We start from the raw sequence: 115,129 nt of genomic DNA on the forward strand, positions 1-115,129 counted from the left end.
CTCGGCGGGCGCCCGCGGGCGCCCGGTAACGCTGTATCAGCGCGACGCCTGCGGCATGCCACGCGGGGCCTCCGCTTGCGCATCGGCCAGTTTGCGCTGAATCTGCGGCCACATCTTGGCGACGGCTTCCTCGCCCGCCAGGATCGCGCGGTTGCGGCCCTGGAAGTCGGAGGCGCCCATCTTGGCCAGCGACGGACGAATCACGATGTCGGCATTCTTTTCCAGTTCGTACTGCTTGATCGACTGGCCCATGATCGTGAACGTCTGCATCAGGATGTCGAACTGGCCTTGTGTCGCCTGCGCGGTCGGATTGGCCGAGATATCGACGGCAATCACGAAATCCGCGCCCATCTGTCGGGCATACTCGGCCGGCACCGGGGCGACGAGGCCGCCATCCACGTAATCGCGCGTACCAATGTGCACCGGCTCGAACACGCCGGGAACACTGCTCGAGGCCCGTACGGCCTGCCCCGTGTTCCCGCGACGGAACAGGATCGGTGCGCCGCTCTGCAGATCGGTGGCCACGATGCCCAGTTGCCGTGGCATCTGCTCGATCGGGCGGTCCTTGAGGATCTTGTTGACGTACGACTGCAGGGCTTCGCCGCGCAGCATGCCGCGCGAACGGAACGGCATTGTCCAGTCGCTGATCGATGCTTCGTCCATGGTCGACGCCAGGCGATTGAGCTGGAAGCCGTTCAGACCCGAGGCGTACATGGCGCCGACCACGCTGCCGGCGCTGGTGCCGACGACGATATCCGCATGAATGCCACGCGCCTCAAGCGCCTTGATGACCCCCACGTGGGCGAAGCCGCGTGCCGCACCACCGCCGAGCGCCAGGCCGATCTTCAGAGGGCGCACGACCTTGGGCGGCGCGATGGGCGTCGGCACTTGCGCAACGGGCGGCGTGGCGTTGGTCGTCGGGGTGGCAGGCGCATTGCCCTGCGAGTCGACTGGCGGGGCGCTCGCACAACCGGCAAGCACGGCGGCCACGGCGAGTGCGCCCAGCACGGTGCGAGGGGAGGTAGTCATGCGCCGTTGCCGTCCGTGCGCGGTGGCAGGGGCGGCTAGCAGGGAAAACGACACGGGGAGGGCACCGTCGGCACTCGCGGGGAGCGCTCGGCGCAGCATTCGAATCAACGACAACAAGGGGAAACTCCGGCAAGGCAGGATAGACGCTCGCGGCGCCATACCCCGTTGGGATAGATGGCTGCCTGGGCGTCGACGCGCAATTTTACGGCGGTTGGAGCCTCGGAGGCACAAATCAGTTCACTTTTCGAGGGTGTCATCGATGTGCGGCATCGTGCCGCGGAACCTTCGTCGCCCTGGCTCGTCTTATCTGCCGCAACCTTCACAGGGCTTCGAGCGGCAAACGTCCGGCTCCGCACGCCCGAACGGCGCAAGCCGGCGTCATCATGCTCCCGGCCGCAGGCGTTGCGCCTGCGCATTCCGTCCCCTTCTGTCTTCAATAGTGAACATCTAAATTAATGCGAATGGGAATCATTTGCGTTGATAGAGATTTTTCATTATGCTGTTCCTCTCTACGAAACCACGACTGCGGGGGAATGGCCCATGAAGGCGAAGACGATCGGCAAACTGGCGCGACTGACGGTGCTCGGCACCACGTTGGCTGCGGCGTTCGGTGCGCAAGCGGAATCCGGCGGCGTGCTGAATCTGTATTCGGCGCGTCACTATCAGACCGACGAACAGCTTTTCGGCACGTTCACCAAGCAGACGGGCATCAAGATCAACCGCATCGAGGCCGATGACGCGGCGCTGCTCGAGCGTCTGAAGAGCGAAGGGGCGAAGAGCCCGGCGGACGTCATTCTGATGGTCGACGCCGCGCGTCTGGCCAAGGCCGACGAGGCCGGGCTGTTCCAGCCGACCCGATCCGCAACGCTCGATGCGCGCATTCCGGCCAAGCTGCATGCCGCGAGCAGCAAGGCGGGCACGGACTGGTACGGCTTCTCGACGCGTGCACGCGTCATCGTCTACAACAAGGACAAGGTGGATCCGAAGACGGTGCAGACGTATGCGTCGCTGGCCGATCCGTCGCACAAGGGGCAGGTCTGCACGCGCTCGGGATCGCACCCGTACATGCTGTCGCTGGTCGGTGCGCTGATCGCGCGCGATGGGGCGCAAGCGACGCAAAAGTGGGCGGAGGGCATGGTGACCAACTTCGCCCGCGCCCCGCGCGGTGGCGATACGGATCAGATCAAGGCCGTGGCCACGGGTGAGTGCGGCGTGGCACTCGCGAACTCTTACTACTACGTGCGCATGGCGCGCTCGGACAAGCCGGAAGACAAGGCGCTGATGTCGAAGGTCGGCTTCATCTGGCCGGATCAGGCAGGCAAGGGTACGCATGTGAACGTCGCCGGGGCGGGCATTGCCAAGCACGCGCCGAACCATGCGAATGCGGTCAAGTTCCTGGAGTATCTGGCGAGCGACGAAGCGCAACAGTATTTCGCGAACGGCAACAACGAATGGCCGGCGGTGCCGACGACGAAGGTCGACAATCCGGCGCTCGCCGCGCTGGGCGATTTCAAGGCAGAAGACGTGTCCATCGGCACCGTCGCCAAGAACCTGCCGGAAGCGCAACGCATTCTGGATCGCGCCGGCTACAAATAAGCCGACAAAGGCAGTTGGCAGGGGACGGGCGCCGACGAGGCCACCCGTCAGCGTTGGCCCGGCCACAAAACAAGAGGGCACCGGAATCGATCCGGTGCCCTCTTGTCGTTTACCGATGGGATTGTCGGGCGGGGTGAGCGCGCCGAGTGCGGCCCATCGCAGGCTCAGTCGACTTCCTCGCCCGGCTGGTACATGTGATAGTCGCCCGTCGCGTAGACGCCCTTGTAGGGCGTCGGCGAGTCGTCATCGTTGTCGACGGGATGCGTCTCGGCGATACGCAGCGATTCGCGCACCTGCGGCGGCTCGCATTCGGCGATCAGGCGAAGGGCTTCCGCTTCGTCGTCGGCCACCACGTCGTAGGTGGTCACGAATTCGGGGGCCGGGCCATCCGGATCTTCGTCTTCCAGCGGTTCGAACCACTGGCCTTCCACGATCAGATGCATGGCATGCGCCGTGTCCGATTGCGCTTCGCGTGCGGCGCGCAGGGCCCACAGGGCAGCGTCGCTCCACTTGTACAGTTGGACGGCCTCGAGTGCGTGCGTCAATGCACGGTCGTTGTCGCCCGATTGTTTGTACGCGAGCGACAGTTCGGCGAGGACATCGGCCATGGAGACGTTGCTCCCTTCCTCGTCATGCTCCTGCTTGTGCAGTGCCTCGAACGTGGCGATGGCGGCCTTCGGCTCGCCCTGTGCGTTGAACAGGTGCATGCGCAGTGCGATGGCGTTCTCGATGAAGGCGCGTCCGGCCTGCGCCAGGTGCGGGCTTTCGAGCACGCGATCGAGGCGCGTCTGGGCGGCGACGAAGTCGCCATGACGCGTGAGGGCGTTCGCGTGGTTGAAGTCGACGATCACCAGGTCTTCGTCCGGTGCGCAGTTGCCGGCGGCCTCGTAGGCTTCGATGGCGGCGGGGAAGCGCCCGAGATCGGAGCGATAGTTGCCCAGCAGTTGCCACAGCAACCAGACGCCCGGGGCGTGTGCGACGCCGGCTTCGAGCACGGCCACGGCCTGTTCCATTTCGTCCATGTCGGCGTAGGCCATCGCCTGCACCTCATAGGCCCCCGAGTACTGCATCGACTCGAGTCGTTTGCCGATCTCCAATGCCGATTCCGGATCGCCGGCTTCGAGGTGGGCAAAGGCTTCCGCCATCAAATCGTCTTGCTCGGACATTGCAATTTCTCCTTCGGGAACAGCTTTGGGGGGAAGGCGTGCCGGCGGCCTGCGCGCGGTACGTTCCATCATATAACAGTCATCGTGACAGCCTGCACCGCGGCGAGCGAGGTCACGAAAGGGCGGTGGCGGGGCCACGCGAGCGCGGGCCCAATGAAAAAGCCGCGACGGTGTCGCGGCTTTTTCTCGTGATGCGTGGCGTGGGATCCGGGGGATCAGCCGCCGCGGCGCATCAGGTCGAAGAACTCGGCGTTGTTCTTCGTCTGCTTGATCTTGCCAAGCAGGAATTCCATCGCTTCGGCCTCGTCCATATCGTAGATGAGCTTGCGCAGCACCCAGATCTTTTGCAGGATTTCCGGCTTGATGAGCAACTCTTCGCGACGCGTGCCCGACTTGTTCAGGTTGATCGACGGGTAGACGCGCTTCTCGGCGAGGCGACGCTCCAGGTGCACTTCCATGTTGCCGGTGCCCTTGAATTCTTCGTAGATCACGTCGTCCATGCGGCTGCCGGTTTCGATCAGCGCGGTGGCGATGATCGTGAGCGAGCCGCCTTCCTCGACGTTACGCGCAGCACCGAAGAAGCGCTTCGGACGTTGCAGGGCGTTGGCGTCCACACCGCCGGTGAGCACCTTGCCCGAGGCCGGGATCACCGTGTTGTAGGCGCGGGCCAGACGCGTGATCGAGTCCAGCAGAATCACCACGTCTTCCTTCATTTCGATCAGGCGCTTGGCCTTTTCGATCACCATTTCGGCGACTTGCACGTGACGCGTGGCGGGTTCGTCGAACGTCGACGCAATCACTTCGCCGCGTACCGAGCGCTGCATTTCCGTCACTTCTTCCGGACGCTCGTCGATGAGCAGCACGAACAGCTTGGCTTCCGGGTGGTTGGCGGTGATGGCGTGCGCAATGTGCTGCAGCATCACCGTCTTGCCGGACTTCGGCGAGGCGACCAGCAGACCGCGCTGGCCCTTGCCGATCGGGGCGATCATGTCGATGATGCGGCCCGTCACGTTCTCTTCGCCACGAATGTCGCGCTCGAGCAGCAGCGGCTTGTTCGGGTGCAGCGGCGTGAGGTTCTCGAACATGATCTTATGTTTCGAGGCCTCGGGCGGGTGGCCGTTGACTTTGTCGACCTTCACCAGCGCGAAGTAGCGCTCGCCGTCCTTGGGCGTACGCACTTCGCCTTCGATCGTGTCACCCGTATGCAGGTTGAAACGGCGGATCTGGGACGGGCTGATATAGATATCGTCCGTGCTGGCCAGATACGAGGTTTCGGGCGAGCGCAGGAAACCGAAGCCGTCCGGCAGCACTTCGAGCGTACCGTCGCCAAAGATGGTTTCGCCGGACTTTGCGCGCTTCTTCAGAATGGCGAACATCAGCTCCTGCTTGCGAAGACGGTTTGCGTTCTCGATCTCGAGACCGTTCGCCATTTCTAGCAGTTCGGAGACGTGCTGGGACTTTAGTTCGGATAAATGCATACGGAGGTGCCGTCCACTGGACGACAAGTGAAGGATCAGGGAAAGTGAGCGAACGCTCGAAGAACTTTGGGATGCTTTTCGCCGGATTATATAGCAAGCAGCGCGGGGCGCAAGCACTGCGCCAGACACTCGGCGCCGGGGTGTCGCACTGTGGCGACAAAGGCCCCGGCGCTTGCCGGCCTCAGACGGGGATTACAGATTGCCGTCGAGGAATGCGGTCAGCTGCGACTTCGACAGGGCGCCGACCTTCTGAGCGGCGACCGCGCCGTTCTTGAACAGGATCAGCGTCGGAATGCCGCGAATACCGAACTTGGCCGGCGTCGCCTGGTTGTCGTCGACGTTCATCTTGGCGATCTGGACCTTGTCGCCGTACTCCTTGGTGACTTCTTCCAGGATGGGGGCGATCATCTTGCACGGACCGCACCATTCTGCCCAGAAGTCGAGAAGCACCGGCTTGTCGGACTTCAAAACGTCCGCTTCGAAGCTGGCGTCGGAAATGTGTTTGATTGCTTCGCTCATGAGTATTGTTGCCTCGTCTGACTATTCGGAAACGTTCGGCGAGAGCCCCTCGCTTTCGCCAACGCTGGAGATGTCACCCGAATCTTCCGGGCGTGCATTCCCCATATGGAGGCTGCAATCGCGTGCTTCAATAGCGTTCGCCAATGCAGTTTGTGCTCATCTTAGCGGAAATCGCAAACGCTTGCGCGAGGCCCGCGACGCGTCTCCGGTAGGGCTTCACGGCGATTTACCGCGTATTCGCGCGGAATTGGGCTTCTGTTGACGCGTCGACTCTGGTAGAATTCATCTCTGACGGGCCTCCTCGCATGGTGGCGCGGCCAATCTGGTCAGGTCGGGAACGAAGCAGCCACAGCCGTTTTCTACCAGTGCCGAGGGTCAGGCTCGTCACCTACCTCCTTGTATTGTCGATGTTCTTCGCGCATTCCGCGCAAATTTCCCAACGCTTGAACCCATCGCGATCGTCCCAATTCCGGATGAGCGAGGCGCTGTCGTCTGCGTGTGAGCCTATGCGGCGATGCGCGACATGAACGGCGTTTGCCCGTGTCTCGCGTGGCCCGGACGGGCTTGGTAGAATCGCGCAACATTTTTTTCTATCGCATCGATAGCCTGCGGCTTTGCAGCCGTCGGGCGGACGCCCGATCGGGCGTCGACATCGGTGCGGATGCCCAACGCCGAACTGTTACAATTTGGCATGACCTATCAAGTACTCGCGCGCAAATGGCGCCCCAAAGGCTTCTCGACCCTGGTGGGCCAGGAGCATGTCGTGCGTGCGTTGACGCACGCGCTCGAGCAACAGCGTCTGCATCACGCCTATTTGTTTACCGGCACGCGCGGCGTCGGCAAGACGACACTCTCGCGCATTCTGGCCAAGGCGCTCAATTGCGAGACGGGGATCACGGCCGAGCCGTGCGGGGTATGCAAGGCCTGCCGCGCCATCGATGAAGGTCGATTCGTCGACTATGTCGAAATGGACGCGGCCTCCAATCGTGGCGTCGACGAAATGACGTCGCTGCTCGAAAAGGCGGTCTATGCGCCGGCGGACGCACGCTTCAAGGTCTACATGATCGACGAAGTGCACATGCTCACGGGCCATGCGTTCAACGCGATGCTCAAGACGCTCGAAGAGCCGCCTGCCCACGTCAAATTCATTCTGGCGACGACCGATCCGCAAAAGATTCCGGTCACCGTGCTCTCGCGCTGCCTGCAATTCAATCTGAAGCAGATGCCGGCCGGGCACATCGTGTCGCACCTCACGAACATTTTGGGCGAAGAGGGTATCGAGAACGAGCCGCAGGCGTTGCGTCTGCTCGCCAAGGCGGCGGGCGGCAGCATGCGCGATGCGCTGTCGCTGACCGATCAGGCGATCGCGTACGCAGCCGGTCCGCTCACCGAGACGGCCGTGCGCGGCATGCTCGGCGCCATCGACCAGAGCGTGCTGGTGCGTCTGCTCGACGCGCTCAAGGACGAGTCGCGTACCGACTTGCTGGCGGTGGCCGACGAAATGGCCGAGCGCAGCTTTTCGTTCGCCGCGGGTCTCCAGGACCTGGGCAGCCTGTTGCACAAGATCGCACTCGCGCAATACGCGCCGCAGGCCGTCTCGGACGACTGGCCGGAAGCGGCGGACGTGCGACGGCTGGCCGAGGCGATCTCGCCCGAGGCCGTCCAGCTCTATTACCAGATTGCGACCCGTGCGCGTGGCGAACTCGGCCTCGCGCCGGATGAATACACCGGTTTCTCGATGGCGTTGCTGCGCATGGCGGCATTTACGCCGTTGCTCGCCGGCGGCACGCTCGCCGAACCGCCGACGCCGCAATCGGCCAGCGCGGGTACGCCTGCACGTGCTGCCGCATCGGCACCGGCGCGCGCCCCCATGGCCGAGGGACGTGCTTCGGCACCGGCGATGGGCGCATCAGCCGCACCAGCCGCGGCCGCGCAACCCGAGGCGCGGCGCGCACCGGCGGCGCGCGCTACGGCACCGACCGACGGCGCACCGATGTCGCCCGCGCGTGCTGCGCTCGCAGCACTCAACGCCGGACGCAAGGGGACGGCAGGTCGCACGGGCAGCGCAGGCGGTGCCGGCGCTGCCAATCGGGGCGGCCCGGCGCGCGCGTCGGACGACGCCCCGGTCGGCGCGGATCCCGAACCCGAGCCTGCCGCCTCTGCTGCCCCTGCGCCCGCGACGCGCGCTTGCGTCTACCGCGAAGCCGACGGCGTCGCCCCGATTTTCACTGGCGAGTGGCCGGCACTGGCGGCCGAGCTTCCCGCACGAGGCCTCGCGCAACAGCTTGCGTTCCAGAGCGAACTGACGGAAGTCGCTGGCCGCGCGCTGCATCTGCGCGTACCGCTGCGTCAGTTGGCCGACGCGGGCACTGCCGACAAACTGCGTCAGACCCTCAACGAGCACTTCGGCGCCGAGGTGCAGTTGCATGTTGAGCTGGGGCAGGTGGGTACGACGGCGGCCTCGCTCGCGGCGGAAGCGGCGGCGGCACGTCAGCGCGCGGCTGAACAAGCCATTGCCGACGATCCTCTCGTGCGCGAATTGATCGACGATTTCGACGCACAGATCCTGCCGGGCAGCATTCGCCCGGTACAATAACCAGGTTCGCTTGCGAGAATGGGTGTCGAACATCGAGTCCGATGCCCAAACGCGCGTATGGACCCTTTTGCCAATGCAGCGGGGTTACCGGGAGGATGTCGTCAACCGGCATCCGACACGTGCGGTAAGCACCAGCTACGATTTACACAGGAGTCACCATGTTGAAGGGAAACATCGCGGGTCTGATGAAACAGGCTCAGCAAATGCAGGAAAACATGAAGAAGGCGCAGGAGCAACTTGCGCTGATCGAAGTCGAGGGCCAGTCGGGTGCCGGTCTGGTCAAGGTAGTGATGACCTGCAAGTACGACGTGCGTCGCCTGACGATCGATCCGAGCCTGCTTGCTGACGACAAGGACATGCTGGAAGACCTGGTGGCTGCCGCCTTCAACGACGCCGTGCGCAAGGCCGAAGCGACCGCCGCCGAGAAGATGGGCGGGCTGACCGCCGGCCTGCCGCTGCCCCCGGGCTTCAAGATGCCGTTCTGAGCATCGCCTGACAGCATCCAGAGAAAGACGACGCATGCCCCAGCTCTCGAGCCTGCAGGAACTCGTCGACGCCCTGCGCGCGTTGCCGGGTGTCGGTCCGAAGTCCGCGCACCGCATTGCTTACCACCTGCTGCAGCGCGACCGTAAAGGCGCGGTGCGGCTGGGCGAGGCGCTGGTGCATGCCTCCGAGCAGATTCGCCACTGTGCGCGCTGCAATACGTTTACCGAAGTCGAGATCTGCGAGACGTGCCTCGATCCCGAGCGCGACACGAGCCTGTTGTGCGTGGTGGAAACGCCCGCCGACCAGAACATGCTCGAGCAGACGATGACCTTCAAGGGTTTGTACTTCGTGCTGATGGGCCATCTCTCGCCGCTCGACGGCGTGGGCCCCGGCGAGATTCATTTCGAACAGTTGATCCGCCGCGCCACCGACGGCGTGGTCAAGGAAGTGGTGCTCGCCACCAATTTCACCAACGAAGGCGAAGCCACCGCGCATTACATCGGCCAGACGCTCAAAGCTCGCGGATTGCGGGTGAGCCGGCTGGCTCGGGGCGTGCCGGTCGGGGGCGAGCTGGAGTATGTGGACGCCGGCACCATCGCCCGCGCCGTACTCGATCGGCATACGCTCTGAGCATGACGCACGCGTGACGCCATGCGGCTTTGCGCGTAGGTACTGCTCCTCTCATCCAATCGGATTAGCTGTTATTCGCTATATCTGCGCCTATCCCCGTCTTCTAGACTGAACCTGCCGACTTGGGGACCCAACAACACGGGGAACACCATAACTCCTGAGCGGCATGGGGCCGTATACCTGTCGCGCTCACGGGCTAAATGCCTGATAAAGGCGCGCGGGCACTGCTTAGGCAGGGAGTTAAGGTATGGCTAACGATACCGGGCGCACCCTGATTTACGCTTCCCGAAAGCATAACGACGGACTGTTGTCGTTCCTCGGGGAGCAAGGCTGGCAGGTGATGCCGGCCAAGAGCGCCAGCGACGTCGGTCGCGTTCTGAATCCGGGGGTTACCAGCGCAGCACTCATTGACCTCGCAAGCGGTTATAGCGACCGTGAGCTTGGCGCATTCGAGTCCTGCATGCAGCCGGCGACCGTCGGCTGGGTTGCCGCAACGAATCCCGACCAACTGACGACCACCTCGGTTCGCCGGTTGATTCGCGATTACTGCTTCGATTACGTCAACGTGCCCTGCACGAACGATCAGCTCGCGCATACGATCGGTCACGCCTGGGGCATGGCGTCGCTTTCCGAGGTGCCGATCATCACGCCGCAAGTTGGCGGCGATCAGGAAATGGTCGGCACATGCGAGGCGATGCAGTTGCTCTTCCGCACGATCCGCAAGGTCGCCAATACCGACGCCCCGGTGTTCATCTCGGGCGAATCCGGCACCGGGAAGGAACTCAGTGCCGTGGCGATTCACGAGCGTTCGTTGCGGGCGAAGGGGCCTTTCGTGGCGATCAACTGCGGGGCAATTCCCCCGCATCTGATGCAGTCCGAACTATTCGGCTACGAGCGCGGCGCCTTTACGGGCGCCAACGCGCGCAAGGTGGGCCGTGTCGAGTCGGCCAATGGCGGCACGTTGTTCCTCGACGAAATCGGCGATCTTCCCATCGAAAGCCAGGCGAGCCTGCTGCGCTTTCTGCAGCAGGGCGCGATCGAGCGACTGGGCGGCCACGAAGTGATTCCGGTCAACGTGCGCATCATTTCCGCCACGCACGTCGATCTGGAGACTGCCGTCAAGGAAGGTCGCTTCCGCATGGACCTGTTCCATCGCCTGTGCGTGCTGCGAGTCGATGAGCCGCCGCTGCGTGCACGCGGCCAGGACATCGAGATTCTTGCGCATCACGTGCTGCAACGCTTCAAGGGCGATAACCATCGCAAGATCCGCGGCTTTACGCAGTGCGCGGTACAGGCGATGTATGAGTATCACTGGCCGGGCAACGTTCGCGAGTTGATCAACCGCGTGCGCCGCGCCATCGTCATGGCCGACAGCCGCATGATTTCGGCCAAGGATCTCGACCTGCTGCCGTGGGTGCCGACGCTGGTGCGCACGCTGGAGGAAATTCGCGCGGAGGCCGAACGAACGGCCATCGAGCAAGCATTGCTGCGCCACTGTCATCGCCTGACGGATGTGGCTGCAGAGCTGGGCATTTCGCGCATTACCCTGTATCGGCTCATGTGCCGGTATGGATTGCGTGGTGACGAATCGGGCGTGCCGGCCTGATATCTTCTGGCGAAGAGAGAGCGGCCGCCCTGCGACAAGCAGGGTGGTCGTTTCTTTTTGGGGTCCTGAACTTTGTGCTCGATGACCTCGCACCCGGTCGAATCTCTCGCCGCATCCCTGCACGGATTTCCTTCGTGCTCGTCGTTTGCGATTTCTGTCATCGCCAATAACGACGGGCGATTCCGGGCATTTTCCTCGTTCGACTGCAGCGTGCGCGTCATACGCATTGCGTTCCCTCGTCATTCGAGAAAGCGCGGCGCACGATGCCACGCGTGCCTGCCCGCGATGCCTCGTGTCGTGCGTTTCAAACGCATCGGGAGCGCGTTCGGTGCGATCACGACGCCGCATCCGGCCGACACATCAAAGATGAAACATCCCGGGCGCCGGACGCCATCGTGCATCGCGCGTGCCTGCGTGACATCGCCGTGTCGTTCCGCGCCGACCTACCGAATCTGCCGCAAATCTGTCACGCGAAACCCTTGTAAACCGGGCGTGTGCGCGAGGCATCGCTGGTCGCGTCGATATCGTTCGCCGTTCGGAATGCTTGCGGTCGGCGTCGATGAAATGACACCCGGGGTGGTTTTCGCCCCACGTATCAATGCTGAAACGTTTTCGCACACATGCCCGACCGTGCCTGCGGGCGGAAAAATTTAATGCCAATGTTTTCAATGGTTTAGCGAGGGTGGCACGGAAGTCGCTTTATTGGTCCGGGCAAGGAGGACAAAGCGATGCGAATTCTCACCACCGAAATGCAGTACCGCGTACGGCAAAGTGCAGGCGCCCTGAGCGCCGCGGTTGCCGTGATGCTCGGTCTGTGTGCCGCACAGGTACAGGCGCAGGAAGTCACGCGCTCGCCGCTCGTTCAGGTTGCGATGCTCACCGGCTCGATGGTGCCGGCCACGTTCGCACCCTCGGCACTGCCGGGCGCAACGATCTCCGATGCCGATGTGGCCATTCCGGCACCGGTCGCCGTTCAGGTGCCGGAAGACGTTGCGCCGGCCGCCGCCGCGAGCAACGACGACACCAACACTGACAGTAAGGATCGTGGCGTTTCGGGCATGCCGATGGCAGCCGCGCGCGTCGACGACGAACAACTCGGGAGCCAGCGTGGCCGCAACATGGGCGGCGCGATGGTCAAGTCACCTGGCATGGCGCTCGCCAATGGCGTGACGTTGTGGGACGAGCTGCCCGGTGGTGTTGCGCCGACGCCGCGTCCGCAGCAGCTGTCGAATGGCGTGAATAACGTCCAGGTGACGCGTGTGACTTACACCACGCGGTGAACGACATGACCCAGACTCATTTCCTCCCCGTAGCGCTCGCCGGCCGCGCCGTCGCCATGATGGCCGTGGCCCTGGCTCCGGTGCTGCTCGCGGGACAGGCGATCGCCGAACCGGCCAACCCGGGCGACATCGTGGTGGAACGCAACATCGGCCCTGAAATCGCGTACCGCGGACTGCCGCGTGTCGAGAACCCGATCGGGATCGCAGTACCGGCTTTCCCGACCGGACCGTTCAATACCGCGATGGGTGCCGTGAAGCAGGTCACGGACAGCGACCTGATGGGACGTGGCAACGCCGGTCTCGTTACGGGCGCCGTGCAGTCCGGCATCAACCCGGTGATGGGCGTGCTCGTGGGCAGTGCCCGCGGCGGCAACGGCCTGAATACCTCCAACGGCGTCGGTGGTGGGTTCGGCGCCGGTTCGAGCGGTGGCATCGGTGGTGTTGGCAGCATCGGCACGCTCGTGCCGTCGGTGATCAGCTCGGCGCTCTCGCCGCTGTCGAACCTTGGTGCTGCGGGAGCCGCGAGATGAACGGACTTCATGAAATGCGCGGCACGCGGCGCGTCGTTTGTCTGACGGTAGCTGGTGCGTTGGCAACGTTCGCAGGCTTCGCTTCGGCACAGGACGTCTGGATCGTGAACGGCGAACTCGCCGGCACGCACGCCACCATCGAGAACGGTGTGGCCGTGGGCGTGACGGGGGCGCTGGGTGTGAACCAGGCGGCGGGCACGAACAACGCCCAGGCCAACAGCGCAGTGATCGCCAACGGCGGCAGCGTGACGGCGGGCGCCACGAGTACGAATCAGCAGGCACTCGTGACATCCACGACCGGCGCGGCTAGCGCCGCGATTCAAGGCAACGCATTTTCGGGCACCTCGGGGCTGACGCAAGTCAACCAGACGAGTGGTGCCGGCAATCTTCAACGCAACGCGACCGTCATTGTGACCGGCGATGCGTCTGGAGTGGCGAGCGTATCGGATACGGCACTATCCGCTGCGATCTCCAAGGGTGGCCCGGCTGGGCGCGACAACCTCAACGATCAATTCCGCACGGCGTCGATTTCCGGTGACGCCTTCCGCGGAGCGAGCGGTGTGGTGCAAGTGAACCAGTCGGCTGGGATAGGCAATGTAACCGCAAATGTTTTTGTGCTCCGTCCCCCGGCGGGCACATCTTTTTAACTGGGTAACTCTCTCGTCAAGGAGATGGTCATGAAAACGAAAGCAATTGCAGCGGCTGCACTGCTGGTAGCAACGGGTTCCGCCATGGCGTCGCCCAATCACCAGCAATATAGCTTCTCGTTCGTCGGCAACGAGACCAACGTTCTGAACCTGGTCGGCATTTTCGGTCTGGTCGGCATTCGCGGCTGCGTCACGGTGGATAACACCGGCAACGCGGTCGTGCAAAGCAATCAGAGCGTCGACGTACATCACGCAAATCTGAAGGGCCCGCTGCTTGGCAACTATGTCACGGGCCATGTGACCTACGGTGTGGATTCGCGCACCACGACGGTCCAGGATCAGGGCGGCGCTTACCTGATCGGCAGCTCGACGACCACGCACTACGACAATTCGACGTCGTGGGTCAATGCGTCGGCCAATGGTCACCTCAACACGAACCAGTCCTTCCAGGCGGGCGCGGGTTATGTGGCCGGACAGTCGAGCTCGGGTTCGGGCGGCTTCGTCGCCGGCGGCGGGTATCAATACGCCAACATCGCTGGCGGGGGAGGCATCATCGGTGGCGGCATCATCCCGCTGCCCCCGCTCGGTGGTGCGATCTTCGGCGGCTATCTGGTGGGTAACTTCGGTGCCGGTGAAGGGTCTGCATGGGGCGGCTACGCCTATGGCCAGCAGTCGCAACAGGCTGCAGGCTTCCTGGCAGGCGGCTTCCTGAACACGCAGAAGAGCTTCGATGCAGCGTTCCACGCAGTGCTGAACCAGGGCAATGCCTCGATCGAAAGCGACTCGATTGCCGCGGGTGCTCTGTGGGGCTTCTCGAACACCTACATGATGGCGACGACGTGGACGAAGGGTGCGATCACGTATCACTTCAACACCGCGCAGTACCAGACGATGGGTGCAACGCTCGGTGGCGGCGCTCTGGCTAACGCCAACGGCAACATCGGCGTGAACGTGGCCGCAGGTGCCGACAACGCGCAGGCCAACAACGTCGCGATCGCTTCGCTCAACGCCCAGCCGGTGTATGCCTCGGCCCAGGTGTTCGCGAACCAGTCGTCGAAGGGCTCGGCCAGCATCTCGCAGTTCTATGTCAACTCCAGCGTGGGTGATGGTGCCCTTGCCGGTGCGACCGGGAACGTGGGTGTGAACGTGGCATCGGGTGTCGGCAACGTGCAGCAAAACGGTCTGGCAGCGGCTGTCTCGCAAGGCGGAGTCGGCAACTACAAGGGCGGTGCTGCGAACGCAACGGCACAAACCGACCAGACGGCTGGTATGAAGGCCTCGGGCGACTTCATCGCCAACGCTTCGCTGGGCAACGGCGCACTCGCCTGGGCCAGCGGCAACGTCGGTGTGAACGTGGCTTCGGGTATCGGCAACGTGCAGGCCAACAGCCTCGCGATCTCTGCCATCAAGTGATGTACCTGACCGGTCCGGGTTTCCCGGACCGGTTTTTTCATGAGGTGTGTCATGAAATATGGGCGTCGTGCCGCAGTGAGGATCGCTACTGTTTGCGCTCTGGCGTGCGCAAGCGTGGCCGGGCACGCGCAGTATGCATCGGTGAACCTGGAATCTGCGACCGGAGTACCGGCGGTCAAGAAGATGCGCTCGTTCAAGTCGATGCACTACGTGAATCTGGTCCAGCAGGAATACGACTTCAGCTGTGGATCTGCAGCACTGGCAACGTTGCTGCGTTATGGCTACGGGATCGACATTCCCGAGCCGGAATTGATCCAGAAAATGATGGCGTTCTCCAACCCGGAAACCGTCATCAAAAATGGCTTCTCGATGCTCGACATGAAGAAATTCGTGGAGACACTGGGACTCGAGGGCCGCGGATTCAAAGTTGACGTGAACGCGCTTTACGACCTGAAGATCCCGGTCATCGCGCTCATCGACGTCAACGGCTATCAGCACTTTGTGGTCATCAAGGCAGCGAAGGACGGACGCGTGTTCGTGTCGGATCCGGCGCTGGGCAATCGCATCATCGAGCAGGCCGATTTTGCCAAGCAGTGGAACGGCTTGGTGTTGGCGGTCATCGGCAAGCCGTTTCTGGAGGATTCACCGCTGCTCAAAGGAAACGAATCCCTGGCGGTCAAGCTGCGCGACAGCGCCTTGGCGACCGGGACGTCACCGACCCCGATGGTGGACTTCGGCCTCATCCGGGCGGACCTGTTTTGAGACCAGATCATCATGAACCGATACGTCCCGATGCTGGCTATCCCGTTGCTTGCGAGTGCCGTGCCGGCGTTCGCATCCAGCGTGGTGCCGGAGAGCTGGCAGCCTGTGAGCGATGAAGTGCTCTCACACGCGACCGGCAAGTACGCACAGCAGAACATGATCACGGGCTTCCAGCTCGTCATGCAGTCGCAATGGCAGATGCCCACCGGTGCGAGCCTGATGGCCACCGGCGTGCTCGGCGTGAATCAGAATTCGAGCGGAACCGGCTACCAGATACAGACCGGTGCCGCGACCGGCATCATCCCCGGCATTGTCAACGCCACCACGCCTGTGACGCAGGTGGTGACCGGCGGCGCGAGTGTGCTCGTCAACGGCGTCGCGCAAGTTACGCAAGTTGCGGGAGATGCAAACAATGCCTTGAATAAGGCCATCATTCAGTACGCTCCCGGCGTGTCGATTGCTTCGCTGATACCGGTCAGCGGGCAGGGCGCGAATAGTTCGCAAACCACGTTGGGCAATCTGAACGCGAGCGTGGCGATTTCGACGGCGGGCATGCAGATCACGCTCAACACGCCGAACGGGAATCTGGCGCAGAGCATCGCAGGCGGTGCCGGAACGGCCATGAATCAGATCATGCAGGTCGTGCAGGTCGCGGGTAACGCGCAGCAGGTCATGAATACGCTGCAACTCAACCTGCAGTCGAATCCGATCACGGCGGCCGCGTTGCGTCAGGCGGGCGTGCAGGGCGCGCTGGCGAACATGGTGGCGATTCGCCGCTGATCCGATGGGCGTGAGCCTCTCGAGTTTCGTGTTTCGCGTTTCATTGGTTAGTGAACGTCAGGTGAAGAGCAAGTGAAGTGACGGCGCCGTGCCGCAATGCAACTTCGGGGCGGCGCCGGCAGCAGTGTCCGGTGGGGGCGTCGAACGTATTGAATCAAGCCGCCGCCGGGCGCCATGAAAACTAGAAGTGGGGCGCCGCCGCAGAGCCTCTGCGGCGTACAAGAAGGTGATGTCGGCAGAGCCCGGGCAGCAGGCGCCGATGGTCATGGCAACGGGTTTCGCACGCATCACTCCGCAGTCGAGTACCAAGGACAACCGTCGTCGGAAGTACGTGTTGGTTGGATTGCGCGCGGACACCTGTCCGCCTTTTTACCCGGGGGGGAACCATGAACACTCACCGCTTTTTTCCCGTTGCCGCTATTCCGTTGGGGGTACTGCTTTTCACGCTATCGGCCCAGGCTCAGGAGCATACGAACCCATCGCCGGATGACCGTCTCCAGATGTTGATGGATATGGTCGACCGGCAGCAGCGGGAAATTTCTTCTCTCAAGCAGCGCCTTACCGACATCGAAATGGCGCAACGCGGACGCGGTCTCACCGCGTGGGACACCGCGCAGATTGCGCAGGTGTCGCCCGGCGACGGTTCGGCGGCAGGGTCCGCCGGCACGCCGGGAGGCGGCTCTGCCGGCGCCGCCGGTCCGACCTCCGCCACGCCGATCGGCGAGACGCAGCAGATGCAAAAGAGCGAGAGCGACTCGCAGCGCACGCCGGCCGAAGAGGCCGTCGTGCAGGCGCAGCACGCGCCGCTGTTCGATCGCAAGCTCACCATCGATGCCGGTATCAGCTACAGCTATTACGACCGGCGTCAGCTTGTGTTGAGCGGCTTTCTCGCACTCGACGCCATCTTCCTCGGTCAATTGAACCTCGGTCAGACCAAGGCCAACGTGTGGACGTTCGACGTCAACACGCGCTACGGCATCAACGATCGATTGAGCGTGGCGTTCGACGTGCCGTATCTCTACCGCAACTCGGACTTCATCTCCGGTGGGGTGGGCGGCGCCGCATCGTCGATCAGCGACATCAGCAAGAATTCGGCGAACATCGGCGACGTGAATGCGTCGTTGTATTACCAGATCGTCAAGGAGAACGCGAACTGGCCGGACATCGTAGCGTCATTGCGCGTGACGGCGCCGACCGGTACCTCGCCGTTCGGTATCAAGCTTGGCACGCCCGACCCGACCAACAACAACCTGACGACGCCGTCGCGACTGCCCACGGGTAACGGAATCTGGGCGATCACGGCGGGCATGTCGTTCCTGCGCACCTACGACCCGATCGTGCTGTTCGCCAACGTCGCTTATACGTATAACGTGGCGCGCACGTTCGACGACATCTCGACGATCGAGGGCACCACGCAGCCGGCGAAGGTCAAGCTGGGCGATATCGTGCAGGTTGGCGCGGGGATGGCGCTGGCGCTCAACGACAAGACGGCACTGTCGATCTCATACTCGACGGCAATTTCGCGTGCGACCAAGACCGCCACGCCGGGCGGTCCGTGGACCACGGTGGCAGGCAGTACGACGAACGCGGCATCGCTCAACTTCGGTATCAACTACGCCATCAACAGACACTGGACGGTCAACGGTTACGTGAATGCCGGCATGTCGCCGGATGCGCCGAACTATGTGATCGGCGTGCGCTTCCCGTACACGTTCTGATCGTGTGATGGCGTGTGAGCTGGAAAGCGATGTTTGAAGTGCTTGCGTGATCCTGCGCGCCCGCCCGTGAGCGGGGGCGCGCAGCGCTTGATCGGTACGAGCAGGGCGTGGGTGCGATGCGGTGGTGTTGCGAGGCTTAGTGGCCTAGTGGCCTGGTGGCCTAGCGGCCGATACGCACAGTGCTGGCGTTGACCTTCAGGCTGATCGTTTGCATGCCGGACGACAGGGATGGCGCAGGATATTGCGCGACGGCGAATGTCGTGCGCGGCTGGCCGGGCGAGGTCGTCGATGCCTGTGTCGGCTTGGGCGCCGGAGCGGGAGGAATGACTTCGTCCCACAGGCGCACGTTGTTGGCGGTGGTCACCGTCGAGTTGACGGGTGCGATCGCGGCGGGTGCGGTACCGGAGAGGTTGGTGACGAGGCTGCGCTGCAGGTTCGCGGCCTGAGTGGTGGCGAGCAAGGCGTCGCTCACTGCGGCATTCGGCACGCCAATGCCGATGATGTCGGCTTGCGCGCTGCCTGCGAAGCACGCGGCGGCCACGCAGAACATGGCGCTGCGCGTCGTTTTGACGTTGATTCTCAACATGGCATGCCCCCCGGCCTCCACAGACTGTCCCCTCAGACTCTCTGTATTTTATTGCGCAATTTGAGAAAGAAAAGGGGAAAAAGTAATAGCGGAATCATTCGGCTTTGAGTAAATAATTTACGCAGATTGCGGTTTGTCGCGCAGAGGCAACATTGGTAAGCCTCCCGGGGCAGCAGACTCGCACCGGCGCGGGCTTCGCGCATAAACTGCTTTGAAAGCGAGGTGACGTCTGATGCGTTATCCATGACGATCGCTGGAGGATTTCTTCGGTTTTCGTCCCGGCAGAGACATGTTTGCAACATGCGTGGGTCCGGCGGAAAAATGTATCGGGCGTGAAAAAAATCGGGGCGGCGGCGCGGGGGTGCTGACCGGAAAGACAGGGGAAACCATGCGTGTGCTGGTCGTGAGTGAGGCTGCCCCCTGGCTGGGCGGCCTGCAAGTCGCGCTGCAAACCGAAGCAGACGCGACACCGCCGGTCTTGCGGCACGTGCAGAGCGTGTCGACGCAGGACTGGATCTGGCTGCGCGAATTGCCTTCGCGTCGCGCGCTCGTCCTCGACGAATCCGTAGCGCGTACCCCCGCCGTCGACATCCTGTGTTCGATGGCGAGCGAATGTGCGCCGCCGGTGCCGGTCATCGTGATCGGCGATGCGGGTTTTCCCGACGAGATCATTCGCTGGCTGCAAGCCGGTGTCGCCGCTTGCCTGCCGTGGCCGAACTCGGTCGCGCGCATCCGGTCGGTCTTCGACCTGGCGTTCTCCGGCGGACGGTTCGTACCGGAGGAAGCCCTTTCGGCCTTGCTGGTGCTGTGGCGACAGGAGGCGTTGGGCGAAGCGTTGCCGCTGTCGCGCCTGCCCGTGTTTCCGTTGGGCGGCGATAAGGCAACGCAACTGGCCGAGTCGGCACTCCTGGGTATCTCCCAGCGGCAGTACGAAATCCTGGCGCTGCTCTCGCGTGGTTTATCTATCAAAACCATCTGTCAGCAATTGGTGATCTCCGAAGGCACGGCGAAGACCCATGTGTCGGCGTTGTACCGCCGACTTGGCGCGCGCAACCGCGGTGAGGCCATCTATATTGCGGCGCAGCGTGGCGCTCGGCATCTGTTCGAAACCTGATCGCGTGGCGCGCAAGGCCGTCGGTATTGATCTCGACCAGGAATCCGAGTCGATTGGCTTCGGAACATTCCGGGTTCGCGTGTGGGGTGTTGGCCGATCGCCGGGTGTCGAATTACTATACGAACTTCATTTGCCAATTTTTTACAGGCGTCGCTCTCGCAGCGCGCTTCGAAGTCGACGGCGATGGCCGTCGACGGGGCACAGGAGTCCACGCGTTGTCCAAGTCGTCCACGTCGTCTTCGTCGTCAATGCCGCGCAATTCGCAAGCATCCGCCTCGCCGCAAGATTCCGCCGCGAATGCCATGTCGTCTTCTGGTGGCGCCTCATCTTCCTCCTCCGCATCCTCCGCATCCTCCGCATCCGACACCGGTTCTGCATCGCATGCGAGCGGCGCCGCAGGCTTGCCGGCGCGCGGTGCGCTTGCCGGGGTGAAGGTGCTCGAACTGGGCACGCTCATCGCCGGGCCGTTTGCTGCGCGCATGCTCGGCGAGTTCGGTGCGGAAGTCATCAAGATCGAGGATCCGCAGCACGGCGATCCGCTGCGCAAGTGGCGCAAGCTGCATCCGGACGCCGGCGGCACGTCGCTCTGGTGGGCGGTGCAGGCACGTAACAAGAAGTCCGTCACGATCAACCTCAAGTCGCCCGAAGGGCAGGAGATCGTGCGCAAGCTCGTGGCGCAGGCGGACATCGTGGTCGAGAATTTCCGCCCCGGTTTGCTCGAGCGTTTCGGACTCGGCTACGAGCAGTTGTCGGCATTGAATCCCGGGCTTGTGATGGTGCGTCTCTCGGGCTATGGGCAGACCGGGCCGTACCGCGACCGGCCGGGCTTCGGCGCCATTGCCGAATCGATGGGCGGGCTGCGGCATATCACCGGATACCCCGATCTGCCGCCGCCGCGAATCGGCATCTCCATTGGTGATTCCATCGCGGCGCTGCATGGCGTCATCGGCGCCATGATGGCGCTGCATCACCGGAATGTGAACGGTGGGCGGGGGCAGGTCGTGGACGTCGCGCTATACGAAGCGGTGTTCAACCTCATGGAGAGTGTGGTGCCCGAGTACAGCGTGGCGGGCATGGTCCGCGAGCGCACGGGCGCGTCGTTGCCGGGCATCGTGCCGTCGAACACCTACGCTTGCGCGGACGGGATGATCGTCGTCGGCGGCAACAGCGACCCGATCTTCAAGCGGTTGATGCACGCCATCGGCCGAGCCGATCTGGCAGAGGACCCGGGGTTGGCGCACAACGACGGCCGCGTGCCACGCACCGCCGAGATCGACGAGGCCATCGGCAACTGGGCACGCACACGTCCGATCGACGAAGCCCTTGTCGTACTGCAGGGTGCTGACGTCCCGGCGAGTCGCATCTACACGGTGGCCGACATGTTCAAGGATCCGCAGTTCATTGCGCGCCAGATGATCCAGCGCCACACCTTCCCCGACGGCACGCCCATCGACCTGCCCAACATCACGCCCAAGCTGTCGGACACGCCGGGGCAGACGCAGTGGCTCGGCCCGGAACTGGGGGCGCACACCGACGAAGTGCTCGGGCAACTGGGTTATGATGCCGGGCAAATCAAGGTGCTGCGCGAGAACGGCGTCATCTGAGCCGATACGTCGCAAGCCAGATAGGTAGTACCCGGGGCACGGCGCCGACCGCGCCCCATGAAAAAAGCACGTCATACCAAGAAAGAACGCTGCAACCACGGAGACAACAACACTATGCAACGACGTCAATTCGTCACGGCCCTGGCCGCCACGGGCCTGATCGGCGCAGGCATGCGCCCCGGCTTCGCGCAAAGCAAGCTGGAAAAGACCAAGATCGCCATCGCTGTCGGCGGCAAGAATCTGTTCTACTACCTGCCGCTCACGATCGCCGAGCGGCTGAACTACTTCAAGGACGAGGGCCTCGACGTCGAGATCTCGGACTTCGCCGGCGGTTCGAAGGCGCTACAAGCCCTGGTCGGTGGTAGCGCCGATGTCGTTTCCGGCGCCTACGAGCATACGATTTTGCTGCAGGCGAAGAACCAGTTCATTCGCGCGTTCGTGCTGCAGGGGCGTGCGCCGCAGATCGTGTTCGGCGTATCGAACAAGACCATGCCGAACTTCAAGTCGGTGGCCGATCTGCGTGGCAAGAAGATCGGTGTCACGGCACCCGGATCGTCCACGAACATCATGGCGAACTTCGTGCTCGCCAAGGGCGGCGTCAAACCCAATGAAGTCGCCTTCGTCGGTGTCGGCGCATCGTCGGGCGCACTCGCGGCCATTCGCTCGGGCAACATCGACGCGATCGTCAACCTGGACCCGGTCATCACCATGCTGGAGCGCGACAAGGAAATTCGTGTGATTTCCGACACGCGCACGCTCAAGGAAACGGTGGCGGTGTTCGGCGGCAACATGCCGGCAGGGTGCCTCTACACGAACGAATCGTTCATCCAGAAGAATCCGAACACCACGCAGGCGCTGACCAATGCGATGGTGCGCGCGTTGCGCTGGCTGCAAACGGCCGGACCGTCGGACCTCATCAAGACGGTGCCGGATGCTTACCTGCTCGGCGATCGTGCGCTGTATCTCGACGCGTGGAGTCGCGTGAAGGAAGCCATTTCGCCGGACGGCCTGATTCCGGCCGACGGCCCGGCGACCGCACTGCGCACGTTGCAGGCGTTCGACGAAACGGTGAAGGGCAAGTCGATCGACCTGTCGAAGACGTACACGAACGAGTTCGCGAAGAAGGCCGGCGCCAAGTACAAATGATGACAGCGCCGGCTCTGAGTTTCGACAGCATTACCTGTACGTTCGTCTCGCGCGACGACCGCAGCAAGCGATACACGGCCGTCGCCGACACCACGCTCGACATTGCGCCGGGCGAGTTCGTCTCGGTCGTGGGGCCGACCGGGTGCGGCAAGTCGACGTTGCTGAATGTCGCCGCTGGACTGCTGACACCCTCGTCGGGCACCGTCAAGGTGTTCGGCGAGCCGCTCAAGGGCATCAATTCGCGTGCCGGCTACATGTTTCAGGCCGAAGCGCTGATGCCCTGGCGCAACGCCCTCGACAACGTGATCGCCGGGCTCGAGTTTCGCGGCGTACCGGCCGAGGAGGCGCAGGCACGCGGAAATGAGTGGCTCAAGCGTGTGGGCCTGGGCGGATTCGGCGATCGCTATCCGCATCAACTGTCGGGCGGCATGCGAAAGCGTGTGGCTATGGCGCAGACGCTGATCCTCGATCCCGACATCATCCTGATGGACGAGCCGTTTTCGGCGCTCGATATCCAGACACGTCAGTTGATGGAGAACGAGTTGCTCGAGCTGTGGGCCGCCAAGCGTCGCGCGGTGCTGTTCATCACGCACGATCTGGACGAAGCGATTGCGTTGTCCGACCGGGTCGTGGTGCTCGCGGCCGGGCCGGGGACTCACCCGATCGGGGAGTTCCGGATCGATCTGCCGCGTCCGCGCGATGTGGCAGAGATTCGGAACCATCCACGCTTTACCGAGCTGCACGCCCAGATCTGGGATGTGCTTCGCGAGGAAGTGCTCAAGGGTTACACCCAACAATTGAAGGCGGTCTGAATCGGCATGGGCCAAGTCGCTGGTTTTCTGATGAGTGCGTGCGGTTGGACGCGCTGGTTCGATTGGATGGACTGGTTCGATTTGCCGGATGGCTTTGGCTTTTTCGATTGGCTTGTCTGACCCCTCGTCTGATATTCCCGGAATCCGTTCGTCATGCGTAATCTTTCGGTCATGCGGCACTTGCGTTTGTGGCAATGGCTGCTGCTGGTGGCAGGTTTTCTCGTCTGGTACGTGCTCACGAGCCCGACGGTGCTGCCTGCGTTCTATTTCGACAGTCCCGACAAGGCTGCCTTCTTCTTCGGCGAGCCCCAGAAGGTGCTGCTCCAGATCTGGCAATGGTTCGCCAGTGGAGAGATCTATCTTCATCTGGGCGTCACATTGCTCGAGACAGTCCTCGCCTTCGTCATCGGCACCGTATTCGGACTCGCCGTGGGACTCTGGCTGGCGCTCGCGCCGAGCGCCGGTGCGCTGTTCGATCCGTACATCAAGGCGGCCAACTCGATGCCTCGCGTGATTCTCGCGCCGATCTTCGGGGTGTGGTTCGGCCTCGGTATCTGGTCGAAGGTCGCGCTGGGCGTGACGCTGGTGTTCTTCATCGTGTTCTTCAACGTCTACCAGGGCGTGAAGGAAGTCAGCCCGGTCGTGCTTGCCAATGCGCGCATGTTGGGCGCGAACCAGCGCCAGTTGCTGCGCCGGGTGTATCTGCCGAGTGCCACGAGCTGGGTGTTTTCCAGTCTGCACAATTCGGTGGGGCTCGCGTTCGTCGGCGCCGTGGTGGGCGAGTACCTCGGCTCGTCGCGAGGTGTCGGTTACCTGATTTTGCAGGCCGAAGGTACGTTCGATATCAACGCGGTGATTGCCGGGGTGCTGATCCTCACGGCGTTCGCCCTGATCCTCGACGGACTGGTCGGCGTGGTCGAGCGACGTCTGCTCGTCTGGCAGCCGCAGGCCGGCGAAACCGAAAAGATGTAGTCGTCAGGAATCGATATGCGGCCGGTCGCGGTGATGCGACCGATGCCGCGATGGCGTCATATCCGGGTACCTTTCCTCGGTTACAATTGCCGCATGCGAATCCTGCTCAGCAACGACGATGGGTATCAGGCGCCAGGTCTGGCCGCGCTCTACGAAGCGCTTCTACCGCTTGGCGACATTACCGTGGTGGCGCCCGAACAGAACTGTAGCGGTGCGTCCAATTCTCTGACCCTGCAACGGCCGCTTTCGGTTTTCAAGGCGCCGAACGACTTTACATTCATCAACGGTACGCCGACCGACTGTGTTCACGTAGCGCTCACCGGGCTGCTCGACACGCGTCCGGATATTGTTGTCTCCGGCATCAACAACGGCCAGAACATGGGCGAGGACACGCTGTACTCCGGTACCGTGGCCGCGGCTACCGAGGGCTTTCTCTTCGGCATTCCGTCGTTCGCGTTTTCGCAGGTCAACAAAGGGTGGGACCACCTCGACAGCGCAGCCCGTGTGGCGCGTGAAATCGTCGAACGCTATATGGAGCGTCCGCTGGGAGCCCCCTTCCTGTTGAACGTCAATATTCCCAATCTTCCGTACGACCGTCTCAAGGGTGCCCTTGCGACGCGTCTCGGAAAACGACATCAATCGCAGCCGGTGGTTCGTCAGATGAACCCGCGCGGCGATACGATTTACTGGATCGGTCCGGCCGGCGACGCGCGCGACAGCAGCGAAGGCACCGATTTCCATGCCGTGGCGCACGATTACGTCTCGGTCACCCCCTTGCAACTGGATCTCACGCATACCGCACGACTTGGTGTCGTGCATGACTGGCTGGCCAGCGCAGGGGTGGCCCAACGATGACGACACCGCCGAAGCGTTTTCCTCTCCCTCTGGCCGAAGTGATGACGCGCCGGCAGCGTAAAGCGCCCGTGCTCGACAAGGCCTCGCGGGCCAGTCCCGCCGGCGCGCCGCCCGCCGCCATGACGCGCAATACCGCGTCCGGCACGCAAGGCAATGCGAAACCGTCGGTGCAGGGCGCGACAGGGAGTGCCGCTTCGGCGCAACAGCAGAACGCACGCACCGGGCCCCGCGCGGCATCGACGCCGATGGCAGGCGCGTCCGCCCGACCTGGCGGTGTGCAGACACCGCACCCCGTTGTCCCGAAGGGGCTGGCACGTCCCGCATCGGCGCCTCATGCGCAGCCGGCGCCGCATGCCGTGAAAGCGACGCTCCGGCCTGCCGTCAAAGTGACGGGGGCGGCCGCAGGGGCACACAAGGGTGGCGTGATTGGCGGCGCGGGGGCAGCGAGCGCGGTACGAAGTGCTGTGGGGACAAAGGTTTCGTCAGGCGCTACCGGGCGTGGGCGTCCGGTCGTGGCGTCGAGCGTGTCGGACGACATGGGGCTGACCTCCGAGCGCGTGCGCGCACGTATGGCTGAACGGGTTGCTGCGTCGGGCGTCAAACACGCGGGTGTGCTGGCGGCGCTGGCCACGGTGCCGCGTCACGGTTTTGTCGACGCTGCGCTGGCCAATCAGGCCTATGAAGACGCTGCACTGCCGATCGGTCATGGACAGACGATCTCGAAGCCATCGGTGGTCGGGCGCATGATCGAGCTACTGCTCGCGGGCGGTCGTCCGCTGGACAAGGTGCTCGAAATCGGCACCGGTTGCGGCTATCAGGCGGCCGTGTTGTCGTGTGTGGCGCGTGACGTGTATTCCATTGAGCGGGTTCGTCCGTTACATGAACGGGCCAAGGCCAATTTGCGGCCTTTGCGCGTGCCCAACATTCGGTTGCATTACGGCGACGGGCGGCTCGGGTTGCCCGCCGTCGCGCCTTTCGACGGCATTGTGATCGCTGCGGCCGGGCTGGAAATTCCGGACGCGCTGGTCGATCAGCTTGCCGTAGGGGCGCGTCTCGTCGCCCCGGTGGGCGGTGAGCAACAGATTTTGACCCTCATCGAGCGCATCGGTGCGCGCCAATGGCGCGAGACGCAGCTTGATAGGGTGTTATTCGTCCCCTTAAAATCGGGCATCATTTAAGCCCGTCGGGCCTATTCTGCGGAGGATTTGAGTGAATTTGCGAGCGGGTTTTCAACAGCGCGTCGCCAGTGTCCTGATGCTGAGCATGCTGGCAGCATGCGCATCGCGACAAGTGGGGGCGCCGGTCGTCGACCGTACCGTAGGCGGTACGACGACCGACAGCACCGTGCCGGGCGCGGCGCCTGTCATCGACAACACGCCGGTGCCGGCGGGCTATTACCGCGTCAAACCGGGCGATCGCCTGTATCGCATCGCGCTGGAGAACGGTCAGAACTACCGGGATATCGCGCGGTGGAACAACATCCAGAATCCGGACCAGATCGAAGTCGGTCAGGTGCTGCGCGTGAAGCCGCCTGCGGGCGACACCGGCACGCCGCTGCCGCCGCCGGCCGCAAGCGTGCCGCCGTCCACGAACAATGCCGCCTCGGTGCCGCCGGCCGTTGTGCCGCCGCCGGCCAGTTCGTCGGCCCCCACGGCAGTCTCGAGTGGTGACCTGCAGCTCTCCTGGCCTGCCAAGGGTGCTGTCGTCGGCCGTTTCGATGATTCGAAAAACAAGGGACTCAATATTTCCGCCGATGCCGGCGCACCGGTCTATGCGGCAGGCGCGGGTAAGGTGGTGTACTCGGGTGCCGGCCTGCGCGGTTATGGCAACCTCGTCATCATCAAACACGACGCCACCTTCTTGACGGCGTATGCGCACAACCGCAAACTGTTGGTCAAGGAAGGCGACTCCGTTACGCGGGGTCAGCAAATCGCCGAAATGGGCAACTCCGATGCAGACCGTGTCATGCTGCATTTCGAGGTGCGCAAGGACGGCAAACCTGTGGATCCGATGAAGTATTTGCCGCCTCAATAAACTAGGCAGGGCCGAATGCTCAAAAGAAAGCGTCGTACTTCGCAAGAGGAAGACCTCGCTGCCCCGGAGCTCGATCAGGAGGTCGACGATCGGCAATCCCGGCAGGAAGAGGACGTGGACGACGCTTTCGACGAGCGCGAGGCGGAGGATGACGACGCCTCGCCGTCCGATGCCGCAGAAGCGGGCAGCACCGGACGCAAGCGCAAGTCCGCCGACGCCGACGACTTCGGCACCGTGCTGCAGGCCGAACTCACGGCCGACACCGTACAGCACTACCTCAATCGCATCAGTGCCAAACCGCTGTTGACTCCGGCGGAAGAACTCGATTACTCGACGCGCGCGCAAGCCGGTGAGTTTGCCGCGCGTCAGGTGATGATCGAGCGCAACCTGCGTTTGGTCGTGAGCATTGCCAAGGGCTACCTCAATCGAGGTGTGCCGCTGCTCGATCTGATCGAGGAGGGTAATCTCGGCCTGATGCACGCCATCGAAAAGTTCGATCCGGGGCGCGGCTTCCGCTTCTCGACGTATGCAACGTGGTGGATTCGTCAGAGTATCGAGCGGGCCATCATGAATCAGGCGCGCACCGTGCGTTTGCCGGTGCACGTGATTCGCGAACTCAATCAGGTGCTGCGCGCCAAGCGCCATCTGGAAAAGAGTGCTGCGTATGTCGACGGCGGTGAGCGGCGTGATGCGAGCATCGACGATATCGCCGATCTCACCGGCAAGACACCGGAAGAGATCACGGATATCCTCGCGCTCAATGAGCATGTCGCGTCGCTGGACGCGCCGCTGGAAATCGATCCGGGCAGCAGCCTGCTCGATCTGTTGTCCGACGATCATAGCGAGGCGCCGGAGCAGGAAGTCCAGCACCGCGAGCTGGAAGACCTGATGCGCCTGTGGCTCTCGCGACTGTCGACCAAGCATCGTTACGTGATCGAGCGCCGCTTCGGGCTCAATCGCGTGGAGCCGGCGACGCTCGAGGAACTGGCGGACGAAATGGGTCTGACCCGCGAGCGTGTGCGTCAGATTCAGCAAGAGGCACTCGTCAAGCTCAAGCGCTATTTCGCGTCGAACGGCGTGCGCAAGGACGCCGTGCTCTGAGCGCGCGCTCGGCGGCCGTCTTCGCTTGCTATCCTGTTCGTTCGACGTCGGGTGCGCGCTGTTCCGTGATCTGCTGACGATCCGGCTTGCCTGCCATCCACTCCGCGTGCGCCGCCGTGCGGCGGCGCGCGATCCTTCTTCCCTTTGAATTTCACTATGGCATCTCCCGTACTCGTCTTCGATATTGAAACGATTCCCGACGTCGATGGCCTGCGCAAGCTGGAACCTGCCTATGCCGGTCTGTCTGACGACGCGGTTGCCGAAGCTGCCTTCGCTGCGCGTCGTGAAAAGGTCGGGCACGATTTTCTGCCGTTGCACCTGCAGCGCGTCGCCGCCATCTCCTGCGTGTTTCGTGACCGCGATGGTTTCCGCGTGAAGTCGCTCGGTACGCTGGAAGATGGTGAGTCCGCGCTCGTGTCGGGCTTCTATCGCACGATCGAGAAATACGCGCCGCAACTCGTGTCGTGGAACGGCGGCGGTTTCGATCTGCCGGTGCTGCACTATCGCGCGATGATTCACGGCATTTCTGCGCCGCGCTATTGGGACATGGGCGAAGACGACCGCGAGTTCAAGTGGAATAACTACATCAGCCGCTATCACCAGCGCCACCTCGATCTGATGGATCTGCTGGCGATGTACCAGGCGCGCGCCAACGCACCGCTCGATGACCTCGCCAAGCTGTGCGGCTTCCCCGGCAAGCTCGGCATGGACGGCAGCAAGGTCTGGGAGGCGTACCGGGCCGGCAAGTTGGAGGAGATTCGCAATTATTGCGAGACGGACGTGGTGAACACCTATCTCGTCTATTGCCGCTATCAGTTGATGCGCGGCGGGCTGCGTCAGGCGGAGTACGAGCAGGAAATCGAGTTTGTGAAGCGCTCGCTCGAACAGGAAGCGGCGCCGCACTGGAAGGAATATCTCGGCGCCTGGGTCTGAATTCGCGTTGGCGGATGCGGGCATTCGCCTGGCCGGATGGGGCGGTAAGGTGTGGCTGTCGGCTTCGGTCGGCTTCGGTCGGCGTCGGTCGGTGTCGGCAGACGTTGGGCAGGGCGCAAGCGTGTGTGCGTCAGTGGCGGACGAATCGATTAAAATGCCGGGTTTGCTGTCGCATATGAGAACAAAGACGTGACCCGTTCCTCCCGAAACTCCTCGCGTGGCCGGCCGAGTGCCGAGCCCGGCATCATCGATATCGAATCGCTCGACATGGAAGCGCGCGGCGTCGGCCGCACGGCGCCAGAAGGCGAGCCGGGTACGCCCGAATACAAGCCCGGCAAGGTCATCTTCGTCGAAGGCGCCTTGCCCGGCGAGCGGGTCACCTATCTCAGCTATCGTCGCAAGCCCAAGTTCGAGCAGGCGGAGGCTGTCAGCGTGCTTCGCTCGAGCCCCATGCGTGCGAAGCCGCAGTGTCCGCATTTCGGGAAATGCGGTGGATGCTCCATGCAGCATCTCGAGCCGCGTGCGCAGATTGCCATCAAGCAGCGCGTGCTGGAAGACAACCTGGCGCGTCTGGGTAAAGTGAAGGCCGAAGCGATGCTTCGCCCGATCCAGGGGCCGGATTGGGGCTATCGCTTCCGCGCCCGCCTGACGGTGCGCTACGTCCCCAAGAAAGGCGGTGTGCTCATCGGCTTCCATGAGCGCAAGAGCAGCTACGTCGCCGATATGGATTCATGCGAAGTGCTGCCGCGCCATGTTTCGGACATGCTCGTGCCGCTGCGTCGTCTGGTCGAATCGCTGTCGATTCGCGAGCGTCTGCCGCAGATCGAACTTGCCATCGGCGCGGACGTGACGGCGCTCGTGCTCCGCATCCTTGAGCCGTTGACCCCGGAAGACGAGGCGATTCTGCGCACCTTCGCCGACGCCAATCACGTGCAGTTCTGGGTCCAGCCGAAGGGGCCGGACACGGCGGTGCCATTCTATCCGCTGACGCCGGAGCTGCATTACACGCTGCCGGAATACCAGATCCGCATGCCGTTCAAGCCGACGGATTTCACGCAGGTCAATCATCAGATCAACCGTGTGCTCGTGCATCGTGCGCTGCGTCTGCTTGCGCCGGAATCGCATGAGCGCGTGCTCGACCTGTTCTGCGGCCTGGGCAACTTCACGTTGCCATTGGCCCGTCGCGCGGGCGCTGTCATGGGGATCGAGGGCAGCACGGCGTTGACCGAGCGGGCGCTGGCCAACGCTCAGCGCAACGGCGTCGCAGACCGTACGGAATTCGCGTGTCGCAATCTGTTCGACATCACGCCCGACGACATTCGTGCGCTGGGAGCCTTCGATCGTTACCTGATCGACCCGCCGCGCGAAGGGGCACTGGCCGTGTCGAAGGCTTTGGCTGAATTGGCCCAGCAGGGCTATGACGGCCTGCCCAAGCGCATCGTCTACGTGTCGTGCAGTCCGGCGACGCTCGCGCGCGATGCCGGACTGCTTGTCCACGAAGCCGGTTATCGGCTGACGCTGGCGGGGGTGGTGAACATGTTCCCGCACACGTCGCATGTCGAGTCGATGGCGGTGTTCGAGCACGAAAGCATTGGTCAGCCATGGGTGCCGCGTGTGCGTGTGTCGGAATCGGATGCTGATGCGGACCCGGCGGATGAGGGCGTGGAAGCCATTGCGGGCGCTGTCGGTGGCGAGGGCGTCATTCACGAAACTGAGTAACGTTTCGCGGCTGGGCGAGCCCGCCAGCGTGCGGGCGGCGCACATGGGGCGACGTCTCCCGGGATGTTGCGGCCCGCTCGCCATCGAAGCAGGCAAAGAAAAAGCCAGTCCCGAGGGACTGGCTTTTTTGTCTGCGAGTCGCGAGGAATGACCTCGCAACCTCGTCAGGCGTACATCAGTTGCGGTTGCCGCCCAGCACGCCGAGCAGGGCGAGCAGGTTGGTAAAGATGTTGTACAGGTCGAGATAGATCGCCAGCGTTGCCGTCACGTAGTTCGTTTCGCCGCCGTTCACCACGCGCTGCACGTCGAACAGGATGTAGGCCGAGAAGATCGCGATCGCGAGCACCGAGACCGTCAGCATCAGCGCCGGCAATTGCAGCCAGATGTTGGCGACCGACGCCAGAATGATCACGAGCACGCCCATGAAGAGCCACTTGCCCAGGCCGCTGAAGTCGCGCTTGCTGACCGTGGCGATCGATGCCATCACGCCGAAGATCACGGCCGTGCCGCCAAACGCCAGCATGATGAGCGATGCGCCGTTGGAAAAGCCCAGCACGAAGCTCAACAGGCGCGTGAGCATCAGGCCCATGAAGAACGTGAACCCGAGCAGCAGGGCCACGCCGACGCCGCTGTTCTTGAAGCGCTCGATCGCGAACATGAAGCCGAAGGCAATCGCCAGGAAGGCGATCATGCTGACCATCGGACTGCCTGCGAACAGGGCGAAGCCGTAGGTCAGGCCCAGCCAGGCACCCGCAATCGTCGGCAGCATCGACAGGGCGAGCAGCCAGTACGTATTGCGCAGTACCTTGTTGCGCACCTGTACGGTGGTGGCGCCGGCGTTGCCGCCGTAGCCGAAACGTTGGAAGTCCTGGTTCATATTCTGTGTTCTCCGTGGTCTGTGTGCCCGCCGGCGGGGCCGGCAAGCGCCTCTTGACGCTTACGATGTCCGGCATCATGCCGGCGAATCCCCCGCAGCCGTTGATTCCCGGCTTGTCGTCGAAGTTTAAGCATACCGAAAGATGCGAGGGAGCGGACTCGGACGACGCCTGAAATCTCTGGGCAAATGCCTGAAATTCAATCGGCCGGTACGCCATCCGACTCTCCCACCGTGGGAAGGGTGCCGGAATGACATCCCTGTGACAACTTCGCGAAAAGCCGGATCGTCCCGGCCGTCCTGCGTTTGAGCGGTACGCGTACTGTAGGTTCCATCCCCATAATAGCAGCCTTCATGCTACAATTACGGGTTCATGTTGGTTATATAACTGCTTAATTTTTTGGAGTTTTTCATGGCAGTCGAACGCACTTTGTCGATTATCAAGCCCGATGCCGTTGCCAAGAACGTGATCGGCCAGATCTATAGCCGCTTCGAAGGCGCAGGCCTGAAGATCGCCGCTGCCAAGCTCGTGCACCTGTCGCGCGCCGAAGCCGAGCAGTTCTACGCCGTGCACAAGGAGCGCCCGTTCTTCAAGGATCTGGTCGACTTCATGATCTCGGGTCCGGTGATGATCCAGGCACTCGAAGGTGAAAACGCCATCGCGAAGAACCGCGAACTGATGGGCGCCACCGATCCGAAGAAGGCAGAGAAGGGCACGATCCGCGCCGATTTCGCCGACAGCATCGACGCCAACGCCGTGCACGGCTCGGACGCCGCTGAAACGGCTGCCGTGGAAGTGGCTTTCTTCTTCCCGGGCATGAACGTCTACTCGCGCTAAGCCGCGTTTAGCCGCTTGACTGCAGGAAGATACCGAAGGGATGTTGACGGACTACGGCCATGACCAACCTCACGAATCTGCTTGACTACGATCCGGACGGTTTGGCCGCCTATTGCGGCACGCTCGGCGAAAAGCCGTTCCGTGCCCGCCAGCTCCAGCGCTGGATCCACCAGATGGGTGCCGCCGATTTCGACGGCATGACCGATCTTGCCAAGTCGCTGCGCGAGAAGTTGAAAACGCGCGCGATGATCGCTTCGCCTGTCGCCATCACCGACCATCTGTCGGCCGACGGCACGCGCAAATGGCTGCTGGACGTGGGTAACGGCAATGCCGTGGAGACCGTCTACATTCCCGAGGAGACGCGTGGCACGCTGTGCGTTTCGTCGCAGGCGGGCTGCGCCGTCAACTGCCGGTTCTGTTCGACCGGCAAGCAGGGTTTCTCGCGCAACCTGACGCTTGGTGAAATCATCGGCCAGCTGTGGATGGCCGAATTCGCGTTGCGTCGTGACCTCGGGCGCGAGGGCAAGAACGAGCGCGTCATCACCAACGTGGTGATGATGGGCATGGGCGAGCCGCTGCTCAACTTCGACAATGTGGTGGGCGCCATGCGCCTGATGCTCGACGACAACGCCTATGGGCTGTCGCGTCGCCGCGTCACGCTGTCGACGTCGGGCGTGGTCCCGATGATGGATCGCCTGGGGCAGGAACTGCCCGTGGCGCTGGCCGTTTCGCTGCACGCACCGAACGATGCGCTGCGCGATGTGCTCGTGCCGCTCAACAAGAAATATCCGTTACGCGAGCTGATGGGCGCGTGCGAGCGTTACCTCGAGGTGGCGCCGCGCGATTTCATCACGTTCGAGTACTGCATGCTCGACGGTGTGAACGACACCGAAGCGCATGCGCGCGAGCTTGTCGCATTGACGCGCGACGTGCCGTGCAAATTCAATCTGATCCCGTTCAATCCGTTTCCCGAGTCCGGCCTGCTTCGCTCGAAGGATCCGCAGATCAAGCGATTTGCGCAAATCCTGCTCGACGCGGGCCTCGTGACGACCGTGCGCAAGACGCGCGGTGACGACATTGACGCGGCTTGCGGCCAACTCGCCGGTGAGGTGCAGGATCGCACCCGGCTTGCGCAACGCGGCAAATTCGGGAAAATCGCGGTCGAGGTGCGTACCGTATGAGGTTGCGCATGGGCGGGCGTGGACCGTGGCGAGGGCCGTCGGCCCCGCACGCGCCATGCCGCTCGTCGGATCAGTCTCGCACCACAGCAATCCTTGCGCAGGGCGCGCTTCGTGCCCCGCGCGATTCCGTCAGTTTCGAGCCGAATCGTCCGATGCGCCGCGCAGATCTTCACGCCGCGCGCACGGCCGGTGACGTAGCGGGACTGTGGCCAGCATATCCTCAGCCGCTGTGGGCGGCTGCTTACGAACGGGGGCGTATCGATGGATAACCAGAATCAGGCGGATGCAGGTGGGCAAGCCGAGGCGCAAGGCCAGGGACTGCCGCAAGGATCTTCCGCCAGATTGACTGAGCTGGGAGCGCAGGTGGGTGCGCAACTGGCCGCATTGCGCGAAAAGCGTGGCATGTCTATCGAAGACGTGTCGGCGCGCCTGAAAGTGTCGGTACAAAAGCTCAAGCGTCTCGAAGCTGGCGAATGGGATGCCTTGCCGGAAATGCCGTTCCTCCAGGGGGTCGTGCGAAGCTACGCCCGTATGCTCGGGGCGGATCCGGAGCCGATGATCGAACCGCTGCGCCAATTCGGCCGCGCGGCCCCGATCGATATTCCGCAACCGCCAACGGGGCAGCCGAGCATTCCGAAGAGCCCGGTGCGTTTCCGCTCGCCGGTGGCGGCGTCGCAGGCCAAATGGCCGTGGGCGCTGGTCGCGCTCGTCGTGATCGCCGGTGCGGCCTGGTACTTCGGGAACAATCACAAGGCCGGCCGTGGGTCGGTCGAGCCGGCGGAACTGGCCAGCGGCGCGTCGGCGCAGGGTGCGACGGACGCGGCGGAACCGGCCAGCCAGCCGGTCGTCACGGACGCCAACGGAACGCCGCCGGGTGCCGATGCCACCAACACGGGCAATACCGAGAGCACTGTCAACAGTGCGGCGGCCAGCGCGGCCGTCGCGGGCCCCGGCCTGATCGCTGCGGTCGATCCGACGCACGTCGTCGCCGGTCTGGCCAGCGCGGCAGCCGCAGCACCGGCCGCGCCGGCAGCCGTCGCGCCGGCTGACGCCAAGGCGTCCAGCGCGGGGGTGTCGGGGAATGGCAAGATTGCGTTGCGCCTGAAGGCGGACAGCTGGGTCGAAGTGCGTTCGAAGGACGGCAAAGTGCTGTTCTCCCAGTTGATGCGTGCAGGTGCCGAACAGGAAATTACGGGCGATGCGCCGCTCAAGGTCGTTGTGGGTAACGTCGCGGGCGTCGAGTCGCTGGAATTCAACGGTCAACCGGTCGAGATCAAGTCCCGCAATGCGGGTAATGTGGCGCGTCTGACGCTGCAGTAAGCGACCGAAAGAGGGTAATCATGGCTTCTGTAGAATGCATGCCGATCATTGGCGGTCCGGCGCCGCGCCGTCAGTCGCGCAAGGTCGCGATTCGCTGGGGCGGCCAGCTCGTGACCGTCGGCGGCGATTCGCCGATTCGGGTGCAATCGATGACCAACACCGACACGGCGGACGTGATCGGTACGGCCATTCAGGTCAAGGAGTTGGCGCAGGCGGGCTCCGAACTGGTACGTATTACGGTGAACACGCCGGAAGCGGCAGCGGCCGTGCCGGCGATTCGCGAGCAGCTTGATCGCATGGGCGTGATGGTGCCGCTCGTGGGCGACTTCCACTACAACGGCCACAAGCTGCTCGCCGACTATCCGGCCTGCGCGGAAACGTTGTCGAAGTACCGCATCAACCCGGGTAACGTCGGGCAGGGCGCCAAGCGCGACACGCAGTTCGCGCAAATGATCGAAATGGCGATCAAGTACGACAAGCCGGTGCGTATCGGCGTGAACTGGGGCAGCCTCGACCAGTCGCTGCTCGCGCGCATCATGGATGAGAACGCCGCTCGTGCCACCCCGTGGGACGCGCAAAGCGTGATGTACGAAGCGCTCATCACGTCGGCGCTCGAATCGGCTGAACTGGCGCAGCGTGTGGGCCTGTCGGCCGACAAGATCCTGCTCTCGTGCAAGGTCAGCGCCGTGCAGGACCTGATCGCGGTGTACCGCGAACTGGCCAAGCGCTGCGACTACGCGCTGCACCTCGGGCTGACCGAGGCCGGCATGGGCTCGAAGGGGATCGTCGCTTCGACGGCCGCGCTGTCGGTGCTGCTGCAGGAAGGTATCGGCGACACGATTCGTATCTCGCTCACGCCGGAACCGGGCGGTGCGCGTACGGGTGAAGTCGTGGTGGCGCAGGAAATCCTGCAGACGATGGGCCTGCGCGCGTTCGCGCCGATGGTCATCGCCTGCCCGGGTTGCGGTCGCACGACGAGCACGGTGTTCCAGGAGCTGGCATCGAGCATTCAGACGTACCTGCGCGAACAAATGCCGGTCTGGAAGGCGCAGTATCCGGGCGTCGAGAACATGCACGTGGCGGTGATGGGCTGCATCGTGAACGGTCCGGGCGAGTCGAAGCACGCCAACATCGGCATCAGCTTGCCGGGTTCGGGCGAATCGCCGGCCGCGCCGGTGTTCGTCGACGGCGAGAAGGTGCGCACGTTGCGCGGCGATCATATCGCCGAAGAGTTCCAGCAGATCGTCGACGATTACGTGAAGACGCGTTACGGTCAGGCCGAAGGGGCGGTCGCCGCTTAAGCCGACTTAAGCCGACTTAAGCGAGCGAAAGCAGGTGCAGGCAGGCGCCGACGGGCGTCGGCACGCAGGACACAAGAGAATATGACTGACGCAAAGAAGAAGCGCCCCGCCAAGCTGGCAGGGGTCAAGGGCATGAACGACATCCTCCCGCAGGACGAAGCGCTGTGGGAGTTTTTCGAGGAATCGGTGCGCGCCATGTTGCGTGCCTATGGCTATCAACAAATCCGCACGCCGATTCTCGAACAGACGCAGCTCTTCACGCGCGGTATCGGTGAAGTGACCGACATCGTCGAGAAGGAGATGTACAGCTTCACCGACTCGCTCAACGGCGAGCAGCTCACGATGCGCCCCGAGGGCACTGCGGCTGCCGTGCGTGCCACGCTCGAGCACAATCTGCTGTACGGCGGCCCGAAGCGCCTGTGGTACTTCGGCCCGATGTTCCGTCACGAGAAGCCGCAGCGCGGCCGTTATCGTCAGTTCCACCAGGTGGGCGTGGAAGCGCTCGGCCTGGCCGGTCCCGACGCGGACGTCGAAATCATTCTGATGTGCCAGCGCCTGTGGGACGATCTCGGTCTGACCGGCATCCACCTGCAACTCAACTCGCTGGGCCAGGGCGAGGAGCGCGCGCGTCACCGTGCCGACCTGATCGCGTATCTGGAGAAGCACGTCGACCTGCTCGACGAAGACGGCAAGCGTCGTCTGTACACGAATCCGCTGCGCGTGCTCGATACGAAGAACCCGGCGATGCAGGAAATGGTCGAAGGCGCACCGAAGCTCATCGACTATCTGGGCGAAGACTCGATCAAGCACTTCGAGGGCGTGCAGTCGCTGCTCAAGGCGAACAACATCCCGTTCACGATCAATCCGCGTCTCGTGCGCGGTCTGGACTACTACAATCTGACCGTGTTCGAGTGGGTCACCGACAAGCTCGGCGCGCAAGGCACGGTGGCGGGCGGCGGTCGTTACGATCCGCTCATCGAGCAACTGGGCGGCGACGCCACGCCGGCATGCGGCTGGGCAATGGGTGTCGAGCGCATTCTGGAATTGCTGCGCGAAGATGATCTCGTGCCGCAGGCCGAAGGTGCCGACGTTTATGTGGTGCACCAGGGCGAAGCTGCCGTGGCCCCGGCGCTGATCGCAGCGGAGCGCATGCGCGACGCGGGTCTGAACGTCGTGTTCCATTGCAGCCCGGACGGCAAGGGCAGCAGCTTCAAGTCGCAGATGAAGCGTGCGGATGCGAGCGGCGCGAACTTCGCCGTGATCGTCGGTGAGAACGAAGTGGCCTCGGGCACGGCGGTGGTCAAGCACCTGCGTGCCGCCGATCAGGCCAACAACCAGACCAGCGTGGCGTTCGACGCCCTCGCCGAGCACTTGATCGACGCCATCGTCGCCAGTGCCGACGAAAGCGTGAGCGAAAGCCTGACCGGCGACGGCGCAGGCAACGAAACGCTTCATTAATTCAAGACGCCAGACACGGAGAACCCCGGCGAATGAGCAGCTATCACGAGGAACAGGAACAGATCGAGAACGTAAAGGCCTGGTGGAAGCAGTACGGCAATTACGTTATCTGGACGCTGGTCGTCATCATGCTGGCCTATGGCGGCTGGAACCTGTGGCGCTATTACGAGCGCAAGCAAACGGTCGAAGCCGGCGTGCTGTACGGCGAGCTCGAGACGGCGATCGACGCCAAGGACAAGGCGAAGGTCACGCGTATCGCGGCCGATATGGAAAGCAAGTTCAGCGGCACGCCGTACGCGCAGATGACGGCGCTGCTGGCCGCGAAGACGCTCGCCGACGCGGGTGACGCTGCCGGTGCGAAGGCACAACTGCAATGGGCCGTGTCGAACGCGAAGGACGACGAGTACAAGCAACTGGCCAAGCTGCGTCTGGCGGGGGTGCTGCTCGACGAGAAGGCATATGACGAGGCACTGAAGTTGCTCGACAATCCGCCGGCACCGTACGCGGGGCTGTTTGCCGATCGTCGCGGCGACGTGCTCGTGGCGCAAAGCAAGGTGGCGGACGCGCGTACCGCGTACAAGCTCGCACTGGAGAAGCTCGACAAGCAGGATTCGGGCATGCGTCAGTTCGTTCAGTTCAAGCTCGACGCGCTGGGGGCCTGACGCGCGTCGGCAATCCGTTGGCAAGTATTACCCTCCCATAACGCATAACCGGGTACATGATGATCCTTAACGACTTCCGTCGATCGATGCCGCAAACGATGGGCATGTCAGAATCCCTGTCGTCTGCTTCGACGCGCCGTGGCATTTTCAAGCGCGCGGGCAGCGCCATGCTGACGCTGGCGGTGTTGGGCACGTTGGGTGGTTGCGGTCTGTTCGGCAGCAAGCCGGCGCATGAGCCGACGCCGCTCACCGAGATCAAGCAGGCACTGACCGTCAAGCAGATCTGGACGGCCAGCGTTGGCAAGGCCGGCGCCTACAGCTTCGCGCCGGTTGCGGTGGGCAATGCCGTGTTCGCTGCTGGCGCCAACGGCAGCATCGTGCGCGTGGATTCGGATACGGGAGCGTCGACGTGGTCGGCGAAGGCCGATACGAACATCACGGCCGGTCCGGGCAGCGACGGTGAGACGACCGTCGTGGCCACGCAAAAGGGCGACGTCATCGCCTTCGATCACGACGGCAAGCAAGCGTGGACGGCCAATGCCGGCAGCGAAGTGCTTACGTCGCCGCTGGTCGGCCGCGGCCTCGTGGTCGTGCGCGCGATCAACAACCGCGTGACCGCCTTCGATTCCAGCTCGGGTTCGGTCCGCTGGTCGTACTCGCAGCCGACGTCGACACTGACGTTGCGTACCGGCACGGGCATGACGTTCGTGGGTGATCGCGCCATCGTGACGGGCTTCCCGGGCGGCAAGCTCGTGGCGCTCGACGCCAACACCGGCAACCCGCTCTGGATCACGCCGCTGTCGTATCCGAAGGGTGTGACCGAGGTCGAGCGCGTGAACGACGTCACTGGCTCGCCGGTCGTGTTCGGCCGTCAGGTGTGCGGTGGCACGTTCCAGGGCCGCGTGGGTTGCGCCGATGTACAGACCGGCAACGGTCTGTGGGCACGCGACTTCTCGTCGTCGAACGGCGTGTCGCTTGACGAGCGCGTGGTGGCAGCGGTCAATACCGACGGCGCCGTGTACGCGTTCAACGCTGCCGATGGCAGTACACTGTGGCAGAACGACAAGCTCAAGTACCGCGACCTGTCGGCGCCGCTGGCGCTCGGCCGTGTGGTGGTGGTGGGCGACAAGCAGGGCTATCTGCATTTCCTGTCGCGCGACAACGGTGACATCCTCGCCCGCGTCAAGTTGAGCGGTGCGATCAGCGCGCAGCCGGTATTGGCCGGCCAGACGCTGGTTGTGCAGACGCGCGACGGCAACATCTACGGCTTCCGTCCGGAGTAACCGGTTACCGGCAGCACCCGGGCATTTTCCGGGAACGGCCGGCAGCGCGCCGGCCGTCTTCGTTTTTAGGGCTTATTCATGAAACCCGTTATCGCGCTCGTAGGGCGCCCCAACGTCGGCAAATCGACGCTATTCAACCGTTTGACCCGCTCGCGCGACGCCCTCGTCGCCGACATGCCCGGGCTCACGCGCGACCGTCACTACGGCGAGGGGCGCGTTGGCGAGCACCCGTATCTGCTGATCGATACCGGCGGCTTCGAACCTGTGGCCAAGGACGGCATTTTCCACGAAATGGCCAAGCAGACACGTCAGGCCGTGGTCGAGGCCGACGTGGTGATCTACATCGTGGACGGACGTCAGGGCCTGACGCCGCAGGATCAGATCATTGCGGAATACCTGCGCAAGACGGGGCGCAAGATCATGCTCGTGGTCAACAAGGCCGAGGGCATGAAGTACACGGCGGTGGCGAACGATTTCTACGAGCTGGGTCTGGGTGACCCGCTTGCGATCTCGGCCGCGCACGGCGACGGCGTGAAGGAAGTGATCGACGAAGCGATTGCCCCGTTCTACGCCAACCAGGACGAGAACGAAGACGACGCCAAGCACGACGGGCGCGTGCGCATTGCCATCGTCGGTCGGCCGAACGTCGGCAAGTCGACGCTCGTCAACACGCTGCTCGGTGAAGAGCGCGTGATCGCGTTCGACATGCCGGGCACCACGCGTGACTCGATTCACATCGACTTCGAGCGGCAGGGCAAGAACTACACGCTGATCGATACGGCGGGTCTGCGTCGTCGCGGCAAGGTGTTCGAAGCCGTCGAGAAGTTCTCGGTGGTGAAGACGCTGCAATCGATTGCCGATGCGAATGTCGTGATCCTCATGCTCGACGCGCGCCAGGACATCTCGGATCAGGACGCCCATATCGCGGGCTTCATTCTTGAGTCGGGCCGCGCACTGGTCGTGGGCGTGAACAAGTGGGACGGTCTGGACGAGTACACCCGAGATCAGGCCAAACAAGAATTGGAGCGAAAGCTCAAATTCCTCAGCTTTGCGAACTTCCACTTCATTTCGGCGGTGAAGGCGACTGGCATCGGCCCGCTCATGCGCTCGGTTGACGAGGCATATGCGGCGGCGATGAGCAAGCTGCCGACGCCGAAGCTCACGAAGGCGCTGATCGAGGCGGTGGAGCACCAGCAGCCGCGCCGTTCGGGCTTTTCGCGTCCGAAGCTGCGCTACGCTCACCAAGGGGGCTCGAATCCCCCGATCATCGTCATCCACGGGAATAATCTGGATGGCGTGACCGACACCTATCGCCGCTATCTCGAGAACCGTTTCCGCGAAACTTTTAAGTTGAAGGGCACTCCATTACGCATAGAGTTCCGCAACAGCGCGAACCCTTACGCCAAGGGCGAGTGAAAGCCACTCCCGGGCGGGGTTTTGCTGGCGACGCTAGCAAAATCAGCTATAGTGTGGAGGTCAGGGCGGGAAGCGCGCACACGCCTTGGCTTACGGTCATTTGCTAAAAATACAATGGAGTAACTTATGAGCAACAAAGGGCAACTTCTACAAGACCCGTTTCTGAACGCCTTGCGTAAGGAGCATGTTCCCGTCTCGATCTATCTGGTCAACGGTATCAAGCTGCAGGGAAACATCGAGTCGTTCGACCAGTATGTCGTCCTGCTGCGCAACACGGTCACGCAAATGGTGTACAAGCACGCCATTTCGACGGTCGTTCCTGCGCGTCCGGTGAATTTCCATCCGGAAGCCGAGCAGTCCTGATTCAGGCTCGCCCGACCGGGAGTCTCTCCGGCCGGGCGAATTTCTCTTCCCCATCGCCCGCTCTTGTCCAACAGTCCCAATACCCATCCCCAGCGTAGCTTGACCATCAACGCCGCGCTCGTCGGCATCGACTTCGGCAAACTCGATTTCGAAGCCAGTCTCCAGGAACTCGACCTTCTGACGCAATCCGCAGGCGCCACGCCTGTCGTGACCATTACCGGCCGTCGTCACAGCCCGGATGCGAAACTCTTCATCGGTAGCGGCAAAGCAGAAGAACTGCGTGACGCGATCGCCGAGTATGACGTCGAACTGGTGATTTTCAATCACGCCCTGACCCCCGGTCAGCAGCGTAACCTCGAACACCTGCTGCAACGCCGCGTGGTGGACCGTACCAGCCTGATCCTCGATATCTTCGCCCAACGCGCGAAGAGTCATGAAGGCAAGCTGCAGGTCGAACTGGCGCAGTTGCAGTATCTGTCCACGCGCCTCGTGCGCGCCTGGACCCACCTGGAACGTCAGAAGGGCGGTATCGGTCTGCGCGGACCGGGTGAAACACAGCTCGAAACCGACCGTCGTCTGCTCGGCGATCGGGTGAAGTCGCTCACGGCCAGACTCGAGAAGCTCAAGCGTCAGCACGACACCCAACGTCGGGCGCGTCAGCGCAGCGGCACCATGTCGATTTCGCTGGTCGGGTACACGAATGCGGGGAAATCCACGCTCTTCAACGCGATGACGAAGGCCAACGCCTACGCGGCCAACCAGCTCTTCGCCACGCTCGATACGACCTCCCGTCGCGTTTATCTTGGCGATGCCGGGAACATCGTGCTGTCCGACACTGTCGGATTCATCCGCGAGTTGCCACACCAATTGGTGGCAGCGTTCCGGGCGACCCTGGAAGAGACCGTCCACGCCGACATGCTGCTGCATGTGGTGGATGCCTCCAGTCAGGTGCGTCAGGAGCAGATGGCCGAGGTCAATGCCGTGCTGGCAGAGATCGATGCGGCGAACATCCCGCAAATTCTCGTCTGGAACAAGATCGACGCGGTGCCGGAACTGGCCGCACAAGGACCGAGAATCGAGCGGGACGAAGCCGGGCGCATCACGCGAGTCTTTCTGAGTGCACGCACCGGGCAGGGCCTCGACCTGCTGCGTGAGGCCATCAGCGAAGCGGTTGTGGCCGGCACGGGTGGGTTACAATCGCAGCACGAAGCGCCCGATGTCCGGCTCATCGACCGTTGGGACGATGCGCTGCGCGCAGAAGACAGATAACACGAGACGTCGCTCCGTGAAGGGCGGGTTGCCACGGGGAATACCGGCAGCACGACCCAACTCGGGTGACGAACTGGCAAGAGACTAGACGGAGGCCGGGCAAGGCCGCCGATCGGCAAACCAGAGATTCGGGAACCACGCGCGAACCGGCAGCAAGCGCGCTCCGAAGTACGGGCGCCGGTCGCAACGCCAAGACCGCTTCAGTCACCACGCTTCTACCTATGCTTCCAAGAGCTTTGATGCGACGAGTTGGCTTGATTTTCTCCCTGAACGACCCGCGCTGGGGGCGGGACGGCGGCGGCGATACGCCGTCCGGCAATCAGGAGCCGAACCGCCCTGATCGTGCGAATACACCGAATTCGCAGGATCCGAAGGAGCCGCAGCGCGGACCGCAAGGCCCGCAGCAGGACGGCCCCCCCGATCTCGACGAACTGTGGCGCGACTTCAATCGTCGCCTGAACCGTATTTTCGGCCGCAAGGGCGGCGGAGGCGGTAACAACGGCGGCTCCAACAACTTCTCCAGCGGCTCGCGCGGTTCCGGCATCGGTGTCGGCATCGTGGTCGCGCTGGCGTTCCTGATCTGGCTGGCCACTGGCGTGTTCATCGTCCAGGAAGGGCAGGTCGGCGTCGTCACGCAATTCGGCAAGTACAAGTACACGACGACTTCGGGGATTCAATGGCGTTTGCCGTACCCGTTCCAGTCGGTTGAAATCGTGAACATGGCGCAGATCCGTTCCGTCGAGATCGGTCGCTCGAACACGATTCGCGATACCGATCTGAAAGACTCGTCGATGCTCACGGGCGACGAGAACATCATCGACGTGCGCTTTGCCGTGCAGTACCGCATCAAGGATGCGGTGGAGTTCCTGTTCAATAACGTGGACGCCGAAGCGTCGGTGAACCTGGCGGCGCAGACGGCCGTTCGCGAAATCGTCGGCAAGAGCAAGATGGACTTCGTGCTCTACGCCGGTCGTGAGGAGATCGCCAACGAACTCGTCTCGTCGATTCAGAAGATTCTCGACAGCTACAAGACCGGCATTCTCGTCACGAGCGTGACGATGCAAAGCGTGCAGCCGCCCGAGCAGGTGCAAGCCGCGTTCGACGACGCCGTGAAGGCCGGTCAGGATCTGGAGCGCGCCAAGAACGAAGCGCAAGCCTATGCCAACGACGTGATTCCGCGTGCCAAGGGTACGGCGTCGCGCCTGACGGAAGAGGCGGCCGGGTACAAGGCGCGTGTCGTGTCGCAGGCGCAGGGTGATGCTGACCGCTTCAAGTCGGTGCAGGAAGCCTATGCCAAGGCGCCGGGTGTGACTCGCGAGCGTATGTATATCGATACGATGCAGCAGATCTACTCGCGCACCACGAAGATCATGGTAGATGCGAAGAACAACAGCCTGTTGTATCTGCCGTTGGACAAGATCATGGAGCGTTCGCGCGGCGACGCGTCGACCCCGGCACCGGCTTCCGGTGCAGGTACGGGGGCGGCGGGTGCGCCTGCTGCGGATGACAGCAACGATGTCGACCATGATCGATCGCGCGCGGCACTGCGCAACCGCGACCGCGATTCACGCTAAGGGGATAAGCGCATGAACCGTATTGGAACCATTATTGTCGCGCTGATCGTCCTGTTGATCGTGCTTGCCTCGACCATGTTCGTGGTGGATCAGCGCCGTTATGCCGTGGTGTTCTCGCTCGGCGAGATCAAGGATGTCTACAGCGAACCGGGCCTGAAGTTCAAGTTGCCGCCGCCGCTCCAGACCGTGCTGTATCTGGACAAGCGCATCATGACCATCGACAACCCGGAGCCGGAGCGCTTCATCACGGCCGAGAAGAAGAACCTGATCGTCGATTCCTATGTGAAGTGGCGTATCGTCGACCCGCGCAAGTTCTATGTGAGCTTCAAGGGTGACAACCGCCTCGCACAGGATCGTCTGACGCAGCAGATTCGCTCGGCACTGCAGGAGGCCTTCACGAAGCGCACGGTGACCGAGGTCGTGTCGACGCAGCGCGAGCAGGTGATGCAGTGGGTCAAGCAGAAGGTGGGCGACGACGCTGCCCAAGTGGGTATCGAGATCGTCGATGTGCGCATGCGCCGTGTGGATCTGGCCGCCGGCATCAGCGATTCGGTGTACAGCCGGATGGCCGCCGAGCGTAAGCGCGTGGCAAACGAACTGCGTTCGACCGGTGCCGCCGAGGCCGAGCAGATCCGTGCCGACGCCGACCGCCAGCGCGACGTGGTGGTGGCAGAAGCCTACGCCAAGGCCCAGCAGGTCAAGGGCGAGGGCGATGCCGCCGCTGCGAACATCTATGCGCAGGCGTTCGGCCGTGATCCGCAGTTCGCTCAGTTCTACCAGAGCCTCGAAGCGTATAAGGCGACCTTCCGTGACAAGAAGGACGTAATCATTGCCGACCCGAGCAGCGATTTCTTCCGATTTATGCGCGGTTCCGGCGGTGCTGGCGCGTCGGCCGGAAAAGCGGGAAAATAACGCCTTTGACATCCGAGTAGCTGCCACCGCCCGCGTCAATCGCGGGCGGTGGCGTTTTGGCCGAGTCCCCCTGTGACCAGCAGCACGATAATTCTCGCTTTCGCCCTCATGCTGATCGTCGAGGGATTGTTTCCGTTCGTCGCCCCGGACCGGTGGCGGCAGAGTTTTCGTAAAATAACGGAAATGCCGTCCGGCCAGATTCGCTTCTTCGGCCTGGCCGCCGTCGCGCTGGGGCTGATTCTGATGCTACTGGCCGATCACTAAAAGGCGCCTCGCCGCGCCGACTGAATACCGAAATACCCATGCCGAACTGGCTACTTCCCGAAAATATCGCCGACGTGCTGCCGTCCGAGGCGCGCAAGATCGAAGATCTGCGCCGTCTCATGCTCGATCGCTTCCGTACCTATGGCTACGAACTCGTGATGCCGCCGATGCTCGAGTATGTCGAGTCGCTGCTCACCGGCACCGGCCACGACCTCGACCTGCGCACGTTCAAGCTCGTCGACCAGCTCTCGGGGCGCACGATTGGCCTGCGCGCGGACATTACGCCGCAGATCGCCCGCATCGACGCGCACTTGCTTAACCGCAAGGGCGTGACGCGCTTGTGCTACGCCGGCAGCGTGCTCTTCACGCGCCCGCGTAACCTGCTCGCCACGCGCGAGCCGTTCCAGATCGGCGCGGAAATCTTCGGGCATAGCGGTCTGGAGGCGGACCTCGAAATTCAGGAACTGCTGCTGTACTGCCTGCAATTGGCCGGACTCAAGCAGATTCGGATCGACCTGTGCCACGCAGGCGTGCTCGAAGCACTGATCGACGGCGTGCCTGCGGCCGAGGCCATGGAAAGCCAGTTGTTCGGCGCCTTGGCGACCAAAGATGTGCCCCAGCTCGAAGAGCTGACCCGCGACCTGCCGTCGCATATCCGCGATGCGCTGCTGACCTTGACCACGTTGTATGGTGAACCGGCCGAGACGCTCGCCCGGGCGCGCAAGGCGCTGCCGGATCTGCCGGGCGTGACGGCAGCCCTGGACGATCTGGCTTATCTGGCCGCCTCGCAGAGCAAGGACGGCCCGGCCGTCCTGTCGATCGATCTGGCCGATCTGCGTGGATACCAGTATCACAGCGGGGTGATGTTCGCGGCGTATGTCGACGGCATCCCGAATGCGATCGCGCGCGGCGGCCGCTACGACAAGGTGGGTCAGGCGTTCGGTCGCGACCGTCCGGCAACCGGTTTTTCGCTCGATTTGCGTGAGTTGGCTGCCATTTCCCCGGTCGAAGCGCGCAGTAACGCGATTTTGGCGCCGGCGGACGACGTGCCGGGCCTGCGCGCCAAGATCGACAGCCTGCGCGATGCCGGCGAGGTGGTCATCCGCATGCTGCCGGGCCACGACCAGGATTTCGAGGAGTTCACGGGCGATCGCGTGCTTGTCGAGAAAGATGGGCAGTGGGTTGTGACACCCCGGTGAACTTCGCTGAAAAAAGCGGCACTAGCGCTCGTCAACACGGGTAGAATACGTTTTTAACCAAACCAACTATTGTTATGTCCGGCAATGCTTTGAATCAGGGACGCAACGTCGTCGTTATTGGGACCCAATGGGGCGACGAAGGTAAGGGTAAGGTCGTCGACTGGCTGACCGATCACGCGCAAGGCGTGGTGCGTTTCCAAGGCGGCCACAATGCCGGACATACGCTCATCATCGGTGGCAAGAAGACCATCCTGCGCCTGATCCCGTCGGGCATCATGCACAAGGACGTCACCTGCTACATCGGCAACGGCGTCGTGCTCTCGCCCGAAGCGTTGTTCAAGGAAATCGAAGAACTCGAAAGCGCCGGCCTGAATGTTTGTGGCCGTCTGCGCATTTCCGAAGCCTGTACGCTCATTCTCCCGTACCACGTAGCCATCGACCAGGCTCGCGAAGCCCGTCGCGGCGCCGGCAAGATCGGCACGACCGGTCGCGGCATCGGCCCGGCGTACGAAGACAAGGTGGGTCGCCGCGCGTTGCGCGTTCAGGATCTGTTCGATCCGAAGAACTTCGCCGAGCGTCTGCGCGAAAACCTCGACTATCACAACTTCGTGCTGACCCAGTATCTGGGCGCGAAGGCCGTCGACTTCCAGGAAACGCTGGATACGATGCTGAGCTACGCATCGCGCCTGCAGCCGATGATCGCCGACGTGTCGCAGATGCTTTACGCAGCCAACCGCGAAGGCCAGAAGCTGCTGTTCGAAGGTGCGCAAGGCACGCTGCTCGACATCGACCACGGTACGTACCCGTTCGTGACCAGCAGCAACTGCGTGGCCGGTGCCGCGTCGGCTGGCGCTGGCGTGGGTCCGCAGCAACTGCATTATGTCCTGGGTATCACCAAGGCCTATTGCACGCGCGTTGGCGCTGGCCCGTTCCCGAGCGAGCTGTACGATGCGGACAACCCCGCTCGTCAGGAAGCGATCGGTCTGCAACTGGCCACGGTCGGCAAGGAGTTCGGTTCGGTGACGGGGCGTCCGCGTCGCACCGGCTGGATGGATGCCGCTGCGCTCAAGCGCTCGATCCAGATCAACGGCGTGACCGGTCTGTGCATGACGAAGCTCGACGTGCTCGACGGCCTCGACACCGTGCGCCTGTGCGTGGGCTACAAGATCGACGGCAAGACGGTCGACATTCTGCCGCGCGGTGCGGTCGATGTGGCGCGTTGCGAACCGGTCTACGAAGACTTCCCGGGCTGGACGCAAAGCACGGTCGGCGTGACGAAGTGGGAGCAACTGCCGGTTCAGGCACAGAATTACCTGAAGCGCATTGAAGAGGTGAGCGGTATTCCGATCGATATGGTCTCGACTGGCCCGGATCGTGACGAGACCATCCTTCTGCGTCATCCCTTCAAGAACTGAAATACCGTAGGACTGGCAAGGCACACCATGAATCTGCCCCAAAACGACGATAAGAACCTCTGGGTCTCGTGGGATGAGTACCATCGACTGATCGAGCGCCTGGCGCTCAAGGTCTATGAGTCCAACTGGAAGTTCGACAAGATCCTGTGTCTGGCCCGTGGTGGCTTGCGCGTGGGCGATCAGCTCGCGCGCATCTACGACGTGCCGCTCGCGATTCTGGCAACCAGTTCGTATCGTGAGGCCGAAGGCACCGTTCGCGGCGATCTCGATATCGCCCAGTACATCACCATCACGCGCGGCGAGCTCGAAGGTCGCGTGCTGCTGGTCGACGACCTGGTCGATTCGGGTGTCACGCTCGAGCGCGTCGGTGTACACCTCAAGGAACGTTTCCCTGCGGTGACGGACGTGCGCTCGGCAGTGCTCTGGCACAAGGCTTGTTCCAAGGTCGCCCCGGACTACGCGGTGGATTTCCTGCCGACGAATCCGTGGATTCACCAACCGTTCGAAGAGTACGACACGCTCCGCCCGCACAACCTGTCGGCGTGGATCAAGCGCGGTACCTGAGCGGACATGGCATGACCGGGCGCGCAGCAACGCGTGGCCCGGCCGGGTAAGTCCGGCATACCAGGCGGTCGCATCGTGAGATGCGCCGCCTGTTTGTTTTTCGGGGCTTGTTGCGCGGAACACTGGCGTGCGCGGATGTCACATGTCGCCATGTCGGGAACCCGTTTGAAGGGCAAATTCCCCTCTGCTTTCGGCTTCGCCGGCGCGGCAGGTGTGGTCTGATGGCACCATCGGCTCCTGCCTGTCTGTCGTCTGCGACAGCGATCCCGTCATGATGAAGTGGTGTCGTTTTCTCCCTGCGATTTGCTCGTTGTGGCTCGCGAGTGTGCTGGCATTGGCGAGCGCGCCGGGCCTCGCCGCGTCCGCTGTGGCCGGCGTGCGCACGGCGAGCGGATTCCGGCTCATCTACGTCACCAACCAGACGTCGATGGCGAAAGCCAAGATCGCCGCGATGAATCGATGCCGCGTCCAATTTGCGTCGGGCAGTCGGGGCGGCCGATGTGAGGTGCTGATGGCCGGCAACGGGCCGGCGTACTGGGCCGTGGTTCGGGCGAGCAATGGTGAGGTCGGTGTCGCCCTCGGCGATACCGAGGCGGCGGCGATTCAGGACGCGTTTGTCGTGTGCGAGCGCGGCGGCCAATGCTCGCTCGATAATGCCCAGGTCTGGATCGATAACGGCCAGCGTCCGGGGCAGCGCCTGCCGCCGCCGCAGGCCGCACAGGCCGCGCAGGCGCAATGCAAAATCCCGACCGGGCAGATCATCAGGATGCAGACCCGTTGCGACAACGGCCAGTGCGTTCGGACGTATGAGAATGGCTGCACGGTTCGTTTTCAGGCGTCTCGCTGTTTCGACAAGGAGACGAACAGCTACATCTGGCAGCCAAAGGCTTGCGACGACGATGGCTGAGGGTGCCGTCTGACGTTCGGTGTGGCGTAGGGCGTTTCGCAAACGTCCATTCGTCGTCGGAAATGAACACGGGCGCCCGAAGGCGCCCGTGTTCATTGCGACAGGACCAGATCGACGATTCAGCTTGCCGACATGCCACTGTGACGCAGCAGCGCATCGACTTGCGGGGCGCGGCCACGGAAGGCGATGAACGACTGCATGGCTTCGCGGCTTCCTCCGACGGCGAGAATCTCGTCGCGGTAGCGAGCGCCGGTAGCGGTGTCGAGCACCGTGCCGCTGACCTTGGCGGCTTCTTCGAACGCGGCATACGCATCCGCCGACAGCACCTCGGCCCATTTGTAGCTGTAGTAGCCTGCGGCGTACCCGCCCGCGAAGATGTGGCTGAACGTATTCGGCCAACGCGAGAACTCGGCCTGCGGCGTGACGTGCAACCGGTCGTTGATGCGCTTAGACACGGCCAGCACCGACTCCTTGCCACGCGGGTCGAAGTCGTAGTGCAGGTGCATGTCGAAGTCCGAGAACACCAGTTGGCGCAGCATCATCAGGCCGCTCTGGAAGTTACGCGCGGCGATCATCTTGTCGAACAGTGCGCGCGGCAGCGGTGCTCCGGTATCGACGTGGGCCGTCATGTGCTCCAGCACGTCCCATTCCCAGCAGAAGTTCTCCATGAACTGCGACGGCAGCTCGACGGCGTCCCATTCAACGCCGTTGATGCCCGCCACGCCGGCATCTTCCACCTGCGTGAGCATGTGGTGCAGACCGTGCCCGAACTCATGGAACAGGGTGATGACGTCGTCATGCGGCAGCAGGGCAGGCTTGTCGCCCACCGGTGCCGGGAAGTTGCACACGAGGTAGGCCACCGGCGTTTGCAGTGCGCCGTCGTGCAGACGCTTGCGCGTGCGCGCACTGTCCATCCACGCGCCACCACGTTTGCCTTCGCGCGCGAACAAGTCCATGTAGAACTGTGCGACGAGTTCGCCATCGCGCTCGATGCGGAAGAATCGAACGTCGGGGTGCCACGTCTCGGCGTCTTGCGGACGAATCGTCACGCCAAAGAGCGTGCCGGCAACGCGGAACAGCCCGTCAAGCACCTTCGGCAGCGGGAAGTATTGGCGAACCTCCGTTTCCGAGAAGGCGTAGCGCTGCTGGCGCAGCTTTTCCGACGCATACGCGGTGTCCCACGGCTCGAGCTTGTCGATGCCCAGCGACTTGGCCGCAAACGCTTGCAGCTCGGCCCAGTCCTGCTCGGCGTAGGGGCGTGCACGGCGCGCGAGATCCTCGAGGAACTCGAGCACTTGTGCAGGCGATTCCGCCATCTTCGGTTCGAGTGACACTTCGGCGTAGTTCTTGAAGCCGAGCATTTGCGCCTCTTCGCGACGCAAGGCAAGCTGATCGACGACGATCTCGGTGTTGTCCCATTCGGCCTCGCCGTTGCCGAACTTCGGGCCGAGTTCCGACGCGCGAGTGACATTCGCGCGATAGAGCTTCTCGCGAAGTGCGCGATTGTCCGCGTATTGCAGAACGGGGAAGTACGACGGGAAGTGCAGCGTGAACTTCCAGCCTTCAACGCCGTCGCGTTTGGCTGCGGCCCGGGCGGCGGCCTTGTCGTCGTCGGGCACGCCGCTGATTTCCTGTTCGTCGGTCACGACCAGCGAGAACTTGTTCGTTGCGTCGAGCACGTGATCCGAGAAGTTCTTGGCCAGACGTGCCTGTTCTTCCTGAATCTCGGCAAATCGCGGCTTCTGGTCTTCCGGCAGCTCTGCGCCACCGAGGCGGAAGCCTCGCATCTCGTTGTCGAGAATCTTTTTGCGCGCCGCAGAAAGTCCTGCAAATTCAGGACCTGCGGCGATGGCCTTGTACTTTTCGAACAGCGCCAGATTCTGGCCGACGCTGGCGGAGAACTCCGTCACGCGGGGCAGGTTCTCGCTATACGCGGCACGCAGTTCCGGCGTATCCGCGACGGCGTTCAGGTGTCCAATGATCTCCCAGGCACGGCCCAGGCCTTCGGTGCCGTCTTCCACGGCGTCGAGAATGTTGGCCCAGGTCGCCGGCGTAGCGGGATCCGCGGCCCGGTCGACTGCCGCGCGCGCCTGCTCCAGCAACACATCGACGGCGGGCGTCACATGTTCGGGGCGGATTTCGGCGAAACGGGGAAGTCCTTCGATATCGAGCAGAGGATTGGTTTGCGGCGTATTCATGCGTTCTTTGTCCACTGGAAAGGGCTTAGGAAGAGTGTGGGGGCATCCTGTCCAATTTTCCAGTCGTTTTTTTCAACCGGGGCGATTGGGGCGGGAGGGCGGCAGGCCTCGCAGACGGGCGCGGCGTCATAAACGGCAAGGGCGCGCATGGCCGGGTGGCCATGCGCGCCCTTCGAAACGCTGAAGCTTGCTGGGGGAAGCGGTGAGGCGTGTGGCGCCTCGACGCGCCGATCAGGCGGCCAGCGTGCGCTCGGCGGCCTCGATCGTGTTCACGAGCAGCATGGTGATGGTCATCGGGCCGACACCGCCCGGCACCGGCGTGATGTAACCAGCCACTTCCTTGACGCCGTTGAAGTCGACATCGCCGCACAGCTTGCCTGCGTCGTCGCGGTTCATGCCCACGTCGATGACGGCTGCGCCCGGCTTGACCATGTCGGCGGTCACGATATTGCGCTTGCCCACGGCGGCGACGATGACGTCGGCGTTGCGCGTGTGCGCGGCGAGATCACGCGTTTTGCTGTTGCAGATCGTGACTGTGGCGCCGGCTTGCAGCAGCATCATGGCCATCGGCTTGCCAACGATGTTCGACGCGCCGATGACAACGGCCACGGCCCCGCGCAGCGGAAATTCCACCGACTCGAGCATCTTCATGCAGCCGTAGGGCGTGCACGGGCGGAACAGCGGTGCACCGGTCATCAGGGCGCCTGCGTTCGACACGTGAAAGCCGTCGACGTCCTTTTCCGGGGCGATGGCTTCGAGCACCTTGTGGCTGTCGATATGCTTCGGCAGGGGCAATTGGACGAGGATGCCGTTGATCTTCGGATCGCGGTTGAGCTCATCGATGCGGGCCAGCAGGGCGCTTTCCGTCAGATCGGCCGGATAGCGATCGAGCGACGAATACAGGCCGTTGTCCTCGCATGCCTTGACCTTGTTGCGCACGTAAACCTGGCTGGCCGGGTCTTCGCCGACGAGAACCACGGCGAGGCCGGGCTGATGGCCGCGAGCGGTGAGAGCGGCGGCGCGCGTGGCAACTTCGGCGCGAATGCGTTTGGCGAGGGCGTTGCCGTCGATGAGGGTGGCGGTCATGATGCGTGGGTATCGAATGAAGGATGGGGGCTGGCCCAGGAGGCCGGATACGGCGGCGCCGGTCAGGCGGGTGACAAGCGCAAAGACCGTATTATAACGGCGCGCCCGAACGGAAGGGAGGGGGTGGAAGGTCGGAGCAGCTCGTGGGCGCCGGAAAGGTGCCGAAAAGCCCGCCGATGGCGCAGTGCCACGGCCGCGATAGTGAAAGGGCGGGCGTAACCCGCCCCTCCATTACCTGAGAGACGCCTCGACAGGGGATCTGCGAGGCGTCATCGGTCATGCCAGGGCGATCAGGGGCGGGGTGCGCTGCCTGAGCGTTTGGAGAGCGCCAGACGAAGCAGATCGGCAACGGTGTTGACGTTGAGCTTCTCCATGATGTTCGCGCGATGCGCTTCCACCGTCTTGATACTGATGCCGAGATCGTCGGCGATCTGTTTGTTCAGGCGGCCGGCAATAATGCGCTCGAGCACCTGATGCTCACGGCTGGTGAGTTTGGAGAGCAGTTCCTCGGCGGCTTGCTGCTCGCGCTGGTTGCTCGCCTCGGCGCGCGCCCGCGAAAGCATCTTTTCGACCTGAGTACGAAGCTCGGCTTCGTCGAACGGCTTTTCGATGAAGTCCATCGCGCCTTTTTTCATCGTCGTCACGGCCAGCGGCACGTCGCCATGCCCCGTCACGAAGATGGTCGGAATGTTGATTTTCTGGGCGATCAACTGATCCTGAAGCTCGGGGCCGGTCATGCCGGGCATGCGCACGTCGAGAATCAGACAGCCAATCTGATGTCCGTTGTAGTGCGAAAGGAATTCCTCTGCGCTGCTGAAGCCGCGCACGTGGTAGCCATTGGCTTCGAGAAGCCAGCGAAGCGAGTCGCGGACGGCCTCGTCGTCGTCAACAACGAAGACGGTTTCTTGATCGATATTAGTGTTGGGTGTCGTCATAGTCCTCCCCCGGATCCGGATGTCGTATCGCCTTCTAACGGTAACAGAATACAAAAAGTACAACCATTCCGCACGCCGTCGATTTCATTGTTTTCCACCCAAAGGCGGCCTTGGTGCGATTCGATGATAGAACGGCAAATGTTCAGGCCCATGCCCATGCCGTCCGACTTGGTGCTGAAAAACGGTTCAAACAATCGTTCGATAGTCGCCTCATCGACCCCGGGACCGTGATCCGATACCTGGAATTCGACCGACTTGTCTCGCCGTTCCACGTGCAGACGTACCGTCGGATCACGTCGCTGGCCAGGCGGCGGCGTATAGCCGTGCATGGCCTCGGCGGCGTTCTTGAGCAGGTTCACCAGCACCTGCTCGATGAGCACCGGGTCGACGTAGATCTGCGGCAGTCCCGCAGGCAACTCGGTGACGATGCGAATGCGACGTTTGCGCGCTTCGATCTCCGCGAGGCCTACGGCATCCGCCACGATCTCATAAATCGATGACGGTTGACGCTTCGGTTCGCTGCGTTTCACGAACGCGCGAATCCGCTTGATGATCATGCCTGCACGCACAGCCTGCTGCGAAGTTTTTTCCAGGGCAGGCAGCAGCGTTTCGGGCGAGGTGCGTCCGGCGCGCACCAGCGCGGCCGTGCCCATGCAGTAATTGTTGATCGCGGCGAGCGGCTGGTTGAGCTCGTGCGCCAGCGACGATGCCATTTCGCCCATCGTCGTGAGGCGCCCGGTGAACTGGAGGCGCTCTTCTTCCTGCCGTGCCAGTTCCTCGGCGTGGCGGCGTGCCGTGATGTCGGTGGCCACCTGCAATTGGGCGAGATGGCCGTCCACCCACTGGATGTACTGACGTCGGACTTCGAACCATTTCTGGTGCGTTGGCAGGTAGATCTCCTGCGTTTCCGCGGCGGTGTCCGTCAGCGAGGCGGCGGGCAGTCCGGCGAAGGCGTCCACCATGTCGATATGGTCGAGGGACGTCGGCGAGAGTTCGCCGCCGCCGGACAGTTCCAGATGGCCTTCGGGGCGCGTGCCGAACAGTTGCCGGTAATAGCGGTTGGCGAACAGCAGTTCCGCCTTGTCGACGGCGAGCACCGACACCGACGCGTCAAGACTTTCGAGCACGGTCGTGAATCGCTCGTGCGCTGCGGCCAGTTCTTCCCGTGCGCGCTTCGGCTCACTGATGTCGGTCAGCGACGACATCCAGCCGGTCTGGCGCCCGTGGGAGTCAACCAGCGGCGAGACGAACATGCGTGCGTAGAAGATCGTCCCGTCCTTGCGCTGCACGCGAATTTCGAACCCGTGCGAAGGCGCCTTGCCACGCAGCGTCATGTCGATACGCCGCTGCATTTCGTGGATGTCGTCCTTGGGCCAGTAGGGGTAGGGCGGCGCACGGTTCATGAGGTCCGCTTCGTCCCAGCCGGTCATGCGGCAGAACGCGGGGTTCACATAAGTGATGTGCCCCTGAAGATCGAGGACTCGCATGCCGATGACGATGGAGTTTTCCATCGCACGCCGGAACGATGTTTCGTTGAACAACGCCTGCTGTGCTTCGAAGCGTTGGCGCGTGTGCCGCCAAAGACTCCACAGGCTCCAGAGTACAAAGCACGACAATCCGGCGATCAGCCAGACGAGCGTGTTGTTGACGAAGTTTCCAACAGCGGGGTACGAGTAGATCCGCACAGCCAGACTGTGTCCGGGGGGATCCAGCAGCAATTCATACGAGACGTCGCGCGGCAGCGGAGGGCGTGTCGACGTTGTGGCCAGTTCGTTGTTGTGCGTGTCGATGAACGACACCTTGAACTTGTCGCCGAGCTCCTGGGGCAACTCGTGAATGAGGAGCCCTTCGACGGAATACACGGCGCTGATCGTGCCGAGGAATTCGCGCTCACGCAGCACGGGCACCTGCACGACGATATAGCTGGCCCCCGAGGCGTCGTAGATCAGTGTGGAATAGGCGGAACGCCGCGAATCCCGGGCGGCGCGAAACGCCACCAGCAACTCGTCTTCCATCGGGTGCTGCGCCGATCCCTGCAAGCGCGAGGCGAATGGCGAGTCGGCGGGCACCGCCCACTTCGGACGTTGCGAAGCATCGAGCCAGTTCATGAAGACGATGTCCGCATGATTCTGCATCAGTTCGCTCGCCGTATTCTGGAAGTGGGCGATGTCCTGCGGTTTGGCCGCCGTATCGCGCGCAAGGGAACTGATCTGGTCCTGAATGGCCAGCATGTTCAGGCGAATCTGCTGCTGCGCCCAGGCTACGTTCCGATACAGTGTGTCCTGTTGCTGCTCGGTTTCGCGCCGATTCAGGCTCCACAGAATCAAACTCATCACTACGAGGAAGATCACAATGGAGACGAGCGGGACCAGCAAGTAGTAATGCGACTCCGCGAACCCCTGCAGCCAGCGATTGGAGCGGGCAGGTGTGGCGGCAGACCGGGACGGCGGAGCGGAGTTGGCAAGGCGTGGCGAAAGCATGGCGAGATTGTAGCGCAGGCCGGCCGGTTTCCCGCTGCCGCAAGCTGTCTCGGATTGCTTTTCGGAGGCGTCCGATCATTTTGGTAAGACGGCGCCCCAAAGTGCGATTGGGACCGATCGGTACGCTTCGAATTCGTGGTGTGATGTCGTCAGCAACCCCTTGATTTTATGTGCACTGCAGCAGAATTCCGGATTATGAAATTTGCTATCGTAATCTGAAATTTCGCTTGCGAAGGCAGGAATATCCTTCGTACAATGCCCCGGTAAAAATGCCGGTGGGCCCGTCCATGAAGCGGGTATCGACCATTACGCCAACCCGCTAACGACAGACAAGGAGACACCATGTCCGCCGTACCTGAAGAAGCCCTGAAGATCGTATCCCCTGCGGACGTCGATCCCCAAGAAACGCAAGAATGGCTGGCCTCCCTCGAAGGCGTGCTGGCTGCAGAGGGCCCTGAGCGTGCCCACTACCTGCTCGAGAAGTTGATCGAGTTCGCCCGCATCAACGGCGAACATCACCCGTTCTCGGCAAACACCCCCTACATCAACACCATCCCCGTCGATCAGCAGGCCCGTATTCCGGGCGATCAGGATGTCGAGCACAAGATCCGCTCGTACACCCGCTGGAACGCGATCGCGATGGTGCTGCGCGCCGGCAAGGACACGAACGTCGGCGGCCACATTGCGTCGTTCGCCTCGGCCGCCACGCTGTATGACGTTGGCTTCAACCACTTCTGGCACGCGCCGTCCGACAAGCACGGTGGCGATCTGGTCTTCGTGCAGGGTCACTCGTCGCCGGGCGTGTACAGCCGCGCGTTCCTGCTGGGCCGTCTGGACATGCCGCAGCTCGACAACTTCCGTCAGGAAGTGGACGGTGGCGGCCTGTCGTCGTATCCGCACCCGTGGCTGATGCCGGACTTCTGGCAATTCCCGACGGTCTCGATGGGCCTTGGCCCGATCATGGCGATCTATCAGGCTCGCTTCATGAAGTACCTCGAGTCGCGCAACATCGTGCAGACCGAAGGGCGTAAGGTCTGGGCGTTCCTCGGCGACGGCGAAACGGATGAACCGGAATCGCTGGGCGCCATCGGCATGGCTGGGCGCGAGCATCTCGACAACCTCGTGTTCGTGATCAACTGCAACCTGCAGCGCCTGGACGGCCCGGTGCGCGGTAACGGCAAGATCATTCAGGAGCTCGAGTCGGAGTTCCGCGGGGCAGGCTGGAACGTCATCAAGGTGATCTGGGGCAGCCGCTGGGACTCGCTGCTCGCCCGCGACAAGAACGGCCTGCTGATGAAGCGCATGATGGAGTGCGTGGACGGCGAATACCAGACGTACAAGTCGAAGGACGGCGCCTACGTGCGCGAGAACTTCTTCAACACGCCGGAACTGAAGGCGATGGTTGCCGACTACTCCGACGAGGACATCTGGGCGCTCAATCGTGGTGGTCACGATCCGCACAAGATTTTCGCGGCCTATCAGGCAGCCACGCAGCACAAGGGCCAGCCGACCGTCATCCTGGCCAAGACCATCAAGGGTTACGGCATGGGCGAGGCCGGTCAGGCCATGAACATCACCCACCAGCAGAAGAAGATGCCGGTGGAGTCGCTCAAGAAATTCCGCGACCAGTTCAAGCTGCCGATCCCGGACGATCAGATTGCCGACGTGCCGTATCTGAAGTTCGAAGAAGGCTCGAAGGAACTCGAGTACATGCGCGCCCGCCGCATGGAGCTGGGCGGTTATCTGCCGCAGCGTCGCACCAAGGCCGCCTCGCTGCCGGTGCCGGCACTGCCCGCGTTCGACGCGCTGCTCAAGGCAACCGCCGAAGGCCGTGAGATTTCCACGACGATGGCGTTCGTGCGTATTCTCAACGTGCTGCTCAAGGACAAGACGCTCGGCCAGCGTATCGTGCCGATCGTGCCGGACGAGTCGCGCACCTTTGGTATGGAAGGCCTGTTCCGCCAGATCGGTATCTGGAGCCAGGCGGGCCAGCGCTACATCCCGCAGGATCACGACCAGCTGATGTTCTACAAGGAATCGGAAAGCGGTCAGATTCTGCAGGAAGGCATTAACGAAGCCGGCGGCATGTGCGACTGGATCGCCGCCGCAACGTCGTACTCGACGCACGGCGAGACGATGATCCCGTTCTACATCTTCTACTCGATGTTCGGCTTCCAGCGTATCGGCGATCTGGCCTGGGCGGCCGGCGACATGCGCGCACGCGGCTTCCTGGTGGGTGGCACGGCCGGTCGTACGACCCTGAACGGTGAAGGCCTGCAGCATGAAGACGGTCACTCGCTGCTGTGGGCGTCGTCGATCCCGAACTGCCTGCCGTACGATCCGACGTTCGCCTACGAACTCGCCGTGATTGTCCAGGACGGCCTGCGTCGCATGGTGACGGATCAGGAAGACGTGTATTACTACCTGACGGTGATGAACGAGAACTACAGCCACCCGGCCATGCCGGAAGGTGCGGAAAACGACATCCTGAAGGGCATGTACGCGTTCCGTCGTGGCGTGGACAACAGCAAGGCACCGCGCGTGCAACTGCTGGGTTCGGGCACGATCTTCAACGAAGTGATCGCCGCTGCCGAGATGCTCAAGAACGACTGGGGCGTCGAGTCGGACCTGTGGAGCTGCCCGAGCTTCACCGAACTGGCCCGTGAAGGTAACGATGTCGCGCGCCACAATTTGCTGCACCCGACCGAGACGGCACGTCTGTCGCATGTCGAGAAGTGCCTGAACGATACGCGTGGCCCGGTCATTGCATCGACCGACTACATTCGTACGTACGCCGATCAGATTCGTCCGTTCGTGCGTGGCCGCTACGTGGTGCTCGGCACCGACGGCTATGGCCGTTCGGATACGCGCGAGAAGCTGCGTCACTTCTTCGAGGTGGATCGTAACTGGGTCACGGTCGCTGCCCTCAAGGCACTGGCCGACGAAGGCACGCTGCCGGCAAGCAAGGTCGCCGAAGCGATTGCCAAGTACAACCTGGATCCGAATAAACCCAACCCGATGACCGTCTAAAGGCCGCTTCGCGCAGCGCGCGCGACCGTCAGCCGCCCCCAGCGGCAGGCGGGCGCGTGTTGCGCGTCAAGCGCAGCCTCGAGGAGACTGTGGAAAATGAGTCAAGTGATCGAAGTGAAAGTCCCGGATATCGGTGACTTCAAGGACTTGCCCGTCATCGACGTGCTGGTCAAGGCGGGCGACAAGATCGATGCCGAGCAGGCCCTGATCACGCTGGAATCGGACAAGGCCACGATGGATGTGCCGAGCCCGGCTGCCGGCGTCATCAAGGCGCTGAGCCTGAAGGTTGGCGATGAAGTGTCCGAGGGTTCGCTTATCCTGACGCTCGAGACCGCGAACGGCTCGGGCGCGCAAGCCAATGGCGCCGCTGCAGCACCGGCTGCTGCAGCACCGCAAGCCGCTGCGCCGGCCGCCGCGCCGTCGGCACCTGCCGCGGCCCCGGCCGCCCCCGCCGCTGCGACCGGCGGCACGACCACCATCGACGTGAAGGTGCCGGATATCGGTGGCTACGACGATGTGCCCGTGATCGAACTGCTGGTTAAGGTGGGCGACACCGTGACGGCCGAGCAGTCGTTGATCACGCTGGAGTCGGACAAGGCCTCGATGGATGTGCCGAGCCCCGCAGCAGGCGTCGTCAAGGAACTGAAGGTCAAGGTCGGCGACAAGGTCTCGGAAGGTACGTCGATCGTCGTGCTCGAAGGCGCCGCGGCTGCCGCACCGGCCAAGGCCGCTGCGCCGGCACCTGCGCCCGCGCCGGCACCTGCGCCCGCGCCGGTCGCTCAGGCGGCAGCGCCTGCGCCTGCCCCGGCGGCCGCACCGGCCCCGGCACCTGCCGCAGCGCCTGCTGTCGCGCAAGGTGGCCAGCCGATCAGCCATGCCAGCCCGTCGGTGCGCAAGTTCGCCCGTGAACTGGGCGTGGATGTCTCGCAAGTGAAGGGCACCGGTCCGAAGGGCCGCATCGTCATCGACGACATTCGCAACTTCGTCAAGAGCGCGCTCGCCGGCAATCGCCCGGCCGCTGCAGGTGGTGCCCCGGCAGGTGGTGGCGAACTCAATCTGCTGCCGTGGCCGAAGGTCGACTTCTCGAAGTTCGGCCCGGTCGAGCCGAAGGCGCTCTCGCGCATCAAGAAGATTTCCGGCGCGAACCTGCATCGCAACTGGGTCATGATCCCGCACGTCACCAATAACGACGAAGCGGATATCGGTGAGCTCGAAGCGTTCCGTGTGCAGTTGAACAAGGAAAACGAAAAGGCCGGCGTCAAGGTGACGATGCTTGCGTTCGTGATCAAGGCCTGCGTGCTGGCCCTGAAGAAATTCCCGACGTTCAATGCCAGCCTCGACGGCGATAACCTCGTCTTCAAGCAATACTTCCACATCGGTTTTGCCGCCGACACGCCGAACGGCCTCGTGGTCCCGGTCGTGCGCGATGCCGACAAGAAGGGTGTGTTCGAGATCGCTCGCGAGACCTCGGAACTGGCCAAGCTCGCCCGCGAAGGCAAGCTCAAGCCGGATCAGATGCAAGGCGGTTGCTTCTCGATCTCGTCGCTCGGCGGTATTGGCGGCACGACGTTCACGCCGATCATCAACGCACCGGAAGTGGCCATTCTCGGCCTGTCGCGTTCGTATCAGAAGCCGGTGTGGGATGAGCGCAAGCAGCAGTTCCTGCCGCAACTGACGCTGCCGCTGTCGCTGTCCTACGATCACCGCGTGATCGATGGCGCCGAGGCGGCCCGCTTCAACGCCTACCTGGGTCAACTGTTGCAGGACTTCCGTCGCGCAATGCTGTAATGGCAGGCGCCGCCGGGCGCGCGTAAGCGCGAAACCGGCGGCGTTCGCGCGCACGCTTCAGGATCTGGACGGGGAGGGGCACCATGACCACCGTGGTAGTCGTCAAGAAGGCAGGTGAGATCGCCATTGCCGCTGATTCGCTGGTGACGTTCGGCGACACGCGGCTTTCGCAATCGTACGAAGAGAACCGCAAGGTTTTCCTCGTGGGCGACTCATACGTCGGCCTGGCCGGCACGACCGCGCATTTTCCGGTCATGCGAGCCATTCTCTCCGGTATGGCGGACGAATGCCGTCTGCACTCGCGCGACGAAGTGTTCCGCACGTTCTGCCGCGTCCATCAGAAGCTCAAGGAAGAGTATTTCCTCAATACCAAGGAAGAGGAAGACGATCCGTACGAATCGTCGCAGATCACCTGCGTGGTCGCGAACCCGACGGGTATCTACGGAATTTATTCCTACCGGGAAGTGTTTGTTTTCGATCGGTTCTGGGGGATCGGCTCGGGGCGCAACTTTGCGCTCGGCGCCATGTATGCCCTCTACGACCAGGATCTGAGCGCTAGCGCCATCGCCGAAGCCGGCGTCAAGGCGGGCGCCGAGTTCGACAAGAGCTCGGCCGGTCCGTTTCAGGTGCACGCGTTTCCGATCGATCCCACTATCAAGTCATAAATGCGACAGGGAGACCCCGCATGAGTCTCATTGAAGTCAAGGTGCCGGATATCGGTGCAGAGGGCGTGGATGTCATCGAAGTGATGATCAAGCCCGGCGACAAGATCGCCAAGGATGCGTCGCTCATTACGCTGGAATCGGACAAGGCGTCCATGGAAGTGCCGTCCGAAGTGTCGGGCACGATCAAGGAAGTGAAAATCAAGGTGGGCGACAAGGCCAGCCAGGGCACGCTGATCGCGCTGGTCGAAGCCGACGACGCCGGCGCTGCCAAGGCGGCTGCTCCGGCAGCGGCGCCGGCTGCGCAAGCGGCTCCTGCCGCGCCTGCGACATCGAGTGCGCCGGCGCCGACGGCGGCCAAGCATGGCGGCGGTGCCGACACCGAGTGCGACGTGGTCGTGCTTGGCGCGGGTCCGGGCGGGTACTCGGCCGCGTTCCGCAGCGCCGACATGGGCCGCAAGACCGTGCTGATCGAGCGTTACGCAACGCTGGGAGGCGTGTGCCTGAACGTGGGTTGCATTCCGTCGAAGGCGCTGCTTCACACGGCGGCCGTGCTCGAAGAAGCGCAATCGCTGGGCCATCACGGTATTTCGTTCGCGAAGCCCGAGGTCGATCTCGACAAGCTGCGCGGCTACAAGGAAAGCGTGGTTGGCAAGCTCACCACGGGTCTTGCCGGCATGGCCAAGATGCGCAAGGTGGAAGTGGTGCGCGGTGTGGGCACCTTCCTCGACCCGAACCACATTCAGGTGGTGGATGCCGAAGGCAACAAGCGCGTGGTGAAGTTTGCGCAGGCCATCATCGCCGCCGGTTCGCAGGCAGTGAAGCTGCCGTTCATGCCGGAAGATCCGCGCGTCGTCGATTCGACCGGTGCGCTCGAGCTGCGCCAGATTCCGAAGAAGATGCTCGTGATCGGCGGTGGCATCATCGGCCTGGAAATGGCGACGGTCTACAGCGCGCTGGGGGCCGAGATCGACGTGGTCGAAATGCTCGACGGCTTGATGCAGGGCGCCGACCGCGACCTCGTCAAGGTCTGGGAAAAGATGAACACGAAGCGCTTCGGGCGCGTCATGCTCAAGACCAAGACCGTGGGTGCCGAAGCCAAGGCCGACGGCATCTACGTGAAATTCGAAGGCGAAGCGGCACCGGCCGAAGCGCAGCGTTACGACCTGGTGCTGGTTGCCGTGGGCCGCAGCCCGAACGGCAAGAAGATCGGTGCCGAGTACGCAGGCGTGGCCGTGGGCGATCGCGGGTTCATTTCGGTCGACAAGCAGATGCGCACGAACGTGCCGAACATCTTCGCGATCGGCGATATCGTCGGTCAGCCGATGCTCGCGCACAAGGCCGTGCACGAAGCGCACGTCGCGGCCGAAGCCGCCGCTGGCGAGAAGGCCTACTTCGATGCCATCCAGATCCCGTCGGTGGCTTACACCGATCCGGAAGTGGCCTGGGCGGGCAAGACCGAAGACCAGTTGAAGGCCGAAGGCGTGAAGTACGGCAAGGCCGTGTTCCCGTGGGCGGCATCCGGTCGAGCCATCGCGAACGGTCGTGACGAAGGCTTCACCAAAGTGTTGTTCGACGAAGAGACGCATCGCATCGTGGGCGGCGCTATCGTCGGCACGCACGCGGGCGACCTGATCGGTGAAATCTGTCTGGCTGTCGAAATGGGTGCCGATGCTGTCGATATCGGCAAGACGATCCACCCGCACCCGACGCTGGCCGAATCGGTCGGTATGGCAGCGGAGATCTACGAAGGTGTCTGCACCGACGTGCCGCCGGCTCGCAAGAAGTAAGGTGTGACGAGGTCGTTGCGTGCCGGACGAAGTTGTCGAGGCATGCGCCGATTCCGTGTGGGGTGCTGGCGGTTCGTCGTCACGAGGTCATTGACGACGAACGCCAACAAAAAAACCGCCATTCCGTTTTGGGATGGCGGTTTTTTTTCGCGCCGACTATTCGCTTTTCTGGCGCGACCGGAACGCCGCGACCTTCATTCGGTTGCCGCAGAGCGCCATGCTGCACCAGCGACGTCGATGCGATTTCGTCTTGTCGTGAAACATGAGCGTGCAGTCGTGCGCTTCGCATTGCCGCACAAGATCCAGGGGCGTGTCGGTCAACAGTCGGGTTAGCGCTTGAGCCACGGGCTCGAGAAAGCTGACGGCGGTCTCTTGCGGACGTTGCTTCACCATCTTGAAAGACTGGCTCTCGCTGTCCCACGCCAGCGCTTCCGATGCGCGCCCCGCCTCAAGCACGTAATTGAGGACCGTAGCGTCTGCCGGGGTCCCTTGTTTGGCTGCATTCACCAGGGATCTTGCGTTCTCGCGCAATTGGAGCGCCAGCGTCAGCAAGCCCTCAGGACATGCGTCGACATCGGCGGGAACCGCACCGGCGAGCTTCAGCCATGCGACCACAGCAGCATCGTCGACGAAGCACTCCTGATGCGCCGCGCCGACACCGAACGCACTGTTCACGAAGTCGAGCGCGAGGTCGTCGCCCACGAACAGCGGCGGCTGATGGATTTTGGCGTTTTCTTTCATGTTTAAAAATGTAACCGATAAAAAACAATTTGACAAGTTACATTGTCGGTGAGTAACCTGTAAAGCATGTTTATTCGGTTACAAGGAGATCGATGATGACTTCGAATGGCGTGCTAGGGGCAGCCGATCAGGTTGCGAAAGGGCAATCTGGCTCGGCACGGGCGGCGGACCTGCAGGTCCACCACAAGTTTGAGCAGGTGGGGGATGTGAAGGTGTTCTATCGTGAGGCCGGCGATCGCAACGCGCCGACGGTGCTTCTGTTGCATGGGTATGCCGCGTCTTCGTTCATGTATCGCAATCTCATCCCGATACTCGCGCACGGCTATCACGTCATTGCGCCGGACCTGCCTGGTTTCGGATTCACCGAAGCGCCACCGCGCGGACAGTACGCCTACACGTTTGAGCAACTTGCCAAGACCATCGGACAGTTCACCGAGCAACTGAAGCTGGGGCGCTATGCCATGCAGGTCTTCGACTATGGCGCGCCCGTCGGCTGGCGTCTCGCGCTGGCGAATCCTTCTCGCGTGAGCGCCATCATTTCCCAGAATGGGAATGCGTACGAAGAGGGATTGGGGCAGGGCTGGTTGCCGATTCAGAAATATTGGAAGGACCCGTCGCAAGCGAACCGTGACGCCCTGCGCGAATTTCCCACGCCGGCCTCGATCAAGTGGCAGTACCTCGAAGGCGTGCCGGATCACACCCTGGTCGCCCCCGAAGCCATTGCGCTCGAGAGCTTTTTCGTGTCCCGCCCGGGCAATGCGGACGTTCAGTTGGATCTGCTTCTGGACTACGCATCAAACGTGGCGAAGTACCCGGAATTCCAAGCCTATTTCCGCAAACACCAACCGCCCTTGCTCGCAGTGTGGGGCCGGCACGATCCGTTCTTCCTGCCAGCGGGGGCGGAGGCATGGAAGCGCGATATCCCGAATGCCGATGTGCGTTTCTATGACACGGGCCACCTTGCACTTGAGACGCATGGCGAGGAGATCGGGGCTGTCATTCGGGGCTTCCTGGACAGCAATGTGAAATGAGCAACCCTGCGTCCGCTGCCTTCGGGAAGCGGTGGCCGGTGCAAGCCATTGGGCATCGGCACCGTATCGCCTCGCTGTGCAACGGTGCACTGACGCAAGTCTTGTGTCTGTGGGCGCAAATTGGCCGCCCCCGGACATCACACAAATCTGAGGCATGAATCATGAACGAACTGACTGGAAAGCGCGCCCTTGTGACGGGCGCTTCACGTGGCATTGGCGCGGCGATCGCGATCGCCCTGGCGGAAAAGGGGGCGGACGTCGCGCTCACCTATGAGAGGTCGGGGGATCGTGCAGCAGAGGTGGTTCGGGCGATCGAGCGAAAGGGCCGCAAAGCAGTCGCCATTCAAGCGAACAGCGCCGATCCGGCCGCGATCAAGCGCTCGGTCGATACCGCTGCTGAAGTGTTGGGCGGCCTCGACATTCTCGTCAATAACGCGGCGATTGCGTTGTACGCGCCGACGGCAGAGATCGGTGTCGACGCGATCGGTGCAATGCTCGACGTCAACGTGCGCGGGCCGGTGTTGGCAGCGCAGGCTGCCATTCCCTATCTTGGCGCGGATGGCCGCATTGTCACGATTGGCTCTGCCGGTGCCGATCGCATCGTCGGGTACCCGGGGACGTTTTACTACATGACAAAGTCTGCGTTGCAATCATTCACGCGTGGGCTCGCGCAAGAACTCGGTCCGCGCGATATCACGGTGAATCTGGTGCAACCGGGCTCTACCAATACCGACATGAACCCTGCCGATGGTGAGTTTTCTGACTTCCAGCGCGGCCTGAGCCCGCTCGGTCGATTTGGTGCGCCGGAAGATGTCGCCGCAGCCGTCGCTTTCCTGGCAAGTCCTGCGGCGCGCCAGATCACCGGTGCGATTCTGACCGTGGACGGCGGGCAGACGACCTGACATTGCGAACCGGGATTGCCGGCAAGCCGGATGTCGTCAGCGCGAGGGAGCGGGAAATTCGGGCACCCCAAAAAGAAAACCCGGCGAATGCCGGGTTCGAAAGGTACCTGCGGTACCGAGGAGACAACTGGTGTCGCGGCATCAGCTTGGGGTGCCGCGACGAATTTTCAAGCGTCCCTCGTATAACTCTGAAGTCGACGCTTTGCGCTTACTTCTTGGCGCTGGCAGCACGCGAAGCCTGAGCGGCAGCCTTCGAGGCGACGTTGGTCGCAGCAGCGAAGTTCGTCTCGGCGATCTCTACGGCTTGCTTGGTGGCCTTCTGAACGCTGTCGAACGCGCTGTTGGCAGCGGACAGGGCCGACTTGGCCAGGGCAACCGCCGATTCCGAACCGGCCGGTGCATTCTTGGCCAGGTTGTCGAACAGCGCTTGCACGTTCTGCGAGCTCTCAGCCAGTTGGGCTTCGGCCACCTTGGTCACTTCGGCTTGCGTCGACGAAGCGATTTCGTACAGGTGACGGCCATACGCGAGCGCCTTTTCGGCAGCCGGTTGGACGAGGTTGGCTTGCAGCGCGAGCAGCTCTTGTGCGTCCTTCACGGCGAAAGCCTTCTGGGCGGTCGAGGCGGACTCGGCCAGCGATGCCTTGACGGCTTGGAGGTTCAGCTCGACCAGCTTCTCAACGCCTTCGAAGGCTTTGTTGGTCAGGCCAAACAGGGTTTCCAGATTGGCTTTGTGGGCAGCAGCGAGTTGCTCGGGGGTCAGAAACGACATGGCGTTCTCCTAGGGTGTTTTACACAACGTATCGACCCACTCCGTGTTCGCTGGGTGGTTCTCACCTTCTCTCGGTGAAAACACGGTTGGGGCCTTCTCAAATGGGTGCGATCGCTTTTGTGCATCGCACAAATGCAAGTTTAGAGATATTTTTGTGACTGTCAAGTTCTTTTTGTGCGCTGCACAAAAACAACAAAACCTTACAAAATCAGTAACTTGGGATCCCGTGACGAATATGTGACATCGCGCTGCGGCGAAATGGCATCACCCCTTGGAAACCGTTGATTGGTGCGGCTTTGCACCGATTTGGCGCGCCAACGCACCAAGCGCGGCGATGGTACTATCGACGAGTTCCGGCACTGGCGGGACGGTCAGACGCGAGGCGAATGCGCCGCTCCCCGAGAGGTGCCGCGTGGTCCGAGCGTGGTCCGTTCGCCAGTGCCGATGTCGTTCAACGGCTTTTTTGCGTGCCGCACTGCCGGCCTTTCGCGTCGATGCAAGCGTTTTACAGCGACCATTTCGTCCTGCCGCTGCCGCCCGGGCACCGGTTTCCCATGGAGAAGTACGCGCGTCTGCGCGAGCGTGTGGCGCAGGAGCTGCCGCAGGTCGTGCTATGCGAAGCGCTTCCCGTCGATGATGTGATGCTCGGCCGCGTACATTCGCCCGACTATGTCGCACGCGTGAGTGCCGGCACGCTGGATCCGAAGCAGCAGCGCGACATCGGCTTCCCCTGGTCGACACAAATGGTGGAACGCTCGCGCCGGTCCGCCGGGGCGACCGTTGCGGCGTGTCGTGCCGCACTGACCGACGGTGTGGCCGCCAATCTCGCGGGAGGCACGCATCACGCGTACGCGGATCGCGGGGAGGGGTTTTGCGTCTTCAACGACGCCGCAGTCGCTGCCCGCGCCATGCAGGCCGAACTGGGCGCCGGGACACGCGTGGCCATCATCGACCTCGACGTGCATCAGGGCAACGGCACCGCGTCCATTTTCGAGCACGACCCGAGCGTCTTCACACTGTCGCTGCACGGCGAGCACAACTACCCGTTCCACAAGGCGCGCGGCGACCTCGATGTCGCGTTGCCCGACGGCTGTGGCGACGACGAGTATCTCGTCGCGCTCGCGCACGCGCTCACCGATCTCTTTGCGCAGTTCAGCCCGTCACTGGTGATTTATCTTGCGGGGGCCGACCCATTGGAAAATGACCGGCTCGGCCGACTGGCGCTTACGCACGACGGCCTGCTTGTCCGTGATCGACTCGTGCTGACGGCTTGCGCAGAACGGGGCTTGCCGGTCGCGATCGCGATGGCCGGTGGCTATGGCCGCGACATCGGGCAGACCGTTGCAGCACATTTCTCGACGATCCGTCTTGCCAGCCAGTTTCAGCGAGCTACCCGTCGATCGTATTCGCCTTACGGTGTCGCACAGTGCGACTTACTCGCATGACGGGGCGTAAGGCGACGCCACCGCATTCCGTGGCTTCTTCAGGTTCACGTGCGGCATCGGGCACGGGCGGCGCGGCGATCTGGAATGCCACCATGCCCTGGTGGTTCGTGCTGATCTGGAGTACCGGCTTCATTGTCGCCAAATACGGCATGCCGAACGCCGAGCCGCTGACGTTTCTCGCGCTTCGCTTCGGCGGCACGCTGCTCGTCATGGTGCCGATCGCGTTGCTGACGCGTACGCCGTGGCCAACGCGCGCGTTCACCGGCGCCGAGGGAACGATGCTGCGCATCGACTGGCCACTCATCGCGCATCTCGCCGTCTCGGGCATTCTGATTCAGGCGGTTTATCTGGGCGGCGTATGGGCCGCGATCAAGCAGGGCGCGCCGGCGGGGTTGGCGGCGCTCGTCGTAGGCATTCAGCCGCTGTTGACGGCGCTGTTTGCACGCGTCGTCGGTGAGCCGGTGTCACGACGCCAGTGGCTCGGACTGTGCTGCGGCTTCGTGGGCGTCGGGCTGGTGGTGGCCAACAAGGTGGGCGTGCGTGGTGTGGGCGCAGGCACGGTCGCGTTGTGCGTGCTCAGCCTGTTTGCCATCACTTCCGGCACGCTCTACCAGAAGCGTTTCTGTTCGCATTTCGATCTGCGCGTCGGTACGATCGTCCAGTTCGGCGCGGCCTTTGTCGTGACGCTGCCGGCCGCGTGGGCGCTCGAGACGATGACAGTGCGCTGGAACGCCGAGATGATCGGCGCATTGGCATGGTCGGTGCTGGCATTGTCGATCGGTGCGATTTCGCTACTGTTCCTGCTGATCCGGCACGGTGCCGCGACCAAGGTTTCCAGTCTGATGTACCTCACCCCTCCGACCACCGCCGTCATGGCCTGGCTCCTGTTCGGCGAGACGCTGTCGCCGTTGAGCGCCGCAGGCATGGTCATTGCGGCCCTTGGCGTCGCCCTCGTGATCGAACGCCGCACGGCACCCGCCGCAACGGTCTCCTGATCCACGCAGTACACGCCGCTTCTCCGAATGCATTTGACGAATGTCCATGAAACAAGAACATCCGCACAGCCAGGCCGCTCAATCGAGCGAAGCGTCCGTCACCCCCGTTGGCCTGCAATCGCAACCCGATGCTGGGGTAAGTCCGCATCACCCCGTTGTCAACGATAACGCCGGCGAGCGCGTGGAATATGTCGACGAGGCGATTCGTAGTCGACGTTCGATTCGCGCCTACCTGCCCACGCCGGTGCCGCAGGCGACCGTGGCCGACATCCTTTCGGTAGCATCGCGCGCGCCGTCGGGCAGCAACATTCAGCCGTGGCAGACCTACGCACTGACCGGCGATTCGCTCAAGCGTCTGACATCGCGTTTGCTGGAGGCTTTCAACGACCCGGCGCAGCGCTTGATGCACCAGGAGGAATACGCGTATTACCCGCGCGAGTGGACCGAGCCGTATCAGGCGCGGCGCCGCAAAGTGGGATGGGACTTGTATGGGCTTCTCGGTATCGGACGCGCAGACAAAGAACGCATGCATGGCCAACACGCCCGCAACTTTACGTTCTTCGACGCGCCGGTCGGGCTGATCTTCACGATCGACCGGCATCTGGAGCAGGGGAGTTGGCTGGACTACGGCATGTTTTTGCAGAGCGTGATGGTCGCGGCGCGTGCGCGAGGGCTCGACACCTGTCCGCAGGCGGCATTTGCCACGTTCCACCAGGTGATTGCCGATGAGTTGCGACTACCCGAAACGCGGATGGTGGTGTGCGGAATGGCATTCGGATATGCCGACCCGGCTGCGATCGAGAACCGGCTCGTCACCGAGCGTGCGCCCCTGGATGAGTGGGCGCATTTTCTGAATTAACGTATATCAAGGAATTGGCAAATTTTGGCAATATTTGGCGAGTGTGCATTTCGACGCGTTGCGCTGCACAAAACTGCCAGATGCCGGTTTAAGTATTTCAGCTAAGTCATTCATATTGCTTATTTTTTCGGAAGTTACTAAACTTCTCCCAAACTCGTTGCCTGCCAACCTTACGCTACCCCCTATCTATGTACGCGATCACCGCCCTTGCGCGTCTGTGCCGCTCCCGCCTCTGGGGTGCTGCCGTCGTGGCGATTTCGCTCGCCGCCGGTGCGCCGGCAGTCGTTCACGCCGCCGGTAAGACGAGCGAATGCTCGCCCAAGACGGCCAAGACGGCTGCTCAGAAGCGCGCCTGCGCGAATGCTGCCTCGACGAAATCCACCGCTTCCAAAACCAACGTCAAACGTGCGGTCGCCACCACGGCCGCTCGCGAAACGAAAAGTACGAAAGCCGGCAGCAAGACACGCAAGCTGGCTGCCGTCGACGACGACGGCCCGGCCGCCAAGCGCGTTGCCGTCAAGCACGTCGTCTACAAGAACGGCAAACGCCGTGTCGTGACGTCGTACCGTACCGTCAACTTTGCACCGCAAGCGCCGGAGCGTCTGTCGACCGGTCGCGCCTTTGGCTTGCATGAAACGCCCGATGTGCTCGCACTGCGCTCGTCCGTTGCCTACGTCATCGACGAGCGGACCGGCGAATCGCTGTTCGACAAGAACTCGCAAGCCGTGCTGCCCATCGCTTCGATTTCGAAGCTGATGACGGCCATGGTCGCGCTCGATGCGAATGTCCCGATGACCGACGTCATGGAAGTAACGGACGAAGATCGTGACTACGAGAAGGGCACGGGCTCGCGTCTGTCGGTTGGCTCGCGCCTGTCGCGCGAAGACATGCTGCACATTGCGTTGATGTCGTCGGAGAACCGCGCGGCCGCTGCGCTCTCGCGTTACTTCCCGGGCGGTCGTCCGGCGTTCCTCGCGGCGATGAACCGCAAGGCGAAGCAACTCGGCATGAACGACACGCACTTCAACGACCCGACCGGGCTTTCGAGCCAGAACGTGTCGAGCGCGCGTGATCTCGTGAAGATGGTCAAGGCCGCGTACCAGTACCCGATGATTCGCCGCTTCTCGACGGACAGCAATTACGACGTCAATACCGGCCGTCGTGATCTGCACTATGTCAGCACGAACCATCTGATCGGTCACGCGGGCTGGGAAATCGGCCTGCAGAAGACGGGTTACATCAACGAAGCCGGCCAGTGTCTTGTGATGCAGGCGAACGTCGATGGCCGTCCGGTGATCATGATTCTGCTGGATTCGACGGGCAAGTATTCGCGCTTTGCCGATGCCACGCGCGTTCGCAAGTGGTTGCTGGAAGGCGGCGGTGCCGCGCCGCAACGCACCGCCGGCACGACGCCGACCGCACAAGTGGCGACGAACAGCGAGCACGCGCTGTAAGGCTTGCGCGAGCGACGTGGCTGGCGCCACGTTCGCGGGTCGCCTGCCCCTGTCGTGACGCAATAAACAAAAGGCACTCCCTCGGGAGTGCCTTTTGTTTTGCCTTTATCTGGATGGCATCCTCTCACGGGAGAGGGCGTACCCCACACGAATGACCGGCGGGGTCGCCGTGAATTACTCGGCTGCGACCCCGTGCGCCGCCGAACCGCCAGCCTCCGGACGGGGCGCGTGAAAGCCCAGTGAAGCGGAGATGAGCAGCGCCGTCTCGTTCAGGTTCGCCAGCCACGCATCTTGCAGCCGGTCGGCCGGTGCAGACAGCGAGAGGCCTGCGACGAGCTTGCCGCTGTCGTCGTAAATCCCTGCAGCGATGCAACGCACGCCGAGTTCCAGTTCTTCGTTATCGCGCGCGTAGCCCGACTTGCGCACGTGGTTCAGCTCGCGTTCGAGCTTCTGCAAATCGGTAATGCTGTTGCGCGTGTGTCCCGACAGGCCGGTGCGTGTGGCGTAGGCGCGCACACGCGCGGCTTCGTCCGCAGCGAGGAAAAGCTTGCCAACCGATGTGAGATGCAACGGCGCGTGCCCGCCGATGGCGCGCACGACCTGCATGCCCGAGCGCTCGCTGTAGGCGCGTTCGATATAGACGATCTCGTCGCCCTGACGTACCGACAGGTTCACCGTCTGGCCCGTAATGCGGTGCAGGCCACGCATCGGGGTAAGCGCGGCGTCGCGTACCGACAGCCGGGCCTTGACCAGGTTGCCGAGCTCGAGCAGGCGCATGCCGAGGCGATAGGTGCCCGGATCGCAACGATCGACAAAGCGGCACGCCACCATGTCGTTCAGGATGCGGTGAGCGGTGGACGGGTGAAGTTCGGTGGCGTGTGCCAGATCCTTGAGACTGACCGGGTCGGCATGTGCCGCCAGCGCGTCGAGCAGACGCATCATGCGCTCGATCACCTGGATGGACGTGCGTGACTCCGTGCCTTGACTGCTTTCGTCTTTCATGGGGTAGGGCCGAGTTTCGTATAGCGTCGATTCTATATCATATGGTGAAAAATTCGCAGGGTTCGCGTAGAGGACTTCTGCGAAAAATCACGCGATGCGCGCGGCGGCATCCGGTGCACGTCATGTGAGCGCGTCGTTGCAGCAGTCACTGTCGCCCGAAACCGAAAGTGGCCAATTTTTTCGCTGGCTACCATTCCCCCTGCCATTAACCGAGTGCTCGTTCGCTTCAGGCGGAGCGACTGCCGAGAGGGAGGAGGTGCATGCGATGTTCGCTCGAATGTGTGGGTCGACAGTGATGCGATTGCCGAAAATCCGGCCAATTTCCAAGCGGGTTGTGCCGTCCGGCAAGTCGATCGACGCCCGGCGCGCCGAGATCGCAGACCGGCTCGAGCGAATTGCGAACGCGCGATCCCGCCTGGGCTTGCCTGACGCGGGAGTGTCGAAATTGCAGTCGACATTCGACGAGGCTTATCGCAAGGCAACGTCCGGCTATTGGAGGGGCGGACTGAGCGACGGCTTCTGGCGTCACAAGGGAGCGTCCGGCCAATGGGGATTGCTGGCGTTTGTTGGAGACCAGACCAACATTGGCGATAGCACGAGACTGACGCCGTCGGCGAAGCGGTTTCAGGTGATTCTGGAGAAGCTATGTGACGCGCTGGCAAACGAGCAGGACGTGCTGGAACAATGCATCGTCGTGGCCAGGAAGAGCGAGGAGGCGCTGAGAAAAAGAGTACCTGGCAGTGAGGGGCGAGAATGGGGTGGGCGAGGTGGCAAGGAGGTGGATTGCCTGACACTCGTGCGCCGTATCGAGTCACATCTGGACATCACGCGCGAGACGATAGCGAGCGCGTCGAAACAGGTGGTGCCGGAGAAGAAGCACTATGGCAAGCGGTTCTGGATTTCGACGGCGCTATTTGTCGTCTCGGTGGGCATTGCAGTTGCCGGATTGATCGCATCGGGCGGTGTCGTTGCTGCGGCGCTCGCACTCGGCGCGCTGATCGTCACGACGGTCATTCGGTTGCAAAGCCTGGCGAGTATACGCGGCTATGACCGCGATCGCGGCTGGAAGTCGATTGAGGGTCTTCTGGCGGAAACCAAGCATTTTCTGGAGACGGAGGGGGAGGCAATGAAGACGCACCTATTAGTGACGGCAGCGCTTGAGCGATTGGAAATTGAAAAGCAGGTGTGGCAAGAAATGCACGCGATGCGCGACGATCTGCGACGGGTCGAAAGTGTGGTGGCGCAAGACCTGGCGGCGGTTCGGGCCGAGCTGGCGCGTGGGCTGGTGGAATTGAAGCAAAACGACGTGCGGCTGGCTGAAGGTCAAGCCGAGTTGCGGCAGATGATAATGGCGGTGACCGCGGAGTCGCGGCACCCTTCCAACCGACCGGTGGCACGTTCGGCATCCGGAAGTGAGCCGATAGGCCGCGTTCGTTCGTTACGCCAACAATTCGAGGTGCCGCGCATGGCGTAATCCGCTGCGCGATATGCGGGAATCCACGCTGGGCCACGGCGGCCCGGCGTCTTATAATGGCGCATTATTCCCGAATAGAGGATTCCCCCAATGCGCGTCGGACTGTTTGTCACGTGTCTGATCGACATGATGCGTCCGGAAATCGGCTTCTCGACGCTCAAGCTGCTCGAGACCGCCGGTTGTGAAGTCGTCATTCCCGACGCCCAAACCTGCTGCGGCCAGCCGGGCTACAACTCCGGCGAACGCGCCATCGCTCGCGACCTCGCCCAGAAATTCCTCGACGAATTCGAATCGTTCGACTATGTCGTGGTGCCGTCGGGCTCCTGCGGCGGCATGGTCAAGGCGCACTACGGCGACCTCTTCGCCGACGATCCCGAACTCATGGGCCGCTACGAGCGCTTGCGCCCGCGCGTGTTCGAACTGACCGACTTTCTCGTCAACGTTTTGCATATCGACACGGTCCCCGGCGACTACAACGGTGAAGTGACGTATCACGACTCGTGCTCGGGCCTGCGCGAACTGGGCGTGAAGACGCAGCCGCGTGCCTTGCTCGCGAAAATGCCCGGCGTGAAGATGACCGAGATGAAGGACTGCCAGGCGTGCTGCGGTTTCGGGGGCACCTTTGCGTTGAAGTACGGCAACATTTCGACGGCGATCGTCGACGAGAAATGCGCCAATATCGCGGCCAGCGGTGCGCCGGCCGTCGTGCTGGGCGACCTCGGCTGCATGCTCAACATCGAGGGGCGCCTGCGTCGCACCGGAGACACGAAGACGCGCGTGCTGCACATCGCGCAGGTACTCGCCGGCGATGCGTAAGCGCGTCGCCGCCATGCTTTCGATCTTCGCAGCTGCGCGCGCCGTCACGGCCGCCCACTGCCATCCCCTTTCGTGAGTCGCGATGCAAGTTCAATCGATGCAATTCAAGGCGCGCGCCGGGCAGAAGCTCGCCGACCAGCGCCTGCAAGCCAACCTCAAGAAGCTCTCCACCAAGTTCGTGACGGCGCGTGCGGCCGCCATCGAGGAAATTGATTTCGACGCGACGCGCGAAGCGCTCAAGGAGCGTCGTAATCGCGGTCTGGAGACGCTCGACGTCTGGCTGGAAATCTTCGAGCGCGAAGCGACGCGACGCGGTGCAACCGTGCTGTTTGCCGAGTCGACGCAGGACGCGGCGAGACTGATCGCGGAGATCGCCCGCAAGCACGACGTGAAGAAGGTGATCAAGTCGAAGTCGATGGTCACCGAGGAGTTGCAGCTCAACAAGGTGCTCGCCGACATGGGCGTGCAGTCGGTAGAGACCGACCTTGGCGAGTACATCCTGCAGATCAACGACAACGAGCCGCCGTCGCACATCATTGCGCCGGTCGTGCACAAGGATAAGGACGAGGTCGCGGATCTGTTTGCGCGTGTGCATCACAAGCCGCGCCTGACCGAAATTCCCGCCATGACGCGCGAAGCGCGCGAGATGTTGCGGCCACAGTTCCTGTCGGCCGACATGGGCGTGACCGGCGGCAACTTCCTCGTTGCCGAGACCGGCTCCGTCGCCGTGGTGACCAATGAGGGCAACGAAGGCATGTGCACGATCATGCCGCGCGTGCACGTGGCCGTAACGGGCATCGAGAAGGTGTTGCCCACGTTGGAGGACCTCGCGACGGCGATGCGTCTGCTGCCGCGCTCGGCGACCGGTCAGGGCACGTCGAATTACTTTTCGCTGCTCACCGGTACGCGCGTCGAGGGTGAGGTCGATGGCCCCGGCCACATGTACTTCGTGCTCGTGGACGGTGGTCGCTCCGGATTGATCGGCGGGGCGTTCCAGGAAATGCTGCGCTGCATTCGCTGCGGCGCCTGCATGAACCATTGTCCGGTGTATCAGAAGATCGGCGGCCACGCCTACGGATGGGTGTACCCGGGACCGATGGGCTCGGTGCTCACGCCGAGCTACGTCGGTCTGGAAAAGACGGTCGATCTGCCGCAGGCAGCCACGCTGTGCGGCGAGTGCAACCGCGTGTGCCCGGTCGGCATTCCGATTTCCGATCTGCTGCGCAAGTTGCGTGAGCGTCAGGTCGATCGCGGTCTGCGGCCGTGGCAGGAGCGGGCGGCACTCGCGGCGTGGGCGTTCGCTGCGCGACGTCCGCGTCTGTACGCCACCCTTACAGGGCTTGGATCGTGGGCGCTGCGCCGCATGGGACGTGATCGCGGCAGCATCTCGAAGCTGCCATTCGGTGGCGGCTGGACGGACACGCGAGAGATGCCGGCGCCGAGCGGCAAGACGTTCCGCGCAATGTATCGCGCGCGTCGCGCACCGCGATGAAATCGAACGATTGGCGTTGCTAGCGGGGCAGTTCGCAAGCGACGCCGGGTCAACAAAAGGCCGGTCTCCGTCAATGGAGTACTGGCCTTTTGCATGCTGGCAAGGCGATCGGGTGTCTAGCTTCGCGCGGGCAACGCGAGACGCTTTTCGATGCGTCGCTGCAATGCAGAGAGTCCTGTCGACAAGACCCAGTAAATCGCAGCACACGCGAGATAGAGGGGTAACGGCTGATAGGTCGACGCGATGACCTCCTGCGCGGAGCGAAGCAACTCGGTCACGGTGATGACGGACACGAGCGACGTGTCCTTGATCAGGCTGATGAGGCTGTTGCCGAGACTGGGTACGGCGATGCGAAGCGCCTGCGGTGCAATGACGTAACGCAGTGTCTGCCAGTACGACAGGCCGAGGCTGTACGCGGCGAGCCATTGTCCGCGCGGCATGCCTTCGAGCGCGCCGCGCATGCTCTCCGACAGGTAAGCCCCCACGTTCAAACTGAGGGTGAGCACACCGGCGGGTGTCGGGTCGAGCGAGATGCCGATGCCGGGCAGGCCGTAATAAATCACGAAGATCTGCACGAGCAGCGGGGTGCCGCGCATCACGCTGACATAGGCGCGGGCGATGGCCCGCAGCACGCGGACCTTGCCGATGCCCATGATCGCCACGATGATGCCGATCGCCAGACCGAACACCATCGACATCAAGGCGAACTTGATCGTCAGCACCGTGCCCTGCAACAGCACCGGCATGGATTGGGCAGCGAGTTCGAATGGATTCATGGGCGTATCGGATCGGGGTGCGTGGGGCGCAGTGCGCGTAATGACGACGGCCGGCACCCGCGTCGTTTGCGTGATGCCGGCCGTTGAACAACCGTAAGACAGCCTTGGATCATGCGGCGGAAATCGGCGAGCCGCTGATCACTTACTTCGCGGGCTGGGACACGTCTTCACCGAACCACTTCTGCGCGATCTTGGTGAGGGTGCCGTCCTTCTTCATATCGGTCAGCGCGTCGTCGATCGCCTTCGCGAATTTCGGATTGTCCTTGCGGAACGGAATGCCGACGGACTGATTGGTGCCCTGAAGTACCGCGCCCGGACGCAGCGGCAGGTTCGACGTCTTGATCAGATACGCAAGCATCAGGCGATCGTTGAGGGCTGCATCGACGCGCCCGGCGGACAGGTCGCGCAGATACTCGGGCGCGCCCGGATACGTGCGCACGTCGATGCCCGGGACGGCCTTCGCCATCTTGTCGTAGTTGCTGCCCAGACTCACGCCGAGCTTGTGGCCCTTGAGGGCTTCGAGCGACTTGAACTCGCGGTTGTCATCCTTGCGCTGGATGAGCTGCGCCGCAGAGTACGTGTACGGCTGGCTGAAATCGAGCGACTTCTTGCGCTCGTCGGTAATGGCAACCTGGTTGACGATGACGTCGAACTTGCCTGCCACGAGCCCGCCGATGATGCCGCTCCATTCCGTCGTCACGAACTGCGGCTTCACGCCGAGACGCTGGGCGATGGCCTTGGCCACGTCGACGTCGTAGCCGTCGAGTTGGCCATCCTGCGCGCGGTAGTTGAACGGCGGATAGGTGCCTTCGATGCCGATCTTCAACACGCCGGCGGACTTCACGGTGTCGAGCAGGTCAGCCGCACGCGCGGGCGAGGTGCCGATCAACGCGGCGGCAGTCAGCGGAACGAGGCACAGCGTCTTGAGCCAGGTTTTCATGATCATGAGTTCTCCCAATGGCGATGAGGGGGTGCGACGCGCCGCCGCTCAGGCGGTACGCAGCGCCTGTACGCATTCTCGCACCAGCTCGGGGCCGCGGTAAATCAGCCCGCTGTAGACCTGAACCAGACTGGCGCCGGCATCGAGTTTGGCTTGCGCGTCGGCGCCGGAGAGAATGCCGCCCACACCGATGATCGGCAGTGCGCCGCCGAGTTCGGTCGCCAGTGCGCGAATCACGCGGTTCGACGCTTCGAACACCGGGCGCCCGGACAGGCCACCCGTTTCATTGGCATAGGGCAGGCCGGCAACGGCTTCGCGCGAGAGCGTGGTGTTGGTGGCGATCACGCCGTCGAAGCCATGACGCGTGAGCGTGCCGGCAATGACCTTGATCTGTTCGTCGTCGAGGTCCGGTGCGATCTTGAGCGCGATCGGCACGTACTTGCCATGTCGGTCGGACAGTGCGCGTTGCTTGTCCTTGAGCTTGCCGAGCAGGGCGTCGAGTTCGTCGCCGCCCTGCAACTGACGCAGGTTCTTGGTGTTCGGCGACGAAATGTTGACCGTTACATACGTAGCGTACGGATACACTTTTTCGAGACAGATGAGATAGTCGTCGACGGCGCGCTCGATCGGGGTGTCGGCATTCTTGCCGATGTTCAGCCCTAGCGGACCCTTGTAGCGTGCTGACTGCACGTTCTGAAGGAACTGCTCGACGCCGCCGTTGTTGAAGCCCATGCGGTTGATGATGGCTTCGGCTTGCGGCAGACGGAAGATGCGCGGCTTCGGATTGCCGGACTGCGGGCGTGGCGTGACCGTGCCCACTTCCACGAAGCCGAAGCCGAGGGCGGCAAGGCCGTCGATGCAACTGCCGTCTTTGTCGAGGCCGGCCGCGAGGCCCACGGGGTTCGGGAATCGGATGCCCATGACCGTGCGCGGGGCTTCGGGGAGTGTCTGTCCGACGAGTCCGCTCAGGCCGAGCGAGGCGGCGCCGCGCAGGGTGGCCAGCGTCAGGTGGTGGGCTTGTTCAGCGTCGAGACAGAACAGGGCGCGACGGGCCAGGGGATAGAGGGGCGCAAGCACGATGTCGGGTTCGGCAGAATCGGAAAGACGCCATTTTACCGGTAACCCGCAGGCGGAGCGCGTCTTTTTCTACGCTCTGCGTACTCATGTCTGGCGGGTTGCGTGGGGCCAGATAAACGCGATGCGCACTGTTGTGCGCATCGTCATTCGCGTTGTCGTTGAATTGCGGCCGAGGCGCGGCTTATTCGCCTGCTGCGTCGAGCATGGCTTGCGGCATGTCCTGCCACTGGCCGTCGAGCAGACCTTGCAGCGGGCGGAAATTCGCCTTGTACACCATCTTGCGACTCGCCTGAATCCAGTAGCCGAGATAGACGTGCGGAAGTCCGAGCGCGCGTGCCTGTTCGATCTGCCAGAGGATGTTGTACGTGCCGTAAGAGGCGCCTTCGACGTCCGGATCGAAGAACGTGTAGACCGACGACAGTCCGTCGCTCAGGATGTCGACCATGCTGATCATGCGCAGTGTGCCTGCGCCTTGACGGCCGGGTGGCTCACGGAACTCGACCAGGCGGGAGTTCACCCGGCTCTGCAGCAGGAACTGCTCGTACTGCTCACGGCTGTCGTGGTCCATGCCGCCGCCGGCGTGGCGTTGCGACTGGTAGCGCATGTAGAGCTGATAGTGTTCTTCGGTGTAGTGCAGGCCGGAGACGTTGACCGCCAGGCCGGCGTGGCGTCGCCAGATACGCCGTTGCGTGCGGTTCGGAACGAAGCGCTCGATCGGCACGCGCACGGGTACGCAGGCGCGGCAGCCGTCGCAGTACGGACGGTAAGTGAAGACACCGCTGCGGCGGAAGCCGGCACGCACCAGCTCGCTATAGACGTCCGAATTGATGAGGTGGCTGGGCGTGGCGACCTGCGACCGGGCTGTGTGGTTGTCGAGATAGCTGCAGGGGTAGGGCGCCGTTGCGTAGAACTGAAGGGCAGACAGCGGGGAGAGCGGCAGTTCGTTCGGGTGGGTCACTGCGAAACCTCGTGAGCCTTATCTGCTGCGTTACCGTAGGCCAGTGCGCTGAGCATCTGCTTGTCGAGACGCCAGACCGGCGCGGGGGCCACGACCGCCTTGTGCACATGGCTGATGAACGCATGACGGGAAATTTCGCCACCGCCGAGCGACGCCAGATGCGCGGTACTTTGCTGGCAGTCTATCACCTCTATTGCGTGTGTGCGTGCAAACGCGACGAGCGCGGCGAGTGCGATTTTCGAGGCGTCCGTGCGTTTGGCGAACATCGATTCGCCGTAGAACATGCGCCCGAGCGCAACGCCATAGAGGCCGCCCACGCGCTCGCCCTCGTAGAACGTCTCTACGCTGTGGGCGAGGCCTGCGTCGTGCAGCGCCCGGTAGGCGGCAACGATGGCGGGGGTGATCCAGGTGCCGTCCTGACCTCGACGTGGCGCCTGCGCACAGGCTTGCATGACGGCGGCGAAATCGTTGTCGAGCCGGATTTCCCAGGCGTCGTCACGCAGTACGCGGCGCAGTAGTTTGCGGAAATTGTGGCTGACGACGAAGTGCTCCGGTCGCAACACCATGCGCGGGTCGGGACTCCACCACAGGACGGGCTGGCCCTGCGAATACCACGGGAAGATACCTTGGCGGTAAGCGGCGAGCAGGCGTTGGGGGGAGAGGTCGAGACCGGCGGCGAGCAACCCCGGGGCGTCGCTCGAGGCATCGAGCGCTTCGTCGACCGAGGGGAAGGGATCGTTTGCTTCGAGCCAGACGACCATGGCGACGTTAGCGTTCCGGAGTTTGCTCGAGCGCAGCACCGGACAGGACTGCGGCGGTGGGCGCGATGGGCGGGGTAAGGACGATGTCGGCGCGTTCAGACACGCAGCATCGGCGTGAGAATGTCCTCGGTGTGCGCCGTATTCACGGGCAGTGAGGGCACCGGAATGCCGGGCTGGGTGGCGTCTTGCAGACCTTCGAGGTGTACGCCGAATGCACCTGCGCGGCGGTCTTCGAAGAAGAAGCGCAATGTCTTGGCGACGGTCGGGAATGCGATATCGTCCCAGGGAATCTCGTCTTCCGAGAAGAGTGCGACTTCCAGACTTTCCTCGCCGGCGGCAAACTGCGGCTCGCGCATCTGCGCCAGATAGAAGATGTGCACCTGATTGACGTGCGGCACGTTGAGCAGCGAGAACAGTGCGCCCACTTCCACTACGGCGCCTGCCTCTTCCAGCGTCTCGCGCGCGGCGGCTTGCGACGTCGTCTCTCCGATTTCCATGAAACCTGCGGGCAGCGTCCAGTAGCCGAGTCGCGGTTCGATGGCGCGTTTGCACAGCAGCACCTGATCGCCCCACACGGGCACCGTGCCGAGCACGTTACGCGGGTTCTGATAATGGATGGTGCCGCAATGGGTGCAGACATGCCGCTCACGGTTGTCGCCGGGCGGAATGCGCAACTCGACCGGATGGCCGCAAGCGGAACAGAATTGGATGGGAGGACGTCGGTTCATGGTTGCTGCGAGTGTATCATCGGCGGCGCGCGCTGTGCGGCGACGCACGCGGCGTGCCGGGATAACCCGGGTGAGCGGGCCGGCGGCGAATTTGGACGATCCGGACACGTGCGAAAACCGGCGCTGGAAAAATAATCGGCCATGCATGTTGCACTGCGATGGCAATTGCCATATAATCTAATTCTTCAGACGCGGGGTGGAGCAGTCTGGCAGCTCGTCGGGCTCATAACCCGAAGGTCACAGGTTCAAATCCTGTCCCCGCAACCAAATTCGAAAGCCTGATTTCCGCAAGGAATCAGGCTTTTTGCGTTCTGTATGCTTCGTAAGGGGCACTCGATGTCTGGCATTTTTCCAGCGCATGAAAGTGACTTCGACGCCATCACCGAACTTTGGGAGGCGTCGGTGCGGGCAACGCACGATTTCCTTGACGACGTCGATATCGAATGGCTGCGTCCGCGAATCCGTAATGAGTATCTTGCTGCCGTGACGTTGCGCGTCTTTCGTGACGATACCGGCGTCATTCGCGGTTTTCTCGGCGCAGCCGAAGGCAATGTCGAAATGTTGTTCGTTGCACCTGAGGCGCGGCGGCAGGGCATTGGTGCTGCGCTGCTCGCGTATGCCGTGCGCGAATTCGAGTGCTCGCGAGTCGACGTCAACGAGCAGAACCCACAGGCGCTGGCGTTCTACCAGCGCGAGGGGTTCGAGGTGATCGGGCGTTCCGGGCTCGACGGGCAGGGGCGGCCGTTTCCGCTGCTGCACATGCGTCTTGCCACTGCGCTTAGCGCGACGCCGGCAACAGGCGCTGTTTGATCCTCGCGCCGAACACGTTCACCACCAGGCCTGACATGACAAGCACCGCGCCGGCGATTTGCGGTGCGGTGAGTTGTTCGTCGAGCAGCACCGCTGCCGATGCCAGGCCGATGATCGGCACGAGCAACGAGAAAGGTGCGACCTGGCTGGCCGGATAGCGCGTCATCAGGCGACCCCAGAGTGAGTAGCCGACGAGTGTGGCGATGAACGAGAGATACGCCACGGCGAAAATCGACGCCGCCGAAATATGTTCGAGCGAGTCGGCGATTTGCTGCGGTCCTTCGAACCAGTAGGAGAGCAGGGCGAACGGAATCGGCGGGATCAGGCTGGCCCATACCACGAGGCCGACGAGGTCGACGTTGCCGATCTTCTTCGTGACGATGTTGCCCGTCGCCCAACTGAGCGACGCGCATAGCGTCAGCACGAAGCCGATAAGCGTCATCGCGCCGCCGCCCTGCATGCCGATCACGGCGAGGCCAGCGGCGGCAATTAGCAGACCGGCGACGTTCTGCGCGCGGAATCGCTCGCCGAGGCACACGACGGCGAGCCCGAGCGTGAAGAAGGCTTGCGCTTGGAGCACGAGTGACGCGAGTCCGGCGGGCATGCCGACGTACATCGCTGTAAACAAGAGTGCGAACTGGCCGAATGAAATCGTGAGGCCGTAGGCCATCAGCCAGCGCCACGGCACCTGTGGGCGCTTGACGAAGAAGATCGCGGGAAATGCGGCGAGCAGGAATCGAAGGGCGCCCAGGAGCATTGGTGGCACGCCATGCAGGCCGACCTTGATGACGACGAAGTTGACGCCCCAGGCGAGCACGACGATCAATGCCTGTAACAGATCCTTCGGTGCCATGACGGCGTCTCCTTGTGCTGCGTCGGTGTTGTCGGGGGAAGGCGAAAGTGTACTCCGCGGGCGTCGACGTGTCGTGCGAAAACCTGTGGGCGCGTACGTTGACGCGAATCGCGAGAACGCGGTAGGCCGTGATGGTGCGTCGGCGGCCGGCGCATGCATCACGTATACTTCATGTTTTGTTGATCAAGAGGCGTCGCCTTGTCGTTACGAGGCGGCGTTTGCCGTATCCGAGGAATTTGCATGAACTTGCCTGCCCGCCGCGTCAGCGTGGCGCCGATGATGGATTGGACGGCTTAAAGGCGCGAGACGCCCGTCGTTTGGGCGTTTTGGGGTGGGGCGATGGTCGGTGTAGCACGGATGTAGCACTTACTTGTGCGGTTTGCCGTGCGTCGATCAATCTCAAAAGCGCCCCAAAGGTTTGATTTGCATCCAACTTTCGGGGCGGAGCTTACGAGTCGAGCTTCAAGCCATTCCGGTTGATCTGCACGATTCAGTGGCAGAGTTGCTTGCACTCCTTCACGGCCGCTGCCCGGCGTTCGTCGATGTACTTCGCAAGATCCTCCACATGCACCCCCTTTGCGCTCTTCTGAGAGCCTTCCATGCGAACTAATGGAAGTGCGATATCGCCTGCGCCAATCTTCCGCGTCAGCTTCTCGGCGCTCAGGTGAGAGAAGTAGTCCCGGCACACGAGGTCGATGGGGACTACCGCGACGGCACCGTACTGGGCCATTAGAAGAAAAGTGGTGTTCATCGGACTCCTCCTCACACTTTGCCGGAATCGGTTGGCCGCTCTTTTGTCGCCATCCAGAAGTAGCCGTTGTCCTGATTCCAGTAATAGGCGTGGTCGTCAAGCGTCGCACCGGCCTCCTCTGCTGCATGGTACGTAGCGACGATGGCTTCGGCGGAACAATCCGCGAGGAAGTGCCTGATCGTTTCGGGCTCGGGAATCTTGATGCCGCGACTTGCCCAATAGCGTTTCTCGTTCAACTGATGCTCGTCAAAGTTCTTGACGATGTACTTGCCGATGTAGGACGCAATCTTGTGACGCAGACCCACTTCGCGATTCGGATTGCGAACGTCGACGTTGCCGTTGTCTTCGCCCACGACGCGTAGCCACAGCGTCCGCAGCACTCGGTAGTTCTGTCGCCCCTTAACGGCGATGTGAAGGTGCCACGCACCGCGCTTTTGACGTTCTGCGACCGCGACGTATTGGAAGTTCTGAATCCGGCCTAAGAGGCGGCGTAGTGCGTCGAAGTCGCGCTTGAGTCGTTCCTTGTCCAGCATGTTCTCGCGATAGGTCAGCGTGATCATCCTGTCGGCACCGATGGCTTTGCAGCGCAGCCGCACTTGCTGTTTCGCGCGCTTGGCGGCCATCAGCTTGTTCTCCTCCGTGGATTGCGACTCACCGCGTTTTGCGCGCGGCATGAGGTGAAGCGCTTGCGCCTTCAGGTAGCGGTCGAATCGAACCGCTGTCGCCTCAACCTGGCCGTCCTCAAACACACGTCGACGGACGATCCATTCGCGACGGAAGGGGGAGTAGTTCAATACGTTCGTGTCATTCATCGCTTGCCTCAATCACGTTGATCAGGGGCCCCCTTGCGCGGATGGCTTGGGGAGTAAGTGTTCCTGTCGTGCCTTGTCTGGCTTGCGATTCCGAGGACTTATCGTTAAGTGCTAGTGATACAAGTCTATGGGCGCACTTCGTGCGCCCGCCGTCCTCGACCCTGCGGGCGGCGGGCGCTCGCAGTGCTTCCTAGCTGTTGTCCGTAACCCTTCACGAACAAGACGAGCGATAGCGCGCCGTGGACGACTGAAAGGTTTGGCATGAAGGCCAGAATGCAAAGGTATGAGGTGACGGCGGACGCGCGAGGTAATACCCGCTGCTCGGTCACGCAAGCCGCGCTGAGCCGCGCGACAACCGCCCGGACTCCGCAAGGCACGCATACGCAACCCTCTCTCCGGGAACGGCGCTGACACTCCCGACGCTAGACGTCCTCAAAGACGACCGGATTACGGAAGTACAAACGTCAACGAACGAACCAACGGATGAGGTTGGGTTGCGACGGTCTTACCTGCTGGGTGAGAAAGGGAATTTTTTGGATGATGGCCGCAGTACGACGATGGACACTGCCCACGATGGGATCTTGGCCGAGCTCTCGTATAAATGCCCCAGCAAACGCCCTTGAGCGCGAATTGACTTCCGGCGTCTGTAGCTGGAAGTGGTGATGCTAAGTACTGAACACAATCGGGAGCCGCGTATGGAAGCGTGGCGCGAGTGTGGGACTATTAAAGCAGCGCGCGAACGCACCGTATATGGGGAAATTCCGATTGGAGCGACGGGGAGGGGGTTGGTGAAGTGCATGGCGAAAGGCTTGGCGTGAAATTGAAACAGATCGCGTGCATGAGGGGGGCGCGATGCTGTAGAGACAGCCGAAACATGCGGGGGGGCCATGCCGTTGGCAGAGTTGGATGAACTGCTGAGGGGCGACTACGCGTCGAGACAATCAGCCTTCAACTTGTGACATTCACAGACGAGTTCGACGGTCATTTCGCCAAGCTCTTCGAAGATCGCGAGCAGGAACCGGTGAGGTATTTCCTTGCCGGCGTCTGTGTTGGTACACATCGTCAGCGCGAGGATGCGTTCTGAAAGGGTGTTGAGCCTGTCGACGGAAGCGTGGACTAAGGAAGCTGCGGGGAGATGAAGCGTCATGCGGGGCACCTCTAACTAGCCAATCTGCGATTCCCGCCACCCGCTACGTTGCGCAGGGGTGGGCGGGCACTGGACTAGGTTGACGAACCGCTGATGATTCGGATTAGGCGGCACACCCGAAGGTGTCCCAATCCAGGCCCGCCCGTTGAAACACAGGCGCAGCATGACGCACACGAAAGCCGCAAACATCGCGGCTGTGTGCCCGAAAACATCGTTCAGGTCGTCAAACCCGGTCGCGTTTGGGGCGCGACGGGAACCAGATTACCGATCCGACTTTGAGGGCACCACGCGTTCGGAGTCGCATTCTAGGTTACTCGTCGCGATTCAGAACATTCCGATGCCCCAATAGGGACTCTTCTTGGCCGGAGGGAAAGAACTTTGGGCTAACGGCTAGAAACAAGAACGGAGCCGAATGGCTCCGTCGACGTTATGCAGACCGCTTGGTCGGCAATCCGCCGACGAGGAGTTCCACTGCTTCCTGCTCAAAAGGAGGATGACAAAATGGGAGAGGCGCACCCCTCCAATACCGATAGCGGCTCACCAATCTAGGGCAGATGCAACCTTAGTCATCTCACAGCGGCTATCACTGGGGGAGGCTTGCGGGATTTGCAGGAAAAATCGTTCCTTCTTTGCCTTCCGGCAAGCTGCCGCCGACAGGAAGGCAAAGAATTTACGACCGAGGATCATGCCAATTCCCCGAGGATGACTTTCATGCATAGAACAGTCATCCAGATGCTGGTGTGTGCGACCGATCACGGTCTTAGTGCTTCTCGGCATGCGCATCGTGGTCAGTATACTTCTTGGCTGACCTTCGCGTCCAGCTCCTTCGAAAAGTCAAAACGGTTCCATTTCGTGAACCAATACTCCCCGCTTCTTTGTATGTGCGGTAAGTCGGAACGCGGTACGCCGTAGCAATCCAAAATTTCTGATTTTACTTCCGTTGAAACATATGGACACGCAATCAGGTCAAGAGCCAAATGAAGCATCTCGGAGTTTCCTTGGAGTGAGTTCTTTTCCAATTTAAATCTATCCAGAACGCATCTCTCAAGCGAGACTTTTAGGCGTGAATATCTGATTTTGTTTTCCATGTAGAAAAACAATGTGACTGTAGAGAAGTAATCTATCTTTTCAGGTGGTTTGTATTTTTCGTCAATAAAATTGAAGCCAAAATATTTTGCCAGTACGGCTTCGTGAAGCCTGTAGTTTCGTCCAAGTTGTCGCATTAAGACCAGAAGATACATCACTTCAATTTGTGCATTCCTGCCATCAGAAATTTTGTCGATGACGCTGCGGGATCTCTCGTTAATGATTTGATAAATCAGTGAAGTGTACTTAAATCCAATGGATCTACTCTTGTAAAAAATAATTATTCTTTGGCAAATTCTGCACAGTTTTATGGTTGTATTTACTTTTGGTGATACGGCGTAAACGAAAAAAACAAAATCGAGCAAAGCCTCAATGCTCTTGGAGAATTGCTTGCTGAACGATTCATTTTCTTCGCAAGTATCATATTTTTCGCACAGTGTGCCCAATTTTCTCTCGACTATTGCCAGTGAGTAATTGAGGATATCGCCGTAACTTACGCCGGAAGTGGAGAGAATTGATTTGAATTCGGTTATTAAAGGAGAGCTGCCAATGTAAATGGTGCCTTTCGGTGTGGCGTCCGGTTCGCTTGCGTCGAAGGAGATGTCGCAAACCACGGTTGACTCAAGTAGGTCTGATATGCGTTTTTTTGCGATAGATATTGGCGTTATTATTGGGCGATGAAGAGTTTCCTCTTTTCCCTTGTTGAGGGAGAGTTTGTAAGCTCGGAGATTCTCTTGAAGCGCCATTTTTATTCGATGCCGAGTGTCTTCGCTGTCGTGGAAGACAAAATAATCATCAACATATCTGTATATTAAGAAATCTCTCCCAAGAGTTAGATTCGCATCTTCTAATTTTTTTCTAACGGAGACATCTACAGACTGCAAAATAATTTCTGCAAAGATTCGTGAAATTTCCGGACCGATCAAGATTCCATTTGTTTCGTTGTAATTTATATTCTGCATAAGAGAATCGAATCTTCCTGGGAATGCTGGGATAATTTTCTTCAGATGTTCCTTTGAATACTTTTTTCCATAAATAGCCCACGAAATGGAGTGGGTGTATATGCTGTCAAAGCAGCCCGATACGTCAAATTTTGTTAAAAATTTGAAGTCGCGTTCACCTTGCAAATGTTCATCAGATTCATAGAATTTGAAAACATTACTAAATTTTTCGTATACAAAAAAGGATTTTAGATTTTCGTAATCCTCACCTTCCACTTCCACCAACGTGTCGGACTTATCCCGTCGCTCAATTTGTGAGCGAAAATCGATGTAGGTACATCCAGCCACACGAGTTGGTGCTCTAAGGCTAAATTCGCTTTTGCTGGAATAGTAAATCATCAGATCTTTGAATTCATCATAAAATCCAGTCACCATTAACTGTCCTTTAGGATGCATCAACGATAGTTGTCGTAATTGATCTTGTTTGTGTGTCGTTGAAAATATGAAGGGTACCGAATGTAAGTCTTTCTTTTCAAGATCTAGGATTGAGAATTTTTGACTATTCCGAATCTCGTGTCGTACGGCCCTTGAGGCGCAGATTCCGAAAAGCATCTTCATCAGGCGATCCAGGCAATCATCGCGTGAAAGCCAAGAAATTTTTCCGTCCGAGAACTTAACGATGTTGGCAATCAGAAATCTATAAAAATATCTATTGGAGCAGAAAATTGGGATTTCATAGGGGAGAACGTCCGAGAGTATGACTCTTTCGATAGGGAAATTTATTGAAAGTGCTTTCTTAACCATGTTTCCACCCGCGTGATATCTCAGATAACTGCTTTGGTTCGAAACTTCTAAAAATTTTCTGGGAAAAACCGATTTCAAATGAGTTCTTGAGCAGCTTATTTCGTAGCTTTATATTGCTTATGGAGTTAGCTTTATTTTTATAGAAAGAATCGAGCCCCTTAAGCTGCTTTGTGTTTGTAATGTGTTTGTTACTGAAATAAATTCCGATGAATGCGTTGCTTTTCTTGTTGAATAATCTTATGTTTCCGGTCAGAAATAGAGATCGAGCGATTAATTCATTGGCTGCCTTTTTTGGAATAATTTTCTTTTTCCTGTTGTAGTCGGAAAAGGATTTTGTTATTCGATCTCTATATTTCGTAATCTTCTTGTGACTTAGTGAGACGCCGGAGCCACCTGGGGCTAGATCAAATTCGTAACCCAAGTATTCAAATTTTCCCTTCTGTTGAGTGAGAGCGTTCACCACTTTGGTTTTATTGTTGAGGGACAGGCCTTTCATTTTCATGATGTCATTGATGCCCTGTTCATAGGTGACAGCCAATTCGGGGCGCGATGGCGCGTACATCAACACCATGTCATCGACATATCGTGCATAAAAAAATAAATCTTGGGTGTTTTTTATGATTTCGTCGATTTCAGACAAATATATTTCTGCTAGATAGGCACTTACGCCGACTCCGCGGGGTAATCCCTTTTCGGATCCGGAAATTCTTTTGTAATCGTTTAGTAGGCGCGTAATTACTCTCTTTATATCAACAGAAAGATCGGACGATTTGTGGATATGGTCAAGTAGCCCTTCATGTCTTACTGATTCATAGAATGATTCGACGTCAGCCCGGATTATGAGCTTCGGAACGCCATCTAGAGACAGTGATTTTATTTGACTGACTAGGGCGTCGCGAGGTGGCATTTTAAGGTCATAGATTGATTTTAGAGTTAACTGAACGAAGCGCATGGCAAGAATCTGCGGTAGATCGGATTCAATCCCGTAGACTCTCTTGTCTGAGATTTTTGTAGGGTGCTCGATTAGTTTAACTTTGAAATCTTTCCGTCCTATTGTCTTGGAAATGGCCTCTAGTTCCTTCGTTACCACGGCCTCATATCTCTGCTTCCATCCATGAAGCAAGAAATTTAATCGATTCTTTCGGCGTTCATGTGTGGTGAAAGATATTTTTTTTGATTTAAATAATTTTTTTGAGGTAAGAAGGGAGTTGAGAAATTCTTTCAGTCGGATTTTAATTTCATGTGCCTTCGGAATGTATTTCTCTTCTAGATTTCCGCCTTTTTCGTTGTCAGCATTTATTATCTTTCGCAAATTTGAAACGGAGAATGCCTGATCCATAATGTTCTATGTTCGAATTGATCGTGCGATTTTAATAAGGACTGGCGGCGCGACATCGTGAAGTGAAAATTTAAAGATGATGTTGCACCATGCGGTTTCTTGAATTAAATCTCCCGCGAGGTTATTCCCTGTCGTCTCGGGGAGTGAGACGTAAGCGATTGCATCGGTTTCCGATTGCTTCGTTCTGGGGCGGGGCTGTCTCTCCTCATTCTCAAGGGAAGATGCCGCGTTCTCGTATTTTTGATGTGAAGCTCGAATAACAACAGCCAAGAACCGTCCCGGAAACGAGTTCTGTTAGATCACATGTCGCTTTGTAATCCTAACCCATTGAGCCACAATTTGGCGCTGTGCTCAGCAGTACCCGGGTCTCTTGCTTACTAAGCTGAAAATAGTTTAGTAAGCCACGGCCAGTCAGCGAATCGATTGCCAGTCTCCCGGATATGCGTGTACCTCTTTAGACTTGTCCAGCTCCGGTGGCCGGTTACGGCGGCCACGCGAGGTATCGACAGGCCTTGTTCGAAGAGCCAGCTAGTGCCTTCGTGGCGCAGGTCGTGAAATCTCAGATCCTGAATTTGCAGAAACTGGCATGCCCGTGTGAATGCTGCGCCGACGGCGTCGGTGGTGTGAGGGAAGATTCGGTCTTCGCCTTCGTGTTGGGGTATCGCGGACAGAATGCGCATTGCTTCCGGGGGAAGGTCGCACCAAACGTCGTTGCCGATCTTTTGTCCTGGGTGCTTCATGTCCCGAACGAGTATCCGCGAGCCTTCTCTATCCAAGTTCGACCACTTTATCGTCACGATCTCCTCCTGGCGTCGCGTCGAAAATATCGCGAACGGCACTATGTATTGCATTGGCGCGCTTTTCGGATGCCTTTTGCGAATCCCTACGAAGTGTTCTAGAAGTAGCTCCAACTCAGCAAAACTCGCGCGTCTTTCTCGCTTGGCTGACTTGGCTGTATGGCCGAGGTGGGAGAGGACTCGTCGGGCGTCCTTCAAGGCTTGTTCAGACAACGGATATCCCCAAGCGGGGCGCGCGACGTTGACGACTGCCCCGATGTGGGACATATAGTTACTCGCGGTTTGAGGTAGGACGTCTAGGCTCTTGGCAAAGTCAACGTAATCCGTGCTTCCCAACTGGCTGCAACGCTTCTCACCGATAGGCGCTCGTGCGACGGCATTCAATACTTGGGCCTTAGTCCGCCCGATTTTCTTGATCGATTCGTCGACGTACTTCCTGATCACCTCACTAAATAGAGGGTCGACCACCGCTGCGGCTTCGATGGCCCCCGGACGCGCCAGCTCCTTCTCTCTCTTGACGATCCACGCCGCCGCAGCCTGCCTGCGGTCAAACGTCTTCGCCTCGGTGTAGGCCACCCGGCCGTCCCGCTTCAGGCGGATCTGTGCCGTATACCCTATACTTTTGTCCTTTCGTTCCCGTACTGAGATTGTTCCCATAGGTTTTCGTCGGTGCTACACGGCTTTTTTTGGTGCTACACCGTAGCACTTGGGTGCTAAAACGAGCCTAAACCGGGGCTAAAATTGGGAAATCGGGCACTGCGCTTTTTGCTGTAATCGACTGTTTTGTAAGAGATTTTCAATGAATTTACCCTCCCGTCGCGTCAGCGTCGCACCGATGATGGATTGGACTGATTCGCACTGTCGCGTTTTCCATCGTCAGCTCTCGCGTCACACGTGGCTTTACACCGAGATGGTCACGACCGGCGCGCTGCTGCATGGCGACGTCGCGCGCCATCTCGATTTCGACGCCGTGGAGCATCCTGTGGCGCTGCAACTGGGTGGCAGTGAACCGAAAGATCTCGCGCAGGCGGCGAAGCTTGGCGAGCGGTGGGGTTATGACGAGATCAATCTGAACTGCGGATGCCCCTCGGAGCGGGTGCAGCGTGGCGCGTTCGGCGCATGCCTGATGGCGGAGCCGGAACTCGTCGCCGATTGCGTGAAGGCGATGCGCGACGTGGTGCAGGTGCCCGTGACCGTCAAGCACCGGATCGGCATCGACGACGTCGAGTCATTCTCGTTCGTGGAAGACTTCGTCGGCAAGATTGCGGACGCCGGCTGCACCACTTTCATCGTGCACGCGCGCAACGCCATTCTCAAGGGATTGAGCCCGAAAGAGAATCGCGAGATTCCGCCGCTCAAGTACGACTATGCATATCGTCTTAAGCAGGTGTTTCCACATCTCGAGATTCTCATCAACGGCGGCGTGAAGACACTCGACGAGGTCGACATGCATCTGAAGCACGTCGATGGCGTGATGCTCGGACGTGAGGCGTATCACAACCCTTACGTGCTGGCAGAAGTCGACGCGCGTTTCTACGGCGACACTTCGCCAGTGAAGTCGCGCGAAGCAGTGGAGGATGCATTGATCGAATACGCCGCGGCGCAAGTGGAGAAAGGGCAGTATCTCGGTGCCATTACGCGCCATGCGTTGGGGCTTTATCGCGGAGTGCCGGGCGCGCGTGGATGGCGTCGCGTGTTGTCGGATCCGAAGCGTCTCAAGGCAGGCGTTGGGGCGTTCGAAGAAGCGCGTGCACAGCTGCGCGCCGGTGCGTTTTCCGAGCGTGACGATGCTGACACGCTCGCGACGGCGTAATGTGTCTTGCCGTTGCGCGACGAGCGGCGTGATCGTATGAAGTGCGTTCGCCGCGTGAGATGACGATGTCGCGCATCGATCGTGCACGTGAGCGAACAAATATTTCGAAGAAGTGAAAAAAGTGCTTGGCAACGCGATAAAAACGTCGCTATAATCTTGTTTCTGTTCAGCAAGCAAGTCATGTTGCTGATCACGGCGGTGGCCGTAGCTCAGTTGGTAGAGTCCTGGATTGTGATTCCAGTCGTCGTGGGTTCGAGTCCCATCGGTCACCCCAAAATCCCCTTGTAGTTCAAAGCGTTACACGCACTCAATTTTCCCGTTCTGGGAAATTTTCCCGATAAAAATCAGATTTTCCCGTTCACTCGGTTGCCGAAGCGCGTTTTACTCGACGACGATCGTAGTGTTTGTGCGTCGTCGCAGGGTTCGCATGCGCGGCGAAATCGTATGAGTCGGCGGCGCTGCTTTGCAGCTTCGCAGATATGGCGGCGGGGCGAATGTCCTGCAACGCGAAGTACCCGCCGTGCTGCGTGAGCGTGATGTTGAAATCACCATCGACCTTTTCCTTCTTGCGTTGCGCCGCTTCGCGCGCTTTCTTCGTCCGGTATTCGGCTGCGATCGCTGGACCGCGCGTGCCGATGTAGGTGTACATCGCGTCTTGTCACGTCGAACCCCAGCCCGTTCGCGAGTAGACACCGCCGCGGCGTGTGGGGGATAAGAAAACACTCGCCACCTTTCGATCGCGTTTCGCACGCTCGACGACGACGCGTAGGCGAGGGGACCACTCGCGCAGCTTGTTCACTACGCGCTCGCCCTTTTTCCTTTTCGCGCTCTGTACCATGACGCCGTCGTCGCCGGTGCCCGACATATGGAACGGTCGCGCTTCTGCTGCACGGAAGCCCGTCAGGCACGTGCACATTGCGGCGAGTCCCATCGTGCGGTACGCCTGGTCATTCGGCAAAGTCCTCCGGATTCTCCCTTGCCGCGCTCTGATAAAGAATCATCACGAGAGGCGTTCCGGGCTCTGCCGTGGCGTCGGTTCGTCGTGCCGTCACCTCGCCCGCGACGTCGGTCGTATACTCCGCGACCACTTCGCCAAAGGTATTGCGCTGGATTGCCACTTTCTGGCCTGCCTTGACCTTGTCATTCACCTTGACCAGCAGTTCGACGAATCCACCGTGCGTCGACATGACTGTGTGGCCACTGTTGCCAACGAAGGTCCCGACGTCTCGCCCAGTGCGCCCCGTCGGACCCGATACGATGTTGTAGCGCTTAAGCACGTTCATCGCGCCTTCGACGAACGACGGAATCATGTCGAAATCGAAAACGCGCGCAGATCCGATCTCGGGCGTGATTGCGGGAATCCCCACATTGATGAATGCATTTGCAAGCAGTGTGGGATAGGCGGGGTTGTCGAAGATCTGCTTGATCGGAAAAAGCTCCGCCATGGCTCGCGCCTCCGGCAATTCCATTCTGGCCAGATTGAAGGACGTCACATCCATGCCGGTCGAGCCCGTATGAAAATCGAGCGCGTAGTCGGTGTTCGGCCTCAACAGCCGATTGAACAGCAGTCCCGCATGCCGGCTCGGCGCGCTGGCGCCATTCTCGTTGCCCGGCCATTCGCGGTTGATGTCGATGAGGCCGATACCAAGTCCGGAGTTGGGCCATCTGCGCTCCATGGCTTCGAGCGCGGGGCGCGATACGTCAAGCACCGCCAGCACGGTGCCCGACATCTGCGCAGGATCGAGCTGGCTTATCACGCCGTGGATGGTATGCACGGGGCTCATTTCGTCGCCATGCACCCCGCTGGTCAGCGCAACGCGCTTGCCCGGCCTCGCACCGTGGACAACGATCACCGACACATACCAGTGCTGACCCGTCGGCATTTGCACGCCTTGAAAGTAGAACTTGTGTGTCTTGCCGCGCTCGAGGTCGCCGACGTCGAGCGCGCTGATGACCTTCTTTCCCTGGATCACATCGCCGGTATAAACCGTCCCGGTCCCTTGCCCGCCCCCGGCGGTAGGCGCATTGGCGACTTGGGCTCTTGCGGCCTCGCTTTGCGTGACCAATGCGGATGTTGCGCCGACCAGCGCAACGGCCTTCTTCATGAAGTCGCGACGAGCGACAACATCTTCCGATTCGTCTCGCATGGCAAGGAGGCCCTTAAGTTGACGTTGGAGTGGAGATCAATCGACGGCGCTTCACATGTTGCTGGTTCAGGGGGGCATTGCGTTTCCCGGACGCGTCGAATCAAAGTCTGCCCGAAAGTTCATAACACCGTCTAGGGGCGAGAAATTCGGAATGCATCTCTGGAAACCCGCATGAAATGGTGTGTCGATGATGTGTATTTATTCCGAAGTTATTTTAGTAACTAGCTGATATGAAATAAAAATAACCGGTTGCGCTTCGCGAAACGCCTGCGGGCTTTTGCGGGCAGGCGAACGGCTCCAAAATGGCGCGAGGCAGTCATTTCGTCCGTCACATGGGGCCCCCCGAATGCGCAAACTTACCTTCCTGATTCTCTCCTGCACGGTTTTGCTCGCGAGCTGCGCCGTGTACGTTCCTGACGATGGTCCACATGGCGGTCGCGGTGGGCCCGGGAATGGTTTTTGCCCCCCAGGGCAAGCGAAGAAGGGGAACTGCTGACCCAAGCACAACCGGCACTGCTAGCGTTTCCCCTGTCGACGGAGGCACCGGCGTGGTGTCCTGGCCTTCGGTGCGATACGAGCGCTGTATAGGACTAAAGTCCAATGCGCCACCTTCATCGCGCGACTATGCTCGGCGAGGCAATGGCCGAATTTCCGTTGCGTCGAAGCCGACTCGGCACCAAGTCGGCAGTGGCCACGTGGGAAAGCGCGGTCGGCCGATAGACTCGTGGGAGCAAGCATGGAAAAGGAACTGCAGTTGGGGACGCCGGGTGAGCGCTTGGAAGCCGATAAAGACGCCCTCGTCGAGCTGAGCGAGACCGAGATTGCCCTGGTTAGCGGCGGGCAAGGGATGAACCGAACTAACGCCGCCACTACCGTGCAATCCAGCGTAGCCGGGATTGCAGGCGGCAGGAGTGTCTGGCTCTCCTAACTTTACGGTCAGGTAGTACCAAACGCAGCGCCCTGTGCTACCCCGGAGGAACCGGCTCACGGCGGCGCTGTGTTCGCAGCGATGACCTCGTCGTCGACACAGCGGAAAATGATACGTGATCGGCGCCCATCTTCCAGCCGTACGACGATAACGGCTAGCCTCGCGACAGATCAATGAGGCACGGTCGTTCGAAGCGTGCCGGATGTGCGCCGCGCTTCGCACCCACCGCCATCATCGACTTGGAGTCCAAACCTGTGGCTCCACGGTTTTTGCCTGCCTTGGGACTAACAATGGCACCACAAGTCGCTTACGCTTGGCGGCCTGCGTAAGCCGACAAAGGGAGGCATCACATGACCGACACGACACTTCGCGTCCGCGCCGTGGCACCGGACGATTTCGATAGATGGTTGCCGCTGTGGGACGGCTACAATCGCTTCTATGGCCGCTTCGGCGCAACGGCGCTCCCGGAGCGCGTCACGCGCACGACCTGGTCGCGCTTCTTCGACGGCTATGAGCCCATGCACGCATTCATCGCGCTTCAGGGCGAACGCGTGCTCGGTCTCGTGCACTTCCTCTATCACCGCAACACGACGCTGGAAGGGCCGATCTGCTATTTGCAGGATCTCTTCACCGTGGAAGACGCGCGCGGCAAGGGGGTAGGCCGCGCACTGATCGAGGCCGTGTACGCCCACGCGAAAGCATCCAATGCCTCACGCGTGTATTGGCACACGCACGAAACGAACCACACCGCCATGCGGCTGTATGACAACGTCGCCGAGAAGCCCGGCTTCGTGATGTACCGCAAGAACCTTTGACGTTGTTCGGGCGAGGTTTATCGCCGGCGATCGTCAAAGGGAATTGGCCTCTAAAAAGTGAAAGTGATCAGTGCTTTTTATAGCAGCGATCATTCGGATCCGGACTGAAGCCACCGGCGATGCATCCGCCTGGCATTGACAGATCAAGCGGAATGATTTCGTCGTGCCACTGGTTGCTCCAGTCCTCCGTCTTGCTGAAGTGCACGGCGATATTTCCATTGCCGTCATGCGCAATATTCTGCGGGCACACGATACGTGAGGGATCGTTGTCAGCGGTGAGCACGGCAGGGAACGCGTTGACCACGTGCGAGTTGGCAAAATTTGCGTAGTCGTTTCGAACGGCGACGATGATGAAGTTGAGATTCGCCGTATTGCCACCCCCAAAGGGCGTGGAATCCGCTGCCGCACCGACGGTCAGGCGGTAAGTAGCAAAGCTCCCGACGCTCGGTTGACCTGTCAGGTTATAGCCGGTGCTAGCGCCCCCGCCCGACCAGTTGACGTCGCGAACGATTGCGTAACACAAGGAATGTCCGGCTGGCGGTGTCGCCAATATTTGCACTCCGCCGGTAGCGGTTTCGCCGCAGCCATTCGGGTCGAGCCGGCAAGTGATGTTGGCAGCGGTTCCGGATTCCACATGAACACTTCCGCGCAGGGTCTTGATGGGATACAGGACCGTCGGTGCTTCAGCGCGAACTTCCTGATACGCCGAAAGGACAAGTGAAAACGAGAGGGTTGCCGAACACGCGATTGTCTTGATGGAAAAGAGCGGCATTTCTGTCCCTCCTCGTCGAGCCAAATTCTTGCGTTGTGACGTTTTGCATTACCTACAATAGTTCATGGCTGTGCTTCTCGTAAGGACTGCGAGCATCGTCTTTTCGGATTACATCGTATTTCTTGCCGATGTCATGGGAGGGTATATGGGGCGAGCAGCGAACCTACGGCTTGTGGTACAGAGCGCCCTAGCAGGGGTGACGCTTCGTTCGGATGGAACGTGGGAGACGTCCGGCGACCCTCACAACTTGCTGGGTGTCGACGGCGGTACGTGGGAGCACAGTTTTCCTCAGGACACAAAGCTCGTGTCGGCCGCAGGTGATCTGCTGGCGCTGGTCAACTTCATGCTGAACACCGCGAATCCAGACGGTACGCAGCACGATGCGTTGCAAATGCTCACGCCTGCATCGTCGGCGGTCGGCGATTATTACGTACTGAGCGTCATTGACACTTGAATGCGCAATGCGAGGGTGATGAATCCTTGCCTCGAAAGCCCGCGACGGTGAACGCCTCGCGGGCTTTGTCGTGTCTGGCTACCGGTGCAGCGATCCAGACGCATGGAACGTCATGCTTTCGAGCGATCGGAGCGCTTGCACCAGGCATTGTCCGTCCACCCGCCGCGCGAAATTCCCCCAATGGGGTGCCAGCAAGCTGGCGGCCGCAATGTCGTCGAAGTCCTGTGGCATTGCCGTCTTCCCCGACATCGTTCGCAACGACGACGGCAACCCAACGGCCGCGAGAAAGCTCGCCATATCGGCAAGCGTCGCATCGTCGCGCCCTTCGAGGACAAGCTGAACCATCACGCCGTAGGCCACATGCTCACCATGCAGTGCGCCGTGACCATGACGCGAGCGCATGAGCCCGCGAGTCATGGCGTGGGCAACGGACAGCCCGCCGTTTTCGAATCCGAGCCCGGACATCAGCAGGCAGGCTTCGACCGTTCGCCCGAACGCCGCGTCGGGTGTGCCGCGACGCATGGCCGCGAGCGCGGCAACCGCGTCCTGCCGGAGCGTATCGTAGGCGGCGCGCGCGATCACGCGGGCAAGTGCCGGTGCAGTCGCGCCCAGCATGTTGCGGCTGTCCGCCTGTGCCGCCGCATCGGCCTCAAACCACTTGGCCAACGCGTCGCCAATCCCGGCCGACATCATCCGCACCGGAGCGCCGATCAGGACGTCGATGTCGACAAGCACTGCGGCAGGGTTCGCCGGCATTCGCTCCACGGCCACCATGCGGTGCTGGTCGTCATAGATCGCGTAAGCGCGGCTGGTCGGCGCGTCGTTCGACGCCACCGTCGGCACGGATATCATCGGCAGACCATGCGCCACCGCTACCCCCTTGGCCATGTCGATCGCCTTGCCGCCGCCAATGCCAACGATGACGCCGACGTCGTTCGGTACGCGCGCAGCCATCGCGTCGATGGCTGCATATGTGATCTCGCCGTCGAACGTGTTTAGCTGCAGCGCCGAATCAACCAGTGCCTGCAAGCGGGGGGTGAGCCACGATGCCACCGCCACATCGGACACATACCAGGCGGGCCCGGCATGACGACGAGTGAGGTCGGGCAGGTGCGCAAGCGCGCCGCAGCCCTGAAGGTAGTCGCCTGGCGCAACGAAGCGGACCAGGGAAGGCGTGTCGCGTGTCGAGGTTGCCGCGAGTGGCATTGCAAACTCCGTTCGTGGTACGTGAGACTCCCGTGAGCGTTCACCTCGCACTGTGCGAGGCAAGCGTCACGATCCATGATCCTGCGCGTTGTACGCGACTGACTACCGAGGGCGCGACGCGATATCGCGCAACGTCGTCTTGAGCACTTTCCCCATCGGATTGCGGGGCAATGCGTCGACGAAGCGGATGTCGCGCGGCACCTTATAGTCCGCAAGCGACGTCGACAAGGTGTTGCGCAGGGCATCCGCGTCGAGCGAGCATCCGGCACGCAGCGCCACGAAGGCCACGAGGTCTTCGCCGAGCCGCGGGTGGGCGACAGCAACGACCGCCGCCTCGAGGACTTCGGGCACGCGATGAATCGCGTCTTCCACTTCCACCGAGCCGATCTTCAACCCGCCGCGGTTCACCACGTCCTTCAGGCGGTCGACATAGTAAAGAAAGCCGTCGGCGTCGAGCTTCCCGAGATCCCCGGTACTTACCCAGCGACCATCCATCGATTTGTCCGTCGCATCGGCATCCGCGAAATAGCCCACCATGTTTGCGGGACTGCGCACGCAAATCTCGCCCACGTCGCCGATGGCCGCGTTGCTGCCGTCAGGCAACGTGATTCGCAATTCGCACAACGGCATCGGTCGTCCAATGGCCCCCGGGTGCGTCGTAAAGTCGTCGGGGGCCATCAGGGCGCCGGTCGGCCCGGTCTCGGTCAAGCCGTAGTTCTGCCGCTGGTCGACGCCGGGAAAGCGCGCTTGCAGTCTCGCGATCGCATCGAGTGGCATGGCGGCGCCGCCATAATCCCAAAGGCGCAGGTGGGGGAGTTCGAGCCCGGGGCGGCGCTCGATCGCATCGATCAGGAAGAGCAGGTGCGCGGGCACGCCGAGATAGACCGTCGTGCGACGCTCTCGCATGCGCTCAAGGATCTGGACGGCATCGAAAGCGGGCTCGGTAATCATGGTCGCGCCTGCCCACAGCGAAGCCATCAGTGTGAATTGCGTCCCGGAGCTGGTGAAGAACGGAATCGCGTTATGGAAGACGTCGGTCGGCGTGAGGCCCAGCGCGCGGCTGAAGATCGCACCGGTCGCCAGCGCAGTGGCGTGCGTGTGCATGACGCCTTTGGGCCGTCCCGTCGTTCCCGACGTGAACAGAATATTGGCGAGCGTGTCCGACGGGACTTCCGGGCGCTCCGGCGCGGCGGTCGAGCCACCCGTCAGCAGGGTTTGCCACCGATGCCAGGGCGACAGCGCAGCCATCGCATCGAGCACGATCTTCACTTTCAGATCGTTGGCTTCGGCGAGCGAGTCCAATCGTGCCGCGAAGTCGGCGTGCGCGACAACGCCATCGATTCGGGCCAGTGAGAGTGCCTGAGCGACCTCGTCCGGCGTAAAGCGCGGATTGATCGGCACCAGGGTCGCACCGAGCCGCAGTAGCGCCAGGTAGATCAGGATGCATTGCGCATGCGCTTCGCCGCGCGCGATGACAGCGATTCGGTCATTCGCGCGCACGCCGATGCCCGCCAACGCATTGGCGAGTGCCACGGTTTGGGTGCGCAGCTCTCCGTAGGTCAGCCGTACGCGCAGCGTGCCGACATCGGCGACGCTCGGCGCATCGATGGCCACATGGTCGGTGCGATGTTCCGCGTGATGATCGATCAATGCATTCACATCAGGAAACGCGGATAACGCTTCCTCCAGCATGGCATCGGGGTGTCTCGCCTGAGCGCCAGGGCAGGGCGGCTGCGGAAAGGGCACCGATGCCCGGGATGACGAGCGCGGTGCTGCAACAGGGCGTGTGGTCATGGCTGCGCCACCTCCAGTGCGGAGAAAACGCCCGTGGCACGCACCAGCAGACGCTGGCCTGCGCCGCGCAGTACACAGGTGGAGAACCGCAACCGTCCATGCGACTTGTCCATCGTCACCGTCGCCTCGATCCATTCACCGATGTGCGGACTCGCGATGAAGTCGAGATTCAGACTGACGGTGCCGAGCCGCCAGCGCTCCGGTGCGTCACCGAGGATGTTGATGCCGATCGCATAGTCGGCGAGCGTGGCGAGCATGCCGCCGTGAACGCCGCCGAAGCGATTGCCGTGTTGCGGCATGGCGAGGCACCCGATGACCCTTGCCGCCACGTCGGGCGGGGCACCGGGTGGCTTCGGCGCTGCGTACACGGGGCCCACGGTTTCCATGAACCGTTCGGGCGCGACGGGGACGAAGCCGGCGGGGATGTCCGTCGGTTCGGCAACGTGCCGGGCCTGCGCCAGCGAGAGATGGCCTGGCACGCTCATGCGACGCTCCGTTGCTCGCCGGGCATGCCGCTCGACGGCAGCGCGTCGCCGGGTCGCGGATGACCGGCTTCGGACAACGCATCGATCACGCGTGCACGCCGTGCGAGCCACCAGCCGTACTGCGCAGGCCATGCGTCGAACGCCCCGCCTTCCAGCGTCCTGCGCGCGTGCAGTGCCCAGTTCGGATCTTCCAGCGCTTCTCGTCCGATGGCCACCAGATCGGCGTGCCCGTCGGCCAGAATGCGCTCGGCCTGGTGGGCGTCGACGATCAGGCCGACGGCCATCGACGCCACGTCCGCTTTCGCCCGCACTTCACTCGCATACGGCACCTGAAAGCCATACCCTCGCGGCAGGCGGTTGGCGGCGGTGGCCAGACCGGAAATTCCCCCGGAAGAGCAATCGACGAGATCGACGCCCACGGCGCTCGCAGCCCGGGCAAACGCCACGGTGTCGTCGAGTGAATAGCCGCCATCGATGCCATCGACGCTGGACACGCGCAGCAGCAACGGCTTGCTTTGCGGCCACGCCGACCTCACGCGTCGGATGACCTCGAGCGGCCACGCCATCCGTCGCGCGGCATCGCCACCCCAGGCGTCGTCCCGGGTGTTCGCAATCGGCGAGAGAAACTCGTGCAGCAGATAGCCATGTGCCGCGTGCAACTCGATCACGTCGAACCCGGCGCGCGCCGCCCGCTGCGTTGCGGCGACGAAGGCGAGTGCCACCGACTCGAGCGTTGCGCTGTCCATCGCTGCAGGCGTTGGCCAATCGGGACCCGCCGACGTGGCCGATGGCGCGATGGTCTCCCAGGGGGTTTCTCCGCGTTCGCGCTCTCGCTGCGTGAGTTGGGCGTACCCCTCCCAAGGGCGCTGCACGCTACCTTTGCGACCCGCGTGGCCGATCTGCAGGGCGGGCACCGCGCCTTGGGCGCGGATAAAGTCGGCAATACGTGCGAGCGGCGCAATCTGCGCGTCATTCCAAAGGCCGAGGCATCCGTACGTGCCGCGCCCGCGCGGCTCGACGGCGGCCGTCTCCACGATCACCATGCCCGCACCGCCTTGCGCAAGCTTGCCGTAATTGACGAGATGCCAGTCGTCGGCAATGCCGTCCCGTGCGCAATACTGGCTCATGGGGCTGATGACGACCCGGTTCGGTAGCGTGACGGCGCGCAACGTCAACGGCGAGAACAGGTGCGAGCAGGCAGGCGATTTAGCGTTGGCAGACATGGAAACTCCCGAAAACGTGACTAGCGTGGCGGCATCGACGCCCGCGACAGGCGCGACGTCGGACTGGCTGCGCCGGTGGATGGCGCAGCCTTCGGCAAAACGGCTTCGACGGTGGGGCTCAGTCGGGGTGCGTCAGGCGGCTGTGGTCGCGATAGACGTGGCAGACGTGGAGGGCGCCTCGGACGCGACAGCCTCTGCACTGCGTGTGCGCAGCACATGCTTGAGGATTTTCCCCGACGGCGTTTTCGGCATGGCCTCGACCACGAAAAGCCGCTCGGGAAGCTTTTGTCTGGCCAATCGGGCCGTCTCGAGCCATTCGATCAGCGTCTCGAATGTGAGCGACGTTCCTTCGCGCAACACCACCCACGCGCAGGGCGTTTCGCCCAGACGCGCGTGAGGCATCGCGACGACAGCCGCTTCGGCGATGGCCGGGTGCGTGTGCAGGATGTCCTCGATCTCCTTGGGGCTCAGGTTCTCGCCGCCGCGAATGATCAGGTCCTTCTTGCGGCCGGTCACCGTGATCACACCGTCATCGGACACCCAGCCCAGATCGCCGCTGCGGAAGAAGCCGTCGGCGTCGAACGCGTCGAGCGTGTCGGTGTCGCGGCAGTAGCCGAGCATGATCTCCGGCCCTCGCGCCAGAATCTCGCCCACTTGCCCGGCGGGCAGCGGTGCGCCGGTGACGGGGTCGGCGATGCGCACCTCATTGTTGAAGATGCGGCCATCCGTTTCTGCGCCGATGGTTTGCTCGCCACGCTGGTTCACGCCAAGCGAGACGGTCGGCGTTTCGCTGCTCCCATATACGCGGCAGAAGACACAATCCGGCATGATGCGCGCAGCGCGATGGACGAGCTCCGGCGGCACCGGGGCGCCGCCGCTGGCGAACATGCGAAACGCCGGCAACGGCTCGCCACTCTGCGCGACGGCGTCGACGAATTCGGCCAGAAAGGGCGTGGCCGCGACCGTGAGCGTCGCGTGCTCGCGGCGGGCGAGCGCCACGGCGGCCGTCGCTTCCCACTGGTCCATCAGCACGGCGCGAACGCCGGCAACGAAAACGTAATCGAGTGCGTAGGTATAGCCGGTAATGTGCGTGACGGGAGACGGCATGAACACGACGTCGTCTTCGTCGACTTGCCAGAAACGCGACACCGCATCGAGTTCAGTGGCGAGCGTGTTGTGACTGTGCAGCACGCCTTTCGGGCGACCCGTCGTGCCGCTGGTGTACAGCGCGAGTTTGACGGCGTTCGGGGAGACATCGAATGCCTCCCACGGTGCGGCGTCGTTCCCGAGTGTGGAGAAGTCCGAGAGTCCGTGTGCGCCTGGTGTTTGCGCACGCACGGTCACGATCGGGGTGCGAATGTTCGAGGTGTGCGCGAGACGTTGCATCATCGCCAGATAGTCGATGCTGCGAAAACGCTCCGGCAGGAAGATGACGCTGGAATGGGAGTCGTCGAGGATGAAGCCGACCTCGGCGTCGCGGTAGATCGGGACGATCGGATTCGCTACCCAGCCGCCCATCGCTGCGGCGAGGTTGACGACCACGGCCTCCCACCAGTTGGGCAACTGAAAACTGACGACATCGCCGGGAACGAGCCCCATGTCGCGCAGTCCGGCGGCGATGCGTCGGGCTTCGGCAAACAAGCGCGCATAGGTCATGCGATGCACGCCATCCACCACGCAGACGCGCTCGGGCGTGGCGCCGGCCCGCTGCTGCGCGAGTTGGGCGATGGTGGTATTGCGCCACGCACCGCTGGCCGTGTATTGATCGATCATCTGCGCCGTGAGGCGCGTCGTCCAACCGCTTGCATCTTTGCTCATACGAATCCCGTTGCTTTTATCGTCTGGCGAGCCGTTACACATGAACCGGTGCACGCAATGTCCACCGCTCACGCATTCGACCCGCATCGCGGGCAGGGCGTCCGTGTCTCCCCGGACATGCCTGTACTTCATGACTGCAAAGACGGCGCAGGCCGTCAATCACTGCTGTTCGAATCCACTCGCTTGATGACTGCGCTCGCCGACGCGATACGTCAGTCTCGGGTTGTCCGGCGTATCACTTGAGGCCGTTCTTGACGAGCTTCATGTACGTCTCGACCACCCAGTCCGGCAGTTTTCGGGTTTTCTCGCTCCCCTTGACATAGCGCAGGTAGAGATAGCTGCGTGCCGACTGGAACACATAGGCGAGTGCTTCGAGTTCCTTGCCTTCGAAGAGACGGATTTCACCGCTCTCCACGCTGCGCTGCAGCGATTTCACATAGTGTTCTGTCAACAGCTTCATGTGCGCCGTGTGCGCGACCGGGGCCGCCACTTCGGCCTCGTTCAGCACGCGGAAAAAGCCGGGATTGCTGCGCAGGTAGTCGAAGAACGCGCGAAACCCCCGTTCTTCCACCTCGTAAAAGGTGGCGGCGCCGCGCACTTTCTTGCTGATGTAGACGAGCAGGTCGGCGCCCACGTGGGGCAGCAGTTCGTCGAACAACGCCTGACGCGATTCGAAGTACAGATAGAACGTGCCTTGCGCAATGCCGGCGGCCTCGGTGATGCGACCAATCGACGCGTCCGCGTAGCCGTACTGGCCGACCACCTGTGCCGCTGCCTCGAAGATCTTGTCACGCAGCGCTGCGGCACGGGCTTCGCGCGTCGGGCTACGGCGTCGGCGGGGGGCGGCGCTGACCGTGCCGCCGTCGGTTTCGTTCTCGAGTGTGTCTGTGCTCATGGCGATTTCACTTTGAATGGGGGGCGCAACGTGCAGCCGGCATCCTACAGTGCCAGATACCGTTCGGCGATTTCCGGATGCTCATCGTACTCGTCCCAGGTGCCGGAAAACACGATGTTACCGGTGTCCATGACGTAGACGTATTCGCTGCACTGGCGGGCAAACCACACGTTCTGTTCGGCGACGAGCAATGCGGTCCCTTCTTGCGCGCAAGCGGCTCGGATCTGCTCGGCCATCTGGGCGACGATCAGCGGTGCGACGCCTTCCGTCGGCTCGTCGAGCAGCAGGCAACGGGGTCGAGTGACCATGCCGCGCGCAACGGCAAGTACCTGCTGCTGCCCACCGGACAACTGGTTGCCGCCGCGCGAGAGCAGGTCGGTGAGCAGCGGAAACAGTCGGCAGCTCTGCGCGACGTCATGGCACACATGGCCGGGGCGCGCCCCGTGCCGGGCGAGCGTAAGGTTCTCCGCGACGCTCAGATGGCCGAAGATTCGACGATCCTCGGGGACGAACCCCAAGCCACGCTGAATGCGCCGGTGGGTGGCGACATTGGCGAGCGATGCGCCGTCGAACACGATCTCACCGGTCACGCGAGGGCCGGCATCGACGATGCTTTTGAGCAGCGTACTCTTGCCCGCACCGTTGCGCCCGAGCAGGGCGACGCCCTGGCCGGCGCCAATGCTCAGGCTGACGTCGTTGAGAATCACACTGTCGCCGTAATAGGCGTGAACGTTCCGGATATCAAGCATGCTCGTGTCCCAGGTAGACCTCACGCACGATCGGCGAGGCACGCACGGCTTCCGGCGTACCCGAGGCGATCACCTGCCCATAGTTGAGCACCGTAATGTGATCGGCAAGCGCGAACACCACACTCATATCGTGTTCGGTCAGCAGGATCGACATGCCGAGTTCGCGTCCGATGCGCTTGAGCAAGGCGACGGCCGAGATCCGGTCGCCCGGGGACATGCCGGCCATCGGTTCGTCGAGCAGCAGCATGCGCGGCTGCAGCGCCAGCGCCATGGCCAGCTCCAGGCGTTTTCTTTCTCCGTAGGCCAGTACGCCCGCCATTTCACCGGCGCGGGCTTCGAGCCCGACCGTGGCGAGCGAGGCCATCGCCTGCGTGCGAAGCGCGGCGGCCGGGGCGGGTTGCACGAAGCGCCATACGCTGCGACGCAGCGCAGGCGATCCGCCCGTCTCCAGCGCCAGCACGACGTTGTCGATGACGCGCATTTCGCTGAACACCTTCGCGACCTGGAACGTGCGGCCAATGCCCTGGCGAACGCGCCGGTAGCCCGACCACCGGCTGACATCCTGCCCCTCGAAGGCGACCTCGCCGCGATCGGCCAGCGCCTCGCCCGAAAGCACGCGAAACAGGGTGGTCTTGCCCGCGCCGTTAGGGCCGATGACCGCGTGCGTCGTCCCGGGTGCGACCGAGATCGAGACATCCTTGAGCACCTTGACCGTCCCGTAGTCCTTGAAGATGCCCCGGGCGCACAGACTGGCTTGCGCAAGCGCTTGGGTAGCGAGTGTCATGCGTCGGCCTCCGCACGATGGGTGAGCGGTGTCGCATTGCCGGCGGCGGCCGATCCCGCGGCCTCCGGTGCGACACGTGTGGGCAAGGGCGTCGGCAAGGCGCGTCGACGCAGCAGATGGACAATGCCGCCGGCAATGCCGCCCGGGAAGGCGAGCACCACGACGAGCAGTGTGGTGCCGATGACGACCTCCGACAGCCCCACGATGTTGCGCGTGGCGTGTTCGAGCCCGAGGAACAGCATCACGCCGAGCACCGGCCCCCAGAAGTACGCCGTGCCACCGAGCAGGCAGAACAGTATCGGCAGCGCCGAATACGTCCAGTGGGCCACCTCCGGCGTGAGCAGTTGCGCGAGCGGGGCGTACATCGCGCCTGCCAGCCCGGCGCCTGCGCCGCTCACGGTGAACGCCGCGAGCCGGGCGAGATGCACGTTCGCGCCGAGGAATGCCATGCGATCGGCGTCCTGACGAATCGCGCCGAGCATCCGGCCGAACGCCCCGTGCCACATCAGCCACGCGCCGAATCCGAATATCACGGCGAGCGCGAGCAGTACGTAATACAGCGAGGCGCCCTGGTTCAGGTCGATGCCCAGCAGGGAAGGGCGCACGATCCCGGTCATGCCGTCTTCGCGGCCGAGCCAGTCGGATTTCGCAATCACGATATGCAGCAGCTCGGCCAGCGCGAGCGTGAGAATCGCGAAGTAGTTTCCGCTGGCGCGTCGCAAGGCGACGAAGCCGATCAGGGCCGCCATGACGGCACCGGCGGCGCCGCCGGCCAGCAAGATGGTCGCGAGCGACACACCGGGTATGTCGCGCAGCAAAATGCCTGCGGCGTACGCGCCTGTGGCGAAATACGCGGCGTGTCCGAAGCTGACCATGCCCGCGAGACCGAAGATCGTGTTGAAGCTCAGGGCGAAGACGATCTGCACGAGCGCTACCCCTGCGAGAAACACGAACCCCTGGTCGGCCCACGCCGGGACCGACGCGAAGAGCACGAGCAGCAGCGCGAAGATGAGCAAGTCGGCGCGGCGCGCATTGCCGCGCCCGTGAAGGAAGGCGTTCATCGCAGACCTCGCATCAGCCCCTGCGGGCGAATGAGCAGGATTGCCGCAAGAGAGACAAAGAAGAAGAGTCCGGGCACATCGGGCACAAAGCGGTCTCCGAACGAGGTGACGAGGCCGAGCAGGACCGAAGCGATAAACGCGCCGCGGATATTGCCCAGCCCGCCGACGATCAGCGCGCCGAAGGCCTGAATGATCAGCGCGCTGCCCATCGCAGGCGAGAGGCTCTGGTTGATCGACAACAGCCCCCCGGCCAGTCCCGCGAGCGCGAAACCGCACACAACGGTCCATGCGAACACGGCCTGGACATTGATCCCCAGCAGGCTGGCCATCCACGGGTCGACCGCCACCGACTGCACCCGTTTGCCGATGCCGGTGCGATGCAAGATGACGTCCATCGCCAGAAACACCACGACGCCGCAGACGATCACGCAAACCACGAAGGTCGGCACGATGACGTCGCCCAGGCTCAGTGCACCGCCCAGCGCCTCGGGCGGTGGAACGCTCAGGAAGTCGATGCCCCAGATCAGCTTCACCACACCCTGACACAGGATCAGCAGCGCATACGTGGCGATTAGCGAGTACGCCTCGCTCACCGCCCGCAGGCGTCGGAAGACAACGCGCTCGACCACGGCACCGAGCACCCCGACCGCCGCCGCACAGACGACGGCGGTGCCGAGGAACGACCACAGGGAGTCGGCCTGGAGCCGCGCCCCGATGGCATAGGACAGATAAGCGCCGATCATCAGGAAGCCGCCGTGTGAGAAGTTCAGCACGTGCAGAATCCCGAAAACCAGCGACAGGCCTGCCGCAGTGAGGAACACGGTCATTCCCCACGACAGGCCGTTTATCAAGGTCAGCGCAAACTGATCCATGTGAGGCTCCACGAAGCGTCAGACAGTCACGTACTTGAACGTGAGCGCTTTGCCGGGCGTCGGCGGATCGACAAAGTCCTTGCCGTCCTTCTTGATGAACTCCAGCACCTCGAAACCCGCGCTCGCCGACTTGCTTCCGCGCAAGCGGTACATCAGCACCGGCTTGATCGCCTGGTGGTCTTCCTTGCGGAAGTAGCGCGGCCCACACGTGGTGTCGAACGTTTCCGATTCGAGCGCCTTGATGACTGCCTGCGTTTCGGTTGTGCCGCTCGCCTGGATGGCTTTGGCATAGGCCATCACGGCGGCATGCCCCTCACCGACCCATCCGGTCGGGAAGGCGTCGCCGTTGGTGCGGCGAATATGCTCCTTGAGCACCGCGTTCGACATCGGCAGATCGGTGAAGGCGCCCGCATACCAGTGGGTGCCGCACCACATCTCGGGCATCTCGCTCTTCATTGCCTTCGCGACGACGAACTCGTTCGCCGGATCGATGATGACTTTCGCCTTCTTGAAGAAGCCGTAAGGCAGTGCCTGTTTGAACAGCGTGACGGCATCGCCGCCATACACCGACACGAGGAAGCCTTCGGCGGGCAAACCCATCGCCGAGCCGATCACATTGCGGTAGTCGGTGGCGCCGTACTGCGTGCGCACGGCCTGGGCGATGGCGGGCTTGGCCTTGGCGACGGTGGGGTAGTACTCGAGCAGCCCTTCTTCGAAACAGTTCCATGTGGTGCGGCCGTATTCGTGATCGGGGATCACGCCGCTCCAGCGCGACACGCTGCCATAGCGTTCGGCGACCGCCGCCGCCATGAAGCGAAGCTTCATGTACGGGTTGTCGGTCACGCGGAAGTAATGGCGGTTGAAGTTCTCTTTGGTGAGCTTGTCGGAGTGGGCCGCGCAGGTGATCAGGATGGCCTTCTGCTGTTCGAGCATCGCCGTGAGGGCCAGTGCCACGGCGCTCGACACCACGCCGAGCTGAAGATTCACGCCATTGCCGGCGAGTTCGCGCGAGGCGATGGTCGCATCGGTCGGCTTTGCCTTGTCGTCACGCACCACCAGTTCCAGCTTGCGGCCGTTCACGCCGCCCGCCTGGTTGATCTGATCCACGGCAATTTGCGCCCCCATCAGCATGGGCTGGCCCAGCGGGGCCTGCGCGCCGGTCAGCGAGGAAATGAATCCGAGCTGGATGGGGCCGCCAGTCTTTGCCTGCGCGCGCGCCAGCGAACTGGCCAACGGACCTGCACCCGCGAGCGTGACGCCCGCGCCAGCGATTTTGAGCACGTCTCTACGATTGATTGCCACGGTTGTCTCCTGATGGTTTTACGTTATGACTGCTTGCTGTGTCCCGCCTGCTGCGTGATGACTGCCGGATCGGGCGACGTCTCCTAGGCTGTCGCCACGTCGCCTGAACCACCAAAGGCACTCCAGCCGCCATCGACGGGCAACTCCACCCCGCTGACGAAGGAGGCCAGGTCCGATACGAGAAATGCGACGACCTTCGCGATCTCGTCGGGCTGACCGAGGCGCGCCATCGGCGTGCGCCGCTGCAGGCGCTCGAGGTCGATCTTGTCGTCGCGGCAAAGGGCGTCGACCAGTGGTGTCGCGATATAACCGGGGGCGATGCAATTCACGCGGATGCCCGATCCGCCCCATTCGCAGGCGAGCGCGCGCGTGAGGTTGGCGACGGCGGCCTTCGCCGGGCCGTAGGCGGTACGCCGTGGAAAGCCGCCCAATGAGGTCAGCGACGAGATGTTCACGATCGTGCCCCGATTGGCCGGCAGCATGTGACGGCCTGCTGCGCGACACGTCAGGTAAGTGCCTCGCAGGCTGACGTCGAGGACCTTCTGCCACACATCGGCATCCTGCTCGATGGTCGGAACCAATTGATCGGCAATCCCCGCACAGGTCACGACCGTATCGAAGACGAGGCCGCCGGTTTGCGCACAGCGGATCGCCGTGTCGACCATGCGGGTGATGTCTGCCTCCTCGCGCACGTCACCGCGGACATACGCCGCGACGCCCGGCGTGCCGGCGGCGTGTGTGCCCGGCCGAGCCGCCGCAGGCAGGTGATCGGCGTCGGCACGGTCGGCAATGACGACGGTGGCACCGTGTGCGACCAGACGCTGCACGACGGCCAGACCGATGCCGCTCGCCCCGCCGGTGACCAGCGCCACGCGTCCGTGCAGTGCAATGCGATCATCGATCGTGTCGACGGGCTTGCCGGTGTGTTCTGCGTTGAGCGCGTTCATTGGCGTGCCATCCATTTGTAGATGTTGTTGCGCTGAATCGCAGAGGAGCCGCCGATGATCGGCAGGCCGAGGGCGTCGCGCACATAGCGCTCGACATCGAAGTCCTTCACGTAGCCGTAGGCGCCGAAGATGGTCTGGCATTCGAGCGCGATGGCTTTGCCCGCTTCGGTGGCGAACAACTTGGCCATCGACGTCTCGCCCGAGCAGGGGCGATGTTCGTTTGCCAGATGCGCTGCGTGGTACAGCATCAGACGCGCGCCATGCAACTGCGTCTTCATGTCGGCCAGCTTGTGCTGGATCGACTGGTAGTTGCCGATGGCCTTGCCGAATTGCTGGCGCTCTCCCGCGTAGGCCCATGCGTCGTCCAGCGCGGCCTGACCGATGCCGATGGCCATCGCGGCAACCTCGAGTTTCTCCACATCGAGTCCCGAGCCCACGACCATCGGCCAGGCATGATTCCATCCCGCCTCGCCGCCGACAATGGCGTCGAGCGGCAGTTCGACATCGCTGAAGGTGACATCCGTGGTCGGAAATCCCTTGAGACCCATGCCGTTGATCAGCTCGATTGTCACCCCCGGGGTGGACGGCGGAATCAGCAGCAGCGTGAGATTGCGATGGCGCTCGCCTTCCGGGCCGGTGCGCACGAGCGTGTAGATATAGTCGCTGTGCGCGGCGCCGGAGCAAAAGCGCTTTGCGCCATTCACGACGATCCGGTCACCCCGCCGCTCGGCACGCGTGCGAATCGAGGCGAGGTCCGACCCGACGTCGGGCTCGGTCCAGCCGTAGGCGAAAATCATCTTCCCCTCGACTACGCGCGGCAGGATCTGCGCCTTCTGTGCCTCAGTGCCGCACTCGTCGATGTTCATGCCCGCGTAGCAGGCGGCGTTGATGTAAGGAATGGCCACGGCCAGGCTGCGACGCGCAAGTTCTTCGATGACGACCATCGCGCTGACGATATCGCGTCCGAGGCCGCCATATGCTTCCGGTACGGTCAGGCCGAGTACGCCCAGGCCGGCGAGCTTGTCGAAGACATCGCGCGGAAACGTGTTCGTCTTGTCCCACTGCGCCACGCGATCGCGAGGCATCTCTTTTTCGACGAAGCGACGCAGGGTGTCGCGCAGTGCGCGGATGTCGTCGGATTCCGTAAAGTCCAAGTTGAACACTCCTTAGTGAATTCGATCACGTGGCGCGGCGCGCCAACGTGTCTTGCGCGGTCTTGCCGTGGGCGTTGCCGGCGCTTTCGTGCCCCCGTGGCGGACTTATTCGCCGGTAAAGATCGCGGCCCGCTTTTCACGGAATGCGTTGACGGCTTCCTGGTGATCGCGCGTGACATTCGAAAGCGATTCGTAGGCGAGGCACGCGTCCATCATCGAATGTGCGAGTTGCTTGAGTCCGATGTTGGTGGCCATCTTCGTCCAGCGGATCGCCTTGATGGCGCCGGCGTTGAGTCGGTCGGCGTAGCTGTCGACGAGTGCGTCGAGTTCCTCGCCGTCCACGGCGCGATTGATCAGTCCGATGCGCGCGGCGTCTTCTGCGGGCATGAGATCACCGGTCAGCAGATATTCCTTGGCGCGTGCGTAGCCGATCAGCTGCGGCCAGATCACGGCACCGCCGTCGCCTGCGACGAAGCCGACGCTCACATGCGGGTCACCGATCTTGGCGCGCTTCGAGGCGAAGATCAGGTCGCAGAAGAGGGCGATGGTGGCGCCCAGCCCCGTGGCGTGCCCGTTGACCTTGGCGATCACGGGCTTCTCACAGTCCAGCAGCGAATAGACGATCTGCTTGGCTTCGCGTGCGGTCTTTTCGAAGCGGGCAGGAACGTCGATGGCTTCCTGCATCCAGTCGATGTCGCCGCCGGCACAGAAGGCGCGGCCGGCACCGGTGACGACGATCAGATCCGATTCGGGGTCACGCGACGCGTCGACGAACACCTGTGCGAGTTCCTCGTGCATCTGCGCATCGACCGCGTTCAGGCTGTCGGGGCGATTCAGGGTGATCGTAAGTACGCGGTTGCGACGAGAGAAAGTGATCGATCGGTAAGCTTCGAAATTCATGATGTCTCCTGGCGTTTGACGTTGACATGCCCGACGGCGATGGCGTTCACTCATGCCGCGCGCACGGCGCGACGACGAATGCGCTCACAGGCCGGCATTGGTCCACTTGTAGATGTTGTTGCGCTGGATCGCGGACGAGCCGCCCATGATCGGGATCAGCAATGCGTCGCGCACGTAGCGCTCCGCGTCGAATTCCTTCACGTAGCCGTAGGCGCCGAAGATCGTCTGGCATTCGAGCGCAATTTCCTTGGCCGCTTCGGCCGCGTAGAGTTTGGTCATCGAGGTTTCGACCGCGCAGCGCTCGTGCCGGTTGGCTTTCGATGCCGCGTGATAGAGCATCAGACGCGAGGCGTGCAGTCGGGTCTGCATGTCGGCGAGTTTGTGCCGGATCGACTGGTACTCGTTGATGGTTTTGCCGAACTGGCGACGTTCGTGGGCGTATTGCCATGCGTCTTCGAGCGCTGCGGTCGCGACGCCGACGGCGACGGCTGCCACCTCGAGCTTCTCGACATCGAGCCCCGAGCCCACCAGCATCGACCAGCCCTGATGCCAGCCGGCGTCGCCCCCGATGATGTTCGACGCAGGGACCTCGACGTTCTCGAACGTGACGTCGGTCGTGGCGGCGCCTTTCATGCCCAGGCTATCGATCGGGGTGATCGTGACGCCGGGGGTGTTGGGCGGCACCAGCACCATCGAGAGGTTGCGATAGCGATCGCCTTCGGCGCCGCTGCGCACGAGCGTGTAGATGTAATCGCTGATGGCCGCGCCGGAACAGAATCGCTTCGCACCGTTGATGACCACCTTCTCGCCCACACGTTCCGCGCGGGTCTTGACGCTCGCCAGGTCGGCGCCGATGTCGGGTTCGGTCCATCCGTAAGCGAACATGAGACGCCCGTCGACCACTTTCGACAGCAGGGCTTCTTTCTGCGCTTCGGAACCACATTCCACGAGGTTCATTCCCGCATAGCACGCCGCCATGATGTAAGGCACCGAAACGGCCAGGCTGCGGCGCGAGAGTTCTTCGATGGTGATCATGGTGGCGACGATGTCGCGACCGGCGCCGCCGTATTGCTCCGGCACGGTCAGCCCCATCACGCCGAGCGTGGCGAGCTTGTCGAAAACGTCGCGTGGAAAGTGATTCTCGCGATCCCAGCGCGCCGCCGCTTCGCGCGGCATTTCCTTCTCGACAAAGCGGCGCAGCGTAGCGCGCAGCTGTTTTGTTTCGGTTGTCTCGGCGAAATCCACTTCGTCTCCCTCCAGCGTGCTGTCGATGTTGTCGATGGATGGAGTTTCCGATAACATGATTTATGAGTCAACAGTCATTAAATGATTATTGAGTCATTTTAGGGTTAACGTTGAGCGCTGGTGAAAACCGTCAGCGGGGACCGGTCGGCGAGGGCGGCATCGGGAGGATCGGGTGCCGGCGAATACGCTGGGGGCGGCAAACTGACGAGCGTTTTCGGAAGGGGCGCCCGGGCAAGGGGATAACCGAAGGGGGGAGTTCGATGAAGGTGCTGGTACCGGTCAAACGGGTAGTGGATTACAACGTAAAGGTTCGGGTGAAGAGCG

The 115,129-nt window shown here is 62.0% G+C and carries 102 protein-coding genes, 2 tRNA genes and 1 other RNA gene; 61 read left to right on the top strand and 44 right to left on the bottom strand.

Translation table 11 applies throughout. From position 1 onward, the window contains the following. Positions 1–36 precede the first annotated feature (36 nt). The gene (locus ABWO90_RS13550) at positions 37–1,029 is read right to left on the bottom strand and encodes a patatin-like phospholipase family protein (RefSeq protein WP_353191757.1); all 993 of its coding nucleotides are present in this window, start codon (positions 1,027–1,029) and stop codon (positions 37–39) included. 540 nt (positions 1,030–1,569) lie between these two features. Between ABWO90_RS13550 and ABWO90_RS13555 the strand changes: the two genes are divergently transcribed. Then, positions 1,570–2,625 (top strand): extracellular solute-binding protein, encoded by a 1,056-nt coding sequence (locus tag ABWO90_RS13555; RefSeq protein ID WP_353191758.1) that lies wholly within the window; start codon positions 1,570–1,572, stop codon positions 2,623–2,625. A 164-nt stretch (positions 2,626–2,789) separates the two neighbouring features. On the opposite strand, the gene ABWO90_RS13560 is transcribed toward ABWO90_RS13555, so the two are convergent. The 3 genes from ABWO90_RS13560 to trxA all read right to left on the bottom strand — a co-directional run bounded on the left by ABWO90_RS13560 (position 2,790) and on the right by trxA (position 5,788). Continuing rightward, positions 2,790–3,791 carry a tetratricopeptide repeat protein gene (locus ABWO90_RS13560; RefSeq protein ID WP_353191759.1) on the bottom strand — a complete coding sequence of 334 codons (1,002 nt, stop codon included), beginning with the start codon at positions 3,789–3,791 and terminating at the stop codon, positions 2,790–2,792. Positions 3,792–4,006: 215 nt separating this feature from the next. Continuing rightward, the gene (gene rho, locus ABWO90_RS13565) at positions 4,007–5,269 is read right to left on the bottom strand and encodes a transcription termination factor Rho (protein WP_039399112.1); all 1,263 of its coding nucleotides are present in this window, start codon (positions 5,267–5,269) and stop codon (positions 4,007–4,009) included. Between the two features lie 192 nt (positions 5,270–5,461). Further along, positions 5,462–5,788 carry a thioredoxin TrxA gene (trxA, locus tag ABWO90_RS13570; protein ID WP_353191760.1) on the bottom strand — a complete coding sequence of 109 codons (327 nt, stop codon included), beginning with the start codon at positions 5,786–5,788 and terminating at the stop codon, positions 5,462–5,464. A 290-nt stretch (positions 5,789–6,078) separates the two neighbouring features. On the opposite strand from trxA, the gene ffs reads away from it, so the two are divergent. The 12 genes from ffs (at position 6,079) to ABWO90_RS13630 (ending at position 18,236) form a co-directional block, all read left to right on the top strand. Then, an RNA gene (gene ffs / locus ABWO90_RS13575) (signal recognition particle sRNA small type) lies at positions 6,079–6,177 on the top strand. Between the two features lie 302 nt (positions 6,178–6,479). After that, positions 6,480–8,384, top strand: coding sequence for a DNA polymerase III subunit gamma/tau (gene dnaX / locus ABWO90_RS13580; protein WP_353191761.1), 1,905 nt, complete (start codon positions 6,480–6,482; stop codon positions 8,382–8,384). Positions 8,385–8,542: 158 nt separating this feature from the next. Then, positions 8,543–8,869 (top strand): YbaB/EbfC family nucleoid-associated protein, encoded by a 327-nt coding sequence (locus tag ABWO90_RS13585; RefSeq protein WP_353191762.1) that lies wholly within the window; start codon positions 8,543–8,545, stop codon positions 8,867–8,869. 34 nt (positions 8,870–8,903) lie between these two features. After that, positions 8,904–9,500, top strand: coding sequence for a recombination mediator RecR (gene recR, locus ABWO90_RS13590; protein ID WP_353191763.1), 597 nt, complete (start codon positions 8,904–8,906; stop codon positions 9,498–9,500). A gap of 247 nt (positions 9,501–9,747) precedes the next feature. Further along, on the top strand, positions 9,748–11,106 hold the full coding sequence (locus ABWO90_RS13595; RefSeq protein ID WP_353191764.1) for a sigma-54 dependent transcriptional regulator: 1,359 nt from the start codon (positions 9,748–9,750) through the stop codon (positions 11,104–11,106). Between the two features lie 728 nt (positions 11,107–11,834). Further along, entirely contained in the window at positions 11,835–12,386 is a 552-nt protein-coding gene (locus ABWO90_RS13600; RefSeq protein ID WP_353191765.1) for a hypothetical protein, read from the top strand. Between the two features lie 5 nt (positions 12,387–12,391). Then, positions 12,392–12,916 (top strand): FapA family amyloid fibril periplasmic chaperone, encoded by a 525-nt coding sequence (locus tag ABWO90_RS13605; RefSeq protein ID WP_353191766.1) that lies wholly within the window; start codon positions 12,392–12,394, stop codon positions 12,914–12,916. Continuing rightward, a complete protein-coding gene (locus ABWO90_RS13610; protein WP_353191767.1) occupies positions 12,913–13,563 on the top strand; it encodes a FapB/FapC family functional amyloid domain-containing protein in 651 nt (216 codons plus the stop codon). The genes ABWO90_RS13605 and ABWO90_RS13610 overlap by 4 nt, the downstream gene beginning before the upstream one ends. Before the next feature lie 30 nt (positions 13,564–13,593). Then, positions 13,594–14,976 (top strand): FapB/FapC family functional amyloid domain-containing protein, encoded by a 1,383-nt coding sequence (locus ABWO90_RS13615; protein WP_353191768.1) that lies wholly within the window; start codon positions 13,594–13,596, stop codon positions 14,974–14,976. A 51-nt stretch (positions 14,977–15,027) separates the two neighbouring features. Next, positions 15,028–15,738, top strand: a complete 711-nt coding sequence (locus ABWO90_RS13620; protein WP_353191769.1) for a C39 family peptidase — start codon at positions 15,028–15,030, stop codon at positions 15,736–15,738. A 12-nt stretch (positions 15,739–15,750) separates the two neighbouring features. Next, positions 15,751–16,518, top strand: a complete 768-nt coding sequence (locus ABWO90_RS13625; protein WP_353191770.1) for a hypothetical protein — start codon at positions 15,751–15,753, stop codon at positions 16,516–16,518. Between the two features lie 386 nt (positions 16,519–16,904). Beyond that, positions 16,905–18,236 (top strand): hypothetical protein, encoded by a 1,332-nt coding sequence (locus tag ABWO90_RS13630; protein WP_353191771.1) that lies wholly within the window; start codon positions 16,905–16,907, stop codon positions 18,234–18,236. Between the two features lie 160 nt (positions 18,237–18,396). Here the strand turns inward: ABWO90_RS13630 and ABWO90_RS13635 are convergent, their stop codons facing one another. Continuing rightward, on the bottom strand, positions 18,397–18,822 hold the full coding sequence (locus tag ABWO90_RS13635; RefSeq protein WP_353191772.1) for a hypothetical protein: 426 nt from the start codon (positions 18,820–18,822) through the stop codon (positions 18,397–18,399). Positions 18,823–19,210: 388 nt separating this feature from the next. Here ABWO90_RS13635 and ABWO90_RS13640 point away from each other — a divergent pair, with 388 nt between their 5' ends. The 11 genes from ABWO90_RS13640 (at position 19,211) to rlmD (ending at position 31,112) form a co-directional block, all read left to right on the top strand. Then, entirely contained in the window at positions 19,211–19,936 is a 726-nt protein-coding gene (locus ABWO90_RS13640) for a response regulator transcription factor (protein ID WP_353191773.1), read from the top strand. Between the two features lie 302 nt (positions 19,937–20,238). Next, positions 20,239–21,540 carry a CaiB/BaiF CoA transferase family protein gene (locus tag ABWO90_RS13645; protein ID WP_353191774.1) on the top strand — a complete coding sequence of 434 codons (1,302 nt, stop codon included), beginning with the start codon at positions 20,239–20,241 and terminating at the stop codon, positions 21,538–21,540. A 114-nt stretch (positions 21,541–21,654) separates the two neighbouring features. Further along, positions 21,655–22,686 (top strand): ABC transporter substrate-binding protein, encoded by a 1,032-nt coding sequence (locus tag ABWO90_RS13650; protein WP_502922608.1) that lies wholly within the window; start codon positions 21,655–21,657, stop codon positions 22,684–22,686. Then, entirely contained in the window at positions 22,686–23,498 is an 813-nt protein-coding gene (locus ABWO90_RS13655) for an ABC transporter ATP-binding protein (RefSeq protein WP_353191775.1), read from the top strand. Before ABWO90_RS13650 ends, ABWO90_RS13655 begins: the two co-directional genes overlap by 1 nt. A gap of 153 nt (positions 23,499–23,651) precedes the next feature. Continuing rightward, positions 23,652–24,470 (top strand): ABC transporter permease, encoded by an 819-nt coding sequence (locus tag ABWO90_RS13660; protein WP_353191776.1) that lies wholly within the window; start codon positions 23,652–23,654, stop codon positions 24,468–24,470. Between the two features lie 93 nt (positions 24,471–24,563). Further along, positions 24,564–25,325 carry a 5'/3'-nucleotidase SurE gene (gene surE / locus ABWO90_RS13665; protein ID WP_353191777.1) on the top strand — a complete coding sequence of 254 codons (762 nt, stop codon included), beginning with the start codon at positions 24,564–24,566 and terminating at the stop codon, positions 25,323–25,325. Next, positions 25,322–26,503 (top strand): protein-L-isoaspartate(D-aspartate) O-methyltransferase, encoded by a 1,182-nt coding sequence (locus ABWO90_RS13670; RefSeq protein WP_353191778.1) that lies wholly within the window; start codon positions 25,322–25,324, stop codon positions 26,501–26,503. The genes surE and ABWO90_RS13670 overlap by 4 nt, the downstream gene beginning before the upstream one ends. Positions 26,504–26,579: 76 nt before the next feature. After that, positions 26,580–27,359: a peptidoglycan DD-metalloendopeptidase family protein gene (locus tag ABWO90_RS13675; protein WP_353191848.1), complete on the top strand. Its 780-nt coding sequence runs from the start codon at positions 26,580–26,582 to the stop codon at positions 27,357–27,359. 15 nt (positions 27,360–27,374) lie between these two features. Further along, positions 27,375–28,460 (top strand): RNA polymerase sigma factor RpoS, encoded by a 1,086-nt coding sequence (gene rpoS, locus ABWO90_RS13680; protein ID WP_353191779.1) that lies wholly within the window; start codon positions 27,375–27,377, stop codon positions 28,458–28,460. A 156-nt stretch (positions 28,461–28,616) separates the two neighbouring features. Further along, positions 28,617–29,393: a 3'-5' exonuclease gene (locus ABWO90_RS13685; RefSeq protein WP_353191780.1), complete on the top strand. Its 777-nt coding sequence runs from the start codon at positions 28,617–28,619 to the stop codon at positions 29,391–29,393. 189 nt (positions 29,394–29,582) lie between these two features. Further along, positions 29,583–31,112 carry a 23S rRNA (uracil(1939)-C(5))-methyltransferase RlmD gene (gene rlmD / locus ABWO90_RS13690; protein ID WP_353191781.1) on the top strand — a complete coding sequence of 510 codons (1,530 nt, stop codon included), beginning with the start codon at positions 29,583–29,585 and terminating at the stop codon, positions 31,110–31,112. 175 nt (positions 31,113–31,287) lie between these two features. On the opposite strand, the gene ABWO90_RS13695 is transcribed toward rlmD, so the two are convergent. Further along, complete coding sequence (locus ABWO90_RS13695) at positions 31,288–31,989, bottom strand: Bax inhibitor-1/YccA family protein (RefSeq protein WP_353191782.1); 702 nt, start codon at positions 31,987–31,989, stop codon at positions 31,288–31,290. A 409-nt stretch (positions 31,990–32,398) separates the two neighbouring features. Here ABWO90_RS13695 and ndk point away from each other — a divergent pair, with 409 nt between their 5' ends. The 17 genes from ndk (at position 32,399) to ABWO90_RS13780 (ending at position 49,912) form a co-directional block, all read left to right on the top strand. After that, positions 32,399–32,824, top strand: a complete 426-nt coding sequence (ndk, locus tag ABWO90_RS13700) for a nucleoside-diphosphate kinase (protein ID WP_353191783.1) — start codon at positions 32,399–32,401, stop codon at positions 32,822–32,824. 59 nt (positions 32,825–32,883) lie between these two features. After that, complete coding sequence (rlmN, locus tag ABWO90_RS13705; RefSeq protein ID WP_353191784.1) at positions 32,884–34,005, top strand: dual-specificity RNA methyltransferase RlmN; 1,122 nt, start codon at positions 32,884–32,886, stop codon at positions 34,003–34,005. Positions 34,006–34,266: 261 nt separating this feature from the next. Continuing rightward, the gene (locus ABWO90_RS13710; RefSeq protein WP_353191785.1) at positions 34,267–35,325 is read left to right on the top strand and encodes a RodZ domain-containing protein; all 1,059 of its coding nucleotides are present in this window, start codon (positions 34,267–34,269) and stop codon (positions 35,323–35,325) included. A 20-nt stretch (positions 35,326–35,345) separates the two neighbouring features. Further along, the gene (gene ispG, locus ABWO90_RS13715; protein ID WP_353191786.1) at positions 35,346–36,626 is read left to right on the top strand and encodes a flavodoxin-dependent (E)-4-hydroxy-3-methylbut-2-enyl-diphosphate synthase; all 1,281 of its coding nucleotides are present in this window, start codon (positions 35,346–35,348) and stop codon (positions 36,624–36,626) included. 81 nt (positions 36,627–36,707) lie between these two features. Then, on the top strand, positions 36,708–38,084 hold the full coding sequence (gene hisS / locus ABWO90_RS13720; protein WP_353191787.1) for a histidine--tRNA ligase: 1,377 nt from the start codon (positions 36,708–36,710) through the stop codon (positions 38,082–38,084). A gap of 32 nt (positions 38,085–38,116) precedes the next feature. Next, complete coding sequence (locus ABWO90_RS13725) at positions 38,117–38,746, top strand: YfgM family protein (protein WP_353191788.1); 630 nt, start codon at positions 38,117–38,119, stop codon at positions 38,744–38,746. Positions 38,747–38,850: 104 nt separating this feature from the next. Beyond that, on the top strand, positions 38,851–40,029 hold the full coding sequence (gene bamB / locus ABWO90_RS13730; protein ID WP_353191789.1) for an outer membrane protein assembly factor BamB: 1,179 nt from the start codon (positions 38,851–38,853) through the stop codon (positions 40,027–40,029). A 78-nt stretch (positions 40,030–40,107) separates the two neighbouring features. Next, positions 40,108–41,445, top strand: a complete 1,338-nt coding sequence (gene der / locus ABWO90_RS13735) for a ribosome biogenesis GTPase Der (protein WP_353191790.1) — start codon at positions 40,108–40,110, stop codon at positions 41,443–41,445. 126 nt (positions 41,446–41,571) lie between these two features. Continuing rightward, the gene (gene hfq, locus ABWO90_RS13740; protein WP_010807283.1) at positions 41,572–41,808 is read left to right on the top strand and encodes an RNA chaperone Hfq; all 237 of its coding nucleotides are present in this window, start codon (positions 41,572–41,574) and stop codon (positions 41,806–41,808) included. A 105-nt stretch (positions 41,809–41,913) separates the two neighbouring features. Beyond that, the gene (gene hflX, locus ABWO90_RS13745; protein WP_502922611.1) at positions 41,914–43,077 is read left to right on the top strand and encodes a GTPase HflX; all 1,164 of its coding nucleotides are present in this window, start codon (positions 41,914–41,916) and stop codon (positions 43,075–43,077) included. A 221-nt stretch (positions 43,078–43,298) separates the two neighbouring features. Continuing rightward, positions 43,299–44,651, top strand: a complete 1,353-nt coding sequence (gene hflK, locus ABWO90_RS13750) for an FtsH protease activity modulator HflK (protein ID WP_353191791.1) — start codon at positions 43,299–43,301, stop codon at positions 44,649–44,651. 12 nt (positions 44,652–44,663) lie between these two features. Further along, complete coding sequence (gene hflC, locus ABWO90_RS13755) at positions 44,664–45,563, top strand: protease modulator HflC (protein WP_353191792.1); 900 nt, start codon at positions 44,664–44,666, stop codon at positions 45,561–45,563. Between the two features lie 72 nt (positions 45,564–45,635). Next, positions 45,636–45,827, top strand: a complete 192-nt coding sequence (locus tag ABWO90_RS13760) for a DUF2065 domain-containing protein (RefSeq protein WP_353191793.1) — start codon at positions 45,636–45,638, stop codon at positions 45,825–45,827. A gap of 38 nt (positions 45,828–45,865) precedes the next feature. Continuing rightward, positions 45,866–47,026: an ATP phosphoribosyltransferase regulatory subunit gene (locus tag ABWO90_RS13765; RefSeq protein ID WP_353191794.1), complete on the top strand. Its 1,161-nt coding sequence runs from the start codon at positions 45,866–45,868 to the stop codon at positions 47,024–47,026. A gap of 74 nt (positions 47,027–47,100) precedes the next feature. Beyond that, on the top strand, positions 47,101–48,441 hold the full coding sequence (locus ABWO90_RS13770; protein ID WP_353191795.1) for an adenylosuccinate synthase: 1,341 nt from the start codon (positions 47,101–47,103) through the stop codon (positions 48,439–48,441). Between the two features lie 27 nt (positions 48,442–48,468). Beyond that, positions 48,469–49,005, top strand: a complete 537-nt coding sequence (locus ABWO90_RS13775; RefSeq protein WP_353191796.1) for a phosphoribosyltransferase — start codon at positions 48,469–48,471, stop codon at positions 49,003–49,005. Between the two features lie 271 nt (positions 49,006–49,276). Then, on the top strand, positions 49,277–49,912 hold the full coding sequence (locus ABWO90_RS13780; RefSeq protein ID WP_353191797.1) for a DUF4189 domain-containing protein: 636 nt from the start codon (positions 49,277–49,279) through the stop codon (positions 49,910–49,912). Between the two features lie 119 nt (positions 49,913–50,031). Here ABWO90_RS13780 and ABWO90_RS13785 read toward each other — a convergent pair whose 3' ends face one another. The 4 genes from ABWO90_RS13785 to ABWO90_RS13800 form a co-directional block, all read right to left on the bottom strand. Beyond that, positions 50,032–52,110, bottom strand: a complete 2,079-nt coding sequence (locus tag ABWO90_RS13785) for a M3 family metallopeptidase (RefSeq protein WP_353191798.1) — start codon at positions 52,108–52,110, stop codon at positions 50,032–50,034. A 231-nt stretch (positions 52,111–52,341) separates the two neighbouring features. Beyond that, positions 52,342–53,196, bottom strand: a complete 855-nt coding sequence (gene folD, locus ABWO90_RS13790; protein ID WP_353191799.1) for a bifunctional methylenetetrahydrofolate dehydrogenase/methenyltetrahydrofolate cyclohydrolase FolD — start codon at positions 53,194–53,196, stop codon at positions 52,342–52,344. A gap of 290 nt (positions 53,197–53,486) precedes the next feature. After that, positions 53,487–54,131: a response regulator transcription factor gene (locus tag ABWO90_RS13795; RefSeq protein ID WP_353191800.1), complete on the bottom strand. Its 645-nt coding sequence runs from the start codon at positions 54,129–54,131 to the stop codon at positions 53,487–53,489. Then, complete coding sequence (locus ABWO90_RS13800) at positions 54,128–56,611, bottom strand: PAS domain-containing sensor histidine kinase (protein WP_353191801.1); 2,484 nt, start codon at positions 56,609–56,611, stop codon at positions 54,128–54,130. The genes ABWO90_RS13795 and ABWO90_RS13800 overlap by 4 nt, the downstream gene beginning before the upstream one ends. A 342-nt stretch (positions 56,612–56,953) precedes the next feature. Between ABWO90_RS13800 and aceE the strand changes: the two genes are divergently transcribed. The 4 genes from aceE to lpdA all read left to right on the top strand — a co-directional run bounded on the left by aceE (position 56,954) and on the right by lpdA (position 63,881). After that, a complete protein-coding gene (gene aceE / locus ABWO90_RS13805) occupies positions 56,954–59,641 on the top strand; it encodes a pyruvate dehydrogenase (acetyl-transferring), homodimeric type (protein ID WP_353191802.1) in 2,688 nt (895 codons plus the stop codon). A 96-nt stretch (positions 59,642–59,737) separates the two neighbouring features. Continuing rightward, positions 59,738–61,429 (top strand): dihydrolipoyllysine-residue acetyltransferase, encoded by a 1,692-nt coding sequence (gene aceF, locus ABWO90_RS13810; protein WP_353191803.1) that lies wholly within the window; start codon positions 59,738–59,740, stop codon positions 61,427–61,429. A gap of 83 nt (positions 61,430–61,512) precedes the next feature. Beyond that, positions 61,513–62,094: an Ntn hydrolase family protein gene (locus tag ABWO90_RS13815; RefSeq protein ID WP_353191804.1), complete on the top strand. Its 582-nt coding sequence runs from the start codon at positions 61,513–61,515 to the stop codon at positions 62,092–62,094. Positions 62,095–62,114: 20 nt separating this feature from the next. Further along, positions 62,115–63,881, top strand: coding sequence for a dihydrolipoyl dehydrogenase (gene lpdA, locus ABWO90_RS13820; RefSeq protein ID WP_353191805.1), 1,767 nt, complete (start codon positions 62,115–62,117; stop codon positions 63,879–63,881). 156 nt (positions 63,882–64,037) lie between these two features. Here the strand turns inward: lpdA and ABWO90_RS13825 are convergent, their stop codons facing one another. Beyond that, the gene (locus tag ABWO90_RS13825) at positions 64,038–64,622 is read right to left on the bottom strand and encodes a CGNR zinc finger domain-containing protein (RefSeq protein ID WP_502922612.1); all 585 of its coding nucleotides are present in this window, start codon (positions 64,620–64,622) and stop codon (positions 64,038–64,040) included. A gap of 95 nt (positions 64,623–64,717) precedes the next feature. On the opposite strand from ABWO90_RS13825, the gene ABWO90_RS13830 reads away from it, so the two are divergent. Together ABWO90_RS13830 and ABWO90_RS13835 are read left to right on the top strand one after the other, a co-directional pair. Beyond that, complete coding sequence (locus ABWO90_RS13830) at positions 64,718–65,653, top strand: alpha/beta fold hydrolase (protein ID WP_353191807.1); 936 nt, start codon at positions 64,718–64,720, stop codon at positions 65,651–65,653. Between the two features lie 161 nt (positions 65,654–65,814). Continuing rightward, complete coding sequence (locus tag ABWO90_RS13835) at positions 65,815–66,555, top strand: SDR family NAD(P)-dependent oxidoreductase (RefSeq protein ID WP_353191808.1); 741 nt, start codon at positions 65,815–65,817, stop codon at positions 66,553–66,555. Between the two features lie 208 nt (positions 66,556–66,763). Here the strand turns inward: ABWO90_RS13835 and ABWO90_RS13840 are convergent, their stop codons facing one another. Further along, positions 66,764–67,324 carry a phasin family protein gene (locus ABWO90_RS13840; protein ID WP_353191809.1) on the bottom strand — a complete coding sequence of 187 codons (561 nt, stop codon included), beginning with the start codon at positions 67,322–67,324 and terminating at the stop codon, positions 66,764–66,766. Positions 67,325–67,818: 494 nt separating this feature from the next. On the opposite strand from ABWO90_RS13840, the gene ABWO90_RS13845 reads away from it, so the two are divergent. From ABWO90_RS13845 to pbpG, 4 genes are all read left to right on the top strand, one after another. Next, a complete protein-coding gene (locus ABWO90_RS13845; protein WP_353191810.1) occupies positions 67,819–68,769 on the top strand; it encodes a histone deacetylase family protein in 951 nt (316 codons plus the stop codon). A gap of 92 nt (positions 68,770–68,861) precedes the next feature. Then, positions 68,862–69,764 (top strand): DMT family transporter, encoded by a 903-nt coding sequence (locus ABWO90_RS13850; protein WP_353191849.1) that lies wholly within the window; start codon positions 68,862–68,864, stop codon positions 69,762–69,764. A gap of 46 nt (positions 69,765–69,810) precedes the next feature. Next, the gene (locus ABWO90_RS13855; protein WP_353191811.1) at positions 69,811–70,623 is read left to right on the top strand and encodes a nitroreductase; all 813 of its coding nucleotides are present in this window, start codon (positions 69,811–69,813) and stop codon (positions 70,621–70,623) included. A 188-nt stretch (positions 70,624–70,811) separates the two neighbouring features. Then, positions 70,812–72,077 carry a D-alanyl-D-alanine endopeptidase gene (gene pbpG / locus ABWO90_RS13860; protein WP_353191812.1) on the top strand — a complete coding sequence of 422 codons (1,266 nt, stop codon included), beginning with the start codon at positions 70,812–70,814 and terminating at the stop codon, positions 72,075–72,077. 174 nt (positions 72,078–72,251) lie between these two features. On the opposite strand, the gene ABWO90_RS13865 is transcribed toward pbpG, so the two are convergent. Further along, positions 72,252–73,079, bottom strand: coding sequence for an IclR family transcriptional regulator (locus ABWO90_RS13865; RefSeq protein ID WP_353191813.1), 828 nt, complete (start codon positions 73,077–73,079; stop codon positions 72,252–72,254). Between the two features lie 295 nt (positions 73,080–73,374). Here ABWO90_RS13865 and ABWO90_RS13870 point away from each other — a divergent pair, with 295 nt between their 5' ends. The 3 genes from ABWO90_RS13870 to ABWO90_RS13880 all read left to right on the top strand — a co-directional run bounded on the left by ABWO90_RS13870 (position 73,375) and on the right by ABWO90_RS13880 (position 76,861). Then, on the top strand, positions 73,375–74,553 hold the full coding sequence (locus ABWO90_RS13870; protein WP_353191814.1) for a hypothetical protein: 1,179 nt from the start codon (positions 73,375–73,377) through the stop codon (positions 74,551–74,553). A 90-nt stretch (positions 74,554–74,643) separates the two neighbouring features. Then, positions 74,644–75,369: a (Fe-S)-binding protein gene (locus ABWO90_RS13875; RefSeq protein WP_353191815.1), complete on the top strand. Its 726-nt coding sequence runs from the start codon at positions 74,644–74,646 to the stop codon at positions 75,367–75,369. 82 nt (positions 75,370–75,451) lie between these two features. After that, positions 75,452–76,861 (top strand): lactate utilization protein B, encoded by a 1,410-nt coding sequence (locus ABWO90_RS13880; RefSeq protein WP_353191816.1) that lies wholly within the window; start codon positions 75,452–75,454, stop codon positions 76,859–76,861. A gap of 116 nt (positions 76,862–76,977) precedes the next feature. Here ABWO90_RS13880 and ABWO90_RS13885 read toward each other — a convergent pair whose 3' ends face one another. The 6 genes from ABWO90_RS13885 to ABWO90_RS13910 form a co-directional block, all read right to left on the bottom strand. Continuing rightward, the gene (locus ABWO90_RS13885) at positions 76,978–77,637 is read right to left on the bottom strand and encodes an amino acid ABC transporter permease (protein ID WP_353191817.1); all 660 of its coding nucleotides are present in this window, start codon (positions 77,635–77,637) and stop codon (positions 76,978–76,980) included. 142 nt (positions 77,638–77,779) lie between these two features. After that, the gene (locus ABWO90_RS13890) at positions 77,780–78,583 is read right to left on the bottom strand and encodes a cystine ABC transporter substrate-binding protein (RefSeq protein WP_502922609.1); all 804 of its coding nucleotides are present in this window, start codon (positions 78,581–78,583) and stop codon (positions 77,780–77,782) included. Positions 78,584–78,625: 42 nt separating this feature from the next. Continuing rightward, on the bottom strand, positions 78,626–79,654 hold the full coding sequence (locus ABWO90_RS13895; RefSeq protein WP_353191818.1) for a quinone-dependent dihydroorotate dehydrogenase: 1,029 nt from the start codon (positions 79,652–79,654) through the stop codon (positions 78,626–78,628). Between the two features lie 181 nt (positions 79,655–79,835). Continuing rightward, positions 79,836–80,612: an arginyltransferase gene (locus ABWO90_RS13900; RefSeq protein ID WP_353191819.1), complete on the bottom strand. Its 777-nt coding sequence runs from the start codon at positions 80,610–80,612 to the stop codon at positions 79,836–79,838. Further along, positions 80,609–81,373: a leucyl/phenylalanyl-tRNA--protein transferase gene (gene aat, locus ABWO90_RS13905; RefSeq protein WP_353191820.1), complete on the bottom strand. Its 765-nt coding sequence runs from the start codon at positions 81,371–81,373 to the stop codon at positions 80,609–80,611. Before aat ends, ABWO90_RS13900 begins: the two co-directional genes overlap by 4 nt. A gap of 95 nt (positions 81,374–81,468) precedes the next feature. Further along, positions 81,469–82,083: an NUDIX hydrolase gene (locus ABWO90_RS13910; protein ID WP_353191851.1), complete on the bottom strand. Its 615-nt coding sequence runs from the start codon at positions 82,081–82,083 to the stop codon at positions 81,469–81,471. A 208-nt stretch (positions 82,084–82,291) separates the two neighbouring features. On the opposite strand from ABWO90_RS13910, the gene ABWO90_RS13915 reads away from it, so the two are divergent. Beyond that, positions 82,292–82,368 (top strand) — tRNA-Met (locus tag ABWO90_RS13915). A 69-nt stretch (positions 82,369–82,437) separates the two neighbouring features. Beyond that, on the top strand, positions 82,438–82,911 hold the full coding sequence (locus ABWO90_RS13920) for a GNAT family N-acetyltransferase (protein ID WP_353191821.1): 474 nt from the start codon (positions 82,438–82,440) through the stop codon (positions 82,909–82,911). Here the strand turns inward: ABWO90_RS13920 and ABWO90_RS13925 are convergent. From ABWO90_RS13925 to ABWO90_RS13955, 7 genes are all read right to left on the bottom strand, one after another. Further along, positions 82,880–83,764 carry an EamA family transporter gene (locus ABWO90_RS13925; RefSeq protein ID WP_353191822.1) on the bottom strand — a complete coding sequence of 295 codons (885 nt, stop codon included), beginning with the start codon at positions 83,762–83,764 and terminating at the stop codon, positions 82,880–82,882. The genes ABWO90_RS13920 and ABWO90_RS13925 overlap by 32 nt on opposite strands. Before the next feature lie 490 nt (positions 83,765–84,254). Further along, on the bottom strand, positions 84,255–84,515 hold the full coding sequence (locus tag ABWO90_RS13930; RefSeq protein WP_353191823.1) for a pyocin activator PrtN family protein: 261 nt from the start codon (positions 84,513–84,515) through the stop codon (positions 84,255–84,257). An 11-nt stretch (positions 84,516–84,526) separates the two neighbouring features. After that, the gene (locus tag ABWO90_RS13935; RefSeq protein WP_353191824.1) at positions 84,527–85,327 is read right to left on the bottom strand and encodes a rolling circle replication-associated protein; all 801 of its coding nucleotides are present in this window, start codon (positions 85,325–85,327) and stop codon (positions 84,527–84,529) included. Positions 85,328–86,252: 925 nt separating this feature from the next. Then, positions 86,253–86,474: a hypothetical protein gene (locus ABWO90_RS13940; RefSeq protein ID WP_150575723.1), complete on the bottom strand. Its 222-nt coding sequence runs from the start codon at positions 86,472–86,474 to the stop codon at positions 86,253–86,255. A gap of 788 nt (positions 86,475–87,262) precedes the next feature. Further along, entirely contained in the window at positions 87,263–89,305 is a 2,043-nt protein-coding gene (gene drt3b, locus ABWO90_RS13945; RefSeq protein ID WP_353191825.1) for an antiviral reverse transcriptase Drt3b, read from the bottom strand. After that, entirely contained in the window at positions 89,298–90,644 is a 1,347-nt protein-coding gene (drt3a, locus tag ABWO90_RS13950; protein ID WP_353191826.1) for an antiviral reverse transcriptase Drt3a, read from the bottom strand. Before drt3a ends, drt3b begins: the two co-directional genes overlap by 8 nt. A gap of 377 nt (positions 90,645–91,021) precedes the next feature. Then, entirely contained in the window at positions 91,022–92,098 is a 1,077-nt protein-coding gene (locus tag ABWO90_RS13955; protein WP_353191827.1) for a site-specific integrase, read from the bottom strand. A gap of 142 nt (positions 92,099–92,240) precedes the next feature. On the opposite strand from ABWO90_RS13955, the gene dusA reads away from it, so the two are divergent. Both dusA and ABWO90_RS13965 read left to right on the top strand, forming a co-directional pair. Further along, a complete protein-coding gene (gene dusA, locus ABWO90_RS13960; RefSeq protein WP_353191828.1) occupies positions 92,241–93,254 on the top strand; it encodes a tRNA dihydrouridine(20/20a) synthase DusA in 1,014 nt (337 codons plus the stop codon). Positions 93,255–93,452: 198 nt separating this feature from the next. Beyond that, positions 93,453–93,528 (top strand) — tRNA-His (locus tag ABWO90_RS13965). Between the two features lie 84 nt (positions 93,529–93,612). Here the strand turns inward: ABWO90_RS13965 and ABWO90_RS13970 are convergent. Then, a complete protein-coding gene (locus ABWO90_RS13970; RefSeq protein WP_353191829.1) occupies positions 93,613–93,903 on the bottom strand; it encodes a hypothetical protein in 291 nt (96 codons plus the stop codon). 298 nt (positions 93,904–94,201) lie between these two features. Next, positions 94,202–95,359: a succinylglutamate desuccinylase/aspartoacylase family protein gene (locus ABWO90_RS13975; protein WP_353191830.1), complete on the bottom strand. Its 1,158-nt coding sequence runs from the start codon at positions 95,357–95,359 to the stop codon at positions 94,202–94,204. A gap of 778 nt (positions 95,360–96,137) precedes the next feature. Here ABWO90_RS13975 and ABWO90_RS13980 point away from each other — a divergent pair. Continuing rightward, positions 96,138–96,329, top strand: a complete 192-nt coding sequence (locus ABWO90_RS13980) for a hypothetical protein (RefSeq protein ID WP_353191831.1) — start codon at positions 96,138–96,140, stop codon at positions 96,327–96,329. 350 nt (positions 96,330–96,679) lie between these two features. Further along, a complete protein-coding gene (locus ABWO90_RS13985; RefSeq protein ID WP_353191832.1) occupies positions 96,680–97,144 on the top strand; it encodes a GNAT family N-acetyltransferase in 465 nt (154 codons plus the stop codon). Positions 97,145–97,211: 67 nt separating this feature from the next. Here the strand turns inward: ABWO90_RS13985 and ABWO90_RS13990 are convergent, their stop codons facing one another. Continuing rightward, positions 97,212–97,916 (bottom strand): hypothetical protein, encoded by a 705-nt coding sequence (locus tag ABWO90_RS13990; protein ID WP_353191833.1) that lies wholly within the window; start codon positions 97,914–97,916, stop codon positions 97,212–97,214. A gap of 64 nt (positions 97,917–97,980) precedes the next feature. Here ABWO90_RS13990 and ABWO90_RS13995 point away from each other — a divergent pair, with 64 nt between their 5' ends. After that, the gene (locus ABWO90_RS13995) at positions 97,981–98,370 is read left to right on the top strand and encodes a hypothetical protein (RefSeq protein WP_353191834.1); all 390 of its coding nucleotides are present in this window, start codon (positions 97,981–97,983) and stop codon (positions 98,368–98,370) included. Positions 98,371–98,448: 78 nt separating this feature from the next. Here the strand turns inward: ABWO90_RS13995 and ABWO90_RS14000 are convergent, their stop codons facing one another. The 15 genes from ABWO90_RS14000 to ABWO90_RS14070 form a co-directional block, all read right to left on the bottom strand. Continuing rightward, the gene (locus ABWO90_RS14000; protein WP_353191835.1) at positions 98,449–99,576 is read right to left on the bottom strand and encodes an iron-containing alcohol dehydrogenase; all 1,128 of its coding nucleotides are present in this window, start codon (positions 99,574–99,576) and stop codon (positions 98,449–98,451) included. A 102-nt stretch (positions 99,577–99,678) separates the two neighbouring features. Next, positions 99,679–101,226, bottom strand: coding sequence for a class I adenylate-forming enzyme family protein (locus tag ABWO90_RS14005; RefSeq protein WP_353191836.1), 1,548 nt, complete (start codon positions 101,224–101,226; stop codon positions 99,679–99,681). 140 nt (positions 101,227–101,366) lie between these two features. After that, the gene (locus ABWO90_RS14010; RefSeq protein WP_353191837.1) at positions 101,367–101,855 is read right to left on the bottom strand and encodes a PaaI family thioesterase; all 489 of its coding nucleotides are present in this window, start codon (positions 101,853–101,855) and stop codon (positions 101,367–101,369) included. After that, complete coding sequence (locus ABWO90_RS14015; RefSeq protein ID WP_353191838.1) at positions 101,852–103,078, bottom strand: NADH:flavin oxidoreductase/NADH oxidase; 1,227 nt, start codon at positions 103,076–103,078, stop codon at positions 101,852–101,854. Before ABWO90_RS14015 ends, ABWO90_RS14010 begins: the two co-directional genes overlap by 4 nt. A 132-nt stretch (positions 103,079–103,210) precedes the next feature. Continuing rightward, a complete protein-coding gene (locus tag ABWO90_RS14020; protein WP_353191839.1) occupies positions 103,211–104,896 on the bottom strand; it encodes an AMP-binding protein in 1,686 nt (561 codons plus the stop codon). A 235-nt stretch (positions 104,897–105,131) separates the two neighbouring features. Then, positions 105,132–105,791, bottom strand: a complete 660-nt coding sequence (locus ABWO90_RS14025) for a TetR/AcrR family transcriptional regulator (protein WP_353191840.1) — start codon at positions 105,789–105,791, stop codon at positions 105,132–105,134. A 44-nt stretch (positions 105,792–105,835) separates the two neighbouring features. Further along, positions 105,836–106,540 (bottom strand): ABC transporter ATP-binding protein, encoded by a 705-nt coding sequence (locus tag ABWO90_RS14030; protein WP_150561056.1) that lies wholly within the window; start codon positions 106,538–106,540, stop codon positions 105,836–105,838. Further along, on the bottom strand, positions 106,533–107,324 hold the full coding sequence (locus tag ABWO90_RS14035) for an ABC transporter ATP-binding protein (RefSeq protein WP_150561055.1): 792 nt from the start codon (positions 107,322–107,324) through the stop codon (positions 106,533–106,535). Before ABWO90_RS14035 ends, ABWO90_RS14030 begins: the two co-directional genes overlap by 8 nt. Further along, a complete protein-coding gene (locus ABWO90_RS14040; RefSeq protein WP_353191841.1) occupies positions 107,321–108,385 on the bottom strand; it encodes a branched-chain amino acid ABC transporter permease in 1,065 nt (354 codons plus the stop codon). The genes ABWO90_RS14035 and ABWO90_RS14040 overlap by 4 nt, the downstream gene beginning before the upstream one ends. Further along, on the bottom strand, positions 108,382–109,257 hold the full coding sequence (locus ABWO90_RS14045) for a branched-chain amino acid ABC transporter permease (protein ID WP_150561053.1): 876 nt from the start codon (positions 109,255–109,257) through the stop codon (positions 108,382–108,384). Before ABWO90_RS14045 ends, ABWO90_RS14040 begins: the two co-directional genes overlap by 4 nt. Positions 109,258–109,275: 18 nt before the next feature. Continuing rightward, entirely contained in the window at positions 109,276–110,559 is a 1,284-nt protein-coding gene (locus ABWO90_RS14050; protein WP_150561052.1) for an ABC transporter substrate-binding protein, read from the bottom strand. 83 nt (positions 110,560–110,642) lie between these two features. Then, complete coding sequence (locus tag ABWO90_RS14055) at positions 110,643–111,506, bottom strand: SDR family NAD(P)-dependent oxidoreductase (protein WP_353191842.1); 864 nt, start codon at positions 111,504–111,506, stop codon at positions 110,643–110,645. Then, positions 111,503–112,660, bottom strand: a complete 1,158-nt coding sequence (locus ABWO90_RS14060; RefSeq protein ID WP_353191843.1) for an acyl-CoA dehydrogenase family protein — start codon at positions 112,658–112,660, stop codon at positions 111,503–111,505. The genes ABWO90_RS14055 and ABWO90_RS14060 overlap by 4 nt, the downstream gene beginning before the upstream one ends. Positions 112,661–112,765: 105 nt before the next feature. Beyond that, positions 112,766–113,560: an enoyl-CoA hydratase/isomerase family protein gene (locus tag ABWO90_RS14065; protein WP_150561049.1), complete on the bottom strand. Its 795-nt coding sequence runs from the start codon at positions 113,558–113,560 to the stop codon at positions 112,766–112,768. A gap of 84 nt (positions 113,561–113,644) precedes the next feature. Next, positions 113,645–114,862 (bottom strand): acyl-CoA dehydrogenase family protein, encoded by a 1,218-nt coding sequence (locus ABWO90_RS14070; RefSeq protein WP_353191844.1) that lies wholly within the window; start codon positions 114,860–114,862, stop codon positions 113,645–113,647. Between the last annotated feature and the right edge of the window lie 267 nt (positions 114,863–115,129).

The sequence above is a fragment of the Pandoraea pnomenusa genome, from assembly GCF_040391475.1.
In the GTDB taxonomy this organism is placed as follows: domain Bacteria; phylum Pseudomonadota; class Gammaproteobacteria; order Burkholderiales; family Burkholderiaceae; genus Pandoraea; species Pandoraea pnomenusa_C.

Bases quoted from the DNA above. Each gene is read 5' to 3' on its own strand.
- ABWO90_RS13640 (WP_353191773.1), top strand. From the start codon at position 19,211: ATGCGTGTGCTGGTCGTGAGTGAGGCTGCCCCCTGGCTGGGCGGCCTG.
- ABWO90_RS14065 (WP_150561049.1), bottom strand. From the start codon at position 113,560: ATGAATTTCGAAGCTTACCGATCGATCACTTTCTCTCGTCGCAACCGC.
- aceE (WP_353191802.1), top strand. From the start codon at position 56,954: ATGTCCGCCGTACCTGAAGAAGCCCTGAAGATCGTATCCCCTGCGGAC.
- ABWO90_RS13925 (WP_353191822.1), bottom strand. From the start codon at position 83,764: ATGGCACCGAAGGATCTGTTACAGGCATTGATCGTCGTGCTCGCCTGG.
- drt3a (WP_353191826.1), bottom strand. From the start codon at position 90,644: ATGGATCAGGCATTCTCCGTTTCAAATTTGCGAAAGATAATAAATGCT.
- aat (WP_353191820.1), bottom strand. From the start codon at position 81,373: ATGGTCGTCTGGCTCGAAGCAAACGATCCCTTCCCCTCGGTCGACGAA.
- ABWO90_RS13635 (WP_353191772.1), bottom strand. From the start codon at position 18,822: ATGTTGAGAATCAACGTCAAAACGACGCGCAGCGCCATGTTCTGCGTG.
- drt3b (WP_353191825.1), bottom strand. From the start codon at position 89,305: ATGGTTAAGAAAGCACTTTCAATAAATTTCCCTATCGAAAGAGTCATA.
- ABWO90_RS14040 (WP_353191841.1), bottom strand. From the start codon at position 108,385: ATGAACGCCTTCCTTCACGGGCGCGGCAATGCGCGCCGCGCCGACTTG.
- ABWO90_RS13855 (WP_353191811.1), top strand. From the start codon at position 69,811: ATGAAACAAGAACATCCGCACAGCCAGGCCGCTCAATCGAGCGAAGCG.
- ABWO90_RS13650 (WP_502922608.1), top strand. From the start codon at position 21,655: ATGCAACGACGTCAATTCGTCACGGCCCTGGCCGCCACGGGCCTGATC.
- ABWO90_RS14015 (WP_353191838.1), bottom strand. From the start codon at position 103,078: ATGTCTGCCAACGCTAAATCGCCTGCCTGCTCGCACCTGTTCTCGCCG.
- ABWO90_RS13695 (WP_353191782.1), bottom strand. From the start codon at position 31,989: ATGAACCAGGACTTCCAACGTTTCGGCTACGGCGGCAACGCCGGCGCC.
- ABWO90_RS13975 (WP_353191830.1), bottom strand. From the start codon at position 95,359: ATGAAGAAGGCCGTTGCGCTGGTCGGCGCAACATCCGCATTGGTCACG.
- ABWO90_RS13955 (WP_353191827.1), bottom strand. From the start codon at position 92,098: ATGGGAACAATCTCAGTACGGGAACGAAAGGACAAAAGTATAGGGTAT.
- ABWO90_RS13655 (WP_353191775.1), top strand. From the start codon at position 22,686: ATGACAGCGCCGGCTCTGAGTTTCGACAGCATTACCTGTACGTTCGTC.
- ABWO90_RS13585 (WP_353191762.1), top strand. From the start codon at position 8,543: ATGTTGAAGGGAAACATCGCGGGTCTGATGAAACAGGCTCAGCAAATG.
- ABWO90_RS13865 (WP_353191813.1), bottom strand. From the start codon at position 73,079: ATGAAAGACGAAAGCAGTCAAGGCACGGAGTCACGCACGTCCATCCAG.
- ABWO90_RS14055 (WP_353191842.1), bottom strand. From the start codon at position 111,506: ATGAACGCGCTCAACGCAGAACACACCGGCAAGCCCGTCGACACGATC.
- ABWO90_RS13885 (WP_353191817.1), bottom strand. From the start codon at position 77,637: ATGAATCCATTCGAACTCGCTGCCCAATCCATGCCGGTGCTGTTGCAG.
- ABWO90_RS13645 (WP_353191774.1), top strand. From the start codon at position 20,239: ATGTCGTCTTCTGGTGGCGCCTCATCTTCCTCCTCCGCATCCTCCGCA.
- ABWO90_RS13610 (WP_353191767.1), top strand. From the start codon at position 12,913: ATGAACGGACTTCATGAAATGCGCGGCACGCGGCGCGTCGTTTGTCTG.
- hisS (WP_353191787.1), top strand. From the start codon at position 36,708: ATGACTGACGCAAAGAAGAAGCGCCCCGCCAAGCTGGCAGGGGTCAAG.
- ABWO90_RS13795 (WP_353191800.1), bottom strand. From the start codon at position 54,131: ATGACGACACCCAACACTAATATCGATCAAGAAACCGTCTTCGTTGTT.
- ABWO90_RS13830 (WP_353191807.1), top strand. From the start codon at position 64,718: ATGACTTCGAATGGCGTGCTAGGGGCAGCCGATCAGGTTGCGAAAGGG.
- aceF (WP_353191803.1), top strand. From the start codon at position 59,738: ATGAGTCAAGTGATCGAAGTGAAAGTCCCGGATATCGGTGACTTCAAG.
- pbpG (WP_353191812.1), top strand. From the start codon at position 70,812: ATGTACGCGATCACCGCCCTTGCGCGTCTGTGCCGCTCCCGCCTCTGG.
- ABWO90_RS13625 (WP_353191770.1), top strand. From the start codon at position 15,751: ATGAACCGATACGTCCCGATGCTGGCTATCCCGTTGCTTGCGAGTGCC.
- surE (WP_353191777.1), top strand. From the start codon at position 24,564: ATGCGAATCCTGCTCAGCAACGACGATGGGTATCAGGCGCCAGGTCTG.
- ABWO90_RS13890 (WP_502922609.1), bottom strand. From the start codon at position 78,583: ATGATCATGAAAACCTGGCTCAAGACGCTGTGCCTCGTTCCGCTGACT.
- ABWO90_RS13780 (WP_353191797.1), top strand. From the start codon at position 49,277: ATGATGAAGTGGTGTCGTTTTCTCCCTGCGATTTGCTCGTTGTGGCTC.
- ABWO90_RS13800 (WP_353191801.1), bottom strand. From the start codon at position 56,611: ATGCTTTCGCCACGCCTTGCCAACTCCGCTCCGCCGTCCCGGTCTGCC.
- ABWO90_RS13825 (WP_502922612.1), bottom strand. From the start codon at position 64,622: ATGAAAGAAAACGCCAAAATCCATCAGCCGCCGCTGTTCGTGGGCGAC.
- rho (WP_039399112.1), bottom strand. From the start codon at position 5,269: ATGCATTTATCCGAACTAAAGTCCCAGCACGTCTCCGAACTGCTAGAA.
- ABWO90_RS13935 (WP_353191824.1), bottom strand. From the start codon at position 85,327: ATGAATGACACGAACGTATTGAACTACTCCCCCTTCCGTCGCGAATGG.
- dusA (WP_353191828.1), top strand. From the start codon at position 92,241: ATGAATTTACCCTCCCGTCGCGTCAGCGTCGCACCGATGATGGATTGG.
- ABWO90_RS13920 (WP_353191821.1), top strand. From the start codon at position 82,438: ATGTCTGGCATTTTTCCAGCGCATGAAAGTGACTTCGACGCCATCACC.
- ABWO90_RS13770 (WP_353191795.1), top strand. From the start codon at position 47,101: ATGTCCGGCAATGCTTTGAATCAGGGACGCAACGTCGTCGTTATTGGG.
- ndk (WP_353191783.1), top strand. From the start codon at position 32,399: ATGGCAGTCGAACGCACTTTGTCGATTATCAAGCCCGATGCCGTTGCC.
- hfq (WP_010807283.1), top strand. From the start codon at position 41,572: ATGAGCAACAAAGGGCAACTTCTACAAGACCCGTTTCTGAACGCCTTG.
- ABWO90_RS14030 (WP_150561056.1), bottom strand. From the start codon at position 106,540: ATGCTTGATATCCGGAACGTTCACGCCTATTACGGCGACAGTGTGATT.
- ABWO90_RS13930 (WP_353191823.1), bottom strand. From the start codon at position 84,515: ATGAACACCACTTTTCTTCTAATGGCCCAGTACGGTGCCGTCGCGGTA.
- trxA (WP_353191760.1), bottom strand. From the start codon at position 5,788: ATGAGCGAAGCAATCAAACACATTTCCGACGCCAGCTTCGAAGCGGAC.
- ABWO90_RS13550 (WP_353191757.1), bottom strand. From the start codon at position 1,029: ATGACTACCTCCCCTCGCACCGTGCTGGGCGCACTCGCCGTGGCCGCC.
- ABWO90_RS13995 (WP_353191834.1), top strand. From the start codon at position 97,981: ATGGCTGTGCTTCTCGTAAGGACTGCGAGCATCGTCTTTTCGGATTAC.
- ABWO90_RS14020 (WP_353191839.1), bottom strand. From the start codon at position 104,896: ATGAGCAAAGATGCAAGCGGTTGGACGACGCGCCTCACGGCGCAGATG.
- ABWO90_RS13815 (WP_353191804.1), top strand. From the start codon at position 61,513: ATGACCACCGTGGTAGTCGTCAAGAAGGCAGGTGAGATCGCCATTGCC.
- ABWO90_RS13620 (WP_353191769.1), top strand. From the start codon at position 15,028: ATGAAATATGGGCGTCGTGCCGCAGTGAGGATCGCTACTGTTTGCGCT.
- ABWO90_RS13940 (WP_150575723.1), bottom strand. From the start codon at position 86,474: ATGACGCTTCATCTCCCCGCAGCTTCCTTAGTCCACGCTTCCGTCGAC.
- ABWO90_RS13710 (WP_353191785.1), top strand. From the start codon at position 34,267: ATGGATAACCAGAATCAGGCGGATGCAGGTGGGCAAGCCGAGGCGCAA.
- ABWO90_RS13555 (WP_353191758.1), top strand. From the start codon at position 1,570: ATGAAGGCGAAGACGATCGGCAAACTGGCGCGACTGACGGTGCTCGGC.
- bamB (WP_353191789.1), top strand. From the start codon at position 38,851: ATGTCAGAATCCCTGTCGTCTGCTTCGACGCGCCGTGGCATTTTCAAG.
- lpdA (WP_353191805.1), top strand. From the start codon at position 62,115: ATGAGTCTCATTGAAGTCAAGGTGCCGGATATCGGTGCAGAGGGCGTG.
- ABWO90_RS13875 (WP_353191815.1), top strand. From the start codon at position 74,644: ATGCGCGTCGGACTGTTTGTCACGTGTCTGATCGACATGATGCGTCCG.
- ABWO90_RS13845 (WP_353191810.1), top strand. From the start codon at position 67,819: ATGCAAGCGTTTTACAGCGACCATTTCGTCCTGCCGCTGCCGCCCGGG.
- hflC (WP_353191792.1), top strand. From the start codon at position 44,664: ATGAACCGTATTGGAACCATTATTGTCGCGCTGATCGTCCTGTTGATC.
- ABWO90_RS14045 (WP_150561053.1), bottom strand. From the start codon at position 109,257: ATGGATCAGTTTGCGCTGACCTTGATAAACGGCCTGTCGTGGGGAATG.
- ABWO90_RS13835 (WP_353191808.1), top strand. From the start codon at position 65,815: ATGAACGAACTGACTGGAAAGCGCGCCCTTGTGACGGGCGCTTCACGT.
- ABWO90_RS13660 (WP_353191776.1), top strand. From the start codon at position 23,652: ATGCGTAATCTTTCGGTCATGCGGCACTTGCGTTTGTGGCAATGGCTG.
- hflK (WP_353191791.1), top strand. From the start codon at position 43,299: ATGCTTCCAAGAGCTTTGATGCGACGAGTTGGCTTGATTTTCTCCCTG.
- ABWO90_RS14000 (WP_353191835.1), bottom strand. From the start codon at position 99,576: ATGCCACTCGCGGCAACCTCGACACGCGACACGCCTTCCCTGGTCCGC.
- ABWO90_RS13630 (WP_353191771.1), top strand. From the start codon at position 16,905: ATGAACACTCACCGCTTTTTTCCCGTTGCCGCTATTCCGTTGGGGGTA.
- ABWO90_RS13840 (WP_353191809.1), bottom strand. From the start codon at position 67,324: ATGTCGTTTCTGACCCCCGAGCAACTCGCTGCTGCCCACAAAGCCAAT.
- folD (WP_353191799.1), bottom strand. From the start codon at position 53,196: ATGACCGCCACCCTCATCGACGGCAACGCCCTCGCCAAACGCATTCGC.
- ABWO90_RS13985 (WP_353191832.1), top strand. From the start codon at position 96,680: ATGACCGACACGACACTTCGCGTCCGCGCCGTGGCACCGGACGATTTC.
- ABWO90_RS13970 (WP_353191829.1), bottom strand. From the start codon at position 93,903: ATGTACACCTACATCGGCACGCGCGGTCCAGCGATCGCAGCCGAATAC.
- ABWO90_RS13725 (WP_353191788.1), top strand. From the start codon at position 38,117: ATGAGCAGCTATCACGAGGAACAGGAACAGATCGAGAACGTAAAGGCC.
- ABWO90_RS13990 (WP_353191833.1), bottom strand. From the start codon at position 97,916: ATGCCGCTCTTTTCCATCAAGACAATCGCGTGTTCGGCAACCCTCTCG.
- ABWO90_RS13600 (WP_353191765.1), top strand. From the start codon at position 11,835: ATGCGAATTCTCACCACCGAAATGCAGTACCGCGTACGGCAAAGTGCA.
- ABWO90_RS14070 (WP_353191844.1), bottom strand. From the start codon at position 114,862: ATGTTATCGGAAACTCCATCCATCGACAACATCGACAGCACGCTGGAG.
- ABWO90_RS13765 (WP_353191794.1), top strand. From the start codon at position 45,866: ATGCCGAACTGGCTACTTCCCGAAAATATCGCCGACGTGCTGCCGTCC.
- ABWO90_RS13670 (WP_353191778.1), top strand. From the start codon at position 25,322: ATGACGACACCGCCGAAGCGTTTTCCTCTCCCTCTGGCCGAAGTGATG.
- ABWO90_RS14010 (WP_353191837.1), bottom strand. From the start codon at position 101,855: ATGAGCGTGCCAGGCCATCTCTCGCTGGCGCAGGCCCGGCACGTTGCC.
- ispG (WP_353191786.1), top strand. From the start codon at position 35,346: ATGGCTTCTGTAGAATGCATGCCGATCATTGGCGGTCCGGCGCCGCGC.
- dnaX (WP_353191761.1), top strand. From the start codon at position 6,480: ATGACCTATCAAGTACTCGCGCGCAAATGGCGCCCCAAAGGCTTCTCG.
- ABWO90_RS13785 (WP_353191798.1), bottom strand. From the start codon at position 52,110: ATGAATACGCCGCAAACCAATCCTCTGCTCGATATCGAAGGACTTCCC.
- ABWO90_RS13560 (WP_353191759.1), bottom strand. From the start codon at position 3,791: ATGTCCGAGCAAGACGATTTGATGGCGGAAGCCTTTGCCCACCTCGAA.
- der (WP_353191790.1), top strand. From the start codon at position 40,108: ATGAAACCCGTTATCGCGCTCGTAGGGCGCCCCAACGTCGGCAAATCG.
- rpoS (WP_353191779.1), top strand. From the start codon at position 27,375: ATGCTCAAAAGAAAGCGTCGTACTTCGCAAGAGGAAGACCTCGCTGCC.
- ABWO90_RS13880 (WP_353191816.1), top strand. From the start codon at position 75,452: ATGCAAGTTCAATCGATGCAATTCAAGGCGCGCGCCGGGCAGAAGCTC.
- ABWO90_RS13850 (WP_353191849.1), top strand. From the start codon at position 68,862: ATGCCCTGGTGGTTCGTGCTGATCTGGAGTACCGGCTTCATTGTCGCC.
- ABWO90_RS13675 (WP_353191848.1), top strand. From the start codon at position 26,580: ATGCTGAGCATGCTGGCAGCATGCGCATCGCGACAAGTGGGGGCGCCG.
- ABWO90_RS14035 (WP_150561055.1), bottom strand. From the start codon at position 107,324: ATGACACTCGCTACCCAAGCGCTTGCGCAAGCCAGTCTGTGCGCCCGG.
- ABWO90_RS13685 (WP_353191780.1), top strand. From the start codon at position 28,617: ATGGCATCTCCCGTACTCGTCTTCGATATTGAAACGATTCCCGACGTC.
- rlmN (WP_353191784.1), top strand. From the start codon at position 32,884: ATGACCAACCTCACGAATCTGCTTGACTACGATCCGGACGGTTTGGCC.
- ABWO90_RS13595 (WP_353191764.1), top strand. From the start codon at position 9,748: ATGGCTAACGATACCGGGCGCACCCTGATTTACGCTTCCCGAAAGCAT.
- ABWO90_RS14025 (WP_353191840.1), bottom strand. From the start codon at position 105,791: ATGAGCACAGACACACTCGAGAACGAAACCGACGGCGGCACGGTCAGC.
- ABWO90_RS13615 (WP_353191768.1), top strand. From the start codon at position 13,594: ATGAAAACGAAAGCAATTGCAGCGGCTGCACTGCTGGTAGCAACGGGT.
- ABWO90_RS13980 (WP_353191831.1), top strand. From the start codon at position 96,138: ATGGAAAAGGAACTGCAGTTGGGGACGCCGGGTGAGCGCTTGGAAGCC.
- ABWO90_RS13870 (WP_353191814.1), top strand. From the start codon at position 73,375: ATGCGATTGCCGAAAATCCGGCCAATTTCCAAGCGGGTTGTGCCGTCC.
- ABWO90_RS13605 (WP_353191766.1), top strand. From the start codon at position 12,392: ATGACCCAGACTCATTTCCTCCCCGTAGCGCTCGCCGGCCGCGCCGTC.
- recR (WP_353191763.1), top strand. From the start codon at position 8,904: ATGCCCCAGCTCTCGAGCCTGCAGGAACTCGTCGACGCCCTGCGCGCG.
- ABWO90_RS13775 (WP_353191796.1), top strand. From the start codon at position 48,469: ATGAATCTGCCCCAAAACGACGATAAGAACCTCTGGGTCTCGTGGGAT.